Source organism: Acetanaerobacterium elongatum, assembly GCF_900103835.1.
Taxonomy (GTDB): domain Bacteria; phylum Bacillota; class Clostridia; order Oscillospirales; family Ruminococcaceae; genus Acetanaerobacterium; species Acetanaerobacterium elongatum.
This window is the reverse complement of record NZ_FNID01000002.1, coordinates 1-115343: the sequence shown is the minus strand read 5'-3', so window position 1 is coordinate 115343 and position 115343 is coordinate 1. Positions and strand designations below refer to the sequence as shown.

Annotated in this window: 111 protein-coding genes, 1 tRNA gene, 1 pseudogene and 1 riboswitch (1 of these 114 running past the window's edge); of the genes and pseudogenes, 52 read left to right on the top strand and 61 right to left on the bottom strand. The window is 51.6% G+C overall.

Features of this window, described 5'->3' with window-relative positions; translation table 11 throughout:
• The 4 genes in view from BLR50_RS01160 to BLR50_RS01145 are tightly spaced (at most 35 nt apart) and all read left to right on the top strand, a layout consistent with a single transcriptional unit that may run on beyond the window.
• Nucleotides 1-353, top strand: partial view of a VOC family protein gene (locus BLR50_RS01160; RefSeq protein WP_092637644.1) — the 3' end only. It extends 361 nt beyond the left edge of the window; only the last 353 of its 714 coding nucleotides appear in the window; its start codon lies beyond the left edge, outside the window; its stop codon occupies nt 351-353.
• A 19-nt stretch (nt 354-372) separates the two neighbouring features.
• The gene (locus BLR50_RS01155) at nt 373-1344 is read left to right on the top strand and encodes a carbohydrate kinase family protein (protein ID WP_092637642.1); all 972 of its coding nucleotides are present in this window, start codon (nt 373-375) and stop codon (nt 1342-1344) included.
• A 35-nt stretch (nt 1345-1379) separates the two neighbouring features.
• Nucleotides 1380-2198 (top strand): alpha/beta hydrolase, encoded by an 819-nt coding sequence (locus tag BLR50_RS01150; protein ID WP_162840272.1) that lies wholly within the window; start codon nt 1380-1382, stop codon nt 2196-2198.
• A gap of 11 nt (nt 2199-2209) precedes the next feature.
• Nucleotides 2210-3031, top strand: a complete 822-nt coding sequence (locus BLR50_RS01145) for an alpha/beta hydrolase (protein ID WP_092637639.1) — start codon at nt 2210-2212, stop codon at nt 3029-3031.
• A 269-nt stretch (nt 3032-3300) separates the two neighbouring features.
• On the opposite strand, the pseudogene BLR50_RS01140 reads toward BLR50_RS01145, so the two are convergent.
• Nucleotides 3301-3414, bottom strand: a pseudogene (locus tag BLR50_RS01140) (sporulation transcriptional regulator SpoIIID); the annotation flags it as partial.
• 570 nt (nt 3415-3984) lie between these two features.
• Between BLR50_RS01140 and BLR50_RS01135 the strand changes: the two are divergent.
• A complete protein-coding gene (locus BLR50_RS01135) occupies nt 3985-5709 on the top strand; it encodes a methyl-accepting chemotaxis protein (RefSeq protein ID WP_092637636.1) in 1725 nt (574 codons plus the stop codon).
• Between the two features lie 105 nt (nt 5710-5814).
• Here the strand turns inward: BLR50_RS01135 and BLR50_RS01130 are convergent, their stop codons facing one another.
• Both BLR50_RS01130 and BLR50_RS01125 read right to left on the bottom strand, forming a co-directional pair.
• Nucleotides 5815-7599, bottom strand: a complete 1785-nt coding sequence (locus BLR50_RS01130) for a putative bifunctional diguanylate cyclase/phosphodiesterase (protein ID WP_162840271.1) — start codon at nt 7597-7599, stop codon at nt 5815-5817.
• A gap of 215 nt (nt 7600-7814) precedes the next feature.
• Nucleotides 7815-9827 (bottom strand): methyl-accepting chemotaxis protein, encoded by a 2013-nt coding sequence (locus BLR50_RS01125; RefSeq protein WP_092637632.1) that lies wholly within the window; start codon nt 9825-9827, stop codon nt 7815-7817.
• A 360-nt stretch (nt 9828-10187) separates the two neighbouring features.
• Here BLR50_RS01125 and BLR50_RS01120 point away from each other — a divergent pair, with 360 nt between their 5' ends.
• Nucleotides 10188-11123: an AEC family transporter gene (locus BLR50_RS01120; RefSeq protein WP_242871659.1), complete on the top strand. Its 936-nt coding sequence runs from the start codon at nt 10188-10190 to the stop codon at nt 11121-11123.
• A 211-nt stretch (nt 11124-11334) separates the two neighbouring features.
• Here the strand turns inward: BLR50_RS01120 and BLR50_RS01115 are convergent, their stop codons facing one another.
• The 3 genes from BLR50_RS01115 to BLR50_RS01105 form a co-directional block, all read right to left on the bottom strand.
• Nucleotides 11335-13332, bottom strand: coding sequence for a DMT family transporter (locus tag BLR50_RS01115; RefSeq protein ID WP_092637630.1), 1998 nt, complete (start codon nt 13330-13332; stop codon nt 11335-11337).
• 162 nt (nt 13333-13494) lie between these two features.
• Nucleotides 13495-14691 (bottom strand): zinc ribbon domain-containing protein, encoded by a 1197-nt coding sequence (locus BLR50_RS01110; protein ID WP_143008011.1) that lies wholly within the window; start codon nt 14689-14691, stop codon nt 13495-13497.
• Nucleotides 14692-14757: 66 nt separating this feature from the next.
• Nucleotides 14758-15831, bottom strand: coding sequence for a helix-turn-helix domain-containing protein (locus BLR50_RS01105; protein ID WP_092637626.1), 1074 nt, complete (start codon nt 15829-15831; stop codon nt 14758-14760).
• Nucleotides 15832-16438: 607 nt separating this feature from the next.
• Here BLR50_RS01105 and BLR50_RS01100 point away from each other — a divergent pair.
• From BLR50_RS01100 to BLR50_RS01055, 10 genes are all read left to right on the top strand, one after another.
• Nucleotides 16439-16939, top strand: coding sequence for an NADH-quinone oxidoreductase subunit NuoE family protein (locus BLR50_RS01100; protein ID WP_092637624.1), 501 nt, complete (start codon nt 16439-16441; stop codon nt 16937-16939).
• On the top strand, nt 16939-17481 hold the full coding sequence (locus BLR50_RS01095; RefSeq protein ID WP_092637622.1) for an ATP-binding protein: 543 nt from the start codon (nt 16939-16941) through the stop codon (nt 17479-17481). The genes BLR50_RS01100 and BLR50_RS01095 overlap by 1 nt, the downstream gene beginning before the upstream one ends.
• A 52-nt stretch (nt 17482-17533) precedes the next feature.
• On the top strand, nt 17534-17905 hold the full coding sequence (locus tag BLR50_RS01090) for a (2Fe-2S) ferredoxin domain-containing protein (RefSeq protein ID WP_092637620.1): 372 nt from the start codon (nt 17534-17536) through the stop codon (nt 17903-17905).
• 22 nt (nt 17906-17927) lie between these two features.
• A complete protein-coding gene (gene nuoF, locus BLR50_RS01085) occupies nt 17928-19715 on the top strand; it encodes an NADH-quinone oxidoreductase subunit NuoF (protein WP_092637618.1) in 1788 nt (595 codons plus the stop codon).
• A 15-nt stretch (nt 19716-19730) separates the two neighbouring features.
• Nucleotides 19731-21476 carry an NADH-dependent [FeFe] hydrogenase, group A6 gene (locus BLR50_RS01080; protein ID WP_092637616.1) on the top strand — a complete coding sequence of 582 codons (1746 nt, stop codon included), beginning with the start codon at nt 19731-19733 and terminating at the stop codon, nt 21474-21476.
• 302 nt (nt 21477-21778) lie between these two features.
• Nucleotides 21779-22453 carry a rhomboid family intramembrane serine protease gene (locus tag BLR50_RS01075; protein ID WP_092637614.1) on the top strand — a complete coding sequence of 225 codons (675 nt, stop codon included), beginning with the start codon at nt 21779-21781 and terminating at the stop codon, nt 22451-22453.
• 65 nt (nt 22454-22518) lie between these two features.
• Entirely contained in the window at nt 22519-23913 is a 1395-nt protein-coding gene (locus BLR50_RS01070; RefSeq protein WP_092637612.1) for an MATE family efflux transporter, read from the top strand.
• Nucleotides 23900-24109 carry a DUF896 domain-containing protein gene (locus BLR50_RS01065; protein ID WP_092637610.1) on the top strand — a complete coding sequence of 70 codons (210 nt, stop codon included), beginning with the start codon at nt 23900-23902 and terminating at the stop codon, nt 24107-24109. The genes BLR50_RS01070 and BLR50_RS01065 overlap by 14 nt, the downstream gene beginning before the upstream one ends.
• Before the next feature lie 101 nt (nt 24110-24210).
• Complete coding sequence (locus BLR50_RS01060) at nt 24211-24930, top strand: MgtC/SapB family protein (RefSeq protein WP_092637608.1); 720 nt, start codon at nt 24211-24213, stop codon at nt 24928-24930.
• Nucleotides 24931-24967: 37 nt separating this feature from the next.
• Nucleotides 24968-25813: a GNAT family N-acetyltransferase gene (locus BLR50_RS01055; protein WP_092637606.1), complete on the top strand. Its 846-nt coding sequence runs from the start codon at nt 24968-24970 to the stop codon at nt 25811-25813.
• Between the two features lie 77 nt (nt 25814-25890).
• Here BLR50_RS01055 and BLR50_RS01050 read toward each other — a convergent pair whose 3' ends face one another.
• The 5 genes from BLR50_RS01050 to BLR50_RS01030 form a co-directional block, all read right to left on the bottom strand.
• Nucleotides 25891-27231, bottom strand: coding sequence for a DUF6179 domain-containing protein (locus BLR50_RS01050; RefSeq protein WP_092637604.1), 1341 nt, complete (start codon nt 27229-27231; stop codon nt 25891-25893).
• A gap of 93 nt (nt 27232-27324) precedes the next feature.
• A complete protein-coding gene (locus BLR50_RS01045) occupies nt 27325-27837 on the bottom strand; it encodes a DUF6323 family protein (protein ID WP_092637602.1) in 513 nt (170 codons plus the stop codon).
• A 288-nt stretch (nt 27838-28125) separates the two neighbouring features.
• Nucleotides 28126-28905: a transglutaminase domain-containing protein gene (locus BLR50_RS01040; RefSeq protein WP_162840270.1), complete on the bottom strand. Its 780-nt coding sequence runs from the start codon at nt 28903-28905 to the stop codon at nt 28126-28128.
• A gap of 152 nt (nt 28906-29057) precedes the next feature.
• The gene (locus BLR50_RS01035) at nt 29058-34181 is read right to left on the bottom strand and encodes an Ig-like domain-containing alpha-2-macroglobulin family protein (RefSeq protein WP_162840269.1); all 5124 of its coding nucleotides are present in this window, start codon (nt 34179-34181) and stop codon (nt 29058-29060) included.
• 184 nt (nt 34182-34365) lie between these two features.
• The gene (locus tag BLR50_RS01030; protein ID WP_205408643.1) at nt 34366-36243 is read right to left on the bottom strand and encodes a WG repeat-containing protein; all 1878 of its coding nucleotides are present in this window, start codon (nt 36241-36243) and stop codon (nt 34366-34368) included.
• Between the two features lie 311 nt (nt 36244-36554).
• On the opposite strand from BLR50_RS01030, the gene BLR50_RS01025 reads away from it, so the two are divergent.
• Nucleotides 36555-36642 (top strand) — tRNA-Ser (locus tag BLR50_RS01025).
• A 92-nt stretch (nt 36643-36734) separates the two neighbouring features.
• Nucleotides 36735-37280 (top strand): GNAT family N-acetyltransferase, encoded by a 546-nt coding sequence (locus tag BLR50_RS01020; protein ID WP_092637594.1) that lies wholly within the window; start codon nt 36735-36737, stop codon nt 37278-37280.
• Nucleotides 37281-37423: 143 nt separating this feature from the next.
• Here BLR50_RS01020 and BLR50_RS01015 read toward each other — a convergent pair whose 3' ends face one another.
• The 4 genes from BLR50_RS01015 to BLR50_RS01000 form a co-directional block, all read right to left on the bottom strand.
• Entirely contained in the window at nt 37424-37723 is a 300-nt protein-coding gene (locus BLR50_RS01015) for an HIRAN domain-containing protein (protein WP_092637592.1), read from the bottom strand.
• A gap of 103 nt (nt 37724-37826) precedes the next feature.
• Entirely contained in the window at nt 37827-38198 is a 372-nt protein-coding gene (locus tag BLR50_RS01010) for a GntR family transcriptional regulator (protein WP_092637590.1), read from the bottom strand.
• 8 nt (nt 38199-38206) lie between these two features.
• Nucleotides 38207-38860, bottom strand: coding sequence for an ABC-2 transporter permease (locus BLR50_RS01005; protein ID WP_092637588.1), 654 nt, complete (start codon nt 38858-38860; stop codon nt 38207-38209).
• 43 nt (nt 38861-38903) lie between these two features.
• Entirely contained in the window at nt 38904-39746 is an 843-nt protein-coding gene (locus BLR50_RS01000) for an ABC transporter ATP-binding protein (RefSeq protein ID WP_092637586.1), read from the bottom strand.
• A 292-nt stretch (nt 39747-40038) separates the two neighbouring features.
• Between BLR50_RS01000 and BLR50_RS00995 the strand changes: the two genes are divergently transcribed.
• Entirely contained in the window at nt 40039-41211 is a 1173-nt protein-coding gene (locus BLR50_RS00995; RefSeq protein ID WP_092637584.1) for a Fic family protein, read from the top strand.
• Between the two features lie 44 nt (nt 41212-41255).
• Here BLR50_RS00995 and BLR50_RS00990 read toward each other — a convergent pair whose 3' ends face one another.
• Together BLR50_RS00990 and BLR50_RS00985 are read right to left on the bottom strand one after the other, a co-directional pair.
• A complete protein-coding gene (locus BLR50_RS00990; RefSeq protein WP_242871658.1) occupies nt 41256-42245 on the bottom strand; it encodes a helix-turn-helix transcriptional regulator in 990 nt (329 codons plus the stop codon).
• Between the two features lie 102 nt (nt 42246-42347).
• Nucleotides 42348-42539 carry a hypothetical protein gene (locus BLR50_RS00985; RefSeq protein ID WP_092637582.1) on the bottom strand — a complete coding sequence of 64 codons (192 nt, stop codon included), beginning with the start codon at nt 42537-42539 and terminating at the stop codon, nt 42348-42350.
• A gap of 254 nt (nt 42540-42793) precedes the next feature.
• Nucleotides 42794-42888: riboswitch (NiCo riboswitch) on the top strand.
• 52 nt (nt 42889-42940) lie between these two features.
• Here BLR50_RS00985 and BLR50_RS00980 point away from each other — a divergent pair.
• From BLR50_RS00980 to BLR50_RS00970, 3 genes are read left to right on the top strand one after another with little or no spacing between them, the layout of a single operon-like run.
• Entirely contained in the window at nt 42941-43603 is a 663-nt protein-coding gene (locus BLR50_RS00980; RefSeq protein ID WP_092637580.1) for an L-2-amino-thiazoline-4-carboxylic acid hydrolase, read from the top strand.
• Between the two features lie 9 nt (nt 43604-43612).
• Complete coding sequence (locus BLR50_RS00975) at nt 43613-44245, top strand: L-2-amino-thiazoline-4-carboxylic acid hydrolase (RefSeq protein WP_092637578.1); 633 nt, start codon at nt 43613-43615, stop codon at nt 44243-44245.
• A 24-nt stretch (nt 44246-44269) separates the two neighbouring features.
• Nucleotides 44270-44827 (top strand): flavodoxin family protein, encoded by a 558-nt coding sequence (locus tag BLR50_RS00970; RefSeq protein ID WP_092637576.1) that lies wholly within the window; start codon nt 44270-44272, stop codon nt 44825-44827.
• A gap of 43 nt (nt 44828-44870) precedes the next feature.
• Here the strand turns inward: BLR50_RS00970 and BLR50_RS00965 are convergent, their stop codons facing one another.
• Complete coding sequence (locus BLR50_RS00965; RefSeq protein ID WP_092637574.1) at nt 44871-46604, bottom strand: ABC transporter ATP-binding protein; 1734 nt, start codon at nt 46602-46604, stop codon at nt 44871-44873.
• 248 nt (nt 46605-46852) lie between these two features.
• Between BLR50_RS00965 and BLR50_RS00960 the strand changes: the two genes are divergently transcribed.
• From BLR50_RS00960 to BLR50_RS00950, 3 genes are read left to right on the top strand one after another with little or no spacing between them, the layout of a single operon-like run.
• Nucleotides 46853-47323 (top strand): methylated-DNA--[protein]-cysteine S-methyltransferase, encoded by a 471-nt coding sequence (locus BLR50_RS00960; protein ID WP_092637573.1) that lies wholly within the window; start codon nt 46853-46855, stop codon nt 47321-47323.
• Nucleotides 47324-47377: 54 nt separating this feature from the next.
• Nucleotides 47378-48052 carry an endonuclease III domain-containing protein gene (locus tag BLR50_RS00955; protein ID WP_092637571.1) on the top strand — a complete coding sequence of 225 codons (675 nt, stop codon included), beginning with the start codon at nt 47378-47380 and terminating at the stop codon, nt 48050-48052.
• Between the two features lie 35 nt (nt 48053-48087).
• Nucleotides 48088-48546 (top strand): hypothetical protein, encoded by a 459-nt coding sequence (locus BLR50_RS00950; protein WP_092637570.1) that lies wholly within the window; start codon nt 48088-48090, stop codon nt 48544-48546.
• 82 nt (nt 48547-48628) lie between these two features.
• Here the strand turns inward: BLR50_RS00950 and BLR50_RS00945 are convergent, their stop codons facing one another.
• The 8 genes from BLR50_RS00945 to BLR50_RS00910 form a co-directional block, all read right to left on the bottom strand.
• A complete protein-coding gene (locus BLR50_RS00945) occupies nt 48629-50086 on the bottom strand; it encodes an NCS2 family permease (RefSeq protein ID WP_092637568.1) in 1458 nt (485 codons plus the stop codon).
• A gap of 220 nt (nt 50087-50306) precedes the next feature.
• Nucleotides 50307-51050 carry an ABC transporter ATP-binding protein gene (locus BLR50_RS00940; protein WP_162840267.1) on the bottom strand — a complete coding sequence of 248 codons (744 nt, stop codon included), beginning with the start codon at nt 51048-51050 and terminating at the stop codon, nt 50307-50309.
• 83 nt (nt 51051-51133) lie between these two features.
• The gene (locus BLR50_RS00935) at nt 51134-51865 is read right to left on the bottom strand and encodes an ABC transporter ATP-binding protein (RefSeq protein ID WP_162840266.1); all 732 of its coding nucleotides are present in this window, start codon (nt 51863-51865) and stop codon (nt 51134-51136) included.
• Nucleotides 51846-52757 (bottom strand): branched-chain amino acid ABC transporter permease, encoded by a 912-nt coding sequence (locus BLR50_RS00930; RefSeq protein ID WP_162840265.1) that lies wholly within the window; start codon nt 52755-52757, stop codon nt 51846-51848. The genes BLR50_RS00935 and BLR50_RS00930 overlap by 20 nt, the downstream gene beginning before the upstream one ends.
• Nucleotides 52758-52990: 233 nt before the next feature.
• On the bottom strand, nt 52991-53869 hold the full coding sequence (locus BLR50_RS00925; RefSeq protein ID WP_092637560.1) for a branched-chain amino acid ABC transporter permease: 879 nt from the start codon (nt 53867-53869) through the stop codon (nt 52991-52993).
• Between the two features lie 90 nt (nt 53870-53959).
• A complete protein-coding gene (locus BLR50_RS00920) occupies nt 53960-55111 on the bottom strand; it encodes an ABC transporter substrate-binding protein (protein ID WP_092637558.1) in 1152 nt (383 codons plus the stop codon).
• Nucleotides 55112-55289: 178 nt separating this feature from the next.
• Complete coding sequence (locus BLR50_RS00915; RefSeq protein WP_092637556.1) at nt 55290-56492, bottom strand: DUF2029 domain-containing protein; 1203 nt, start codon at nt 56490-56492, stop codon at nt 55290-55292.
• Between the two features lie 109 nt (nt 56493-56601).
• Nucleotides 56602-57033 carry a 2-thiouracil desulfurase family protein gene (locus tag BLR50_RS00910; RefSeq protein ID WP_092637554.1) on the bottom strand — a complete coding sequence of 144 codons (432 nt, stop codon included), beginning with the start codon at nt 57031-57033 and terminating at the stop codon, nt 56602-56604.
• A 159-nt stretch (nt 57034-57192) separates the two neighbouring features.
• Between BLR50_RS00910 and BLR50_RS00905 the strand changes: the two genes are divergently transcribed.
• Both BLR50_RS00905 and BLR50_RS00900 read left to right on the top strand, forming a co-directional pair.
• Nucleotides 57193-57660, top strand: coding sequence for a MarR family winged helix-turn-helix transcriptional regulator (locus BLR50_RS00905; protein ID WP_092637552.1), 468 nt, complete (start codon nt 57193-57195; stop codon nt 57658-57660).
• Nucleotides 57660-58445: a CPBP family intramembrane glutamic endopeptidase gene (locus tag BLR50_RS00900; protein ID WP_092637550.1), complete on the top strand. Its 786-nt coding sequence runs from the start codon at nt 57660-57662 to the stop codon at nt 58443-58445. Before BLR50_RS00905 ends, BLR50_RS00900 begins: the two co-directional genes overlap by 1 nt.
• A 44-nt stretch (nt 58446-58489) precedes the next feature.
• Here BLR50_RS00900 and BLR50_RS00895 read toward each other — a convergent pair whose 3' ends face one another.
• From BLR50_RS00895 to BLR50_RS00815, 17 genes are all read right to left on the bottom strand, one after another.
• Nucleotides 58490-59149, bottom strand: a complete 660-nt coding sequence (locus tag BLR50_RS00895) for a V-type ATP synthase subunit D (RefSeq protein WP_092637548.1) — start codon at nt 59147-59149, stop codon at nt 58490-58492.
• Between the two features lie 14 nt (nt 59150-59163).
• Complete coding sequence (locus BLR50_RS00890) at nt 59164-60543, bottom strand: V-type ATP synthase subunit B (RefSeq protein ID WP_092637546.1); 1380 nt, start codon at nt 60541-60543, stop codon at nt 59164-59166.
• Entirely contained in the window at nt 60543-62315 is a 1773-nt protein-coding gene (locus BLR50_RS00885; RefSeq protein ID WP_092637675.1) for a V-type ATP synthase subunit A, read from the bottom strand. The genes BLR50_RS00890 and BLR50_RS00885 overlap by 1 nt, the downstream gene beginning before the upstream one ends.
• A gap of 338 nt (nt 62316-62653) precedes the next feature.
• The gene (locus BLR50_RS00880) at nt 62654-62977 is read right to left on the bottom strand and encodes a V-type ATP synthase subunit F (RefSeq protein ID WP_092637544.1); all 324 of its coding nucleotides are present in this window, start codon (nt 62975-62977) and stop codon (nt 62654-62656) included.
• Nucleotides 62970-63938: a V-type ATPase subunit gene (locus BLR50_RS00875; protein ID WP_092637542.1), complete on the bottom strand. Its 969-nt coding sequence runs from the start codon at nt 63936-63938 to the stop codon at nt 62970-62972. Before BLR50_RS00875 ends, BLR50_RS00880 begins: the two co-directional genes overlap by 8 nt.
• 55 nt (nt 63939-63993) lie before the next feature.
• Entirely contained in the window at nt 63994-64605 is a 612-nt protein-coding gene (locus BLR50_RS00870; RefSeq protein ID WP_092637540.1) for a V-type ATP synthase subunit E, read from the bottom strand.
• 35 nt (nt 64606-64640) lie between these two features.
• The gene (locus tag BLR50_RS00865; protein ID WP_092637538.1) at nt 64641-65123 is read right to left on the bottom strand and encodes a V-type ATP synthase subunit K; all 483 of its coding nucleotides are present in this window, start codon (nt 65121-65123) and stop codon (nt 64641-64643) included.
• Nucleotides 65116-67137: a V-type ATP synthase subunit I gene (locus BLR50_RS00860; protein WP_092637536.1), complete on the bottom strand. Its 2022-nt coding sequence runs from the start codon at nt 67135-67137 to the stop codon at nt 65116-65118. Before BLR50_RS00860 ends, BLR50_RS00865 begins: the two co-directional genes overlap by 8 nt.
• A 59-nt stretch (nt 67138-67196) precedes the next feature.
• Nucleotides 67197-67505, bottom strand: coding sequence for a hypothetical protein (locus BLR50_RS00855; RefSeq protein WP_092637534.1), 309 nt, complete (start codon nt 67503-67505; stop codon nt 67197-67199).
• Nucleotides 67506-67701: 196 nt separating this feature from the next.
• Nucleotides 67702-68583, bottom strand: coding sequence for a DegV family protein (locus BLR50_RS00850; RefSeq protein WP_341465397.1), 882 nt, complete (start codon nt 68581-68583; stop codon nt 67702-67704).
• Nucleotides 68584-68755: 172 nt separating this feature from the next.
• Entirely contained in the window at nt 68756-69406 is a 651-nt protein-coding gene (locus BLR50_RS00845; RefSeq protein WP_092637530.1) for a permease prefix domain 1-containing protein, read from the bottom strand.
• Between the two features lie 14 nt (nt 69407-69420).
• Nucleotides 69421-69741 (bottom strand): PadR family transcriptional regulator, encoded by a 321-nt coding sequence (locus tag BLR50_RS00840; RefSeq protein WP_092637528.1) that lies wholly within the window; start codon nt 69739-69741, stop codon nt 69421-69423.
• A gap of 326 nt (nt 69742-70067) precedes the next feature.
• Nucleotides 70068-71207 carry an anti-sigma-I factor RsgI family protein gene (locus BLR50_RS00835; protein WP_092637526.1) on the bottom strand — a complete coding sequence of 380 codons (1140 nt, stop codon included), beginning with the start codon at nt 71205-71207 and terminating at the stop codon, nt 70068-70070.
• Nucleotides 71204-71923, bottom strand: a complete 720-nt coding sequence (gene sigI / locus BLR50_RS00830) for an RNA polymerase sigma-I factor (protein ID WP_092637524.1) — start codon at nt 71921-71923, stop codon at nt 71204-71206. The genes BLR50_RS00835 and sigI overlap by 4 nt, the downstream gene beginning before the upstream one ends.
• A gap of 514 nt (nt 71924-72437) precedes the next feature.
• Nucleotides 72438-73286: a prephenate dehydrogenase gene (locus tag BLR50_RS00825; RefSeq protein WP_092637522.1), complete on the bottom strand. Its 849-nt coding sequence runs from the start codon at nt 73284-73286 to the stop codon at nt 72438-72440.
• 128 nt (nt 73287-73414) lie between these two features.
• Entirely contained in the window at nt 73415-74425 is a 1011-nt protein-coding gene (gene aroF, locus BLR50_RS00820; RefSeq protein WP_092637520.1) for a 3-deoxy-7-phosphoheptulonate synthase, read from the bottom strand.
• A gap of 341 nt (nt 74426-74766) precedes the next feature.
• A complete protein-coding gene (locus BLR50_RS00815) occupies nt 74767-75312 on the bottom strand; it encodes an NUDIX domain-containing protein (RefSeq protein ID WP_092637518.1) in 546 nt (181 codons plus the stop codon).
• A 210-nt stretch (nt 75313-75522) separates the two neighbouring features.
• Here BLR50_RS00815 and BLR50_RS00810 point away from each other — a divergent pair, with 210 nt between their 5' ends.
• Together BLR50_RS00810 and BLR50_RS00805 are read left to right on the top strand one after the other, a co-directional pair.
• Nucleotides 75523-76455, top strand: coding sequence for a M14 family metallopeptidase (locus BLR50_RS00810; RefSeq protein WP_092637516.1), 933 nt, complete (start codon nt 75523-75525; stop codon nt 76453-76455).
• Between the two features lie 105 nt (nt 76456-76560).
• Nucleotides 76561-77529 (top strand): carbohydrate kinase family protein, encoded by a 969-nt coding sequence (locus tag BLR50_RS00805; protein WP_092637514.1) that lies wholly within the window; start codon nt 76561-76563, stop codon nt 77527-77529.
• Between the two features lie 273 nt (nt 77530-77802).
• On the opposite strand, the gene BLR50_RS00800 is transcribed toward BLR50_RS00805, so the two are convergent.
• The 3 genes from BLR50_RS00800 to BLR50_RS00790 all read right to left on the bottom strand — a co-directional run bounded on the left by BLR50_RS00800 (nt 77803) and on the right by BLR50_RS00790 (nt 79500).
• On the bottom strand, nt 77803-78054 hold the full coding sequence (locus tag BLR50_RS00800; RefSeq protein ID WP_423230269.1) for a hypothetical protein: 252 nt from the start codon (nt 78052-78054) through the stop codon (nt 77803-77805).
• Nucleotides 78055-78142: 88 nt separating this feature from the next.
• Nucleotides 78143-79015 carry a DUF6544 family protein gene (locus BLR50_RS00795; protein ID WP_092637512.1) on the bottom strand — a complete coding sequence of 291 codons (873 nt, stop codon included), beginning with the start codon at nt 79013-79015 and terminating at the stop codon, nt 78143-78145.
• Between the two features lie 14 nt (nt 79016-79029).
• A complete protein-coding gene (locus BLR50_RS00790; RefSeq protein WP_242871657.1) occupies nt 79030-79500 on the bottom strand; it encodes a MarR family winged helix-turn-helix transcriptional regulator in 471 nt (156 codons plus the stop codon).
• A gap of 424 nt (nt 79501-79924) precedes the next feature.
• Between BLR50_RS00790 and spoVAC the strand changes: the two genes are divergently transcribed.
• The 15 genes from spoVAC (at nt 79925) to BLR50_RS00715 (ending at nt 90424) form a co-directional block, all read left to right on the top strand.
• The gene (gene spoVAC, locus BLR50_RS00785; RefSeq protein ID WP_242871656.1) at nt 79925-80374 is read left to right on the top strand and encodes a stage V sporulation protein AC; all 450 of its coding nucleotides are present in this window, start codon (nt 79925-79927) and stop codon (nt 80372-80374) included.
• Between the two features lie 53 nt (nt 80375-80427).
• Complete coding sequence (gene spoVAD, locus BLR50_RS00780) at nt 80428-81471, top strand: stage V sporulation protein AD (RefSeq protein ID WP_092637506.1); 1044 nt, start codon at nt 80428-80430, stop codon at nt 81469-81471.
• Between the two features lie 28 nt (nt 81472-81499).
• Nucleotides 81500-81856 (top strand): stage V sporulation protein AE, encoded by a 357-nt coding sequence (spoVAE, locus tag BLR50_RS00775; protein ID WP_092637504.1) that lies wholly within the window; start codon nt 81500-81502, stop codon nt 81854-81856.
• 205 nt (nt 81857-82061) lie between these two features.
• Nucleotides 82062-83075 (top strand): sugar-transfer associated ATP-grasp domain-containing protein, encoded by a 1014-nt coding sequence (locus BLR50_RS00770; RefSeq protein WP_092637502.1) that lies wholly within the window; start codon nt 82062-82064, stop codon nt 83073-83075.
• 109 nt (nt 83076-83184) lie between these two features.
• A complete protein-coding gene (locus BLR50_RS00765) occupies nt 83185-84192 on the top strand; it encodes a sugar-transfer associated ATP-grasp domain-containing protein (protein ID WP_162840264.1) in 1008 nt (335 codons plus the stop codon).
• Nucleotides 84193-84233: 41 nt separating this feature from the next.
• Nucleotides 84234-84896 (top strand): HAD family hydrolase, encoded by a 663-nt coding sequence (locus tag BLR50_RS00760; protein WP_092637498.1) that lies wholly within the window; start codon nt 84234-84236, stop codon nt 84894-84896.
• A gap of 17 nt (nt 84897-84913) precedes the next feature.
• Nucleotides 84914-85165 carry a kinase to dihydroxyacetone kinase gene (locus BLR50_RS00755; RefSeq protein WP_092637496.1) on the top strand — a complete coding sequence of 84 codons (252 nt, stop codon included), beginning with the start codon at nt 84914-84916 and terminating at the stop codon, nt 85163-85165.
• A gap of 44 nt (nt 85166-85209) precedes the next feature.
• Complete coding sequence (locus BLR50_RS00750) at nt 85210-85437, top strand: PF20097 family protein (protein WP_092637494.1); 228 nt, start codon at nt 85210-85212, stop codon at nt 85435-85437.
• A gap of 121 nt (nt 85438-85558) precedes the next feature.
• Entirely contained in the window at nt 85559-86347 is a 789-nt protein-coding gene (locus BLR50_RS00745; RefSeq protein WP_092637491.1) for a lysophospholipid acyltransferase family protein, read from the top strand.
• Between the two features lie 46 nt (nt 86348-86393).
• Nucleotides 86394-86819, top strand: a complete 426-nt coding sequence (locus tag BLR50_RS00740; RefSeq protein WP_092637489.1) for a VOC family protein — start codon at nt 86394-86396, stop codon at nt 86817-86819.
• A gap of 229 nt (nt 86820-87048) precedes the next feature.
• Nucleotides 87049-87852 (top strand): CPBP family intramembrane glutamic endopeptidase, encoded by an 804-nt coding sequence (locus BLR50_RS00735; protein ID WP_092637486.1) that lies wholly within the window; start codon nt 87049-87051, stop codon nt 87850-87852.
• Between the two features lie 54 nt (nt 87853-87906).
• Nucleotides 87907-88674 carry an alpha/beta fold hydrolase gene (locus tag BLR50_RS00730; protein WP_092637483.1) on the top strand — a complete coding sequence of 256 codons (768 nt, stop codon included), beginning with the start codon at nt 87907-87909 and terminating at the stop codon, nt 88672-88674.
• Between the two features lie 293 nt (nt 88675-88967).
• A complete protein-coding gene (locus tag BLR50_RS00725) occupies nt 88968-89240 on the top strand; it encodes a zinc ribbon domain-containing protein (protein ID WP_092637480.1) in 273 nt (90 codons plus the stop codon).
• Between the two features lie 62 nt (nt 89241-89302).
• Nucleotides 89303-89956 carry a GyrI-like domain-containing protein gene (locus BLR50_RS00720; protein WP_092637478.1) on the top strand — a complete coding sequence of 218 codons (654 nt, stop codon included), beginning with the start codon at nt 89303-89305 and terminating at the stop codon, nt 89954-89956.
• Nucleotides 89957-90034: 78 nt separating this feature from the next.
• Nucleotides 90035-90424, top strand: a complete 390-nt coding sequence (locus tag BLR50_RS00715) for a VOC family protein (RefSeq protein WP_092637476.1) — start codon at nt 90035-90037, stop codon at nt 90422-90424.
• Between the two features lie 266 nt (nt 90425-90690).
• Here BLR50_RS00715 and BLR50_RS00710 read toward each other — a convergent pair whose 3' ends face one another.
• On the bottom strand, nt 90691-92457 hold the full coding sequence (locus BLR50_RS00710; RefSeq protein WP_162840263.1) for a sensor histidine kinase: 1767 nt from the start codon (nt 92455-92457) through the stop codon (nt 90691-90693).
• Between the two features lie 181 nt (nt 92458-92638).
• Here BLR50_RS00710 and BLR50_RS00705 point away from each other — a divergent pair, with 181 nt between their 5' ends.
• From BLR50_RS00705 to BLR50_RS00685, 5 genes are all read left to right on the top strand, one after another.
• Entirely contained in the window at nt 92639-93910 is a 1272-nt protein-coding gene (locus BLR50_RS00705; RefSeq protein WP_092637472.1) for an ABC transporter substrate-binding protein, read from the top strand.
• A gap of 50 nt (nt 93911-93960) precedes the next feature.
• Nucleotides 93961-94869: a helix-turn-helix transcriptional regulator gene (locus BLR50_RS00700; RefSeq protein ID WP_092637674.1), complete on the top strand. Its 909-nt coding sequence runs from the start codon at nt 93961-93963 to the stop codon at nt 94867-94869.
• A 292-nt stretch (nt 94870-95161) separates the two neighbouring features.
• Nucleotides 95162-95746 (top strand): P-loop nucleotide/nucleoside kinase family protein, encoded by a 585-nt coding sequence (locus tag BLR50_RS00695; protein ID WP_092637672.1) that lies wholly within the window; start codon nt 95162-95164, stop codon nt 95744-95746.
• A gap of 288 nt (nt 95747-96034) precedes the next feature.
• Nucleotides 96035-96544: a tRNA (cytidine(34)-2'-O)-methyltransferase gene (locus BLR50_RS00690; RefSeq protein WP_092637470.1), complete on the top strand. Its 510-nt coding sequence runs from the start codon at nt 96035-96037 to the stop codon at nt 96542-96544.
• A 99-nt stretch (nt 96545-96643) separates the two neighbouring features.
• Entirely contained in the window at nt 96644-97522 is an 879-nt protein-coding gene (locus BLR50_RS00685; RefSeq protein WP_092637468.1) for a DegV family protein, read from the top strand.
• Nucleotides 97523-98322: 800 nt separating this feature from the next.
• Here the strand turns inward: BLR50_RS00685 and BLR50_RS00680 are convergent.
• The 10 genes from BLR50_RS00680 to yfbR all read right to left on the bottom strand — a co-directional run bounded on the left by BLR50_RS00680 (nt 98323) and on the right by yfbR (nt 106795).
• A complete protein-coding gene (locus BLR50_RS00680; protein ID WP_341465393.1) occupies nt 98323-99423 on the bottom strand; it encodes a Gfo/Idh/MocA family protein in 1101 nt (366 codons plus the stop codon).
• Nucleotides 99401-100711: a nucleotide sugar dehydrogenase gene (locus BLR50_RS00675; RefSeq protein WP_092637668.1), complete on the bottom strand. Its 1311-nt coding sequence runs from the start codon at nt 100709-100711 to the stop codon at nt 99401-99403. Before BLR50_RS00675 ends, BLR50_RS00680 begins: the two co-directional genes overlap by 23 nt.
• Nucleotides 100712-101141: 430 nt before the next feature.
• The gene (locus tag BLR50_RS00670) at nt 101142-101765 is read right to left on the bottom strand and encodes an acyltransferase (RefSeq protein ID WP_341465391.1); all 624 of its coding nucleotides are present in this window, start codon (nt 101763-101765) and stop codon (nt 101142-101144) included.
• Nucleotides 101756-103054, bottom strand: a complete 1299-nt coding sequence (locus BLR50_RS00665; RefSeq protein WP_092637466.1) for a DegT/DnrJ/EryC1/StrS family aminotransferase — start codon at nt 103052-103054, stop codon at nt 101756-101758. Before BLR50_RS00665 ends, BLR50_RS00670 begins: the two co-directional genes overlap by 10 nt.
• 219 nt (nt 103055-103273) lie before the next feature.
• The gene (locus tag BLR50_RS00660; protein ID WP_092637464.1) at nt 103274-103984 is read right to left on the bottom strand and encodes a flavodoxin family protein; all 711 of its coding nucleotides are present in this window, start codon (nt 103982-103984) and stop codon (nt 103274-103276) included.
• A gap of 28 nt (nt 103985-104012) precedes the next feature.
• Nucleotides 104013-104648: a TetR/AcrR family transcriptional regulator gene (locus tag BLR50_RS00655; protein ID WP_092637462.1), complete on the bottom strand. Its 636-nt coding sequence runs from the start codon at nt 104646-104648 to the stop codon at nt 104013-104015.
• Between the two features lie 131 nt (nt 104649-104779).
• Nucleotides 104780-105226 (bottom strand): HEPN domain-containing protein, encoded by a 447-nt coding sequence (locus BLR50_RS00650; protein WP_092637460.1) that lies wholly within the window; start codon nt 105224-105226, stop codon nt 104780-104782.
• Nucleotides 105223-105525 carry a hypothetical protein gene (locus BLR50_RS00645; RefSeq protein ID WP_092637458.1) on the bottom strand — a complete coding sequence of 101 codons (303 nt, stop codon included), beginning with the start codon at nt 105523-105525 and terminating at the stop codon, nt 105223-105225. The genes BLR50_RS00650 and BLR50_RS00645 overlap by 4 nt, the downstream gene beginning before the upstream one ends.
• Nucleotides 105526-105560: 35 nt before the next feature.
• Nucleotides 105561-106145: an ECF transporter S component gene (locus BLR50_RS00640; RefSeq protein ID WP_092637456.1), complete on the bottom strand. Its 585-nt coding sequence runs from the start codon at nt 106143-106145 to the stop codon at nt 105561-105563.
• A gap of 59 nt (nt 106146-106204) precedes the next feature.
• On the bottom strand, nt 106205-106795 hold the full coding sequence (gene yfbR / locus BLR50_RS00635) for a 5'-deoxynucleotidase (protein WP_092637454.1): 591 nt from the start codon (nt 106793-106795) through the stop codon (nt 106205-106207).
• Between the two features lie 385 nt (nt 106796-107180).
• On the opposite strand from yfbR, the gene BLR50_RS00630 reads away from it, so the two are divergent.
• From BLR50_RS00630 to BLR50_RS00620, 3 genes are read left to right on the top strand one after another with little or no spacing between them, the layout of a single operon-like run.
• On the top strand, nt 107181-110234 hold the full coding sequence (locus tag BLR50_RS00630) for a YfhO family protein (protein ID WP_242871655.1): 3054 nt from the start codon (nt 107181-107183) through the stop codon (nt 110232-110234).
• Between the two features lie 36 nt (nt 110235-110270).
• Entirely contained in the window at nt 110271-111215 is a 945-nt protein-coding gene (locus BLR50_RS00625; RefSeq protein ID WP_092637451.1) for a glycosyltransferase family 2 protein, read from the top strand.
• A gap of 11 nt (nt 111216-111226) precedes the next feature.
• Complete coding sequence (locus BLR50_RS00620) at nt 111227-112000, top strand: AraC family transcriptional regulator (protein WP_092637449.1); 774 nt, start codon at nt 111227-111229, stop codon at nt 111998-112000.
• A gap of 2 nt (nt 112001-112002) precedes the next feature.
• Here BLR50_RS00620 and BLR50_RS00615 read toward each other — a convergent pair whose 3' ends face one another.
• The 4 genes from BLR50_RS00615 to BLR50_RS00605 form a co-directional block, all read right to left on the bottom strand.
• Nucleotides 112003-112386: a cupin domain-containing protein gene (locus tag BLR50_RS00615; protein WP_162840262.1), complete on the bottom strand. Its 384-nt coding sequence runs from the start codon at nt 112384-112386 to the stop codon at nt 112003-112005.
• A gap of 168 nt (nt 112387-112554) precedes the next feature.
• Entirely contained in the window at nt 112555-113736 is a 1182-nt protein-coding gene (locus BLR50_RS00610) for a GGDEF domain-containing protein (protein ID WP_092637445.1), read from the bottom strand.
• A 104-nt stretch (nt 113737-113840) separates the two neighbouring features.
• Nucleotides 113841-113984, bottom strand: a complete 144-nt coding sequence (locus BLR50_RS14365; protein ID WP_162840261.1) for a hypothetical protein — start codon at nt 113982-113984, stop codon at nt 113841-113843.
• Between the two features lie 178 nt (nt 113985-114162).
• The gene (locus tag BLR50_RS00605; RefSeq protein ID WP_162840260.1) at nt 114163-115194 is read right to left on the bottom strand and encodes a WxL protein peptidoglycan domain-containing protein; all 1032 of its coding nucleotides are present in this window, start codon (nt 115192-115194) and stop codon (nt 114163-114165) included.
• Nucleotides 115195-115343: the final 149 nt, after the last annotated feature.

Sequence of the window (115343 nt, the reverse complement as noted above, 5' to 3'; positions counted from 1 at the left end):
TAAGCCCGTTTGGTATTACCTTTGAGGTAAGTGAACGAGTAGGCTGGAAAATTGCATCAGGAATCCCTGTTATCTGCGGGCTGGATCATATAGGAATCCCTACAGTCAACATACAGGACGAAATCGACTTTTTCTTAACGCTTGGCTTTATCCCGGAATTCTCTACAGTAACAAACTACAACGAGATAGAGGGCACCATCTACTGTAGTATGCTTAAAAAACACGACGTCACACTTGAAATATACCAGTTTGCAGACCTTATACCAAAACCATTGCCAACCAATACGCCGATACAAGGGCTAATATTTATGGGCCCTCCCATCTGCTCGCCGGGCGGTGCAAGGCTGATATAAGGCAAAAAGGAGGTCCCTTGTGAATCACACATATGATATCATTGCAGTAGGAGAATGTCTGATAGATTTTGTTGGCGGGGAAAAAGACGGTAAATTTATTTTAGAGGGTAATCCCGGAGGTGCACCCACAAACGTGCTGGCGATGGCCTCACAACTTGGCTTATCCACCGCTATCGTAACAAAAGTCGGTAACGATAGCTTTGGAGCCTTTCTTCGCAAAAACGTCAGCGCTGTTGGAATCAACACAGATTTTATGGTGGAAGACTTAAAGTATCCAACCACTCTTGCCATTGTGTCATTAGACGAGACCGGAAACCGCAGCTTCAGCTTTTATCGTGGCCAAACAGCAGATGTCATGCTTAGTGAAAGCGAAGTACCGTATGCGGAAATTGAAAATGCCAAAATACTGCACTATGGCTCGGTTTCGTTAACTCATCAGTCATCTCGAGCCGCCACCTTTTCGGCAGCTCGCTATGCAAAGGCACATGATGTTATGGTGTCGTATGACCCAAACCTGCGCCCCCTTCTGTGGGACAGCCTTGAAACTGCAAAGGCTGTTATCCAGCAAGGCTTATCGCTTGCTGATGTAGCTAAACTCTCGGATGAGGAACTACTCTTTTTGACGGATGCACACACGCTTGAAGAAGGTATCGAACAGCTGTATGCAAAGTATTCATTGCGTCTTCTGGCGGTAACACTGGGTTCCAGTGGCTGTATTTGCCGTAGCACTGCCGGTACATTCAGGGATAAGGCCTTCAACGTTCCCTGTGTTGATACTACCGGAGCCGGTGATGCATTTTGGGGGGCAAGTCTTTCATACATGCTTCAGTCGTCCAAGCCGATAGAGCAATATACTGCTGATGATATGCATAAATTGATGAGTTTTGCTAACGCTGCCGGTTCACTCGCCACAACTCAAAAGGGGGCTATTCCCGCAATGCCAACACTTCAGAAAATAGAACACTGTATTCAGACTATTCCTCGCTTATAGACTGTTTCTATTTCATTATGAAAGGATTGAGTGATATGGCCTTTTTTCAGTGCAACTTCTTCTCACCTACCCTGTGTTTCAATACGGATATTAATGTCTTTATTCCCACGCCAAACTCCGATGAGCTTCAAAACGGAAAAAAGTCTGATTATTTCTATGACGGTGCTCATTTTCAGGTGCTTTATCTGCTCCATGGGGCCTACGGTGACTACACCGACTGGATGCGGCTTACCAACATTGAAAAATATGCGCAAAATCATAAGCTGGCCGTTGTAATGCCATCGGCTTCCAATAGTTTTTATCAGGATATGTTCCGTGGTTCTGCGTACCTGACGTATTTAACCAAGGAGCTTCCCGAGTTTGTTCGGGCGCTGTTTCCCATCAGCCTCAAACGTGAAAACACCTTTACGGCAGGGCTTTCAATGGGTGGATATGGCGCTTTGAGGCTGGCATTTGAAAAGCCCGAAAACTATAGTGCCTGCGCCAGTCTTTCGGGTGCCATTGATATTTGTGATATCATGCGCAGTACCAAGGATGGCAAAATGGACGGACCATTCCGGTGGGCTGACATCTTTGAGCATCCCGAACAGGTGGAAGGTTCCGATGCAGATTTATTTGCCCTTATTGCAAAGCGCAAGGCTGAACACTATCCGCTTCCCAAGATATTTCAAAGCTGCGGCACAGAGGATTTTATCTACCAGTCTAATGTCGGTGCCCATAAAAAGCTGCAGGCCATCGGCGTAGAACACACCTATGAGGAACATCCCGGAATACACGATTGGGATTATTGGGACACTCATATTCAGCGCGTTCTTGAGTGGTTGCCGCTTGCAAACGACGCGGTAAAGGAATAGGAGGTTAAACCATGGCACACATACAATGCAGCTTTTATTCTAACAGCTTAAAGAAGAATGCCAACGTAATGGTGTTTATCCCCACTATGAGTGCAGATGATTACCTTACACAACAGCATATCAATTACTATCGTCAGAATGCCAAATATCAAACCCTCTATCTTCTACATGGGAGCTATGGCGACTGCACCGACTGGGTCAGACTTGCCAACATTGAACGCTATGCACAGGAGAAGACGCTTGCAGTAGTTATGCCCTCGGCCGAAAACAGCAGTTACGTAAATATGGATAGGGGCGAAGCATACCTTAACTATATCAGTGAGGAGTTGCCTGCATTTTTAAGCAAGGTGTTTCCGTTAAGCAGAAGAAGGGAACACACCTTCATTGCCGGCCTTTCAATGGGAGGCTATGGGGCATTCAGAGTAGCTTTTGAGCATCCCGAGCAATACGGCTGTGCAGCAAGCCTTTCTGGCGGGCTAGATATGGCCGCACTGCAGAACAGCACAGAAGCTCATATGACGCTTATGCCCCAAAATTATATTAAAGCCGTGTTTTCAGACAAAAGTAAGATCGCAAGCAGTAATAATGACTTACCTACTTTGTTAAGGCTTTGTCTGAAAAAAGGTGTCAAACTGCCACAGCTTTACATGACCTGCGGAACCGAGGATTTTATTTACCCAACCAACGAAACCTTCTATAGGCAGGCAGAACAGTTAGGTATCAATGTGCAATTCGAACGTCATCATGGCGTTCATAATTGGGATTACTGGGATGCTCATATCCGAGATGTGTTAAACTGGTTACCTACAGTGGGCGACCTTGTTAACGACTAAGCCATAATACTCATTCTCGTTAGTAAGGGGGATTTTTTAAAGCCCCAAAAGTCTTATTTGCCAATTTGCTTGACTTACTAAATCTTCCTTGGTCGAATATAAGTATTCCCGAAATTGATTGAACAGTACTATATAAAAGCCCGGAACTTCTCCGGGCTTTTGAAAACCAATATACCTTATGTAGCAGATATTAAAATTAGATGGTCCTTAGTTTGATTCAACCGCTTACGATACCTCTACTATCAACCGTTCTATTTTATTACTACCATATGTACAGTACTCTTAGATATTCCAAACGCTTTAGCGGCGCCTCTTACCGTCTGCTTGTTTTCGATCATATATAATGCGAGCTCCGCCGCCCGCTCTTCCGGCTTCCCCTTCACTTTACCGTGTTCCCTCCCCCGTTTATTTAAGTCAATCGGCGGCTTGAGGCCCTTCCTATCGAAACCTAAGGCCTGTTGACGGCGGCTGTTGACTTTGTGTAAGTAGTAATATATATGCGGCTAAAACGAGAGGTTATGACTTTACGGTTTGATTGTACACGGTTATGCGTTAATTTTGTTTGTTTTTCTTTACCACTTTACCCAAAGGCAATGATGTTTAATAAACTCCAATGTATTGACTTTCCCCTTTTGTACTCCTGCAATTGGGCACGGGAACTCTGCATCCGGGGAAACACGCCGATATCGCCATCGTAAACCAGCAGTTCGAGGTGCAATACACTATCGGTAAAGGTAAAATCATATACGCGCATTGATATTTCAAATAAACAATTAATCCGTCCTTTTCGGTAGAAGAAGAGGGCGGATTTTCTGTTTTATTTTCAATTCTAAAACATGGAATTGTCTTGCAGAAAAAGATAGAATATTGTATAATAATAACATAATTTGTGACTGTCGCATCTACAATTTTGTTGCGCATGCTGATAATAATGTCTGAAAAGGGGTTCTGTTATGAAGGATGCAAAAATCTCTAAAAAGTTGTTTTTAGGGTTCGGCGCTTTGGGCTTGTCGCTGATTCTTTTCGCGTGTATCGCTTTCTATGGCGTGATGATGGCCAACTCCCGTACCGAGAGTTTGTACAGACAGAATCTCACCGCAATAGATTCTGTCGGTGAGATGAAGCAATCCTTTCAGGAACAGCGCGCCATACTAAGGAGCTTTATTCTGTTTGACCCAGGCAGCGATACTTACAGAACCTCTGTTGCGCGGCTGAATGAATGTAACGCGGATATGAATGCTGCGTTTTCCAAGTATGCGGCCACCATTACCGAAAAGGAAGACCGCGAGCTGTTTGAGAAGGCCAAGGCAATTTACAGTAATGAGTTTAAAGCCTTTAAATCGGAGCTGAAAGCACTTACCGATAAAAAGGATACCGCCGCAGCGCTAAAAAAGCTGACAGACGGCGCACAGATTAATACCGACCTTATCTATAATTTTGAACAACTAACAACCCTGAATGACACCTACGCAAATAAGACGCTCGAAAAATCGCGCATTGGTACCATCCTTGTGCTGATAGCCGGTATTATTCTGTTCCCCTACGCAATCCTGCTAACGCTGTTTCTGGTGAAGTATTTCAGAAAGAATGTTGCCGATAAGATTACCGAGGCGGTTGCGGCCGCCAACGCGCTTGCGACGGGGGATATCGAAATCTCTCTGCAGGCCGACCGGAAGGACGAGATTGGCGAGCTTGCGGTTGCCTTTAACGAGATGGTTTCAAGTATCAAGGAGCAGGCCGCCGTAGCCGAAGAGATTGCTCAGGGCAATCTGACGGTGGAATATACCCCCCGCTCCGAAAAGGATGTTATGGGCTTGTCGTTTGTGCGAATTGTTGACGGCCTGAATGATATCTTCGGCACCATCAAAGAAACAGTTTCACAGGTAAACGCCGGAGCTGAGCAGGTTGCGGGCGGCTCACAGGCGCTTTCGCAGGGCGCTACCGAGCAGGCAAGCTCGGTAGAGGAACTTGCCGCCACCGTAACCACGATCTCCAATCAAGTGCACTCCAACGCCGACAGTGCCTCCAATGCCAGAGCGCTTTCGGTAAAGGCCGGGCATGAGGTTGAAAGCGGAAACGGTCAGATGGGCCGAATGATCGCCGCCATGAACGACATCAACCATTCCTCGGTGCAGATCTCGAGGATTATCAAGGTTATCGATGACATCGCGTTTCAGACTAATATTCTTGCGCTTAACGCTGCAGTAGAGGCCGCCAGAGCAGGTGCTGCGGGCAAGGGCTTTGCCGTGGTAGCGGAGGAGGTTCGCAACCTTGCTGCCAAGAGCGCCGAGGCGGCAAAGAACACCACCGAGCTTATTCAAAACTCCATTGATAAGGTTACGGAGGGTACCAAAATCGCGGATTCAACGGCCGAATCCCTAAAAGAGATCGTGGTAAGTGTAGAAGAGGTGTCCAAGCTGATTCATAGCATCGACGAGGCATCCTCCCTGCAGGCTGCCTCCCTCTCTCAGGTTTCACAGGGTATTGAGCAGATATCGTCGGTGGTGCAGATGAACGCCGCTACCGCCGAAGAGAGTGCCGCCGCCAGCGAGGAGCTTTCCAGCCAGGCACATATGCTGGAGGGCGTGCTCTCTAAATTGCGGCTCAAGGGCACTAGCAGTCGTAAAGCGTCAACCTACACCGTAAAAGGTGCTGAAACCTTCGCCCAAGTTTATTAAAACCGAACTCTCACAATAGTACGCAGCCCCTTCTTTCGTTTTGAAAGAAGGGGCTGCGCTTATATATAACCCATGCCCGCTCATTTTCAAGATCGCAATAACATTTTAGCCAGCAACCCGCTCGGGCTGTTTGCTTAAAAGTTCTTCAAGCTGCGATCCTGCAAGCGGCTTTCCCCACAAAAAGCCCTGAATGTAGTTGCATCCCCGGCTTTGCAGATAGTCCAGCTGTTTATTGGTTTCCACCCCTTCGGCTACAACGTCGATCCCCAGATGATGAGCCAGCGAGATAATAGAGCCTACCATCAGATGGCTTTCCCTCTCCTGAATAATACTGTCGATAAACACCTTGTCAATTTTCAGGGTATCAATCGGCAGCTTCTGCAGGTAGCTTAAGGAGGCATACCCGGTACCGAAATCATCCAGCGCAATCCGGATACCCATTGCTTTAAGCTGATGTAAAGCGGTTAATACCTGCTCCATAGAACAGATGCAAACCGATTCGGTTACCTCTACCTCTAAATAACGGGCGTCAAACCCCGTTTGTTCCAGAATCCGCTGTATCATGGGCACAAACGAAGGCTCCATAAACTGCACCACCGAAATGTTTACCGATAGTATCGGCTTAACAGCGCAGGTACGATGAACATCCCTGAACCTTTCCATTGCCTTCTGCAGTACCCATTCACCCAGATTAACAATTATCCCGGTTTCTTCTGCGATCGGGATGAATTTGGCGGGGCTAACGGCGCCAAGCTCTGCCGAATTCCAGCGCAGCAGTGTCTCGAACCCTCTTAACCCATGGCTATGTGCGTCATACTGCGGCTGGAATACCAGTGAGAGCTCGTTATTCTCTATCGCCTCGCGCAGGCAGTTTTCAATCCTGATCCTCTCCATCAGGCTCTGCTGCATCTCAGTATTAAAGAAAAGAACCTCATTTTTCCCGCTTTCCTTCACCTTATACATGGTCATATCTGCCGCCCTCAGCAGCTCAGCAGCACTGTCGCCGTCTTTCGGATAAACGGCTATTCCAAAGCTAGCGGTAATAACAATCTCCTTCTGATCCAATACAAAGCGTTCCAGCAGCGCAATCCTCAAACTATTCACATAGTTTAAAAGCTCCTGCTGAGAGAGAGAACGGGGGATTATCAGCGAAAACTCGTCTCCGCCAAGCCGCCCAAGAAAATCTCCCGGGTGAATACCGGCATTAAACCTTACGGCAACCTGCTGAAGGAACAAGTCCCCCGTATGGTGCCCAAGTGAATCATTAATCTTCTTAAAGTCATCCAGATCGATAAACACTACCGCAAAGCTGTTTTCCTTATGCTGTGATTCATCAATCAGCTGCTCCAGCCGGTTAATAATCATCCGGCGGTTGGGAAGCCCGGTAAGGCTGTCGTACATGGCAAGAAAGTTGAGCTGCTTCTCGTTGCTCTCCATAATGCGGTTGCACTCCTGCAGCTCCATATTGCGCCTGCTGAGCAGCTTTCCCGCGGCGGCTACCTCCCGGTACAGTACCTCAAGTTTTTCCTTCTGGGCCTCAACCGCCGCGAGCTTTTTTTCCAGCTTTTTTCTGTATACCGATAATAACAGCACGATACACGCGGCTCCTGCCTGAATAATCAAATTCGGCGCAGCGTAATAGCTCTGATCCAGCAATATTGCCTGAAGAACGATCATCATGCCTATAACATTCAATACAATCGCTGTCTTAAAGCTTTTACTAAGTGAAAGCATAATCAGCACGAGAACCTGAACCTGTGAAAGTATCCCGCTGATGGTAACACTGCCGAACTCCGCTCTCCGTAAAAGGCCGAACTCATGGCCCGGTTTCAGAAGCCAGACAGTTGCCGCACTGATAAGCAGGTACAGCGCAATGAAGCCCCATAGCATAAACCGCTTCTGATGTTTAGAAGAATAACCGGAACTGTCTATTTCCCAAAAAGATTGCAAAGACGTTGCGCAGGTTTGGTTGGTCATATGCCCCTACTTCTTCTCCTTCTGTTTTCTTTATAAATACTCCATACAATAATGTTTAACCCTTTCAGCACACGTTTTTTACTAAAGCAAAAAACGTGTGCTCATTCAGGTTGGGTACTGTTACTGCGCTAAGACTTTAGTTTACATTGGTTTACCCTGTCCTTCATGGTTTGTGCCTGGCCGGAAAGCTCTTCGCTGGCCGCCGCGGTTTCCTCTGCGGTTGCCGAGTTGGTTTGAACCACGTCGGATATCTGCGAAACGCCGATGTTTATCTGGTAGATACCGTCGCTCTGCTTTTGCGCGGCCTCGGTAATCTCACGAACAATCACGCTTATACTGTCGGCCTTCTCCACTACCGTTTTCAGTGCCTGAGCCGTTTCACCGGCTATCTTACCGCCCTTCTCCACCGCGCTAAGCGAGCTTTCAATCAGCAGCGTCGTGCTCTTTGCGGCCTCGGCGCTCTTGGTGGCAAGGTTTCGCACCTCATCGGCCACCACCGCAAAGCCCTTTCCGGCAGCGCCCGCTCTGGCGGCTTCCACCGCGGCATTCAGTGCAAGGATATTGGTCTGGAAGGCGATATCGTCTATGGCCTTGATAATCTTGCCGATCTCTCCGGAGGTATTGCTGATCTCCTCCATCGCGGAAAGCATCTCGTCCATATAACGGCTGCTTAACATCACCTCTCGCCCGGCCTCCTCGGTAAGGGTGCTGGCCCTGCCGGCGCTTGCGGCACTACTCTTAATCTGGCCTGCAATCTCCTCGATGGTAGCTGCCAGCTCCTGCGTAGAGCTTGCCTGCTCGGTGGCACCCTGTGCAAGTGTCTGAGAAACATCCGAAACATGGTTAGAGCCTACGCCGATGCCGTCGGCCGCAAACTTAATCTCCAAAAGAATCCGGTTAATTTCTTCAAACAGATTCTCAACAGTCTCTATTACCGTTCTATACATACCCATATGCTTCGCGGTATCAATCTCAACGGTAAGATCATGGGCGGCTACGGCATCTGCCAGCATTCGGGAGTCGTCGGCGATTCTCTCGATCGATTCAACCGCACCCTCCATCGAGCGCGCCAATACGCCGATTTCATCGTTTGCGGTGATGGATTTCAGATCATTGCTGATGCTCTCATCCATCTCTCCCGCCGAGATGGCCTGTGCGGCCCGCACTACCTTTTCCAATGGGGTCTTTACCATCTTTCTTATTGAGGCGATACCAATAAAGATTGTAATTGCCATTGCAAGCAGAGAAACGGCCACAATGATAATAATGTCGGTGCGTATCGCATTCTCTGCACCGGTCATATCGGTTGCTGAGGCCAGCACGCCGGTTACTGCACTGCCATCGGAGGAGAGAATAGGGGAATATAATGCTATGTAGTTCTTGCCAAAAAGCTTAACATCCGCCACATAGGGCTGCTTCTGGTTAATTACCTTTTCTGCAACCGCAGCGCTCAGCTTTTCGCCCACCGCGCGTTTACCGTTATCCATTATCGTCGTATTGATGCGCTCATCTCCCGCGAATATGGAAAAATCGGCATTTGTCATCTTTTTAAGACTATCTACAAATTCCGGGTTATCAAGTTTATAGGATACCGTAAGGGCACCGATAACACGCCCCCCCGCATCATAAACCGGGGTGCCAGATTTAACCGCATAGCGGATAGTGGTACCGGGTTCTATTTCGCTGGTGGTTTTTCCTTGCAATGCACTTTTTATGCTGATCTGATTACTGATATCATCACCGAATTTTGCAGGCTCATGCAGGCGGGCGATGACAATTCCTTTTTCGTTGGCTACGGTGATGTTATCTAATCCCAGTGCCTTTGAAACCTTCCCCAGTTCCGCAAGTACACCGTCTTTGTTATCGTTTTCCACCGCTCGAGTGATTTCAGAATTCATCGCAATCGTCTTGGCAGAGGACTCCATCGTTTTCTGAAGGTTACTTATTTCTTCCTTCATCATGCTAATCGAAGACTGTGCGCTGTGCTGTACGGTCTCTTTAACGGTGTTGTTCAGTGATATCAGCGCAAAGGCTGAGGTTATGGTTACAGTAACGGCAATCGCGATAATATTTAAGCGCAAGATTCTTGAGCTGATGCTTTGTTTAGATGTGGTGGTGCTGCCTTTTTTAAAACTCTGCATATTTCTTTTCCTTTCACCACGTCTTTTCAGGGACGTTAAGTCATTACATTATTTTATTCGATTTTTCTGCATAAATTTTACGGGTGGCTTCAACAATATTTAACTGCATGGCTTAAGAATATATTACGTTGCTCTTAACCATTATCATTCTTTAAACACACCTTTACACCCCCGAAACCTTACCGCAAAGAAATTTGCCAGCAACTTTGCTTAAGCCGTTTCTTTTTTAGCCGGTAAATTTAATATACCGTCTTTGGTTATATATAGTATGTAACTAAGTTACACAGCTATCTGCCTGCCCCCGGTTAATGTACATGGTTGCATCTGTTCACCGAATACGGTAAAATGGTGCGGGAAGGAATGATTGTTTTGGCGATAGAAACCATACTTACACTAATAGGTAAGATCTTTCTAATGATTGCCGCAGGCTATATCATGAAGAAGGCCGGCCTGATTACCGACGAGCTGCAAAAAGGGCTCTCCGCCCTGCTGATGAACGCTATCCTGCCGCTCAACCTGCTTGCCTCCTCCAGCCAAACGTTTTCAAAAGAGCTTTCGCTTAACCTGCTGCTGGTATGCGCGGCGGGTTTCTTATACTATATAGGTGCCATACTGCTTTCCAGCCTGATTAGCAAAGCGCTGAAAGCAACCGAGGCCGAGAAGAAGGTCTTTGTTTCGATGTCGGTTTTTCAAAACGCCGGGTTTATCGGCATACCGCTTGCCTCCGAGCTGTTCGGGAGCGAAGGGGTGCTGTACGCCGTAATCTATAATATATTTTTCCAGCTGTTCTTTTTTACCTTTGGCATGTATCGGCTAAGCAATGAAAAAAAGATAGGGATAAAAAGCCTTGTTAAAAGCCCGCTGATTCTTGTTTCGCTGGTTTCTATCGGCATCTACCTCTCCCCCTTCCGCCTGCCGGATTTTATACAGGGCGCGGTAAAGGGTATAGGCGATATGATGGTGCCGCTCTCGATGATCTTAATCGGCTGCTCGCTCATTGGCATCCTCCCCGCCGAGCTGCTGAAGGACAGATACTCCTACCTTGTTTCCGCGCTGCGGCTGGTGGTTTTTCCGCTCGTTACCCTGCTGCTTGCAAGGCTTGCGGGGCTACACGGTGCGGTGGGGGTTTGCTGTGTGGTGCTGGCCGGTCTTCCCTCCGGCACGCTCAACGTCATTGTTGCCCAAAAAAACGAGTGCGCCCCCGAATTTGCAGCCCGTGCCGCCATACACGGAACGGTGTTTATGGCTGTTACACTGCCGATGTTAATTTATATCGCAATGATATTCTTAAAATAAGACCTATAGCCTATTTAAATACTATAAATTAGAAACAGCAGAAGGCTGCTATAAAGCGATCCTTCTGCTGTTTTTCTCAATTGTCTTTTCGCTTTGTTATCTCCGGTACAGAGAGTTTCTCTCGATATTTGAGATACAAGGATTATATCATAGATTGTCTTTTTTGTACATATTTTTTGCATTTTCGTTCCAGGTTTCGATGTAATTTTTACTAATCGAAAGCTATATTCTCTGCCGTATCCTGAGCAGCGGCTTCGGCTGCCGCAAGTCCCTTTTGAGCAGCTTGTGAACCTGCCGCACCAAGCGCCGTACCACCCGCCTCAAACACAGTGCTGACACCCTTGTTCAGCACCGCCTTTGCGGCCTGTTCACCGGCAATCTGTGTAAGGGTTTTCCCCTCATTGAGCCCCTCGTAGATATCCGTCCCGGTGCTTACCGCCTCTTTCGCCGCTTTTGCCGCCGCAACCGCGCCCGAGGCCGCGGCGGAGGTGCCCGCCGTTCCAACCGCCAAGGCAATATCCGAGGCAACACTGATACCCCCTGCTACCGTCTGCGCAGTTTGCAGCTCGTCTGCCCGCTCGTTCCAGCGCTGTGCCTGGCTCCCGCACAGCTGCTCGTTTTCCCTGGCGCGCGCAAGGTTCACAGCGGCGGCATCCTCCCGCCAGCGCAGCAGCTCCCGCTGTTTGTTCTCAAGCTCCTGCCGCGCAATATCGGCCTGTATGCCGTTTTTGCTGCTGCCCGCCTGCTCCTGCAGCGAGGCTACCACCGTTTCCAACGATTTTACCTGCATCTCGGGGTAATACTCGTTCTGCCAGCCACCGTAGGGGGTATAAATTCTGCCATCCGCCCCGCGGGTGCCGGGCTGCGGTCTGGGTGGGGCGGGTGCAGTGGGGCGGGGTGCCGTACCGTTTACGGGCCTGTTGCTATAATTGGGGTTAGCAAGGCCTGCAGTAACCGCACTAGCGCCCGTCATGGCTGCCTGCAGGGCGGCAATCAGTGCCGCAAGGCCTGCAAGCAGCCCGCTGAGCAGATTCGCCGCGGCGGCAGTGCCATCGGTAAGCGGCTTAGGGGTAAACCAACTGTCGTCAGCCTGTCCGCCCGATTTATCGGTTTGCTCTGAGGGCTGCTGCGAGGCTTTTCCCTCTTGCGAAGGGGTCTGCGCAAGGCCCTGTGCGGGTGCCGACCCCTCGGGATAGGTAAAGAAATACTCCAGCTTGTTACCATTATCCTGAATAAGGACTAACGAGCAGCCCTTTTCGTTTACCACGCCCTCCACCGAACAGGGAACAATGGTTTCTAACTTTAAGACCTCAGTGCCGCTGTATTTTTCACGGGAGACATACTGCCACACCTTAAAAGTACCGGAATAACTGCCGTCCTGCGCAAGCTCAAAGGTGGGTACAATCATCTCCCCTGTATTGCTGAGCGGGCCGCCGGAGTTCGCCGACACCATAAACTCATCTTCGCCGCGGTAGTCGTAGCCAATGCCGCTTACCTGTATCGATATGCTTTTTCCGTATAAAACCGATACCATCAGGCAGCCACCCGATTTTTGCACCTCGGGGTAGGCAAGGTCAGCCACGCGGCCGCTGGGCAGCACACACTGGTAGTTAACCTCTTTTGCAGGAATCTCAAGATAATAATGCTGGTAATCCTTGTCTTCCATATGGGAGTAATTCGCGTCGAACTGATATACCTTCGTCTCGGCATGGAGAGTTAGTGGTACTGCTGCAATCGCGGTAAGTATCAGCAGTACACCCGCCGCAGAGGATACCTGCTTTGCCTTGCCCGAGCGTGCCAGCAGCATGATCCCCTGCCCCAACTGCAGCCCTAGTGCAATTGCTGCCGCGAAAACCAAAAGTGGGATGGACACCTTGATGAATAGGGCTATCAACTGGTTAAGGATCAAAAACGCGGCATATGCAATAGCAATAAGAATGTTCTGGCGGTAAAACAGCGCATTGCCCTTTCTGTATAGCGAGGTGCGCAGGGTGAACAGCACACCGGCAATAATGCCCAGCAGCAGCCCGGGCAGCGTAAAAGCGGTACCGGTAATGCCGCTGAACAGCAGAAACGACAGTAGCGACAACAAGGCGGAAAGCATGGTTATCCACACCACCAGCCGCCGTTCTCTGCGGTAGGTAGCAATTACTGCAACGGCTCCTCCCGTGGTAAACAACAGGCCCAGTATTGAAGTCGGCGTAAACATCCTGTCTCCCTACTTTCTTTTATATTATCCTCTCAGAACTATGCCCTTCCTTTCAGCAAATAAACTCTAAAAGAAAGGGCATCCATCAACCTGGCAATATCGTATCATAAAAAGCAAGCATGGTTATCCCATCAGCGCCATTATGCAGCTGAGGCGTTTATCTTAGCCCACTGTGAATGTCAGGGTCTTAACAATCTCGCCGTTCACCAGCAGGTCTACATAATATTCGCCTGTCGAAAATCCTGTGTCGCTGTCAATATAGAAGTATATCCAGCCGTCATCAGACAGTTCCAGTTCCTCAGAGGACACATCCTCACCGGTATTCATATAATGCCAGACAGCTGTTGCCTTTGTTCCCTTCGGTACGTTCTGCATACGGGCGGTTGCATAGATAACGGTATCGTATTCACTGAACACATTGGTTTTTGTAATAGGCTCAGCGGTATAGGTATCGATGCTCGAAGCCATATATGCCTCGGAAATGTTGGCAGTGGAGAGGTTTACGCCGCCTTTTGACAGCAAAACCGCAATGATGATGCCGATAATCACCAGCACCACCACAACCCCGCCGGTAACCGCTGCGGCAATGATACAGCCGGTATTCTTCTTTTTTACCTGCTGCGCGGGTACACCCGCATAAACGGGCTGCGTATACTGCAAAGGCACGGTCTGCACCGTTGTCTGCGGGCGAACCGGAGCATATTGGGGCACTGCCTGATAGGGCGTGGGCGGTGGAGGCGGTGCCGTAGGCCGTGCCGCCGGGGCGGCACTGTTTACGGGCTTACCGCATCTGCCGCAGAACACGGCACCCTCCGGCAGCGATGCACCGCAGCCCGAGCAAAAACACCGCGACTGTGCCGCGGGTGCCTGCGCAGCGGCAGGTATCGCAGGGGGCTCCGGTGTCGGGATTGGCGGAATGTAGCCTACCGGGTACATCGCCTTCTCCTTGCTCAGCACCTGCTTGAACTGCCAGCCGTATTTCTTTGCGGCATCCTTCACCGCCTGCGGGATGGCGCCCATATTCAGGGTATACTCATAGACCTTGCCGTCCGGCCCGAACTGCACGTTTTTTACCTTGCGATAAACGCTGCTGCCCGATTGCAGATATTCTTCGCTGCCGCCTCCCCCAAACGAAACGCCCGAGCCGAGCTCGGTGGTACGCTCATAGAGATAAACGGTTTGGCTTACTTCATCCGCAAAGATTGCTGCCTCATAGTCAATTTTATAGCTGCCGGTACCCCACGCCGCATCAACAAACTCGGTATGTACCGAAAGGTCGGTTCCCCCGCCCCGCGCAAAAGGCAGCTTCAACTGAGCCATGCTCCCAAGAATCTCGCCGATAACCTGTTCTTTCATCATAGGTTCATCCTTTCTTCGGGTTGTCTGCTTCTTTTCTCTCAAAACTGCCGTTCATATACTGTCTTCTTACCTTTTAATAAGCGAATCCGTATTGTTAAGCATCAGGATATAGCTAAGCTCGGTACGGCTGTTTACGCCGGTTTTCGTAAAGATGTTCTTTACATGGGTCTTTACGGTGTTCTCGGATACTGCAAGGCCCGCGGCAATCTGGGCATTGTTTTTGCCCTGAACCAGCCCGTCGATGATATCCGCCTCGCGTTTGGTAAACTTAAAGCGGTAGTCGGTGTCGGCCTGCCCCTGCATAAACCGCTGCAACACTGCCAGATAGCGTATATTCCCGATTCTTACAGGACAGCGGAGAAGGGTAACGGCAGCCTCGGCCGTTTTCATCTTTATACGCTCGGTTTTGCTGCTGTTCTTTTTACCGTCGCCGGTCTCCAGCTCAAAGCAAAGCTCTTTTAAATGGTGCAAAATGGTTGCGCCGTATACGCTCTGTGCCCTCAACAGCTCCAGCGCCGCGGCATTGGAGGAAAGGATGGTAAGGTCATCGTCCAGCGCACACAGCCCGATACCGATATCCTTTGCGCTGTTTTCGGCTGCCTGCGCGGCGGAATATCGGTGAATCAGGTTAAAAATACCCGATACATGGGGTTGCAGCAGGCTTAGCAGGAACATCTCCGGCTCGTTAAAATCCGGTTTCTGCTTCTCGCGGTGCAGGTAAATCTCTCCCAGAAACTGCCCCTGATAAACAATGCGGATACAGGCCACATGGTACTGCTGCTGTTCCTTTAAAAAGGAGCTGCGCGGCTCCTGCGGTACCGAAACAATCCCCGCAGAGTAATCAGCCGACTTATAAACATACGCCTCGGTTGCGGCCTGTGCCGAATCCGCATAGCTGCGGTAGCTTTCCCTTGCCGAAAACGGCTCCCTGCCCAGGCAGGAAGAGAGTTCGCCTTCGGTATACGGCTTAAAATAGCTGCAGTCGTGACTGATGGCACAGTAGAACATACCGCTTTCGTAGCTTACCAGCCGGTGCAGCCGCAGGATGGCTAGCCGTAAAAAGCTTTGAAAGTCGGTACATTCATAGCCGCTTGCAACAAAACTGTTAAACTCGCGCACGGTCTTTAGTTGTATCGGCATAGCTTTCACCAACCCTATCTTTCCGCAGTACGCCTGATTATCATCAATATTATAACAATAAACGCGCAATTTGTCATTGTGTTATAGCTTCATTATATCGCTATTGTAAAAGCCGGTGAATCACCCAATCGGGTGAAATAACAGCAAATAATTGTGTAGTAAAGGCTTGGAAAAAGACGAGGAAAGTAAATCTATTTTTAACTCATGCAAATTTAACTATTTTCAATAATTTTATTAATATTTATTGCGCTTTTAGCAGTAGATTTTTTGACAGCATTCTGTTATAATTTTTTATGGTAAGCCGGGCAAATGTTATTTAATTAACAATCAATCGTCAGCTTGTACGAAGTCAGTTACCACCCCCAAGCGGAGGCTGTTTATGTAATTGACTTTATCTTTCGTGCGGGCCGGGTTGGCTCGGCTGTTCAGCTCTGCCAAAAATCCAAGGTTTTTGGCGTATGGCTCCAGCTGCTCCACACAAGACAGCTATGATTTTAAAGATGCTGTATTGTCGGCACTTTGCTGTCATATCAACGCTCTTTGTGGAATTGCTGATGGATATTCTTTTATCGTTCCCAAATAATCGGTTGAGGAGGTAACATCCAACATGGCAAAATCCACTACAAATGTGCCTTTTCGCGGCACAAAAGAGCAGGAGGCCGCGCTGCTGAAGCTGATTGAAGCACACAAGGAGCAGCAGGGCGCACTGATGCCTGTATTACAAGGTGCGCAGGAGATTTACGGCTATCTGCCGCTAGAGGTGCAGGAGAAGGTTTCTGAAGGCCTGAACATTCCTCTTGAAGAGGTTTACGGCGTTGTAACCTTCTATTCTCAGTTCTCGCTTTACCCGAAGGGTGAATACAAGGTATCGGTTTGCCTTGGCACCGCCTGCTATGTTAAGGGCGCGGGCGATATCTACAGCAAGCTGATGGACGTATTAGGCATCAAGGGCGGCCAGTGCACCCCCGACGGCAAGTTTTCACTGGATGCCTGCCGCTGCATCGGCGCCTGCGGTCTTGCCCCTGTTATGATGATTAACGACGATGTATACGGCCGTCTGGTTTGCGACGACATCGCGGGCATTATTGATAAATACCGCAATAAGTAATGCAGGAGCTTTCATTAAATATACTGGACATCGTGCAGAACTCCGTAAAGGCGAAGGCCTCGCTTATTACAATTAGGGTAATTGAAGACATCCATGCCGATACCCTCACCATCACTATTGCCGATAACGGCTGCGGTATGAGTGAAGAAACCGCCAAAGCGGCGGTAGACCCGTTCTACACCACCCGAACCACCCGCAAGGTGGGGCTGGGGCTGCCGTTTATCAAGATGGCAGCCGAGATGACGGGCGGCAGCTTTTCCATCCAATCCGCTATCGGGGTCGGCACTACCGTAACTGCCGTGTTCGGGCTTCGCCATATCGACCGTATGCCGCTTGGTGATATGTGCTCGACTATGCTCACGCTGGTTTCGGGCAGCCCGCAGATTGACTTTGTGTATACCCATTTAAATGCCGAACAAGACTTTATAATGGACACAAGGCAGTTTAAAGAGATTCTTGGCGATGTACCGTTAAACGCCCCTGAGATACTTAATTTTATAAAAGATTATATTTCAGAGAACGATTTTCCGTTTGTGGTTTAACAAACAAGTTGTGTATTATTCCCCATATTACGAGAAAGGAATGGTCATTTTTATGAAGAGTTTGGCGGAGCTTCAGGCTTTACGCGATTCTATGAAGAATAAAATGGGTATTCGCTCCGATGAAAGCGGCTGTACCCGCATTGTTGTTGGCATGGCTACCTGCGGTATCGCCGCAGGCGCACGCCCCGTGCTTACCGCCTTTACCGAAGAGGTAGGCAAGCGCAACCTCACAAACGTAGCCGTTTCTCAAACCGGCTGCATCGGCATCTGCCAGTACGAGCCGGTGGTTGAGGTTTATGTTCCCGGGCAGGAAAAGGTAACCTATGTGAAGATGACAGCCGATAAGGTGGCTAAGATCGTAAACGACCACATTGTAAACGGCAATGTTGTTACGGAATATACCATCGGTGCCAACGCGAAGTAAAGTACAAGGAGGAAAAAGAGCAATGTATCGTTCCCACATACTTGTCTGCGGTGGTACCGGCTGTACCTCTTCAGGCAGTCAGCGCATTATTGACGAGCTTGAAAAAGAGCTTAAAGCGCAAAACCTATCAGAAGAAGTAAAGGTTATTAAAACCGGCTGCTTCGGCCTGTGCGCGCTCGGTCCCATCATGATTGTATATCCCGAGGGCAGCTTCTATTCCCGCGTAACCCCCGAGGATATGCACGAGATTGTTTCCGAGCACCTGGTAAAGGGGCGTATTGTAAAGCGCCTGCTGTACTCGGAGACCGTTGAAAACGACACCGTCAAGTCTTTAAACGAGACTACCTTCTATAAAAAGCAGCACCGTATTGCGCTGCGCAACTGCGGCGTTATCAACCCTGAGGACATCAACGAATACATCGCCTACGACGGCTATCAGGCTTTAGGCAAGGTACTTACCGAGATGACCCCGGATGATGTTATCAAGATTATCAAGGATTCCGGCCTGCGCGGCAGAGGCGGCGGCGGCTTCCCCACCGGTTTAAAGTGGAGCTTCGCGAAGGCCTCTGTATCGGATAAAAAGTACGTTTGCTGCAACGCCGACGAAGGCGACCCCGGCGCATTCATGGACCGTTCGGTGCTTGAGGGCGACCCCCACGCGGTAATCGAGGCTATGGCCATCGCCGGCTATGCCATCGGCGCCGATCAGGGCTATATCTATGTTCGTGCCGAGTACCCCATCGCGGTAAAACGCCTTGAGATTGCAATTAAGCAGGCTCGCGAGGAGGGCTTCTTAGGCGAGAACATCTTCGGCACCGGCTTTAACTTCAACCTGGAGCTTCGTCTGGGCGCCGGCGCGTTTGTTTGCGGCGAAGAAACCGCGCTCATGACCTCTATCGAGGGCAATCGCGGCGAACCGAGACCCCGTCCTCCGTTCCCGGCTGTTAAGGGCCTGTTCGGCAAGCCTACCGTTTTGAATAACGTTGAAACCTATGCAAACGTTGCCCAGATTATTCTGCACGGCGCCGAGTGGTTCTCTGCCATGGGCACCGAAAAGAGCAAGGGCACCAAGGTATTTGCGCTCGGCGGCAAGATTCACAACACCGGCCTCGTAGAGGTTCCTATGGGAACCACCCTGCGCGAGATTGTAGAAGAAATCGGCGGCGGCATCCCGAACGGCAAGAAGTTCAAGGCTGCGCAGACTGGCGGCCCTTCCGGCGGCTGTATTCCCGCAGAACATCTGGATATTCCGATTGATTATGATAATCTTATAGCTATAGGCTCTATGATGGGCTCCGGCGGTCTTATCGTAATGGACGAAGACACCTGTATGGTTGATATCGCCAAGTTCTTCCTTGAGTTCACCGTAGAAGAGAGCTGCGGCAAGTGCACACCGTGCCGTGTCGGCACCAAGCGTCTGTACGAGATCCTTGACCGCATCACCAAGGGCAAGGGCAAGCTTTCAGACCTTGACGAGCTTGACGACCTGTGCCACTACATCAAGGATAATGCCCTCTGCGGCCTCGGCCAGACGGCTCCGAACCCCGTGCTTTCCACCATGCACTTCTTCCGCGACGAGTACCTCGCCCACATCGTAGACAAAAAGTGCCCCTCCGGCGTGTGCAAGGCGCTCTTAAGCTATGTGGTTGATGCCGATAAGTGCAAGGGTTGCACGCTCTGCGCGAAGAACTGTCCCGCCGGTGCCATCACAGGCAGCGTAAAGGCAGCGCATGTTATTGATCAAACCAAGTGCATTAAGTGCGGCGTCTGCATGGAAAAATGCCGTTTCGGCGCAATTTCTAAGAAATAAAGGAGTGTACCTGTAATGGAAAACGTAAATATCAAGATAAACGGTATGCCCTTATCCGTGCCGAAAGATTCTACCATTCTTGAGGCCGCTAGGCAAGCCGGTATAGAGATTCCCACCCTCTGCTATTTAAAGGATATCAACGCCATCGGCGCCTGCCGTATCTGCGTGGTTGATGTAAAGGGCGCCAGAAGCCTGGTTGCCTCCTGCGTATACCCCGTAAACGAGGGCATGGAGATTACCACCAACTCTGAGAAGGTTCAGAAGGCCAGAAAGCAGACCCTTGAGCTCATCCTCTCCACCCACAACAAGACCTGCCTTTCCTGCGTACGCAGCGGAAGCTGCGAGCTGCAGAAGCTCAGCAACGAGTATGGCGTGGATGAGAACCACTATACGGGCGAGAACATCACCTACCCCGTAGACCGTTCCGCTCCCCATATGTACCGTGATAACAGTAAGTGCATTCTCTGCCGCCGCTGCGTGGCCGCCTGCGATAAGCTGCAGAGCGTTTCGGTTATCGGCGCCAACGAACGCGGCTTTAAAACCCATATCGGCTGCACCTTTGAAAACGACCTTGCCGATGTTGCGTGCGTATCCTGCGGACAGTGTATCGTAGCCTGCCCCACCGGCGCACTCTCTGAAAACGATCAGACCGCCGAGGTTTGGAAGGCTATTGCCGACCCCTCTAAGCACGTAATCGTACAGCCCGCTCCCTCCATCCGCGTAACCCTCGGCGAAGCGTTTGGCATGCCAGTTGGCACCAACGTAAAGGGCAAGATGGTAGCCGCCGCCCGCCGCCTTGGCTTCGACGGTGTGTTTGATACCGACTTCTCGGCCGACCTTACCATCATGGAAGAGGCCACCGAGCTGCTTGAGCGCTTAAATAACGGCGGAAAGCTGCCGCTGATCACCTCCTGCTCTCCGGGCTGGATTAAGTTCTGCGAGCACAACTTCCCCGATTTCTTAGAGAACCTTTCGAGCTGCAAGTCTCCGCAGCAGATGTTTGGCGCTGTGGCTAAGACCTACTACGCCAAGAAGAAGGGCATCGACCCGAAGGATATCTTCGTAGTAAGCGTTATGCCCTGCACCGCCAAGAAGTTTGAAAGCGGGCGCGACGATCAGTCGGCTGCCGGAAACGGCATCCCCGATGTGGATATTGCACTCACCACCCGCGAATTTGCGCGCATGATTAAGCGTGCGGGCTTAAACTTTGCCGAGCTGCCCGATGAAGAATTTGACGCACCGCTCGGCGCTTCCACTGGTGCTGCCGTTATCTTCGGCGCAACCGGCGGCGTTATGGAGGCGGCGCTCAGAACCGCCAACGACGTTCTTACCGGCAAGGACAACAAAGCGGTTGACTTCACTGAGGTTCGCGGCACCGAGGGCATTAAAGAGGCCACCTACACTATTGCTGGCACCGAGCTGAAGGTTGCCGCGGTATCCGGCCTTGCAAACGCCAGAAAGCTGCTCAACGATATCCGCGCAGGAAAGCGCAGCTACCACTTCATCGAGGTTATGGCCTGCCCCGGCGGCTGTGTAAACGGCGGCGGACAGCCCACCCAGCCCGCGAGTGTGCGCAACTTTGTAGACCTCAAGGCGCTCCGTGCCAAGAGCATCTACGAAGAGGACAAGAACCTGCCGCTTAGAAAGAGCCACGAGAACCCCGCAGTAAAGGCTCTTTACGATGAGTTCCTGGAGAAGCCCGGCAGCCACAAAGCCCACGAGATTCTTCACACCACCTATGTGGCAAGACCGAAGTTCTAATAGTTTCATACAGGGAGCCGTATCCGAAAGGGTGCGGCTCTTTTTTGTGGTCGAATCCTTGAGCTGTGCCAGAAGCCTATACCGTTGCTCCTTCACATTGTACGGCAGACCTGTTACCCATGCCCGCACCATTGCTCTGTGATACCCGCCCCAGCCCCTTTCGTGCAAAAACCGGCTGTATTGTCTGAACGCAGAAATGTTCACATGACGAACCTTGAAATAAATGATGCATTCCTGTACAATATAATGGTAATGCCCAAGCCAAAAGTTTGTTTTTGCCCAACAGAAATGGAGACTGCACAATGAAGAATTTCCTATATAAGCTTGAAAAGCTGGTTCGCCCTATTGCCATTCCCAACCTGATGCTCTATATCTCCGGCACCATGCTGCTGGTTTTTGCCCTCGATTTTGTGTTGCCGGGGATTGGGCTGCAGAACTATCTTTACCTTGATCGTGACGCCCTGTTCCAGGGGCAGGTTTGGCGGTTGATAACCTATCTGTTCCTGCCGCCCAACTCCGGCCCGATTTTTATTATCTTCGCCCTTTATTTTTACTACATTATCGGTGTAAACCTCGAACGGCAATGGGGTGCAGCCAAGTTCACCCTTTACTACCTCATCGGCATGCTGGGCACCACCATCGCCGGGCTCATCACCGGAATGGGCAGCAACACCTATTTAAACCTGTCGCTGTTTTTTGCGTTTGCAGTCATTTTTCCCAACTACGAGGTGCTGCTGTTCTTTGTGCTGCCGGTTAAGATTAAGTATCTTGCCCTTTTAGATGCCGCGTTCTTCGTGTTCAGCCTTGTATGGGCTGTTATCGGGCTGCGTTGGTACGAGGTTGCTGCCATCATCGCCTCGCTGCTTAACTTCTTTTTGTTCTTCGGCGGCGACTTCTTTCGGCGCATTAAGGAAGAACGAGGGTATTCCGCTACCCGCCGCAACTTCCGTAAACAGACGAAGAACAACCGCTGGTAACAGACATTTTTATTAAGGGTATCTAAAAAACGCCCTTGATCAACAAAGGATGAAATAGTAACAACATGAATAAACCGCAAATAAAGGTCATCGGCAAAAACACCTCGCTTTTTGCCTTATCCTTTCCCATTTTTATCGAGCTTCTTCTGCAGATGCTTGTCAGCAATGTAGACCAGTTTATGCTCAGCCGCTTTTCCGATAACGCGGTGGCGGCGGTGGGCAACGTCAACCAGATTCTAAATCTCGTGCTGATTATGTTCAGCGTGCTCAACTCCGCCACCACCATCATGGTATCGCAGTATCTGGGGGCAAAGCAGTACGACCGCACCTCCGAGATCTATTCGGTGGCGGTGTTTTTTAACCTTGCCTGCGGCCTGCTGGTAGGCGGAGGGCTGGTGCTGTTTTCCCGGCCCCTGTTTGCCGTGATGCAGGTTCCGGCTGAGCTTATAGGCGATGCGGTAACCTATTTGAACATCGTGGGCAGCGTCATCTTTTTACAGGCGCTGTTCTCTACGCTTGGGGTAATCTTCCGCTGTAACGGCCATATGCAGTACACCATGTATGTGGCGGTGCTGCTGAACATTACCAATATCTTCGGCAATTCGATGTTCCTGTACGGCTGGTTCGGCCTGCCCTACATGGGCGTTGCGGGCGTGGCAATCTCCAGCGCCGTTAGCCGTGCCATCGGTGTATTGGTGCTTATGCTGCTGTTCAGGCGCAAGATTGATGGGCATATCTCGCTCAAATACCTCAAGCCCTTCCCGTGGGAAACGCTCAAAAGGCTTTTGCACATCGGCCTGCCGGCAGGCGGTGAGTCACTCTCCTACACACTGGCACAGACAGTATTGCTGGGCTTTGCAAATACCATGGGGGCCACCACCGTTTCCACCCGCGCCTACTCAATGTTAATAGCTTGGTTTGCCATCGTCTACTCGGCCTCGGTAAGCCAGGGCACGCAGATTATTGTAGGGCACCTGATCGGTGCGGGTGAAGAGGATGCTGCCGATAAGCGTGTGCGCAGAACCCTGCGCCCAGCACTGCTGATTGCCCTGTGTGTCACCATCCTGCTCTATCTGTTCGGCGGCATGCTCTTCTCGGTGTTTACCAAGAACCCCGAGATTATCGCGCTTGGCAGAAAAATTATGCTGGTTGAAATCTTTCTGGAGATCGGGCGCACCACCAATCTGGTCATCATCCGCGGCCTGCAGGCTTCGGGGGATGTACGCTTCCCCGTGTTCCTGGGTATCAGCTCAATGTGGGGTGTTGCGGTGCTGGCGGGCTACCTGCTGGGCTTGCGGGCGGGGCTCGGGCTGGTGGGTATATGGATTGGCATGGCATGCGACGAATGCCTGCGTGCGGTGGTTGTATACATACGCTGGCGTATGGGCGTATGGCGCGGGCGCGCACTCGTACGGCAAAAACCTACAGAAAACGAGGATTTAATTGATGAAACAAACTGATATAGACCGGATTAACGCACTGGCCAGAAAATCAAAGTCCGAGGGGCTAACCGAGGAAGAAAAGGAAGAACAAGCTGCCTTGCGCCGCGCATATATCGAGGAATATAAGCAGAGCCTTACCAGCCAGCTGAACAGCATCGTTATTCAGGAGGCAGATGGCTCCACCCACCCGTTGAAAAGGAAGCCGAAATCCTAGCGTTTTTACACAATCTTTACACTACCCGTGCGTTATGCTATAGTGAGCATAAGGAATCATTTTCCCTATTGATTGCATAGAGTAGGAATGGGTGGTGTGCTATGACGATACTGGATACGCTCAATCAGATAGCCTCTTATTTAAAGGAGGTCAATCTGCTTTCTACCTTTGTGCGGCTGTTTCTCGCGGTGCTGCTGGGCGGCATCATCGGTATGGAGCGCCGCCGCAAGCATCAGGCCGCAGGCTTTCGTACGCACATTCTGGTATGCGTAGGCTCCACCCTTGCCATGATTACCAACCAGTATATCTTTACCTATATTACCCACGGCGTGGGCGACCCCGCTCGTATCGGCGCACAGGTAATCAGCGGCATCGGCTTTTTGGGTGCGGGCACCATTCTGGTTACAGGCAAGCAGCAGATCAAGGGCCTTACCACGGCGGCGGGGCTGTGGGCTTCAGCGGCAATGGGCCTTGCTATCGGTATCGGCTTTTACAGCGGCGCGCTCATCGGCTGCCTGTTCATTATGGTGGTTATCACCTACCTGCACAAGTTCGACGAGGTATTTTACAAGCGTTCACACATCGTGAACCTTTATATCGAGATAGACGGCCTGCCCCGCTTTAAAGAGGTGCTTGCCTACCTACGCGCAAACCACAAGGAGGTTAGCTCGGTAGACCTTGTGCGCTCTAAAAACTCCGATATCGAGAGCATGGGGATGTTCGTCACCATCAGCTTTGACGCCAAGCAGGATGAGCAGGGTGCCATTGAAAACATCCGCGCGCTGCAGGGCGTTACCTTTGTAGAAGAGCTGAACTGGTAGCGCCAAACTAACATTAAGAATTGAAGGACATAAATAGATGGAGCTGATAAAGGATTACAGGCTTAACGACACCTTGCGCCTAAGCCTTGGCGCACTTGCAAAGGAGACCTTCAGCCTCGGCCTTGAGGAATGGTATCAGGCGGGGTTCTGGAACGAAAGCTATATCCCCTATTCGCTGGTGGAGGACGGCACGGTGCTTGCCAACGTGTCTGCCAACACCGTAAGCATGATCTTCGACGGCAAACCGATGACCGCTGTTTTAATCGGCACAGTGATGACCGACAAGGCCCACCGCGGCAAAGGCTATTCCGCACGGCTGATGAACGCGGTGCTGGAGGAGTACCGTAAGAAGGTGGATATGATCTACCTTTTCGCCAATACAAGCGTATTAAGCTTCTACCCCAGGTTTGGTTTTGTGCCGCGTGAGGAGTGGCAGTGCTTTATTCAGCTTACCGATATTGCCCCAAAGCCCGAACCGTTTTATATCTTGGATATCCATAGGCCGGATGACCTTGCGCTTGTTCAGCGGCTGATTACCTCCGGCAAGCCCGCTGATAAACGCCTGCGGGTAACAAGCAACAGCTCGCTGATACTGTACTACTGCATCAACGGTTTAAACGGCGCACTGCGGTACTACCCCAACAGCGATACCCTTGTATTTATTGAAGACGGGCTGCTGCTCGATTACTACTCCGGCAGTGGGCTTTCGCTGCAAGGCGCTGCCGCGCTGCTAAACGAAGGCCAAGGGGAGCTTCCGCTGGGCTTTACCCCCTCTGACCAAACCCTGCCGCTCCGGTGGCAGCCGTATGACGACCACCTGTTTGTGCTGGGCGGCGAAGCACTCACCGGAAGGTTTATGTTCCATTCTCTTTCAAGGGCATAACAATTGAATAATACATTAAGGGAGGCTGATGCCTCCCTTTACTAATGGTCTGTTCAATGTAGCGTTAGAATTGCCCATTAACCAGCAGCTATCTGTGCCGCCAAGGCTTCGATAGTATTTCGGTGTATGACGTCCAGGGAATCAATATAGGAACAGAGTGCCTGCTGCCACTCCTTCTCCGCCTCGGTGCGGTGAAGCGTACCGTCCTCCTCTCTTGGTACGGTCTTATAAAGAAGCACCAGCTCAAAATCCTTCAGGCTGCCAAACAACTGCTCATACTCCTGCCCAAAGAAGCACTCCGCGCCGAGAATATCGGTTAAATCGCCGAAGGAATTCACCTCACGGCGCACAAGCAGCAGCTTATCCTGTGTGTCGCGGCAGCTGCGCAGCTCCTCGGTAAGGCTGCAAAAGTGCTCGTCGTCCATCCTCTCTTGGTCGCTGAATAGGAGCGCCACTGCACCCGCAGGCTTCGCGGTGATCAACGGCAGCGGCCCCAAGCCCTGCCTTGCTGCGTCAATGCGCACAATAATCCTATCCGCGCATTGGTTTAAGTAATCCTCAGCACCTCGAATCAATGGCAGCTGCGTTTTTGCAATTTCCATCTGCCGGGCAAACTCCTCCGAGGTTAGCCCCGCCAGTCTGCCCATAAGCAAAGTGATATCCTCACCGGTCAATGTAATATTGTCGCTGCCCTTCCCCAGCAGGATACTCCCCAGCGCATTGGAAAGGGTAAGCAGCGTAATATTCTCCAGAAGTTCGTTAAAGTCGCTGTGATAACCGGTGAGCAATTGTGTCAGTTCTTCGGTGGGGAACTGTACACAAAAGGCGTTCTCCCACGCAAGCCTTTGTAGATATTCCTCAATGAATTCAATGCCCGCCCTGTCGGTAACCTCTATGGCAAGCGGGTAATCAATCATGCAGGGGAGCCCGTGAGCGGCATAGTAGAGGTCGTACATGGCAAAAAAGCCGGGGATAGCCGTGTCGACGGTTTGGTTGTACGCCTCGTTTTCAGTGCTTACCCGGCTATGCTTTACGGCATTCAGCAGGCCTTTTGCGCGCAGAACCTTTACCTTTAAAATTTCTCGTCCTCTGGTGTGCAGGCTCTCCAGCGCTTCCTCCGTCAACGCTTTTAACTGCGCTTCAATCTCCGTCATGTCTTTTAGTGCCAGCGATACGGTGAAAAGCAGTGACAGCAGTATGCCCTGTGCCGTCTGAGTCTTCACCGAGCTGCTCTCGCCGTGGGTAAAACGGATAAGCTGCTTTTGCAATAGCTGCGCTGTTTGCAGCTGAAGCTGCTCTGTTTGCTGCGGGGTAATTATCCCAAGCCTTGAAGCATGATGCAGCAGCGATTGTACATAATGCTCCCCGCTGAGCATCTCCTTTTGAATAGGGAACTGCTTACTGATTTCCAAGCTCATGGTATTACCCTTCCTTTCTGGGAATTGTGCGGTTTCGGCTTGCCGAAATTTCTGCCTTTGAACGAAAAGCACAGAACCTTAAGTTTGAAGGATTTATCTTTCAAACTTATACCACCCCCAATAGCCGTAATCATCCTCGCCGTCTTGTTCGTCGCTCTCCTCCTCCATGGTAAGCCCCTCAAACCGGATACCGCGTGCCAGCTTCTCCAGCTCCCTGCCGGTGAGCAGCTCAAGCGACCCGCCGCTGCGGCGGTTGTAGTAGTCCTTCATCAGCGCAATCAGCTCATCGTCGCTCAGGGTATCCAGCGTTTCATTCTTGTAGTTGTAAAACGCCTCCACCAGCTCGTTCAGCGTTTTGGCATACTCGCGCTGCTGCAGGTAGGGGGAATCGGCAAACGCCTCAATCAGCTTGCCGATAATCCCCCCGCTAAACTCCACCCGTCCGGTGGCTGCGAGGGAACGGCTGCGTGTTTGAGTAAGCTCGGTCGCCTGCTCCGGCGTAAGGGTAAGCCCGTAGCGGGCGGTTTTGGCATTGTAGGCCACAATCTCTGAAGCCTCTACCTGCGTGAATATCTGCATCGGCAGAAATACAAACTCATCCTCCATACTGTGCCTCCAAAAAACTTCTAAAAAGCTATTGACAAGTACAGTAATTTGTGATATAGTAATTATGGGTATTTATATACATTTACTCAAATTTCAAATGCAATTAATAATACCATTGGCTTAAGCTAAAGTCAATGGTATTTTTGCGTTTATGTATAATTGCCGTATGTGCATACCCTTCAGCTTGATACCTCAAGGGTAAGAATTGTGCTGCCAATCAATTATAGGCTCAAAGTATCAAATTGCAGCTTGTATCTGGGCTGCTGCATGGTTTAGCAGCCAAAACTGTTATTCCGGCAGCGTAAGCTGTGGCAATTCCCCAAGCGGTGCATGGTTTTGTGCGTACACCGTCTTTTCTGAATTAATCTGCTTTGCGATGCGTTCCCGGTTTGGCCTTGGCGCCTGCACAACTACCTCTGGCGGCGTAGCCTTGTAGGATTCCGGGCATTGGGGCAGCGCAAGCGCATACTCGCTTGGCTGCTCTACCAGCGTACCCCATCGGTGGTGAGCAGACATCTCCTTGTCGCCCTTTAAGAAATAGCGGTATTTGAGTACCCTGTCGGCCTTGATAATATTGTCCTCGAGCTGCGGGTCGGCGTGGTACCAGCTGCCGTCAAGCCTTACCATTGCCCACGCGTGCGGCACCAGCTTCCCCTCTATCGAGTAGGTAAGCCCCGGCACATACCTTGCCTCAAAGCCCATGCGGTCGCACAGCGTAACAAACGCACTCGCGTAGTCCTCGCACGAACCGATGCCATACAAAAGCGGGCTGAGGGTGCGCGCCTCGTAAACGCTGGGGATGTTCTTCGGGTCGCCTCTGTAACGCCAAAGGTCGGTACCCAGCGGCTCGTTAAAAAACGACACCTCGCACACAAGGTGGCGGTACACCGTAAGCAGCTTTTCGTAATCGTCCATCTCCTCGGTAATCAGCTTCTTTAAGGTTTTGTCGATCACCGAGCAGACGTAGTAGTTCTGAATCACCCTGCAGTGTGAAAGATCGGGCTGCTGCGGCTTATCCTCCTGTGCCGGGGATGACGGAACAGGTTCTTTAGCTGGGATTGCCCGCATACTGCTGCTTTCCTTAAAAACGTTGGATGTATTGCTTTGCATACTGCTTTGAGCATAACCCGCCAAAGGCTGCGGTGACGTGGTAACACCGCAGCCTGAAACGAATAATAAAACTATACCGGCTAACAGAACAAAACTGGCTATTCTACGCATTACTTCGAAGAGGTTACCGATTCTTTAAACCCGCTCTTTACCGAAATCACATCGCCCGCTTTGGTAAAGGCCACCGTGCCGCTTGCGCGGTTGACGATATAGGTGCTGTCGATCTTGCTGTCGCCCTCGGTTACACAGCGCGCAAGGTAGGTAAAGCTATAGTCGGTTTTCTGCTTGGGCTGCTCTCCCTTTAGCGAATTCTGTAAACCCGAGCGGTAGAGATACATGGTAAGCCGCTGCCCCTCCTTGGCATCTAACCAGATGCCGCCGTCGGCATTCTTCTCATAAACCGCGGAGTCAAAGCGCAGCGAGCTGGGTACCCATTCGCTGAGGTTATAGATACCCACCGGCGCGTTTTCGGTCATGTGCACCTTGATTTTTACGCGCACCAGCTCTCCGGCCTTCAGGGTGCCGCCGTTTTCGGGCGTAATGGTCTTCTCAACCGTAATATCGGGGGATGGTTTGGCCGAGAGGTTGCCCGGCACGCCGGTGTAGGAGGCGACAATCCCCACGCTGCCGTTCTTCACGGTGATATTGGCCTTGGCAAGCTGGTTCTTATCAAACGGCACATACCGTATGCCGCTCTTCTTCAGCTCCAGATTGGTGGGGAACAGCCCCTTGTTAAAGGCCACAACCGCCGTGTCGGTGGTTTTTGGCACAAAGCCTTGCAGATAGGCGGTCTGCTCCAGCAGGGTTGCCACATCATAGGCGCTGTTGTCGCGGATATAGGCAAGCAGCTTTTCGGTGTCGCCATGGCCCAGCTTCATGGAAATCAGCATGGTAAGCGCGGTACGCTTGAGGTTCGCACCTGTTTGTGTCAGCGCGTCCTGCTGCAGGTTGCTGCTCTTGCCGCTATCGGTTTCGGCGATGCTACCGTTATCCTGCTGGTAGCCGGTGAATTCATCGGTTATAGCGCGCGGATGGATGGTCACGTCATAATATGCCCATGCCTCATTGGTAACGATTGAGGGTGCAATATAAGTATCGTAGGCCTTCTGCGCCGCGTCGGTATCGCCCAGGTATGCAAGCGCCGCGGTAAGGTAGAGATAGTCAACATCCAAAAGCACGCCGCTGTTTTTCAGCATCGACTTCGCGTCGGTGAGCACCGGCTGCTTGAGCGCCGCAAGCCCCATGATGGCGGCCGAAACCTCAGTGGTAGACCCGTAACCACTCTTGAGGAAATTGTTAAAATACTCAATCATGTTCTGGGTCTTAAACAGTTCGGGTGCCGCAGCGGCCGCACGGGCGGTAAGCTGCACGTCGGTGCTGTCGTAGGAATACACTCTAACGCCGCCGCCCGACTCCTGATATTCGCTGAAGTCATTCGGCTGCTCGGGTGCGGGCAGGATATCATCCTTCTCGGCATACTGCCTCATCAGCCTGCTTGCCACCTCATAGGCCACCTGCTGGTCAACACGCTCGCCGTCGCAAGCCAGCAGATTGTTTAGTGTCTTCATGTAGTCCTTGTACTGGCTGTCGTAGAAGCCCAGCCATACGGGGTATTTCAGCGGCGAGAGCGACGATACCTCGTTTGGCGCCACCTCGTGGGTAACCTGCAGTTCTACACCGCTCTGCTTAACGGTAAAGGGCACCTCCATCGCGTCGGACTCTCCGCCCGTCTGTGCCTTAAAGGCTACCTTATAGCTGCCCGCAGGGAGCTTACCGAAGTTAAACTGCGCATATTCATCGGCGGTGTTGGTGGCTTTCAGCTCTTTGTTTACCTTGTCACCGCCCGTAACAGTAGCAGTAAAGTCCACCGGGGTGATGTTTACCACCTTATCGCCGTAGGCACGCGCAGTAAAGGCGATGTCGTCGCCCTCAATATAGGTGGTGTTATATACCGGCGAAACAAACAGCGGCAGTCTGGCGCTGATGTTGGAGATATCGGCACCCGCAATCAGCTTCCCGGCTGCCTCGGCAACCGATACCGCAGTAATGCGCCATGAGGTGAGGTTATCGGGCAGGGTAAAGCTTACCGTTGCCTTGCCGTTTTGGTCGGTCTTGGTGGGCATAAAGAAAGCGGTATCCTTAAAATCGGTGCGCACACCGTCACCGCCGCCGCCGCCCTTTCCGCCTCCGTTTGCATAAAACGAATGCTGTACATAAGAGGCAAAGGTGGTGACACCGTAGTAGTATACCGACCGATATAGCTCCTGCGCCGGGTAGGTATACTGCGGGGCGATGGCAAACACTGCCTCGTCCGCCACGCTTACTACCAGCTCGCCCTGCACCGGCTTCCCGTTATTATCCTTCGCCTCCACGGCAAGGCTTACCTTATCGCCGGGGCGGTAATCCTTTTTATCGGGGGTTACGGTGATGTCCACCTCTCTCGCCTTGGGATTAAAGGTTGCGGAGCAATCTGAAACGGGGAATATATGCCTTCCGTCAAAATAGGCGCCTGCAATCTTCACATTGGGCAGGTGCTTCTCCGCTTCGGTAAACGAGAAGGATGTCTGACCCGTTACGATGCCTCTATCAATAATCTTATCCTGCAAAAGCGTATAGAGGATCGTTCCCTTCGCCTCGGCGGGTCTTGCATTTTCCAGCAGCTGAATGCCCACGGTTTCGCCCAGCTCATAGCTGGCTTCGCTGCCATTCCAGCCATACCACCGGTAATAGTCGCCTCTGTAATCTTGTGTTTTTTCTTTGGTATTGGCATAGCGGTAATACTTTAAGTCGTCTATTTCACCATCATTGTCAAATTCTCCGTAATAGCTAAGGTACACCGAATTAACCACCTTCATACCGGCGGTATCCTTGCAGCTGAGCTCAATGCGGTAATATTGAGTCTTACTCTGGGGGTTGGGCAGGTCACTTAAGGTCGCCTTACCATTAATGGTGTTCACGGTATACTGCTTCTCCAGCGTCTGCTGCTCGCGGTAGGTATAATATGGCACCGTTTTTTTGTTCAGCGGGTCGTAATAGTTCTCAGCAAACTCCTTGATAAGGTCCATACGGTAAACCGAAACGGTAACGGGAATGTTCACGGCGGCGCCCGTAATCTTTTTGGGGTAGTTCTGCCATACCTCATCGGCGGTTTTCACCTTGGAGATATCCACCTTGTTGGTAGTAATATTGACGTCGGTACGGTAGCCGTTCTTCACCTTCTCGGCCTGCAGCATGGTATCGCGCGGGAACATCAGCACACTGCCCGAGGCATCATAATACTGGTTTTCCATACCGTTGGAGGTCAGATAAACACTGTAGTAATATGGGTCCCATGTAGTATGGTCCTCAACGGCACGCTTATCCTCGTTTCCATACAGCGTAGCCAAGCCCATCAGGTCGGTAGTAACCTGTTTTAATTCATCGCTCAGGCTGTTGGTCTGGAAGGTGAGGTTGGGCGCAGGGGTGCCGCTGAAAAAGGCGGTTTTCAGCGTAAAGTCCACCTTCTCCTGCGCGGTATAAAACGGCTTTTTTGAAGAAACACTGCACACATACAGCGGCTTCTGGTATTCATACACCTCTGTGCTTGTGCTGCAGTACACCTTTCCGGCATCGTCAATGATACAGAGCGAATACCAGTCGCTGGCCAGGGTATTGAATGAAATATCAGCGTTAAAGGTGCCGTCGGGCTGCAGTGTTACCGGCACCGATTGAATAATATCCTCCGGCTTCACACTTTCGTTATAGCCTCCTGTCAGTGCCGCTTTCAGCGAGGCGGGCACCGTTACACCGTCCTTACGCGGTGCAAGGCGGCCCCAGAGGTGTATGGTGTCGGTAGGCATATACAGCTCGCGGTCTTTGTAGATATAGCTGTAGTACAGCTCGTCGATGTTGGGCTCGCGGTATTCCTGCAGCGGAATCGTATCGGCAAACTCATTCTCCGTGTCTACCTTCGCAATCAGGTAGGCGTCTTCAAAGCCCTTGGTGGAGAGCACCGTCATGCCGTCCTTATCGGTTACCCCAGAAACAGCGGGGGCCTTGTCGCCCAATTTCAGAATACCAACACCCGCGGCGTTAACAGGCTGGCCGGTAGCGGCACTGTTCAGCCACACCAGAGTTTCGCCGTTTATTGACTGGGTATAAACCGAAACGTCGCTTATCTGCAGCAGCTTCTGCACCGAACAGGAGCCGTCCTTAGCGGTGATATTTACAAGATACCAGCCCTTATCCAGCGGCTTATCGAACACCACATAGCCCGACGAGCTGTATCCTGTCTTTTTAATAAACTTTGAGTCAAAGGTTACCAGGCGTTTGAGCTTATCGGCAGGGTAGGCGTAGCTATCCATCGGCTTGCCTTCCCTCATCGCTTTGTCGTAGTCCATCACGGCTTCTATGTATTGCTGGCTGCCGTCAAACTGGTACACCTCGGTGGTAAAGGCTGCATTTTGATACTTTTCGGAAACAAAAAGCTCAATGAGCGGTGTGTCGGTGCTTAAAAAGGTCTCGCTGTAATTGTTGTACAGAGAGATGGGGCGCTCCGCATAGCCGCCATAGTCATTTGCAGACTTGGTGGTAAACGAAAAGCTGTAATCCTCCGGCAAAATATCCCCAAACGGGCTTTCCAGCCCCTTCTTAATGGTAACGGTGTACTTCGTTTTGGGAAGAAGGCCTTCCTCCGGCCGAAAAACAGTGGTATAACCCCGTATTTCAAAGTTTCCCTTTACCGCAGGGGCTATCTCAAAATAGCTCGATAAATCCACCCCGTAGTGTGTCGTTTTAATCTCTATGCTTGAATAGCCTTTCACCTCGGCGGAACCGTTCATCGGGGTGGTAGAAACAATCTTAAAGGCGCGTCGGGTTTGAAACGCCCAGGTGCGGGTACGGCCTTCCTTGGTGCCCAGGGTAAAGGCATACACCGTGTTTTCGGCAAGCGGCTGCGAGGGCTTTAGCAGGTAGCCGTCGTCGGTTTTAGTGAGAGTGTATTCCAACTTCGGCTCTACCGTCAGGTTTTTTTCAAGCTCCGACTGTGAGAGCGCGACGGTGGAGGTAATCACAAAGCCCGAGTCGTAGGCCACGCCCGCGTCGTCAGACTTCTGTGGCGCAAAGCTGATATTGCTCAGCACGCTGGGCTCAGGATCCTTTAAGCTGGGCGTGCAGGACGCAAGCGCCAAAACCAGCATAACCACAGCCACCAGCAGGCTGAACAGCCTATGTACCAAACCCTTGTTCTTCATCATAAACTCCATTCCGCCGCCGGCGAGGCGGCACAAACAGTAGCGCGAAAGAGCTTTCACGTTATTTTAGCTTAAATCTCTATGCGCGCGCAACCTTCCCCCGATTTCATGACCTACTATAGATATTCTGTTATTGCGTATTAATAGTAGAAAATTTACAGCATTTCACTGCATAGGTTTTAAATAATTAAGATTGCGTTACCGCAAGGTACCCCCACAGGCCGTTCTTCTTTACGGGGATCAGCCCGTCGGTAAGTACGCCGCCGTCCTCATACTCGGGGGCACACACCGTCTCGCCCGCCAGATTGATGTAGCCGCAAAGCCCCTCATCATTTTTCACTTTGGCAAGCCCGCCGTAAAAGCGCCCCGCCTCGGCAAACTGCGGCTGAATGGCAATCTGCTCGTCAGCGTTCAGGTAACCCCATACATCCCCCTGCTTATATGGCAGCAGCCCCTGAGAAAAGCTCGAAATATCCTCAAGCGTCGGCTCTATCACCATTTCGCCGTTGAGATTTACATAGCCGTAGAGCTTTCCTACCCTTACGGTGGCAAGCCCCTCACTGAAGCCCCACGCCTGATCGTATTCAAAGGGGGTAAGCTGCCAGCCCATGCGGTTGATATAGCCGTACTTGCCGCCGCTCTTTACCCTTGCAACGCCGTTCTGGAAGCTGTAGGCCTCCTCATACTGCGGCAAAATTATCGTTCTGCCCACCGTGTCGATATACCCCCACTTGCCGTCCAGCAGCACCGCCGCAGCTCCTTCGGCAAACGGCAGCACCTTCTGGTAGATTGCCGGAACTACCATCTCGCCCTTAGAATTTACAAAGCCAAAGGTTTTTCCGGTTTCAACCGCCGCAAGGCCGCCACTAAAGCTTTCCGCCGCCTCGTATTGCAGGCCCATCTTGCCCGTTGCATCAATAAACCCCCACTTGCCATTCAACAGTGAAGCGGCGAAGCCCTCAGAAAAACCAAGGGTATTACTGTACTGCGGTGCAATACGCACAGCACCGGTTTTATCGATATAACCCCACTTGCCGCCGGTTTTCACCGCTGCAAGCTCCTCACGGAAGTACTGGGTTTCGTCATATTGTGCTGGAACCACAAGGGTATTGGTTTTGTTGATAAAGCCCCATTTGCCGTTAAGCTTTACGCGGGCAAGCCCGTCTACAAACTGATCGGCGGCTTCGTATGCAGGCTCAATAATCATCTGAATTTTAACGGGGGCTACCTTTGGCAACTGTGCCGAAGGCAAGGCCGGGCGCGTATCAGATTCCTCCGGTGTAAAGGCTCCTGCGCTGTTTTGCGGCTGCTGCGCCTGCCCGACGCCGGACGTCTTACCCGCCGAACTGCCGGTAAGCTCGGTAACCAGCGCTGAAAGCCGTTCGTCCTTGGTGCTGTCGTAGCCGAGCTGTGCGGTAACAAGCGCCTTGCCATCCTGCTTAGAGGCGCGGTAGCACAGGCACAGCTGGTAGTAAACCTCGGGGTTTTCGCCGTCCTTCACCGTCAGCCTTTCAAGGCTTGCTATCGCCGATTCGTAATTCCCAGCCTGAGCGGCCTTTACCGCGGCCTGCAGCATAAAGCTATCGGTGGAAAGGTAAGCCCAGCCCGTAACCGCCGCCGCCAGTATGGCTAGCACAGCTGCCGAAGCCACAAAAATGCCCAGAAGCGACTGTCTATGCTCCCGAAGCTCGGAAGCTTCCGCGGGAGCACTCTTTATCACCCGATAAAAGCTGCCCCACTTGCTGCGTGCCTTGCTTTTAACCACCGGAGGCTCGTTTTGCGCCGCCGCTTCGGTTTTGGAGGCCGCTGCGTAAATTGGCTCGCGGTCCTCCTGATAAGCGCGCTCCTCCTCAGCCAGCTCCTCCTCGGTTTTCACCTCGTAGGGGCGCTCACCGTCTGACATGATGAGCACCACGTCTTCATCCGATATATGTATAACGTCATTGACGATTTGTTTGCCTAAAGCGGGGGAAGCAGTCTCTTCTAAAACCTGCTTCGCGCCACACTTGGGGCAGAACAGGTCCTTTTTATGCAGCGAAGCGCCGCAGCTTTCACAATGTTTCATACTCTTTGCCATTCCTTTCTTACTGAAGGGTTTGGGAAAAATAAGGCTTCGGCCTAAGCTGAACCAAGAGAATCCATAATTACAAGCAGCCTTGTCCTTGTGCATTGCGTGAAAGAGGTTAGATAACCGCCTGAACAGAAATAATCCATTTAATTATAGCATATTATGGGGGATTAAAACAGGGCATTTGTATGATATTCCCTTTATATTATCTTCCAGTTGATGCCTTCACTGCGTTTGAAGGGATTGACTTCACCAAGCCGTTCTGCTATAATATTTAAGCGCTCAAAGCGCGTTTTATTTGATAACTTGGAGAGTTGTCCGAGTGGTCGAAGGTGCAGCACTCGAAATGCTGTGTGGGGAAACTCACCTAGGGTTCGAATCCCTAACTCTCCGCCACAATGGGGTAAAGCCTTTGGGCTTTACCCCATATTCTTTAAATACCGCAACGGTTTCCCGATATCTCCTATACTAATGACACCGAGGATGCTATGAAATATTACAAGTGTATACAACTGAAAAACGGTACGGACTGTATTCTGCGTAATCCTGACGCTAAGGATGCGGAGATGATTTTGCGGCACATGATCCAGACCTCCGGTGAAACAGAAAACATGGCGCGCTACCCTGATGAGATTACAATGACGACGGAGCAGGAGGCTGAATTCCTGAAAAGCATTGAATCCAGCCCAAACGCGATAATGATCTCCGCGGTTATAGACGGAAAGATTATTGCAAACGCGGGGCTTCACCCCATTAACTCTTTTGAAAAATACAAGCACCGCGTCGGCTTCGGCATATCAATTCAAAAGGCTTATTGGGGAATGGGCATCGGCTCTGCCATTTTATCTGCCATTATCGAATCTGCCAGGCTTGCGGGATATGAGCAGATTGAATTGGACGTTGTAACAAGCAACGACCGCGCAATCGCATTGTATAAAGGCTTTGGCTTTCAAATATACGGAACACATGAAAATGCCTTCCGCTGCCGCGACGGCCATTACGAATCTCTGTTCTTAATGCTGTTACGATTATAAGCCCTATGTGTTGACTTAGGGGTAACCCCAAAACAGAAATAAAGTGACTTAAGCCAATATGGTTTAAGTCACTTTTGTCTAATTGCTCTATTCAGACGATTTATGCCCCCACCCGCAGTTAACCTTCTGCTTGTATGTAATATCTACCTTAGCATCAACTCGCAGATTACGCCCGCATGGGTGATAAACATAATTTTCGCGTGGGCAGTATCCCCAAACCGGTTGTATACCCTTCCCGCGCTCATTGTACCCATGATTACCGTATTCACACTGTTGGCAACATAGCCTATCTTTCCGATATAGGGCAGCGCGGCGCGGATGGCGTCCATATCGTATTCATTATCCGGTTCCTTTACCAGCTTAATGATGCGGCCTACCTCGAATGGCTTCACGCCGTAATAATGGTTTGCGCCGGTGATGGTTACAAAAGAATTCTTCTCCATACAAATCTACACCCCTTATGATACCAATGTACCATAAGGGGTGTACCATAAAACGGACTATGTTTTACTATAAGTCGCTCCACGGCTGCAAGATGACTGTATTCTATTCGTTATAACACCGCTTTACCAGTTCTATAATCTCCTGCATCGAAAGCCCTAGCGAGCGGTAATACGCAATATCCTCTTTCATCTTGGCATAGGCAAGGCTATCACGCTTTAAGTTCAGCTCGCCCGATTGCAGCGGTGCCACAAAGCAGCCCTTACCCGCCATGGTGTAGATAAACCCGCCGCGCTCCAGCTCCTCCCATGCCATTTTTACCGGTATCACACTAATCCGCAGCTCCTTGGCTACCGTTCTAATTGGCGGCAGGCAGCTTTCAACCGGAATCTCGCCCGTAATAATCTGGGCGCAGATCTGCTCGTAGATCTGCATATACAGCGGGGTTTCCGATGTGTTGGAAATAACAATATCCATACTTCCCTCTACAAATCTACTTTTTCAAACCTTGCGGCGCCCGTCTTATACGAGGCGATAACACTCACAACCCAGAGAATCATACCCACAGCCAGAATGGGCAGCTGCTTTACCATGATATCCGGCGCGGTGGTGTCCAAAAAGCTTTTAAGCGGCGTGGGTATCCACACAAGTGATTCCGCCGCAACAATGTACAGTAACACCGCAGTGCCCGCCGCTACAAACGGCGCGCCGATTTTATACCCTGTCTTGTAGAAGCCGGGGATGAATATCACGTTAAACAGGGCGAACATAATGAACACCAAGCCGAAGAAGGCCACGTTTGCCTCGATGCCCGCCTGGTTTCCGTCCGCATTCGGGTTGATGCTTGCACCAAGTATCGCAAACGGTACAGAAACAATCATCTGCACAAGCTCAATAATCGCAATCATCGTGCAACGTGCCTTCACTGCGTCAGACTTTTTAATCGGAAGCGAAACGGTATAAAAAACATCCTTGTTCTCGCGGCCCGACATAAACACAAAGAAGATGGATAAACAGGTATAGATAAACGCCACATAGTAGGGGTAGGATGGGATGAGCATCATAAATGCAAAGGCGAGAAAGATAAACACCGTGGGGTGTGCCGCCAGTTTAAACTCTTTATATAGTAAATTGAACATACAAGCATGCCCTTTCTGTTTTATTAATGAACCGTAACGTTTATTATTTGCGCTCAAGGTGAACCATAATAGCTTCAAGGTCTGCGGGCGCTATTTCGGTGCCCTCGGCTAAGGCTATGTCCTCGGCCTTTATCAGGCCCTCAAACCCGAACTTGTGCTCGCGGCAGCCGATAAGCTTTTTTGCAAGCAAGGGAGTAAGCTGCTCGGCTTTACCGTTTACCAGACGATAGGTATTCAAAAATGTGTCCTTCTCGGTGCTGGCAAGTATCTCGCCGTTCTTGATGTAGGTGATGTAATCGGCGCACTTCTCAAGGTCGGAGGTAATGTGCGTGGAAAACAAAATGCTGTGCTCGCCGTCTTCAATCAGCTCCTGAAACAGCTCGAGCAGGTCGTCGCGCGAAACAGGGTCGAGCCCGCTGGTGGGTTCGTCAAGAATCAGCAGCTGCGCGTTGTGCGAAAGCGCCAGCGCCAGCGAATACTTCACCCGCATGCCCGCAGAAAGCTCATCCACGCGCTTTTCGGGGTCAAGCTCAAACCGCTTTAAGCAGCGCTGGTACTCCTCCTCGTTCCATTCCTCGTAAAACCGCTTGGTGACGTCGGTGATGGCCTTGAGCTTGTTCTTGGGGTAGTAATCCACGCCGCCCAGCACAAAGCCGACGTTCTTTTTGCAGTCGAATTCATCGCTTTTAAAATCCTTTCCGGCTATGGTAATTCTGCCGCTGTCGGCGTGCACAAGGTTTAGCATCGACTTAAGCGTGGTGGTCTTACCCGCGCCGTTTCGCCCGATAAACCCCATAATAAAGCCGCTTTCAAGCGAAAATGAAACATTTTTGAGCTCGAACCGCTCGTATTTTTTACTCAGATTTTCTACCTTCAATAACTCCATGATGCTCTCATGTCCTTTCTAAGCGATAGTGATTCGATATGTGAATTTTAAATCTTATCGATTTCAGCAGCGTTTCGCAAACTGTTATATCGTATATGCACAGTATAACACCAAAGACTTCATTTTTCAATAGGCGCAGGATAAATTTTCCGAATGAACCGCAGTCGTTGGGTTTAAGCCATTGCCTATTAAATTTTTCTTGAAACACTGTATAAGTCATGCTATACTGATATAAACTGATACTATATTATAACACTTCACTGATGGATGATAACCAAGAACGGAGGCCGCTATGGACGCAAAGCTATTTACTGAGATGCTTTCGGATAAAAACCGTCTGGATTTAAAAAAGCTGCAATATAAATACTCCGCCCAAGCGGTGGCGGAGTTTATTGCCCTGCTCAAGGCTTCCCTTTACAAGCCGCTTGCGATTAACGATTTTAACGGCAGCCCCATTGTATATCTGGAGAATCTGGTGCAGCTGAGCCTTTCCACCGTAAAGCTGCTGCTCTCGCCGCAGCTGGGCGGGCATTCCTATGGCATTCAGGCAATGGAGGATGAGATTCACTCCACCTTTACTATCGAGAATATCAACTCCTCCCGCGAGAGCATCCGCCGCATATTAAACGGCTATGCCCCTGCAGACGACAGCGAAAACCGAATTTACGGCATGAAGCGGGGCTTGGATTTTATAAGCAACCCCGAAAATGAGATTACCGAAGAAAACCTGTATAAGCTCTATCATCTTACGGTAGAGGAGTATTTAGAGCCGAACGACCGCCTGCTGCCCGGCAACCGCTACCGGCACGATACGGTGTTTATCGTGGGCGGCAAGGTGGAGCACGAGGGGTTACCTTACCGCAAGCTGCCGGAATATATGGGCAAGCTGATTGCCTTCATCCAAGCCGATAATATGAAGAACGACCTGCTCAAGGCGGCGGCCATCCATTTTTACATGGGCTACCTGCACCCGTATTTTGACGGCAACGGCAGAATGGCACGGCTTGTGCACCTGTGGTATCTGGTGCAGCAGGGCTACCCCGCCGCGATGTTCGTCCCCTTTTCGCACTATGTGAACACCAGCCGTAAAGAATACTACGAGGCCTATACGCTGGTGGAGCAGAACGAAAAGCTCAGCGGCGTGCTGGATATTACCCCTTTTTTAATCTATTTTGTAAACCATGTTTATAATCAGATTGCGGCTCCCACCTCGCAGGCAGATATCCTCCCGCTTTTTCAGGAGGCGCTCAAAAGCGGCAGGGTGACGGAACGCGAGAAGGATTTATGGTATTTTGTGCTCTCCGCTTACGGTTCCAATGAATTTTCCACCAAGCAGCTTGAGAAGGACTTTCGCAATGCAGCCTACGCCACCATCCGCAGCTTTGTATTAAAGTTTGAGGAGCTGGGGCTGCTCACCGGCCAGCGGTACGGCAGCAAGGTGAAATATCGCGCAAACATTCAATAGTTTAAGCAGAATAAAAGCCGACCACTAAGGCCGGCTTTTGTTTATTATCTGCTCTGCTCCTCCAAAACCCCCTGCACATGCCGGGCAAAGGCTTCCTTTACCTGCTCAGGCGCAAGAATCTTCGCCTTACCGCCAAAGCTGCACAGCCAGCCGAAAAACTGCGGGCTGATAAAGACATTCTCATGTACGATAAAATGCCCTTCCCCGTCCGGCTCCACCGGTACATCCTTGCCAAAGCGGTCTATCACCACACCAATCAGCTCATTACTAAACCGCAGCTTCAAGCTCTCTTCTTTTCCGCCGAACATTGAGAAGATCTTTTTTGAATATACCGCCATGTCAATGGCTTCAAACTCCTTTATTCCCTCGCGGGCAGTCTGGGTTATCTCGATGCTCTCCATCTTGTCCACGCGGTAGTGCTTGATCATTCCCGCCGCGCCGTCATACCCAAGCATGTAATAGTTCTCGTCGTCCCAGGTGAGGGCCAGGGGGCTTATGTGGTAGCATGCGCCGTTATGCTTATACACCCGCTCCTTCTTAATGCTGTATTCAAAATACTTAAACGTTATCTGGCGGTTCTCGGCAATCGCGCTGTGAATGGCGTCAATATTGTAATAGATGCTCTCGTTCATGGCCTTGATGCGGTTGGTCACATACACCTGCCGCTGCAGCTGCTGCGCCTCATATCGGCTGGCAAAGCTCTCGAGCTTTTTAATCAGCTCCAGCGATTTTTTATGGGTGATAAACTTCGAGGCCTGCACCGAATCCACCAAGAGCTTGAGTTCGGGCAGCTCAAAGGTACGGCTCGATACATAATAGCCGCCGCTTCTGCCTTTGGCGTTTTCGATATCCAGCCCAAATATTCTCAGCGCCTCTATATCATCATAGACACTCTTGCGCTCGGGCAGGATGTTGTAGCGCTCCAGCTCCTCTATCAGCTGGGGCACCGTAAGCGGGTGGTTTTCATCCGTTTTCTCCTGCAGAATCTTCATCAGATATAACAGCTTCAGCTTCTGGTTTGGCGATTTCGCCACAGGTACCACTCCAGTTCATGCTTTTGCTCTAATTATATCAGATTTTCAGACGATTTCCATAATAATGTATTGTTTCAGGCTTTTGCCGCACAATTCTACCCTTTAATGCCCTCCGCACAGCGAAACGATTAGGTAGATAACGCCAAAAACCGCCAATGCCCCCAGGCATCCGCCGCCCGAGCAGCCGCTGTTTTTGTTATTACCTCCCCCGCCGCTTGTTTCGTTGTAAGCATAAAAATTATCCGCGTTATCCTTTGCTGAACCGCCAAAATCAAACCCGCCAAGGTTATTCATACAGTTACCCTCCGTTCTTACCCCTTAACTTTACAATATCAAAACAGCGGTACAATAAAATGTACTGTATTCTTACCCCGGAATTCAATGAAATCCGACGTCTTCACTTAAATGATTTCTATGTTTCTAATTGGAATTAGTATAAGTTCTTGACAAAGAAGCAATAATCCTATACAATAATGGTATATTCTCTTTGCACTGCATCAACGCTATCGGCGTTCACGTCAAAAGCTCCTTCGCTTTTACGCGCAGCTACAGTACAAACTGAACAGGCGGCAAGCCGAAAACGGGTTTGCAGAGGCCGGGCCGATATGCGGCAGCGGATGATTATCACATCTGCGGGACAGTTCGATGTTCCGCGGGTGTTTTTTTATACCCAAATTTAGAATTGGAGATACAGTATGAGTAAGACAACGCTAATCAACCGCATCGCCATGATTCGTTCAAAGAAGTACTTTCGCAAGAAATACGGCGCAGATTTCTTTGCTGTTTTAAAAAAGAAGTCTAACACCCGCCTAAACGAAATTCTGCCTGCCGTGCCTGATATCGGCGACAGTGTTTTTGCACAGAACTTCAGCTTCTGCCCCTGCTATATCGCGTGGTATAAAACCTTTCTGGAGCTGGGGCAAAGTAATACCGAGGCCTGCGAAAACCTCTGGGCAATGAACGAGAATCTCATAACAATGATCCCTAAAGCGTTTCGCGGCTTTGCAAACAAGCAGTCTGTCGATGCACTTTACAAGAAGGGGCGGCAGCACGAAATACGTTCAAGCGATAACACCGTTCACCCTTACGATTGGAAGATTCGCAATCTTAAATTTGCGGAGAATGTTGTGGAGTATGAAATCTATGAATGCGGCATGATCAAGCTTTGCAGGGATTACGACGCGCTTGGCTTGTTCCCGGCAATGTGCCGCATGGATTACCTGATGTCCCACTACCTTGGCAGCGGATTTGAGCGAACCAAAACGCTCGGCGACGGTGACGACTGCTGTAACTGCCGCCTGCTGGTTGTGGGGGAATGTGAGTGGGCGCCCGAAAAGGGCTTTGATAACAGAAAGTGAGGACCCATTATGCCGCAAAGCAAAAACGACAATCCCTTTCGCAAAACCATCCTGCCCAACCTTCGGCAAGCGTTAATTACAGCGTTTTCAAATAAGACAGGCAACGTAATCTATCATGAATCCGTTCGGCTCTATCAAGAAGAGCTGGCGGGGATGAATGACCGTAACAGCAAGGTAATACATAACCATTTAAGCAACAACATTCTTCCCGCCTACGCAGCCTATAAGATCCTGCTGCAGGCTGGCATAGAGCAGAGCAAGGCCCTTGAATTCATCCGGCAGGAGGTCTTTAAGTCGATGGTTTCTCCTGCCGCAAAGATGCGCCGTTTAGGCACGCTGCCTTTCATCTACGGGCTTTTTAAAACATTGATGAAGCCGGTGGTAGGCTACGGCTATCCTAAAGAGGGCTGGGATATCGAGTGGAAAGAGTACAGCAAAACGCGCCTCGCTTTTAACATGAAATCCTGCCTGTACTGCGAGGAGCTGAAAAAGCGCGGGGTGCCCGAGCTCTGCCCCATCTTCTGCGAAACCGACGAGCTCACCTACAACCCGCTGGCACCCAGGGTGGTATTTGAAAGAGGCGGTACACTTGCAAAAGGCTGCGCCGTCTGCGATTTCTCATATAAAAAAGGCCACAAATAAACCTACCATAAAAGGAGCGACAACATGAGTAAAAACATACTGGTTCTTACCGGCAGCCCCCGCAGGGGCGGCAACAGCGACCTGATGGCAAATGCCTTCATCAAAGGAGCAGAGGCGGCGGGGCATAACGTAACCAAGTTTGAAGCGGCATTTAAAAAGCTTTCGGGCTGCCGAGCCTGCGACACCTGCTGGAGCAAGGGAACCGCCTGTTCGATACAAGACGATTTTACAAAGCTGGCGGAGCTTTACGAAACCTCGGATGTGCTAGTCATCTCTACCCCGCTCTACTGGTACAGCTTTCCTGCACAGCTGAAGATGTGTCTTGACCGCATGTACGCCTACTATATGCCAGACTGCAAACGGCCGCTGAAGATAAAGGAATGTGCGCTGATGGTCTGTGCCGGCACCGAAGCGGCTAAGGATTTTGACGGTATCATAAAGTCTTACCAAGCCTGTGCCGAATTTATCGGGTGGAAAGACCTCGGCATTATCAAAGTACCGAATGTAAACGCAAAGGGTGATATTCTGAACACCGACGCACTTACCAGGGCCGAAGCGCTGGGAAGCGGTATTACAGATTAAACAAGAAGGGCGAGCCGTTATCTTTTCGGCTTGCCCTTTTGTGTTATCGCAGCTTCACACTCTCGCTGTGCAGGCTGGCATAAACCCCGCCCTTTTGCATCAACTGCGCGTGGGTGCCCGTCTCCTCAATGCCGTTTGCCGTCAGCACCACAATGCAGTCGGCGTTCTGGATGGTGGAAAGGCGGTGTGCAATCACCAGCGTAGTTCTGCCCTTGGCAAGCTCCTTGAGCGACTGCTGCACCAGCCGCTCGCTCTCGTTATCCAGCGCCGAGGTGGCTTCGTCGAGGATGAGCACCGGCGGGTTCTTTAAGAATGCGCGTGCAATCGAGATGCGCTGCTTCTGCCCGCCCGAAAGCTTCACCCCACGCTCGCCCACATAGGTATTGTAGCCGTTTTCCAGCTCCATGATAAAGTCATGGGCGTTGGCCAGCTTCGCGGCCTTTATAATATCCTCGTCGGTAGCGCTTGGTCTGCCGTAAAGGATATTATCGCGCACCGTGCCGTTAAACAGGTAAACATCCTGCTGCACCATGCCGATGCTGCCGCGCAGCGAGGAGAGGCGGATATCCCGGATATCGGTGCCGTCTACCAAAATACGGCCCTCATCCACCTCGTAAAAACGCGGAATAAGGCTGCAAAAGGTGGTTTTGCCGCCGCCGGAGGGGCCAACCAGCGCAATGTTCTGGCCCGCCTTAATTGTGAGGTTGATATGGTTAAGCACCTGTGAAGTGCCCTCGTAGCTGAACGATACGTTTTCAAACACGATGTCGCCCTTCACGTTCTGCAGCGCCACCGCGCCCGGGCGATCCTTGATATCCGGCTGGGTATCCAAAATCTCCAGAAAACGCGTAAAGCCCGTCATGCCGCGCTGAAACTGCTCGGTAAAGTTCACCAGCCGGTCGATGGGGTTTAAAAACACGTTGATATAAAGAATATAGGTTACCATATCGGCGGTATTGATAGAATTCTGCCACAAAAAGATACCTCCCACCACCAGCACGCTGAGGTAGAGTACCCCCTGCAGAAAGCTGCTGCCGCTGAAGAAGGTGCCCATCAGGTGGTAGCTTTCTGCCTTGGTGTCTAAAAACTGGCGGTTGCCGTCCTCAAACTTTGCTGCCTCTATTGCCTCGTTGGAAAAGGACTTCACCACCCGTATGCCCGTAAGGCTGTCCTGAATCTGTGCATTGACCAGTGCTATCTTTTCACGGTTTTTGGCAAAAACCGAACGCATTCTGATATTAAAAAACGCCGTAAACAGGATGATTACAACGGTAACCCCAAGGATAATCAGCGTCAGGCGCACATCCATAAACAGCATGATGGCGACAGCCCCGAGAATCTTCATAATCGAGATGAAGATATCCTCCGGCCCGTGGTGCGCCAGCTCCGAGATATCAAACAGGTCGTTGGTCAAGCGGCTCATCAGCTTGCCGGTGTTGCTGTTGTCGTAAAACGAAAAGGGCAGCTCCTGCAGGTGGGTAAACAGGTCGCGCCGCATATCCGCCTCCATCCTTGCCCCCATGATATGCCCCCATGAGGTGATGAACTTTTGGCAGAAGTAGCGCAGGATATAAAGTACAAGCAGCGCGCCGCCCGTAATCAGGATAAGCTCGAGCATATTGGGGGGCTTTTTCTCGTATACGTCGCTCATCAGGTAACGCACCAGCACGGGGAACACCAAATCGATACCCGACAGCACCAGCGCGCAGAACATATCAAGGTAAAACAGCCCCTGATAGGGCTTGTAGTAATGAATAAAGCGTTTTAACTGTTTCATCCGCTTTTCCCTCCCCTGTTTCATAAAGATATGCTAATCATTGTAATCCCGCGTGGGCTTTTTTGGCAAGTGCAAATCTTAAATTATGGGCGAAAATTTTCGCCTTGGCCATAGAACTTTTTTAGGCAAAATGATATAATAACCCAAAACAGTGAATGTTACCGGTTCCTTTATTGCCAGAAGAACATATAGTTGCTTTATACGAACCACTAATCATGCCCCTTAACAATAAAAAGGGAGGAACGCTCATGCCCCGACTGTTCTTTGCTTCCCCACTGTGCAATATACTGCTTACCGAGCAAAACGGCGCCCTCACCTCGGTGGAGTTTTGCGGCAAGCAGGAACTGCCGTTTGACGATAATACCCCACTGCTCATGCGAGCCAAGGAAGAACTGCTGCGCTATTTTAACGGGGAGCTTACTCGCTTCACGACACCCGTCATGCCCTGCGGTTCGCCGTTTATGCTGCGCGTATGGGCCGAGCTTGTACATATCCCCTACGGCAAAACATTCACCTACCGCCGGCTGGCCGAGTGTGCGGGCAGCCCGAAAGGGTGCCGCGCCGCCGGGCAGGCCTGCAACAGGAATCCGCTGCCCATCTTCATCCCCTGCCACCGGGTGGTGGGGTCAGGCGGTTCGCTAACCGGCTATGCGGGCGGGCTGGATATTAAAAGCAGGCTGCTCGCCCTTGAGCAAACCGGTCACCTGCCCCCTGCGTAGCGAACCGCTGTCTAGCACAAGGCAAATCACATACCACTGCCGGAGAGGGTTATTATGGCTGCACATTACGAAGGCTTAACCGAACTGTTTGATAAACTGCTGGCCGCCTACGGCAAGCGCCATTGGTGGCCCGCCCAAACCCCGTTTGAGATGATGGTAGGGGCAATTCTTACACAGAATACCGCATGGAGCAACGTGGAACGGGCGCTCGCAGGCTTTGGCGAGAACCTCACCCCGCAGTATATCCTTACCTGCGATGAGGCAAACTTAGCGGAGATCATCCGCCCGAGCGGCTACTATAATCAAAAGGCGGTGCGCCTAAAAACCCTTGCACGCTGGTATGAGGGGTACGGCTTTGATATCAACCGTGTGCGCGCCAAAAGCGGCGAGGCTCTGCGCGAGGAGCTGCTTGCCCTAAACGGTGTGGGGCACGAAACGGCGTATTCAATGCTGCTGTACGCCTTCGATAAGCCCTACTTTGTGGTAGACGCCTACACCCGCCGCCTGTTTGAGCGGCTTGGGCTTACCGTACCAAAGGATTACGACGAGTTCCGCCTTGCCATTGAAGCAAGCATTCCGCAAGACTTATACCTTTATAACGAGTTCCACGCCCTGATTGTGGCGCACGCCAAGGAGCATTGCAAGGTGAAGCCCTGCTGCGACGGATGCCCGATAACTAGTCGGTGTACATATGAAATATCTGGACAAATACTGAAAAATGTGCTATAATTCTCATAGAAACGTGGAATAAGGAGGAGTTGTGTATGACAATATCGAATCTTGCCTCATCCTATTACAACAACTTTGCCTTTACCGGAAGCAATACCTATGCAAAGTATGCCAGCAAAACCTCCGCGGTTTCCAAGAACACCTTTAACGTGTCCAACCTCTCCACGGCGTTTGCTTCCCTTGAGAACGCCTCTTCCTCCGGCTTTTCAACGCTGCAGAATGTCGATACCTTTGTGAAAAGCTGCTTCACGTTCAGCCAGCTCGACTCTGCAGAAAAGCTTAGTTCCATCATCTCTTCAAGCGGCAGCATGAAGCTGCTAAGCGGTGGCAACAATCTTTCGGGTATGTACGACCTGCTGGGCAGTGAGCTTGCATTAAGCACCCAGGCGGTGGAAAGCCTGTTTACTTCTTCCGCTTCAAGCAATGCAATACAAAGCTATGCCAAAACCCTGAATGCCGCAAACGTCGCCTCTTTACTGGACATCACAGCATAAGCCTTCAGGCTTGCTGTTAATAGGATAAGACATAAAAAACCTCCCTGCAAAGGGAGGTTTTTTAATTGATTTGGTTTTACTATCAGGTTAAAGCGGAAACAACGAAGTTGATGATGAAGAGGAGTGCTGATACCCAAAGGATGGGATGAACCTCTTTGATCTTGCCCTTGCAGAGCTTTACGATGCAGTAGAAAATAAAGCCCGCGGCAATACCGTAAGAGATGTTGTAGCACAGCGCCATGAATACCGCGGCAAAGAAGGCGGGAACCGCTTCATCAAAATCATCCCACTTGATGTTCTTGAAAGCGGACATCATCATTATGCCAACTACAATCAGTGCGGGAGCGGTAGCGGCTGCCGGAACAAGGCCTGCAATAGGAGCAAGCAGGATGCACAGCAGGAACAGCACGGCGGTAACCACGCTGGTTAAGCCGGTGCGGCCGCCCGCGCCGATGCCCGCGGCGCTCTCTACATAGGTGGTGGTGTTAGAGGTACCGAAGATAGCACCCACAGAGGTTGCGATAGAGTCTGCGAACAAGGCCTTATCCATCTTGGACTTGAATCCGGTGCTGGTTTCAAGTGCCTTGAGATCGTCCTCGCTAAAGATACCGCTGCGGCGTCCGGTGCCGATGAAGGTTCCGATGGTATCAAAGGTATCAGAAAGGCTGAATGCGAAGATGGTGGTTAATACAAGAGGAATCTTGGCAGGGTCTGCAAACAGCGAACCAAAGCCATCTGCGCCAAAGGCAGCACCGAAGGTAGTACCAAGATCTGCGAATGAAGCACCGATGTTATCAAACGAAATGGTTGCTGTGCTAAGATCAACTACACCCATAGGAATACCGATGATAGTGGTGGCGAGGATACCGATTAAGATAGCCCCATTCACCTTGAGCACAAGCAGTACCACGGTGATAACCAGTCCGATAACGGCAAGGATTACACCCATTGTGTTAATATCAACCAGTGCCGGAACGATACCGCCGTTGGTTATAGCCGAGAAGATGTTTGAATAGCTGCCATCGGCCGCAAAGGGCTGACCATTAATCGAAACAAGGTTAGTATTATCGGAGGTAAACTGCAGAAGGTTTGCGTTCTTCACACCGATATAAGCAATGAAGATACCGATACCGCCGCCGATAGCATTCTGGATGCTCTCGGGGATAGCTTTAATAATGCTCTTGCGGATTTTGGTTACGGTAATAATGATATTAACAATACCGCAGATGAATACCATAGCCAGCGCCTGCTGCCAGGTAAAGCCGAGGCCGAAGCATACGGTAAAGGTGAAGAAGGCATTCAAGCCCATGCCGGGGGCCTGTGCGTAAGGAACATTTGCAAAAAGGCCCATTACCAGCGTGCCAACCGCGGCACTGATAATCGTTGCGAGGAATACCGCGTTCCATGGCATACCTGTTTTAGAAAGGATATTCGGGTTTACAAAGATGATGTAAACCATGGTGAAGAACGTGGTAAAGCCCGCCATGATTTCGGTAGAAACCTTGGTGCCGTTCTCCTTGAGTTTGAAGAATCGCTCCATCATTTTTCCTCCTGTTTTTTAAATCATAAAGGATTACGCAAGCGCCGAAGTTGCCCGGTAATCCTTCACAATAATTATTGGTTTTATTATACTTCATCTGTTAAAAGAAAATCAATATTAGGTTCACAATTTCAAAATAGTATTTCTATTTTCGGCATTTTGCACTTTCTTATACGGCTTTTTTGTCGATAATTTAACACTGTACTGTAAAAAAACAGTGTTATGTACGCAAGGCTCCGTTTACTACGGTAAGTGCTCGGCTGCAGATTTGGCGCAAGCTCCTGCCGTCTTCGCCCGAAACCAACACGGTAAGCCCCTCGGCGCTTGACTTTTCAATAAAACGGTAGACCTCTTCACACAGCTTGGGCGAAAGGCCCATGGTGGGCTCATCGAGCAGCAGTAATCTTGGGCGGCTCATCAGTGCGCGCGCGATAGCCAGCATCTGCTGCTGCCCGCCCGAGAGTGACATTGCCGGTATGCGCTGCTTTTCGTATAATGCGGGGAACAGGCGGTACATGCGCTCAACGTCTGCTTCAACTTCGTTATCCCCGCGAATATGCGCCCCTACAAGCAGGTTCTCCCGCACCGTGGCGGTGGGGAATACATGACGCCCCTCGGGAACCAGAGCGATACCCAGCCGCACCCGCTCCTGAGCACCCATTGTTGTGATATCAACCCATTGGCCGCTCGTACTGTCAAACTGCCCGGCGGGTATACCATGGGGTTTCCCCCTCGGGCGAATAATGCCGTTGCCCTTGTTGCCCGAATAATTATCACCGCAACGGTACAGAATCTTACCGCTTTCGGGCTTCAAGATACCCGCCAGTGCCAGCAGAACTGTAGATTTCCCCGCACCGTTTACCCCCAGCAGTGCCACGGTTTCACCCCTGTTGAGCTGCAGGCTAACCTCCCGCACTGCTTTTACCTGCCCGTAGGCGACATTCAGCCCCTGTACCTTTAGCATATGTACTCCCATACCTTCCGGCGCTATCCACAAATTCAGCCGCCCCGCCGCAGATATACCATTTGTAGTATTGTTTAAATTCACTACTCTCCGAAGATTGCGCTCCGCACCACAGCTGCCGAGAACACCTCCTGCGGCTTGCCTGCGGCGATAATCTTCCCCTCATCCATCGCGCACAGCGTACTGCACAGGTCCTCCAGAAAGGCCATGTTGTGTTCTATCAAAACCATTGTAAGGCCGTATTGCTTTTTTAGCCGAAGCAATAATAATGCCAGCTCATACGCCTCGGCGGTGGTAAGGCCTGCGGCCGGCTCGTCTAAAAACAACAGGCGGCACCCCTTTTTCACCCCGCAGGTGCAAACCAGCGCACGGGCAAGCTCCGCCTTCTTGCGTGTTCCGTAGGGCAGCTTGTTTACAGGCATCTCCGCTTGCTCAGTCAGCCCTAACAGCTTAAGCAGCTCTTCGGCTGCTATTTCTGTACGTTTCATCGATAATATTGCAGTGCGTATATTTTCATAGACCGTCATTTCCTCAAACAGCCGAAGATTCTGGAAGGTTCTGCCCACCCCCATATGCGCAAAGGTAAAGGCACCGAACCCTTGTACCTGCAGCTCCCGCTCATTCAATCGAAGGGTTACGGTGCCGCTGTCCGGCCTATCAAACCCGGTGAGGATGTTAAACAGCGTGGTCTTGCCCGCCCCGTTAGAGCCGATAATGCCGAGCGTTTCGTACTCCTCCACCGAAAGCGACACACCGTCTACCGCCGTTACACCGCCGTAACGTTTTGTAATGCCCTCACAGCTTAACAGGTGCACGGCGGCGGCCTCCTTTTGTATACTTTATAATTGTTACTACAATTAGTATAACCGCGTACAGAATCATTCGGATGTTGGCTACCCCCTGCAGCAGGGCGCTCAACGCCTCAATCAGCATCGCCGCCAGCATGGGGCCGATGGTGGTACCCGCCCCGCCGATTACAACGGCTGCAAGAATATCCACCGAGCGTGCAAAGGTAAAATCCTTTGGGCTGATAAACCCCAGCAGCCCCGCATACAGCCCGCCCGCAAGGCCGGTCATCGCGGCACCCAGCGTAAAGGCCAGCAGCTTCATGCACATGGGGTTAATACCGATAGACGCCGCGGCGATTTCGTCCTGCCCCATGGCGCGGCACAGCACCCCGTTGCGGGAACGGGCAAACCACAGCCCGAATACCCCGCACAGAAGGGCCGCCGCAAAGGCGAGCTCGGGTGTGGTAAACCGGGGGATATGGTAAAGCCCAGCCGCCCCCCCAAGCGGTGCGCAATTTTCCAAAACCACGCGCACTATCTCACCAAGGCCGAGTGTCGCCACCGCCAGATAATCACCCTTTAGCCGCAGTACCACAGCTCCCACCGCCAGTGCGGTAACAGAAGCGGCCGCAACCCCGACCGTTAAGCCTGCAGCCACACCCGGCAGACTTCTTTCACTTACCACCAGGGCAACCGTGCCGCAGCCGTAAGCGCCCGCCGCCATAAAGGCCGCCTGCCCGAGGCTGAGCTGCCTCGCAAGCCCCACGCAAAGGTCTAAGCCTGCAGCCATCATCGCCGCAATAAACATACGGGATAGAATCGCCGCGGCATAGGCATCACGGTTAAGCAGCATGGTAAGCAGCAGCCCCGCCGCGGCGGCAAGGATGTATTTTGTAACCCCCAAGCGGATTTTTTTCATTTCAGAGATTCCTTTGTTGTTATAATGGCGGTGCATTGCACACCCACATTTTGAAAAGATGCTGCAAGGGGCGGCGTCCTTGATCCCCGCGGTTATATCCGCCCGCCAAAGTTTTTTGTAGGGGCGCGCATTGCGCGTGCGCGGTATTACCTGCGATTGCGTATAGACCGTGGGCGAGCACAGTTCACCCCTGCATCGGTTAAGGCGCTGGGTAGTTTCCTGCAGCATATCATCTACACCCTGCCCGTACCCGATTTCGAGTTCATAATCCCGCCCGGGCGCAGTAATAGAAACGCAATCAGCAGCACAAACGAAACCATATCCTTGGTGGCGGTGCCAAAGGCGGCACCCGCAAGCGCCTCGGCAAGCCCCAGTGCAAGCCCACCCAGCACCGCGCCCGGTATGCTGCCGATGCCGCCGATTACCGACGCCGCAAACGCCTTAAGCCCCGGAGTAAGCCCCATGAGCGGCGAAACAAGATACATCGAGCCGTACACCACCCCCGAGATTCCCGCCAGTGCCGAGCCCAGCACAAATGCAAGGCTGACCGCGCGGTTTTCGTAGATGCCGCACAGCCTGGCGGCGGTTTTATCGTCGGCCACCGCGCGTACCGCCCGCCCCGCGCGGGTGTACTTTAAAACCAGTTCCAGCCCCGCTGTCAGTGCCACGCAGAGCAGCAGCGCCGTAAGCTTGGAAGCCGGCAGTGTCACCGAACCGATGCGCACCACCCCGCCGGTATAGCCAAAGGGATATACCCGTGCTCCCGCGCCAAAAAGCAGCATGGCGGTGTACTGCAGCAACAGCGAGATACCCAGCGCCACCACCATCAGCGGCATTCCGCTGGCACCGTATAGCGGGCGGTAGCCAAAACGCTCTACAACAAGCCCCAGCAGCGCGCATACCCCCGCCGCCGCAACAGCCGCAGGCAGCAGCCCAAGCCGAAGGCGTTCGGCGCACAGCCAGCCGATATAGGCCCCCGCCATCATCACATCGCAGTGGGCAAAGTTAAAAAGCCTCAGCACCCCGAACACCAGCGTGTAGCCAAGCGCAATCAGGGCGTATACGGCTCCCACCGCCAGGCCGTTTATCAGCTGTTCCGCCCAGCCGCCCATCCGCCGTTCACCTCAAACTTCGCTTATACTTAACACGATCATGCAAAACCATGCATAATAAATTTGGTACTAAAAATCAAACAAAATGTTTTATGGATTTTTCGTAAATTGATTTATATTATCCGGCTCAATTTCTGCCGCCTCGCTGCGCTTCCCGTTCTGCAGCTCGATGATATGCACCGCTTTCAGCGCGTTGTGGTTTTCATCAATGGTGATCACACCCGTCACCCCGCTGTAATCGGTGGTGTAGGCAAGCTGCTGCGCAATCTCGGCGGTTGCGGCGCCCTCGGTTTTCTGCACCGCCAGCGCAAACAGCTTCACACAGTCATACCCCAGCGCCGCGTAGGCGGGGGCCTGCTCCCCGTAAGCTTTATGGTAGCTGCGGGCAAAGTCGGAATGCTCCTTGCCCGCAGGGGCATAATGGTCGGTGAAATAGATGTTGCTCAGATACTCCCTGCTCTGCACCAGCTCATCCAAGGCCGGAACGTCGAACGCGTCTCCCGAAAGCAGCACGGCCTTTATCCCAAGCTCATGCATCTGCCGTATGATGAGCGCCGCCTCGGTGTAGTAGCCGGGCAGAAGCAGCGCATCAAACGGCTGCTGCTTCAGCTTGGTAAGCACGGTGCAGAAGTCGGTCTCGCCGCTTGCGTAATACTCCTGCGCGGTAACGGTTCCGCCTAAGGCCTTGAAGGTTTTAGCAAATACCTGCGACATCCCGCGCGAATAGTCACTGGAGCTCTCGGTAAGGATTGCCGCAGTACGAATGCCCTTTTTTACGGCAAACCGCGCAATTGCCTTCCCCTGCATGGTGTCGGTATAGCAGATACGGAACATCTCATTGTCTGCCCCGCCCTTGGGTGCCAGATCATCCGCCGTGGCGGAGGGCACCAGTATCGGCACGCCGCAGCCTGCCGCGAGCGATGCCTTCACCCCGCCAGAGGTCGACGGCCCGATGATTGTCTTTACGTTCTCCCTTCCCGCTAACCGGATGGCGGCAAGGGCAGCCTCGGCGTTCTCCGAGCGGTTATCCAGCACTACCAGTTCAATACGCTTTCCGCGTATCCCTCCCGCTGCGTTAACCTCCTTTGCCGCCAGCTTAATACCTTTGAGCGTGGCGTCGCCGTACCACGCAAGGCGGCCGGTCAGTTCAAGGTTTACGCCCAGGCGCAGGGTATTTTCCGATTGCGCGCAGGCGGTAAACAGCAAGGAAACAACCAACAACAAAATAAAAATCCTGCGCATACCACATCCTCCTAAAAGCCGCTGTTCCAGAAAGCTGCACTATGCAATTGTTATGCGCAAGCTGTCCGTTTTATGTAAGAACGGCCTTACTGCAAAAAGCCGGAGAACGCGCCCTTTGGGGGGCACGCTCTCCGGCAATATAGCTTATTCTCTTTACATTATAATACTTATCTCATCGTTAATCCTGCCGCAATCGGCTTTCGCCCTGCTGCCCAAGGCACTGCTTTGCAAGGTCGGCGCCCACATAGCACAGGCAGAAGATGTACCCAAGCGCTGCATAGGGCAGTGGGATCGCCTCTAGGCCCAGCAGATAAGGCCCATACGCCACCAGCGAAACAAGCGTAAATACCACCGAAGCGGCAAGCTTTTGGGGGCGCTTAAATGCATATAAAACGGCAAGCACATCAGCGGGGAAGCCATAGCGGTCGTGCATATGGGGCAGAAAGAACGGCAGCAGCATCGCTGAGAAGAAGCTGAAGGTAAGAATCAGATCGGCATCGGGTAAAGCTCTGGCAGACAGCACAAAGTAGAGCAGCAGGCCGATTGCCGCCGCTGTGATAAAGATACCCGCCACCGAGATTGACTCAACATAGGCATTACCGATAAAGGTATAGATGTTGGGGTAGTTTAAGGTAAGGCTGGCATTGTAGGTATCGGTCTGATTGATATAGATGGTGAGCAGCTCGGTAAGCGGCCTGCCTGCAAGCCATGCGGGAACAAGAGCCGCAAGGAATATGGCGGGTATTATCAGCAGCTGCCTGAACTTCACCCGCCCGCCAAGCCACATCCACACCAGCAGCGGCGCCAAAAAAATGGCCTGCAGCTTAAACGCAAACGCAATGCCGAACATCACCGAGGCCAGCATCGGGCGGTCTTTAATAAAGGCAGCTACACAAAAAAGCAGAAAGAATGAATAGATGATATCGCACTGCGCCCACGCCGAGCCGTTGAGCATCACGGTAGGTGCAAACAGAAACACCCCATAAGCCCCCAGCGCATAGCCGATATTTTTATAAAAGCCATACACCATCACCATCACAAGAACGGCGGCGGCAAGCTCAAACACGCAGGAGAACAGCTTGATGGCGAACAGCCCACGCATGGGCAGCAGCGTCATCAGCTTCATCAGGTACATATAGGGCGGGTTATAGTTGCCCACCGAAACACCCAGCGCCGAAAAACCGGGCGCCGCGTCTACGGCGGTGTACCACTGGCTTAAAAAATCGCGGTAATCGAGAGATTCAACATTAAAAAGCAGCACGCGAGCAGCGGCGGCTACCAAGGTGATGCCCATAAAAAAGCAGATATCCAAAACCCTTATTTTTATCCTCTGCCCAATCGGCAGCTCCTGATAAAAAAAGCGGGTGATTGCCTTTTCCATTCCATTCCCTCGTTTTTATGTTCTAAAAATATTATGTTCGGTTAACCGTCACATATTTTAGCATACTCCGGCTGTGCTTTCAATGAGGAGAGAATGTAAAGATAAAAATTTACAATTCCAGCTCGTCCAGCCGGTTTTCGCTGATTACCCGAACCCCGTTTTGTTCCAAAAGCTCTGCGGTAACGCCCTTACCGTCAATCCTCTTGCCCGTAAAGGTGCCGTCATAGATAATGCTGCTGCCGCAGGAGGGGCTGCGCTCCTTTAAAACGGCGAGCTTACACCCATATAGTGCCGCAAGCCGTAAAGTTTCCTGCGCCCCTTTGACAAAAGGCTCGGTGATGTCCACCCCCGATTTGGTCAGCACGCGGTTGCCGCAGCGCTCGCAGCATTCGCGGGGCGCGGGCAGGCCGCCAAGCTGCTCGGGGCATACGGGGATGAGCGTATGTTTTTCCATCAGCTTTAAAACCGCTTCGCTTGCGGTGCCCTTCGCGTCGTACCGGCAGGGGATATCTAAAAGGCAGGCGCTCACAAGAATATTCATACTTTTAAAACCTTCCTGTCAAAATAATAAATACATTATAGAATTGCTTTGGAGAGTTATCAAGTTTTTATAAAGATTCCCAATATAAGCTTGACATTCACTTTAAGCAATATTATAATTGCATATAGACAATATATTGTCATTTTTGGAGGCAACGCTTTGAAGCAGTTTCTTATCAAGCAGATATTTGCAACTGTTTTTTCACTTAATAATAAGATTCAGGAAGAAAGCAATAAGCTGTCAGGCAAAATCACCTTAAGGCAGTTTATGCTGATGCTGGCAGTCGAGCACATCCCTTCCGGTGAACGCTCTTATAATATGCTGGCCAAAAAGCTTGGCACCACCAAGCAGAATGCAAAGCAGCTGGTGGAAAGCCTTCAGCGAAAGCAATATGTCTGTATCGAACCTCATGCAACCGATAAAAGAGCCGTGAACATCTCTCTCACTCCGGCCGGCCTTCAAGCCGCATTGGAGTTTGCCGAGGCGAGCGACGGCTTTTTAAACCGTGCCGCCGAAAAATTCACCACCGAGGAGCTTGAACAATTGTGGGCGCTGTTAAAACGCTTTTACGCGTTTGACGGCATTGAAATGGACGGATTCGACAATCATGAAGAGGAGACAGAATAATGAACAGAAAACTGATTCTTTCCTATCTGCTTATCACCTTTGGCATATCCTATTTTCTTTGGGGAGTTGTTTTAGTTCTCACCGGTTTATGCGGCATGAAGCTGGAAAGCCCCTTCTGTATAACATTATACCTTTTAGGCTCGTTCGGCCCCGCATTCGGCTCTTATATTGCGCAGAAAAAAGTAAATCGAATTGCAGGGTTTAAAGAATTTATCAAAAAATCCTTCCGTTTCAAAAGCTCCGTGTTCTCTTACTTATTGGTGGTATTGTTTCTGCTGCTGTATTTCATCTTCCCGTTTTTTGCAGGCCAAATCACATTGGGTATCCCGGTTTATATTGCCCTTCTCCTTGTTCCGCTTATGCTTTTCGGCGGCGGGATGGAGGAGGTTGGCTGGCGGTGGGTGCTTCAGCCCGAGCTGGAAAAGAAGCTTCCTTTCGCGTTATCCGCCGTTATCACCTCGATAATCTGGGCACTCTGGCATGGCCCGCTGTTTTTTATCCAAGGCTCCTCTCAATCCCAGGTTGAATTTATTCCGTTTTATCTACTGCTTGTGGGTATGTCCGTTGCACAGGCCGCACTCTTCGAGTTCAGCAAGAATGTATGGCTTTCCATCCTGCTTCACTGCTCCTTCAATGCGTTTCAGATGGCATTTGTGTTTGAAGAGAAGCTATCGACCAGTATTATTGTTTCGTTAATTATGATTGCGGGAACAATGCTGATTAGGCTTTTTATTAAAAAATCAGCGTATGCAACAAAAACGAATGCAGAAGAACAGCATAGTTGAACCACAATAGTTAAGGGCGGAATTTTACTTCCGCCCTTTTGTTATTACTGCTTCTCGCTATAATGGTGCGCCTGCTCCAGAATCATATCCTTCACCTTCATCAGGCGAATCTGGGTGCTGCGCTCGTTCTCATCCAGCTTCATGGTGATGTATTTGATATTCTCCTGCAGCTGCGGAATCATTACATGCTCCAGCGCATTTACGCGGCGGCGGGTTTTCTCAATCTCCGACGCCATCAGCTGGCAGGCCTTCTCTACCTCCGCAAGGCGGAGCATCTGCGGCAGAATGTCGGCAAGCGACTTCACCGCGTCGTCCAGGTCGCCCGAGGTAAACGCAAAGCCGTAGGAGTAGATGTCGTTTTCATCCGCCGTACGGGTTTTAATATCAAATACGGGAATCTCCACGCTCATCACGTTTTTATGCGAGGCCTCAAGCGTTACCTCCTGCTTGGGGGCAAGGAAGGCGGTGTTTACCGTTTCGTCGCTCATGGCGGCGCGCGCCAGCACAAAGTTCTGGTTGGCGGCGGCAATGCCCCTTTCCACCTCTTCGCGCAGTGTCTTATTCTCGCGCACAAGGTCTAAAAACCGGCGCATCAGCTCGTCGCGCTTATCCTTTAGCAGCTTGTGCCCGCGCTTGGCGGTAACCAGCTTTCTCTTTAAGCGCGTAAGCTCCATACGAGTGGGGTTTACATGCGTGGAAGCCAATGCAAATACCCCCCTTAGTCGTTGTTTTCGATGTAATATTTATCAAGGAACTCATCCTTGATACGCTTAAGCTCGGAGCGCGGCAGGATCGAGAGCAGCTTCCAGCCTAAGGCCAGCGTCTCCTCAATATCACGGTTGGTGGTGTAGCCCTGCGAAACATACTGGCGCTCAAACTCGTCGGCGAATTTCGCGTACAGCTTGTCGATATCGGTAAGCGCGGCCTCGCCTAAGATAACCATCAGCTCCTTGGCCTCCTTGCCTCGTGCGTAGGCGGCAAACAGCTGGTTCATGGTATTGGCGTGGTCGGCACGGGTTTTGCCCTCGCCGATGCCCTTATCCTTCAAACGCGAAAGCGACGGCAGTACATCGATGGGCGGGGTTACGTTCTTGCGGTAAAGCTCGCGGCTTAGAATAATCTGCCCCTCGGTGATGTAGCCTGTAAGGTCGGGGATGGGGTGGGTTTTGTCGTCCTCGGGCATGGTGAGTATCGGGATCATCGTGATACTGCCGTTCTTGCCCTTCTGGCGGCCCGCGCGCTCATACAGCGACGCTAAGTCGGTATACATGTAGCCCGGGTAGCCGCGGCGTCCGGGAACCTCCTTGCGTGCGGCCGAAACCTCACGCAGTGCGTCGGCGTAGTTGGTGATGTCGGTTAGAATAACCAGCACGTGCATATTCTTTTCAAACGCCAGATACTCGGCGGCGGTAAGCGCCATACGCGGGGTGGCGATACGCTCTACGGCCGGGTCGTTTGCAAGGTTGATGAACAGCACCGCGCGGTCGATAGCACCCGTCTCGCGGAAGCTCTCTATAAAGAAGTTGGATTCCTCGAAGGTAATACCCATGGCGGCAAACACTACGGCAAACGGCTCGCTGGTACCGCGCACCTTCGCCTGCCTTGCAATCTGCGCGGCAAGGTTTGCGTGCGGCAGGCCGGAGGCCGAGAAGATTGGCAGCTTCTGCCCACGCACAAGGGTGTTCAGTCCGTCGATGGCCGAAACGCCGGTTTGTATAAACTCCTGCGGGTAGTTGCGCGCCGCGGGGTTCATGGGCAGGCCGTTAATGTCCTCACGCTTTTCGGGCAGAATCTCCGGCCCGCCGTCGATCGGGCGGCCAAGACCGTCAAACACACGCGAGAGCATATCCTCCGATACGCCCAGCTCCATGCTGCGGCCCAAGAAGCGCACCTTGCTCTGCGAAAGGTTAATACCGGTGGAGCTTTCAAACAGCTGCACCAAGGCGTTTGAGCCGTCGATCTCCAGCACCTTGCAGCGGCGCTTTTCGCCGTTTGCAAGCTCGATCTCGCCCAGCTCGTTGAAATTTACGTTTTCAACGCCGCGCACCAGCATCAGGGGCCCCGCTACCTCTTCAATCGTTCTGTATTCCTTTGGCATCAGAACTCCTCCTTCTGCTGTGCAAGCTCGCTTACCTGTGTGTGAATCTCCCTAACAACCTCATCATACTCAGCCTTCACGCGGTCATAGGGGGTGTATTTGAAACGCCCGATGCGCTCGTGCACCGGCAGGGAAATCAGCTTATCAATCAAAACCCCGTCTGCAAGGGTCTGCGAAGAAACATCGTAGAACTCCAGTATCAGCTTCATCATCAGGCGCTGCTTCTCAAGCGGGGTGTAGGTATCCACCTCGTGGAATGCGTCCTGATGCAGAAAATCCTCACGGATAGAACGTGCCGTTTCAAGCTTCAGTCGGTCGGGGGCGCTCAATGCGTCCATACCAACCAGCTTTACAATCTCCTCCAGCTCCGCTTCCTCCTGCAACAGGTGCATCATCCTTGCGCGCAGGCTGGTCCAGTCACTCTCTACCTTGGTGTTGAACCACTTCTCCATTGTATCCACATACAGCGAGTAGCTGGTAAGCCAGTTGATGGCCGGGAAGTGGCGGCGGTAGGCAAGCTGTGCGTCCAGGCCCCAGAATACCTTTACAATACGCAGGGTGGCCTGCGAAACCGGCTCGGAGATATCACCGCCGGGAGGCGATACTGCGCCGATAACCGACAGTGCGCCCTCGCGCGGGTTTGCCGCAAGGGTTTTCACGCGGCCCGCACGCTCATAGAACTGCGCCAAACGGCTGCCAAGGTAGGCGGGGTAGCCCTCTTCACCGGGCATCTCCTCCAAACGGCCAGACATCTCGCGCAGTGCCTCTGCCCAGCGGGAGGTGGAGTCGGCCATCAGTGCCACCGAGTAGCCCATATCGCGGAAGTATTCCGCAATCGTGATACCTGTATAAATCGAAGCCTCGCGCGCCGCAACCGGCATATCGGAGGTGTTGGCAATCAGCACGGTACGCTTCATCAGCGAATAGCCTGTTTTGGGGTCTTTTAATTCGGGGAACTCGTTTAAAACGTCGGTCATCTCGTTGCCGCGTTCGCCGCAGCCGATGTATACCACAATGTCGGCCTCCGCCCACTTGGCAAGCTGGTGCTGAACCACCGTCTTGCCGCTGCCGAATGGGCCGGGAACCGCCGCCACACCGCCCTTGGCGATGGGGAACAGCGTATCGATAACGCGCTGGCCGGTAACAAGCGGCATATCGGGCGAGAGCTTCTCCTTATAGGGGCGTCCTCTGCGCACCGGCCACTTCTGCAGCATGGTAATCTCGTTTTTCTTGCCGTCGGCGCCCTGCACCACCGCTACCGTCTGGGTTACGGTATAGTCGCCTTCGGCAATGGAGACAACCGTACCCTCAACACCGTAAGGTACCATGATGTAGTGCTTCACAATCTCGGTTTCCTGCACTACACCGATAACATCGCCGGTTACAACGGGTTCCCCCGCCTTCACAGAGGGTACAAAGTGCCATACTTTGTCGCGCTTTAGCGACGGGATCTCCACACCGCGGGTAAGGCGGGTGCCCGTCTGCTGCATAATATCGTCCAGCGGACGCTGAATACCGTCGAAGATGCTGCCAATCAGGCCCGGCCCAAGCTCTGCGCTAAGGGGCGCGCCTGTAGACTCCACCGGCTCGCCGGGGCCAAGGCCGGAGGTCTCTTCATAAACCTGAACGGATGCCTTATCGCCGTGAATCTCGATTATCTCGCCGATCAAGCGCTGGCTGCTTACGCGCACCACGTCGAACATATTCGCGTCGCGCATTCCCTCGGCGATAACGAGCGGCCCGGCAACCTTTTTGATTGTTCCTTTGCTCATTCTAAGATCCATGTCCTTTCTTGTGGGCTTTATGCCCGGAAGAAAGGGCATAAAACCGATAATAAAAAATGCCGATGCCGCGCAGCGGTAGGAGTGGCCATACCGCGACAGGCATTTTTCGAAGGTTGAAAGATTTTCTTTCAACCTGCCTCCATCTCGCCGCCACACGGCGATACAAATGATTCCGCCCTCTGAATTGCGAAGCGGTCAAGACCGCTTCCTACAACCTTAAACCCTTATGCCTGTAGGAGCGCGCATTGTGCGTCCGCTACTTAAAGTCGCATATATTCCACAGACGGTCAATGGCCGGCTCTACAAAAGCGCCAATCAAACCATTCCTATTTCCCGTCATTAAAGATAATATCAGAGCCGACGGCCTGCTCCACAAACTTCTTTACATTCCTAATGCCCATGCCGTTGTTGCCCGAAACCCCCGGAATGGGGATGACGGCGGGCAGCATAGCATCCTTGCAGCGCTGTATCTCATGCTCCAGCGCCTGCGCAAGGGCCTCGGTGATATAGATAACCGCATAGCCGCCCTCTGCCATACGGCGAAACGCCTTCGCGGCCTCGATGGTGTCGGAAACCGGCACGGTGGTTAGCCCCAGCGCCGCAAAGCCGTAGATGCTGTCGCGGTCGCCCAGAACGCCAATCTTATACATACAGTTCCCTCAGCCTTTCCCGCACCGATTCCGCCGAAAGCCCGTTTACCTTCGCGGAAAGGATGATGCGCACAATCTTCAGCTCGTTCTCCTTCGCCAGCAGATAGGCCGCCAGCGGGTCAACAGAAAACGGGTTGTATTTCTGTGGGCGTATCAGCTCGATGATAACGTTGTCGCACCAGCGTTCAAACTGCTGCATTGAAGCCCGCAACGCCTGTGCAGCACCCGCGTAAGCCGTTGAATCAAGGTAGCCGAGCAGCGCTTCCTGCGAGGATGCCGCCGCCGCGGCCAGTGATACAACGTCTATGCTTTCGCAGGGAGCAAGCGCGCGGGTGATAAACTCTAGGCTCTTGCCGGTCTTCTGGCAGCGCACCGCAACCTTGATATCGGAGGTTGCAGCGGTAAGTTCGGCATACTTTTTAATAAGCGGCGATTTCGAGGCTCTGCCCGCCTCCAAAACAGCGGTGAGCGCGGCTCTGTCAATCATCATATCACACAGCTGGCTGTCGCCCGTATGGCTTAAGGCAAGGTATGCCTCTTCGGCTATGCCGCGCAGCCGCTCTGGCAGGTCTGCATAGCTGCGGCTTTTCACCGCCTGAAAAAGCATCTGCGGCTCCACCGTTGCGTTTGCAAGAAACACGCCGTGCGGCTCCTGATCGGTATAGGCAAGCTTTATTGCAGCCTTCAGGTTGTGAAAATCATTATTATACAAAAACACATCAAAAACCGACAGATCGTCGGTAAGCTCCGCAAGCAGGCCCCAGGTTCTTTCACGCTCGGCAGAAAGAAGCTGCTCGGGGGTTTTGGCATTATCTGCGGGCCAGCCCTTTTCCTCCAGCAGCCGCATGCAGTCTTCCGCACTTTTCGCGGCAAGCAGCGCTTCCACCGACTGAGCATTCAGCAGTGCAAGCTCCTTGGCGCGGATGCGCGCAACGGCATAGGCGTAGCTGTTTTCCGGCATAGCGTTCCCTCCTGTTCGTAATTATAAGATAAACTTAATTCAGATGCAGGAACCGCTATGAAAACAGCAGGGCAGTAATCTTATCCTGCAGCTGCTCATGCGCGGCATAGAACAGCGCCTCAAACGAGCAGTTGATCTCAATATCCCCGCCCGCCTCGGCATCGGGGTATACCAGTATAAAGCCGCCGTTAATGCTGCGCGGCTCCTTGCTCACCTTCAGACTTCCGCCCTTTGCCATGGCTGTAACGCCCAGCTTTAACCCAAAGCCGGTAGGAAGACGCTTTAAATCGGCAGCCGAAAAGAATATCTCGCCGTGCTGCGCCAGCATATGCTTTTCCAAAAGCTTCTCAATCAGCTCGAAATACTCCTTTTCGGGCAGGGCGAGCAGCGCGTTCTGTGCGTCAGCAATCACACCGTTGATGATGCTCTGCTTTTCGCTCAGCAGCGCCTTGCGCTTGGCCAGTGCCGCTGCCGAGCTGGCGCCGGCGAGAAGCTCGTCTGCCTGAGCCTTGCTCTGCGCGAGGATTTCTTCGCTCTGCGCCTTTGCCTTCTGCAGGGCGGTATCATATATCGTCTGCGCCTCGGCTTGCGCCGCCTCAATCTTAGCGGCTGCCGCGGCGTTTGCTTCATCCTCTATCTTTTTTACGATCTTTTCAAGACCAGTCATTGGCAAGCACTCCCAATCCTATTGAACTTGGTGATTTAAATCGTGAGTCTGCCAACGCCCGAAACGGCCAGCAGCGAGATTAAAAGTGCCAGAATCGCATAGGTTTCAACCATTGCGGGGAAGATCATCGCCTTTGCCATCTGCTCCGGCTTTTTGGCAACAATGCCGATACCGGCAACCGAGGTTTTACCCTGATGAATCGCCGACCACAGGCCAACAATACCCATCGGCAGGCAGGCCGCAAAGAACAGCAAGCCCTTTGTAAGGCTCATTTCGGGGGAACCGCCAAGAATACCGATCTGTGTTAGGGTAAGGAAGGCAATCAGCAGGCCATAGATACCCTGTGTACCGGGCAGCAACTGTAACAGCAGTACCTTGCTGAATTTAGAGGGGTCTTCAGTAACAACACCGGCAGCAGCCTGACCGGCAGTACCTACACCGATAGCGGAACCTACGCCGGACATCAGCGCAGCAAGCGCAGCCCCCAGCAATGCAAATACAATACCCATTTTATCCATTAGAAACGTCCTCCTTGAATTTATAATATTTTGTATTCACGGCAAACGGCTCGAATTTTCGCCTGCCGCCCTCATAAAACTTACCGAAGAATTCTACATACTGCAGCCGGTTTGTGTGCACATAGGCGCCCAGCACCTCGATGCCGAAGTTGATGGCCTGCCCCGCCAGAAATACCAACACGAACAGGATAACACCGAATATACTCTTTCCGCCCATCGAACCCATCTGGTTTACTACCGAGGCGATAACGCCTGTTGCAAGCCCAAGAGCCAGCAGCCTGGAGTAGGAGAGGATATCGCTTAAATACCCCGAGATATTGTAAAGACTGTACAACCCCTTTAAAATACGCTTAAACCAGTTTCGTGACTCCCGCCCGCCGGTAAGCACTATGCCCACCGCACCGATACCGGCCAGAACCGAGCTGATAGTGCCCGCAAGCGCCGGAAGGGTAAACGGAACGTTCATTATCTGGGAAAACTGCGGGGTAGCCAATGCCAGTACAATCAGCCCGCCCACCAGCAGGTACCAGAACACCACGTCAAACAACGCGTCTTTAAACTGTTTTGCCTTTAGAAGCATGTAAAACTTGATGCTCAAACCAAAGAACAGGTGAACGATGCCCAGCGCAAACGAGAACAGCAGCATCCGCATCGGGTCCTGCGTGGGGTTAAACCACAGCGGCGGAATACCCACCTCATTGCCGAAGAAGGTTTTGGAAACCACGTTCACCACGTCGCCGAAGTAACTGGAAAACAGTATGCCCCAGATAACGGTAGAGATGCCGCAGTAGAAGAACATACGCAGCGAGCGCTTGGTACCCTCCTCCATATTCTTAAACCGCCAAAGCAGTAGGCCGCAACCCAGCACCAGCAGCAAGCCGTAGCCCGCGTCGGAGAGCATAAGGCCGAACAATATATAGTAGAACACCGACATAATACCTGTCGGATCGATCTCGCCCTTGGCCGGCAGGCTGTACGATTCCAGTACGCCCTCCACCGGCGCGCTGAAGGCGTTGTTCTTCAGCAGCACGGGCACATCCTCCTCCTCGGCGGGGTCGTAAAACTCCAGTGCAGCATCAAAGTTCAGCTCCAGCCGCTCACGCAGCAGCTTTTCGGCTGTAACCGGCACATAACCCGACAGCACAAAGGTGTGCTTGGATTGCGCAAGCTTATCCAGCATGCGGTATTTTTCGCCGCGCAGGGTAAAGTAGTCTACCATAAAACGCATCGCGTTGCGGGTACCCGCATAGCTGATAATCTCGTTTTGAGCATCTTCTATCGCTTCCTTTGCGGCAAGCACCTCGCCCTCCAGCACATGCTGCTGCTCGGCAGGGGGCAGCGGCGGAAGCGAAGCGGGGCGTGCAAAGCCGATGGCACGCATAGCCTCTTCCAGGGCCTGTGCCTGCTGTTTATGGCTTGTGGCCATCACGCAGGTCTGCTCCTTAGAAAGCGTTAGAATATCCACATTTACGGCATCCAGCTCGGGTGCCGCCTCGGCCAAGCGGGCATAGATTGCTTCAAGAGGCATCTCCTCCGAAACCGAGCCGATAAACGCCGCGGTGTGCTTGGTTCCGCCGTAGCGCAGCGAAACGGGCAGCGCCAGCCATGGGCTGAGCGCCTCTATCTGCCCTTCCAGCTTAATGATATCCGCCTTTTTCTCGGCAATCTCCTTTTCGAGCGCCGTAAGGCGGTACGCCACACGCAGCACCTCGTCCCGTTCGGCGCTGTAGGCGTCGTAATCTGCCAGTGAAAGGGTTTTGCGGCCTTCCAGCGAGGCCAAGAGCGACTTCTTTTCCGGAACATAGTCGTCCAGTATCAGCGCCGCCTGCCTTGCCTGCTGGGCATTCTTTTCAAATATCGTGCGCGCCTCGGCAGTGTCGGTTTTCTCAAACTGCTCACCGCCCTGGCTGTCGCATACCTCAACCACGCCCAATCGCTGAAGCTCTTCCAATATTCGTTTTCGGTCTTTTTTTAATGCACAGATATTCACCCTGTGCATTGTTACAACCGCCATAGGCTTTCCTCCTTCTTCTGCTGTTACGATTACAGATTTAAATAGAATAAGTATAAAGCCTATGCAAGCTCACTGATAATCAGCTTAACCGCCGCTTCCTTGCGCCGATTTGCGGCTTCCTTCAGCGCCAGGGTATCCTGCTGCGCCGCGGCAACTGCCTTTTGCACCAATGTGTCTGCCTCGCTTCTGGCGGCTGAAATTATCTGTTCTGCCTGCTGTCGGGCACCGGCAACCATGGCGTCGGCGTCGGCCTGCGCCTTTTCACGCGCCTGGCGTAAAAGCTCTTCGCTTTCGGCAGCCGCCTGTTTTTCCTTTTGTTCGGCGTATGCTTCCGCGGTACGGATAACCTTGATTGATTCAGGCTCCATCTTCCTACCATGCCTTTCTGTGTATGATTCAAGGTTTGAAGGGGTCAATAGTAACTATTGTACAACAAAACTGAATATTTATCAATTTAAAAAGTGTAATTTTACGTCTAAAAACCGTAAAAGTATATCCTGTTTGTAATATTATAAAAAAAGAAAGCGACAGGCCATCAGTAAACCGTGGCTGTCGCTTCGCGTTTTATTTATGTGTTCCCATAAAAAAGAGTGCAATGGTGCCGGGGCCCGAATGTGCGCCGATAACCGGCCCGATATAGGTAAGCACTACCCGGGCTACGGTGGGGAATTTCTCCTTTACAAGGGCGGCCGTTGCCGCCGCATCCTCGGGGCTGTCGCCATGGCCGATGAGAATGGTCTGGCCGTCCGGCTCGGTGCAGGTAAGCACCATCTGCTCCACCATCGCCTCCAGCGACTTGCGCCTGCCGCGCACCTTCTGCATCGGTATCAGGTGCCCGTCGTTATCCACATGCAGCACCGGCTTTATACCCAAAGCAGTGCCAACTGCGGCGCTTACCGCGGTAACCCTTCCGCCGCGTTTCAGGTGGTTCAGGTCGTCTACCGTAAACCAGTGGCAGAGATGGTCGCGGTTTTCGGTTACCCAGTCCTTCAGGGTATCGATATCCATGCCTTGTGCCTTCTTCTGCGCGGCGTGGTAAACCAAGAGCCCCTCGCCGGCAGAAGCCGCGCGGCTATCCACAGAATACACCTTGCTGCCGGGGAAGCGTTCGGCAAGGTCGTTGCAGGCCAGCACCGATGCATTGTAGGTGCCGCTTAACCCCGACGAAAAACAGATATACAGAATATCCTTGCCCTCTTTGAGGATAGGCTCGAAATAGGCCTCGTAGGTGGTATAGTTAATCTGCGAGGTGGTAGAAAGGTTCCCCGCCCGCAGCCGCTCATAAAATTCGTGATAGCCATACTCTCTGGCGTCGGGGTAATGCTGGTAGACCTTCCCCTCCAGCTGGAATTCCAGCGGAATAACAATCAGGCCCAGCTCGTTAATAATCTCCAGCGGCAGGTCAGAGGTGGAATCGGTTACGATACAATACTCTCTCATCGCCATCACTCCTAATTTCAATTCCTCGCAGCGGTCACAGTTTTCCCGCCCTTGGCGTAAAAAGATTCTTCTGTGCGTGCGGATAGTATGCCCTTTAGAAGTGATTATATAATGATTGGGCTTTTTATGCAAGCCTTATGGGCAAGTATGCTGTGTTATACGAATTTGACCAGCTTGTTTAGTGGTGGGATTTTGTAGCAAACACAGCGCGGATAATCATCTGAATTGCCGCGGCAATTAAAAAAATCACCCAGGAGATGTGCCAGTTGCCATAATTAAAGCTGATGAGCATATATACCGCTACCGTAAGCACCCACAGTGCTCCGCTTACAGCGCCGTACACCTGTCTGTCGCCCTCGGGAAGCCACCTTTCCACGTCATCACGTTCTTCCTGCTGCCGCTTCCAGGCGGGCTTAGTCATATTATAATAGATGAGCAGCCCTGTAGCTACCGCCACCATAACGAAAAACGCGCAGATTGCCAAGAACCCCTTATGAAAAAGTTCATCGAATATCATAAATGCAAGCGGGCTTAGGATATACATGCCCACGGCGATAGAAACAAACAGCGCCGAGCGTCTGCGCTCCTGAACAGTTTCAACGTGCTGCTGCTCGGCCTCACGGATAAGCCCCTGCGTGAGCTCGCTTAAATCGCCGATACCCGCAATCACCTCGCCGCAAGCCTCCTCCTCGGTTTTTCCCCTGCCGAGCAGGTCTTGATACTTCTCAATCAGGTCGCTGTAAAGGGACTCCTTCAGCTCGTTGTTCTTGGCGGTTTTGGGTACATCGGCAAATGCACGTTCGATGTACTGGCGGATTTTGAGTTCCATAAAATCATTCTCCCCTAAATAAGTTTGTCAATAAGCGTTTTGGCAGCTTCCCAGTCTGCCCTGCAGCGTGCAAGATACACTCTGCCCTCGGGGGTGATGGAGTAGTACCTTCGGCGTGCGCCGGTTGTTTCATCCCCCCAATAGGAATTGATACAGCCGTTCTGCTCCAGCCTGCGAAATGCAGAGTAAAGCGTCGCCTCTTTCAACTCGTATTCGTTGTTGGTCTTGGATTGGATTGATTGGTTAATCTGGTAGCCGTAGCTGTCGTGCTCGGTGAGGTGACTGAGGATAATAGCCTCGGTGTGCCCCCGGATAATGTCGGATGTGATAGACATACATAAACCCCCGTCTTGCCGTTTGGGCGAGAAACATTGTAAAGGAAGGATTTCGCACTATCCTTCTGAGCTTAGTTACATTATATCACCATATACCTCGCCTGTCAATGTATATTTTATTCCGAACTACTTTTCCTCAAGAAATAACTTATCATAAAATCATAGCACTAAAAAAGGCCGCCGATTACTCGGCAGCCTTTGCGGGGGCGCGTTACAAATTTAATGAGGAAAACCTTAATGAATATCATAAGGAATGTTTAGAAGGATTGGGTTGCAGGCACGCCCCCGGATACAGAAAATATAGTAGCGTGCGGAACTATAAAACTCTATCTGCCTTTTCCACCGGCATTTCCAGACCCACCGGCATTTCCAGCATTCCCGTTGCCGCCGGCGTTACCTGAGTTACCATTACCTGACCCACCTGAGCCGCCTGTATTGTCGTCATTACCGGCAGCACCACCGGCGGCTTCATCGTTATTGCCGTTACCTCGAGTCCGGCTAGAATCTGATGAAACGGCTTGGGTTGGCTTATTGCTAATAGACGATACTTTACTGGAGTCGTTCTTTTCACGGTTCTGCTCCTTATTGTAAGCGTCCTTGTTCTTTTCCTTGTTCTGTTCCCTATTCACGTTCGCGTCGCCGTTTCCCGGAACTGCTGGCTCACTGGAACCGGGGGTAACCACGCCGGAGCTTCCCGGGGTAGCCGGCTCACTGGAACCGGGAACCGGAACATCATCGCCATTCTTCTGGCTCTTTCTATATTCCTTGGTGGCCTTCATAATGTCTTTTACGGGTTTCTTCAGCCACTCATTGATGTCAATGCTGTCGGGGTTTTGCGAAGCGGCCTTCAGCTTTTCAACCAGATTCAGCTTGCCGGGTGTTACGCCAAGCTCTTTGGCCTGCTGCACACGCTCGTAACCAACGCTTGTGCTTTCAACTTCTACGTCGTTCTCGGCATCCTGTGTGGTTTCAATTACAGCATCCTTAATCTCGTCGGCTAAGTTATCTGCCGCGTTCTGGTCGGGGCTGGAGGTTGCAACCACCACGCCGCCGGGCTCCTCGCCGCTGAAATAGCCTGCCTGCTCAATCTGCTTTACGGTTGCACGAACCGCATCTTCAATAGACTTGTTCTTAAGCTTTAAGGTTTGCAGAATCTCTGCGCCGTCGCCGTTTACCGCTTTTGCGCTCAATACTCTGCCAAAACGGTTTACACTAAACTCAATAGAGGGGTTTACGTCAAGACTCACATAGGTGTAGGGCGAAACATACGCCCAGACGGTCGTGCTGCACAACAGTACAGCAGCCGCCGCTGAAGCAGCCCAAACAGCAATCTTCTTGCTCTTGTGCGCCTTCATTTCAATCACCTGCCCAATCGCATAATCTTTATTTTGCAGCTTTTTTATGCAACCGTCATCAGTCAAAGCAGCGGCGTAACCGTTTTTTAACTCAACAATTACCGCTTTCATTTGTTCGGCTCCTCTCTGATGAACCGCATATACTCTGCGAGGTAGGGATAATCACCGGTTATTATCTCTGCCGCCGCTATTATGTATTTACGGTGACGTTCTATAATTTTTCGGGGTACTCCACAATTTTTCTCAATCGTTTTCGTTGGTAATTGTTTACTGTGGCGCAATTCGCTTAACAGAAGGGGGTTCGCCATAAGGTATCGAACCGCCTGCGCACAGGCTTTTTTAGTTTTTTCGGCCTTGGGGGAGCAATCGGTCAGGCTGAAGAAAGAAAAGCCATATCGCGCAAATACATCGGTTATTGCCTCAATCTCCTCTTTCAATGCGCTGTTAGGAGTATGTGAGACTTTTTTGCTAACCTCGGCCTTGAGTGCCGCATCTTCGTCCTGCTCCTCCGGCTCGGTGTCAAACACCGTGGGGTTAACGGTAATCTCGCTCCCGTGCTTCGACTGGGTTCGGATATAATCGATCAGCCTGCGCTTGATCACCAGCTCGGCAAAGGATAAAAAGCTGCCCTTTTCAGCAGAGTAGCTCTTCACCGCCTGCGAAAAGGCCAGCAAAGCCACCGACCACTCATCATCACTTTTGGTAATATAGCGGTGAGCCGTTTCGGCGGCACACCGCAAGATGAAGCGCTCGTTCTTCCTAATCAACTCTTCCATGCGCAAGGTATCATCGGCCGCCAGAACTGCCAGCTCGTCCGTTTGCCTCATAGCAATTCCCCTTCCGTCGTATTATGGCTGCGTTTAAAAAGTAGAAGGTCGCAATGGTAAGTAGATCTTTTAAACAGTGCCCCGGTTCATTCCGCCGCTTGATTGTCATTGTCCGCATATCATCAGATGATATCGCAAGCCTTGCCTTATGGCGATGTCTCCGTTGCCTGCCCGATAAAAAGGATGGGGCAGGAGTGTTATTGCGCAAAAACCATTCTCCGTCGGTGCCGCTTTACCTGCGCCTAGAGTATAATAAACTTGTGTATTCCGTGTGTCGATTATCAATACTTCCTAAGTTAATTTTACATACAATATCGATTAAAGTCAATGAAAGTGAACCTTTAAGATAAGGCCCTCTACCCTATACCGCATATTGCCGCCCCGTGCGCTGCAATAGGTAAATGATTCCGAGCCTTTACTGCATCGGAATACGCCGAAAAGGCCTTGCTGCTTTTGACCGGCAAACGGAAAGCAGCAAGGCCATAAACATTCAACCCGGTTATATGAAGCAACATTACGGCTGCAGCTGCTCCTTGATTTCGCGCCCCTCGCGCAGCAGCGCCTTCAGGGTGTCGGCATCCCCCGCTTCCATCGCCTGCTTGTAGGCGGTGAGGTTATCAATAAGCAGCGAAAGCTCCTGCGTCAGGTTGTCACGGTTTTGCATAAACAGCTCGGTCCACATCTCCTCGTTTAAATACGCCACGCGGGTAAGGTCTTTAAAGCTACCCGCGCTGTAGCCTGTGTGCTCTTTCGCGCACGGGCTTTTAACATAGGCGTTAGAGAGTACATGCGCCAGCTGCGAGGTATAGGCAATCATGCGGTCGTGGTTTTCGGGGGTGGTCACTACCACCGCGCGGAAGCCTACCGCAAGCGCCAAGCCGTCCAGCAGCCTTACGGCGCGCTCCTCCTGCTCAGTGCCCTCGGTTGGGGTAAGAATAAGCGACGCTCGCTGAAACAGGTCGGCGGTGGTGTAATCAAAGCCCGAAAACTCCCGCCCCGCCATAGGGTGTGCCCCGATAAAGGTAACCCCCGCGACACGGCATGGCTCAGAGAGCGCACCGCATACCTCGCGCTTGATACCGCACAGGTCGGCAATCACACAGCCTTTTTTCAGCAGCGGCAGCTTCTCGAGCACAGTCTTGATGGTTAAGGCGGGGTAAAGCCCCACAAACAGGATATCACACCCGGAAAGCGCCTCATCGGTAAGCACGCCGTCCATCGCGCCGCACGCCAGCGCCTTTTGCTCGGTTCCCTTACTGCGGTTCAGGCCGTAAACCGTATGCGGGGTGAATTTTTTGATTGCTTTGGCTAACGAGCCGCCGATGAGCCCCAACCCGATAATACCGATTTGTAACGTCTGCATAAAACCAATCCTTCCGGCGTTTTATACTTATCACGATTATAAAACCTCTAAAAAATCGAGCAGAAAGCTTTGATTTATGGGTTTTGCGAAGATTTTTTAGAAAGGTTTTAATGAGTGATTAGTATTGATCAGCTTTTCTTTCCCATGTAGCCCATCATCCCGCCAATCTTTTTCATCACCGCGTCAAACTCTGCGGGGCGCAGGGATTGCGGGCCGTCGGAGAGTGCCTTGGAAGGGTTGTTGTGCACCTCAATAATCAGGCCGTCGGCACCCGCCGCAATGGCGGAAAGCGAAAGCGGCTCCACCATCCACGGAATACCCGCGGCGTGGCTTGGGTCTACCACCACCGGCAGGTGCGAAAGGCGCTTGAGCATGGGGATGGCGCTGATATCCAAGGTGTTGCGGGTAGCCGTTTCAAAGGTTCTAATGCCGCGCTCGCACAAAATTACCTGCATATTGCCGCCCGCCATGATGTACTCGGCGCTCATCAAAAGCTCCTCCATGGTGTTGGCAAGTCCGCGTTTTAAAAGAATGGGCTTGTTGGTTTTACCCAAGAGCTTTAACAGCTCGAAGTTCTGCATGTTGCGCGCGCCCACCTGTATCACATCCACCTCGTCAAACAGGGGCAGCTGGTCGCCGCTCATAATCTCGGTAACAATAGGCATACCGGTAAGCGCCTTGGCCTTAAGCAGCAGCTCGATGCCCTCGGCGCGCAGGCCCTGAAAGGCATAGGGGGAGGTGCGGGGCTTGAACGCGCCGCCGCGCAGCATCGTAGCGCCCGACGCCTGCGCGGCCTTCGCCACCTCGCAGATCTGCTCTTCGCTCTCTACCGAACAGGGCCCCGCGATCACCTGCATATACCCCCCGCCAATCTTATGCCCGCCGATGTCGATAACGGTATCGTCGGGGTGGAACTTGCGGTTGGCGCTCTTGTACGGCTCCTGAATACGCTTTACCGTTTCCACATAGCTTAAAGAGCCGATGCTGTCGATATCCACACGCGAGGTATCGCCTACCAAGCCCACAATGGTGGTATGTACGCCCTTGGAAAAGTGCCCTTTAACGCCAAGCCCGTCAAGAATGCGCTGAAAATCCTCAAGCTGGTCATCCCTTGTTCCCTGCTTCATTACAACAATCATGTCTGTATCCTCCTAAATCACACAAAATTTAAGGGCGACGCTTCTGTGTAAAAAGCGTCGCCCTGATTTTGTTGCCTTGTAAGCAAATCAGTTTTACCTTTTAACAGCAGCCCTTAATCCGCACCCTATTAACCCCGTGGCGTAATAATAGCCCAGGCTTACATAATAGCGGTAACCCTTGTAAAGGTTTTGAGCTGCCATAAAACCGATTGCTCCTTTTCGTTTTGTTCTGAATCTATCATAGACCCCATATCAGATTTTGTCAACGCTTTTTCGCTAAAAAGCTTTAAATCGCTAAATTAACGTTAAGAAGCGCCGCCTCGTGATCACTCGGCAAACTCTTAAATCTGCCCCTTCTGGCGCATGGCATAGGCCTTCAGCAGCGCAATCTGCGTCTTTGCATCCTTGATTTCACCCGAAAAAACCTTTTCAAATGCCTTCTCCAGCGGCATGGTGCATACATCCAAAAACTCGTCCTCATCAGGGCTCGGGTTGGTTCGGGTAAGGCCGGTGGCAAGGTACAGGTAGATTACCTCATCCACATAGCCCGGCGAGGGGTACAGCTCCCCAAGGCTTTTAAAGCGCGCGGCAATAAGCCCGGTTTCCTCGGTAAGCTCGCGCCGGCCGCATTCCAGCGGGTCTTCGCCCGGGGAACGCTTGCCTGCGGGAAGCTCTAAAACCTCCTCCTTATACGGGTAGCGGAACTGCTTAACCATCGTAATGGTGTCATCCATTGCAAGCGGCAGCACACACACGCCGCCGGGGTGTTCAATTACCTCGCGCATGGCGGCTTTACCGTTTTCCAGCTCAACCTCATCCACACGCACCGATATGATGTGCCCCTTATATACATGTTCACTTTTCATCGTCTTTTCAATATGTGCCATCCTAGCATCTCCCTGAAATAAATTCCTTACTTTTCATCTATTTTACACTCTTTATGGGGTAGTTGTAAAGTATTATCCTTTCAGGCTGTGTTTCATCTGCCTCAACGGCAATAAATCGGCTTTGTTATGCGCATGAACGTAGATTTTAAAGAATAGAATGTAGCGCAGTACCACTTGGCTTAACATTAAGAAAGGGATGAAGAGTAACGCATGGAAACCTACAGCAGATTCTACGGCATACCGCCCGAGTTTTACACGCTTACCAAACGCTTGGCAGCCATTGCGGGGGAGTGTATACAGGCGGAGCTGTTCTCGGCGGGCAAAAGTGTGCTTGGGCGCGACCTGTGGGCAATCAGCTTCGGCGAGCGCCGGAACGCCGTACTGTTTGCGGGCGGCTTCCATGCGCAGGAATGGATTACCGTTCTGCTTCTAACAAGGTTTCTGGAAGATTACGCCTACACCGTTTATCGGCACCCCCAAAACATCCACAGCCGCCGCGAAAACAAGCCCCCCGGGCTGATTGTGCTGCCCTGCGTCAACCCCGACGGGCTGGAGCTTGTCGTTAACGGGTTTGAGAGTGCGGGGCTTTACAAAAAAACGGCCAAGTCTATCTCGGGCGGCGACCTTACCGGCTGGAACGCAAATGTTCGCGGGGTGGATATCAACCACAACTTCAACGCGAGCTTTGAGCTGGTAAAGGCAGCCGAACAGGAAAACGGCATCACAGGCCCCGCAAAACGTCAGTACGGCGGCGAGTACCCTGAAAGCGAGCCCGAAACACGCGCTCTCTGCCTGCTGTGCCGCATGTATCTGCCGAGCCGTGTGGTGGCCTTTCACAGTCAGGGCGAGGAGATCTACTATTCCTATGGCAATAACACGCCCGCATCCGCCTACAAAACCGCGCAGCAGCTCGCAAAACTAAGCGGCTACGCCTTGCGCGAGCCCACCGGCATGGCTTCACACGGCGGGTTTAAGGACTGGTATATCAACCGCTTCGGGCGCGAAGGCTTTACCATAGAGATCGGCAAAGGGGTAAACCCGCTGCCGGTTACCGATCTGCCGGATATCTACAGCCGCTTATCCGATATGCTTTTTTGGATGGTCAAGGGTGAAACTATCGAGAATCGGGCTGAATCCTGTTGACTGTGCCCACTTAAGGATTATAATGTAATTATTGTAGAATAACGCTATCAGGATATTTGAATGGTATAAAGGATGTTTTTAACATCATGAAAGGACGCATAACAGATGTATGATATATGTGCTTTAGGGGAGCTTCTGATTGATTTTACCCCTGCCGGCATTTCGGATGAGGGCAGGCCCCTGTTTGAACAAAACCCCGGCGGCGGGCCCGCAAATGTAGCGGCCTGTATAGCCAGGCTTGGCAGAAGCTCGGCGTACATCGGCAAGGTGGGCAGCGACCCCTTCGGCAGGTCGCTTATCAGCACCCTCCGTTCGTTCGGTGTGGAGGTGAAGGGGGTTAAAACCACCGGTTTCTACCCCACCACCCTGGCTTTCATTACCTTGGATGAAAACGGCGAACGCAGCTTCAACTTCTTTCGCAACAACACCGCCGACCTGCGCCTTACCCCCGGCGAGGTGGATATGAGCCTAATAGACGAGGCTCAGGTATTCTGCTTCGGCTCGGTCTCCATGACGGGCGAGCCTTGCTGCTCGGCCACCCTTTCCGCCGCAGAATACGCCAAAAATGCGGACAAGGTGGTATGCTTTGACCCGAATATTCGCCTTGCGCTGTGGGAGAACGACCTTGTCGCGCGCGACAGCTGCCTGCGTGCGCTGCAGTATACCGATATTCTTAAGCTCTCGCTGGAGGAGCTTTCCTTCCTCACACAGGGGATGAATCTGCACGACGGCGCGCTCACCCTGTTAAAGCGCCACAACCTCGACGCGGTAATCGTAACGCGCGGAGAAAAGGGCGCCTACGCCCTTACGCTTTCGTATGAGATCAGCGTACCCGCCTACCAGGTGAAAACCATCGACACCACCGGCGCAGGCGATGCCTTTTTAGGCGGCTTACTCTACCGTATGCTGGGCTTTGGCAAGCGCCCGGAAAAGCTCTCCAATGCCGAGATGATGCTCAGCCTTGATTTCGCAAGCGCCGTAGGCGCCATGGTTACCGTAAGGCGCGGCGCCATGACCGCCCTGCCCACCCTCGATGAGGTTTACGAGTGTATGCGCAAGACGGTGAAGGAATAGCTTCATAAATGGAACGCCCCTAAAACGGAGCAAACCTGCTTTCGTTTTTGGGGCGTTATTCTTTTGTGAACAACCCTGTCGTTTATTCTTGATGCCGTATTTTTGTTTTATTACTAATATCGCTTCTTGCAAGCTGTTTTGTTCTTATGCAGTTCTTCTGCAAAGCTGAATGGCTTCTTTGCTCGGTGTAATACTAATCTCCGATAAAAGTATAAGCCTCTCTACCGCACGGGGTGGAAACCGCAGATTGAATATTCTTTTCAATACTATCGTTCATCTCATAAATACCTTCCCGCGGGCATCCAGCTTTTTAAAAAACAGCTCTTCCTCAAACCGCTTTAACATCCACACCTTCTTGGAGGATACGCAGGTTTCGCCCTTTTTATCCGAGATTGCGCAGCAGATATGCTCGTTAGCGATATTTTGGGCGTTCACTTGGAGGATACTAATGATTGTCACCTCAAATAATACTGTTTCATTGAATAGTATTATAACACGCTTGATATGACATGTCTTATCAGCCAATCCTTGTGACAATCGGCAGCCGCAGAAAAGCGCGGCTGTTTTTTTGTATCCTGCAAACCACTCGTTAGGCGAAATGTCTAAAAGAAGGCTACTGCCGATAATCCTGGTTGCTGCAATTATAGTTTATTTTTTTAATGTCGGTAAATCTGCAGTAGCCGTAATCTCCTTCCGGAAAGTTCCATATTGCTTCACAATATGAAGCCACCTTCATGCCGTCGAGCTCTTTGTAATCTCGAAACGGCGTTGACCATTTTGCCTTTCGAAAAGATCCGTCATTTTTCAATTCATATCGGTCTTCACTGATAAAATTGATCAGTTCGCCTCTTTCATTAAAATAGAGGGTTGCTGATACAGTACAATAAGCAGTATTAAAAATAGCTTTTACTGTCGTGTCGTCAATTTCCTCCCAAGAAATTCGATCATCAATGAGGGCGGCCGGTGCAAAAAGGCATATATCATTTAAGAGAGTGATTGAATCGCTGATTCTCATTTCCTGACCCTTTGCATCTGCCACAGTAATTAGGCCCGCCAGTTTTATATGCATATTCGCTTTTTTATCCGTATACGAATGCAAAGCATATATAGGCAGTCCGTAAACCTTCAATTTCATATAACACAGACGAATGAGCTGAGTGTCTAAAAAATTATATTGTTCAATATCGAGTGGCGTCCAATCTGAATTATTACTCATTTTCATTTCGCCTTTTGCCAGCACCGAGAAACTATGTACTTTTTCCTTACCAATTGCACCGACATATTTTATATAGTTCTGAACAGGTTTCGGTAAATCCTGAATATCTTCCAGTGTGAGAATAGTATTATCAGCTCCATATATCTTCTCAAGTGCTCTTTTAGCCTCATTTTTATATTCTCTCAGAAGACTGCCGGAATTATAAAACAATACCAAAGCAACACAAATAAGCAATAGAATAATACATACCCAAATATATGTTCTGTCCATTTCAAGCACCCCCGTTAGATTGATAATTGAGATTTATGGATTTCATCGGTTTTTTTAAGCATTTTATCTATATACTCATACAGATTATCAGTTTCCTGTGCCGTCAGGCAGCCGGTTATATCTGTGATAAACCGATTGTCCTGCAATTCACGGTTCTGCCAAAACAAATGGCATTTTTCAGTCAAAACGAGCCGGTATGCCCTTGTATCCTGTTTATTTTTTTCTATTTGTAAAAAACCTTTTTTCTCGAGCTTCAGCGCAAGCTGTTTTACATTTTGGCGGGAGCTTCCAATCAATTCTGACACTTCACTAAGGGTTGGCGGTGTCTCTGAAAATTGATTAATAGCGGCTACCAAAAACCACTGTTTTGCTGTAATATCATCTCCTTCGAGATATTTATCACTCACAGCCTGTAATTTATTTGCCAACAAAAACAGGTTTCCAAACAAGACGGCCTGCTTATCAGTATTATTCAACGCTTTCACTCCTTTTTTAGTTTAGCCATAAGCTTTCCTTAGATTATTATAGACGGATTATATGTAATATATTACGCATCGTTCTTCTTGTCAAGCGAATAATATTAATCTCCGATAAAATCATTGATAAAAAAATGCATCAAAGCCCATAAACGAAAGGTTTTGATTTGATTTTTATATGCTTTTTAATCGGAACTTAGTATAATACTGCTTTTTTCTGCCTGATTATCCCAGCTTGAGCCTTGGGGCAGGGATAGAATGAAAAATGGGAGAAGAATACATAATACTGATCTCTTATTAAAATCGCCTGCTTGGCCGGTGGATACTTATCGATGTTCCTGTCCGCATAAAACTGAAATGTACCGTCAAGAATAAACAGGAATAGTCTGATAATTATCCTCTGATTTGTAATGCCCAAGGGAGGCGGGTATCATTGAGCTCAAAGCTAACCCCGGACGAATACTCCGAGATTGCAAAAAAGGCCGAACATAAATCCAGTACGGTAAAAGACTGCATCATGGCCTTTCTGGTTGGCGGTTTCATCTGCACCATCGGCGAGGCGCTCATCTCACTTTATATGCGCGGCGGAATGGCAAGGGATGTGGCAAGCACCCTCTCCTCCATTACGCTCATCTTTATCGCAGCGCTGCTTACCGGGCTGCATGCGTTTGATAATATTGCCAAGTATGCGGGGGCCGGAACACTGGTGCCCATCACCGGCTTTTCAAACTCCATGGCGGCACCCGCGCTCGACTTCAAGAGCGAGGGCTTCATTCTGGGGCTGGGCGTAAAGATGTTCTCTATTGCCGGGCCGGTCATCGTATACGGCATCTCCGCAGGGATTATCTACGGGATTATTATCTATCTTTTTAAACTGTACTAAAATTAATCTCTCATTAAAGGGGTGCATCCCCCATTTAAAAAGGAGGCTGCAGCATGCCGACACGTCAGGGAAGATACACCTTGCGGCTGGATAGCTGCCCGAGCATTGTCAGCTTTGCGGCGGTGGTAGGCAAAAAGGAGGGCGAGGGGCCGCTTGCGCAGGAGTTCGACATCATCTGCGACGACACCACCATGGGCGAAAAAACATGGGAAAAGGCCGAGAGCCGCCTGCAAAAGGACGCCGTAAACAGGGCGCTTTCCAAGGGTGGGCTTTCTGCCAGCGAGATGGATTTTATCCTTGCGGGCGACCTGTTAAACCAGTGCATCAGCTCCACCTATGGCCTGCGCGACCTTAATATCCCGTTATTCGGGCTGTACGGGGCGTGCTCCACCATGGCGGAATCGCTGTGTCTGGGCTCTATTATGGTAGATTCGGGGGCGGCCGGTCACTGCGTGTGCGTAACCTCCTCCCACTTCTGCTCGGCCGAGCGGCAGTTTCGTTACCCGCTCGAGTACGGCAGCCAGCGCCCGCCCACCGCGCAGTGGACGGTAACAGGTTCCGGCTGCGCGGTTGTTGCCCCATCCTGCAAGGCACCCTATGTGCGCGCCGTAACGGTGGGCAAGATACAGGATATGGGCATTACCGACGTCAACAACATGGGTGCCGCCATGGCGCCCGCCGCGGCGGATACCCTTAAAACTTTTTTTATGGATACCGGTACTACCCCCGACAATTACGACTTAATCCTCACCGGCGACCTTGGGCAGGTGGGCTCTCAGCTGGTGGAGGAGCTGCTGCAGCGTGAAAGCTTTGATATCAGCAAGCGGCACAGCGACTGCGGGCTCTTAATCTTCGATATCAAAGAGCAGGGGGTAAACGCGGGAGGTTCCGGTTGCGGCTGCAGTGCCTCGGTGCTCTGCTCGCATATTTTAAATAAGATTCAGCACAAGGAGCTCAACAACGTCCTGTTTTTAGCAACCGGCGCACTGATGAGCCCCACCAGTTTGCAGCAGGGCGAGAGCATTCCCGGCATAGCGCATCTGGTACACCTTTCAAGCACAAGCTATCAGGATGACTGTACGATAAATGGGCACTAAAAGTATTACGAAAGGCGGTTAATGGATTATGCAATATCTCAATGCCTTCTGGGTGGGCGGCATGCTGTGCGTTATTGCCCAGATACTCATCAACAAAACCAAGCTCACACCCGCAAGGATTCTAACCACCTATGTGGTGTCGGGGGTAATCTTGGGGGGCTTTGGTGTCTATAAGCCGCTGGCTGAATATGCGGGTGCCGGCGCTACCGTACCGCTCACCGGCTTCGGCTACCTGATTGCCAAGGGCACCAAAACCGCCATCGAGCAGCTCGGCCTGATGGGGGCCTTTACCGGCGGGCTAACCGCTACCGCCGGCGGTATTGCCGCCGCTATCTTCTTCGCGCTGCTGATCGCGCTGATCTTCAAGCCGAAGGATAAAACCTGAGAACTCCTTTTCATGATATTTTCCTCCTTGAAAATAGTAAGCGGGGCGGTAATACTTATCTTCCTGATGAGTATTTTAACCGCCCCGATACTTTTATGCGCGATCTTATTCGGGTTGTTTCATACTTTATTTTCACTAATAACCGGTATAATAAAATCAATGTTCGCCATTCCTGCTGCAACACCGAATTAAAGGAGCCTGATCGATGCACAAACTCAAGTTTATCCTTAAAACCATCCTCGGTATGGATTATAAAACGATGCTTGCAAAGGCGCGCGTGGTGCATGAGCGCACCCGCAAGCTTACACTGTTTATATTAATAGATATGATCTTTTGCGGCATAAGGTACGGCGCGGGGTACATGGATTACACCGTGCTGGAGTTTTACCGTCTTAACAAGGCGCAGCGTGATACCTATATGACACGCGGGCGCAGCAACCAGCTGGTAAGGGCGCTTAACAACCGCGCCTACTGGCACTTTTTTGAGGACAAGACCGAGTTCTTAACCCGCTTTTCCGCTTATCTGAACCGCGCGTGGATCAACCTGAAAACCGCCGACGAGCAGGCCTTCGAGGCGTTCTGCGAAGGGCGTGAGCGGATGATGGTAAAGCCGGTGGACGGTGACGGCGGCAAGGGCGTAGAGCGCATTCTGCTTGCCGATTACCCCGATAAAAAGGCGCTTTACCGCAAGCTGATGGATAACAACCAAACCCTCTGCGAGGAGTATGTGGTGCAGCACCCGGCTCTGTCGGCTATCTACCCCGATTCGGTGAACACCCTGCGCATCGTGTCGGTGGTAAGAGAGGATGGCGGGGTGGATATCACCCGCTGCCTCATCCGCATCGGTGCTGGCGGTGTAGTGGATAATATCTCAAGGGGCGGCATGGCGGCACTTATCGACAGCAAAACCGGCGAAATCGTCAAGCCCGCCCATGATAAGAACGGTAATACCCACTATGTCCACCCCATTACGGGTGCGCCGATTGTGGGTGCCGTTATCCCCATGTTTGACGAGGTTTTAAAGATGGTTACCCGCGCTGCCAAAGAGGTGCCGCAGGTGCGTTACTGCGCGTGGGATGTGGCGGTGTGCGAAAGCGGGCCGGTGTTCATCGAGGGCAACCAATATCCCGGGCACGAGATTCAGCAGCTTCCCCCCCACAACGAAAACCACACCGGTATCTGGCCGATATACAAGCAGTACCTTGGGATTAACCCTTAGCTGCACCATTTGCTGCCCCAAAAGGACTTTTCTCTTTATTTCTTTACTCAATGTGCTATAATACGATAGGAGTGTGATAATTTTTGCCATTTAAAGGAGTATGCTCATTATGCACGCACTGAAATTCACCATTAAAGCCATCCTATGCATGAATTACAAACAGCTGTTTGCAACAGCTCGTGAGGTGCACAAACGCACTCATAAGCCTGTGCTGTTTATATTGATAGATATTGTTTACTGCGGGCTGAAATATGGCTCGGGGTATATGGATTATCTGGTAATGGAATTGTACAACCTAAGCCGGGCTCAGCGCGATACCTATATGACGCGCGGGCGCAGCAACCAGCTGGTAAGGGCACTTAACGACCGCGCCTACTGGCACTTTTTCGAGGATAAGACCGAGTTCTTAACCCGCTTTTCCGCTTACCTGAACCGCGCGTGGATTAACCTGAAAACCGCCGACGAGCAGGCCTTCGAGGCGTTCTGCGAAGGGCGTGAGCGGATGATGGTAAAGCCGGTGGACGGCGACGGCGGCAATGGCGTAGAGCGTATTCTGCTTGCCGATTACCCCGATAAAAAGGCGCTTTACCGCAAGCTGATAGATAACAACCAAACCCTCTGCGAGGAGTATGTGGTGCAGCACCCGGCACTTTCGGCCATCTACCCCGATTCGGTGAACACCCTGCGCATCGTGTCGGTGGTAAGAGAGGATGGCGGGGTGGATATTACACGCTGTCTGGTTCGCTTTGGCTCCGGCGGCGTGGTGGATAACATCTCAAGCGGCGGCATGGCGGCGCTTATCGACAGCAAAACCGGCCAGATTATCAAGCCCGCTTACGATGAAAACGGAAGCACCCACTATGTTCACCCCATTACGGGTGCGCCGATTGTGGGTGTCGTTATTCCCATGTTTGACGAGGTGCTGCAGATGGTTACCCGCGCTGCCAAAGAGGTGCCGCAGGTGCGTTACTGTGCTTGGGACGTGGCGGTATGCGAAAACGGGCCGGTGTTCATTGAGGGCAACCAATACCCGGGCGCGGAGATTCAGCAGCTGCCCCCCCACAACGAAAACAACACCGGTATCTGGCCGGTTTATAAGAAGTACCTGAAGATTTAACACACAACACAGCAATCATAGAAGAAGGAAAGGGTACCTACATGAAGCTTAAACACGCAATCTTTGACATGGACGGCCTGCTGTTCGACAGCGAACGGGTTTACTTAAACGGCTACAACGACCTTGCACCCAAATACGGCATTACACCCGACTACAAGCTGTTTTTAAAAACCGTAGGCACCGCCTATGAGCGGTCTAAGGCGGCCTTTTTAGAGGTTTACCCCAACCTTGATTACGACGCCATGCGCGACGAGCTGCGCGTTTACATGCGTCACGCAATGGAAAGCGCATTAATCCCGCTCAAACCCGGCGTACATAACATCCTCTCGGCACTTAAAAACAACGGGGTAAAGGTCGCGCTTGCCACCTCCACCCGCCGCCCGCTTACCACCTTTATGCTCAAAACGGCGGATATTGCCGACTATTTTGATATCAGCGTTTGCGGCGACGAGGTTACCGAAGCCAAGCCCAACCCTGAAATCTTCTTAAAGGCGATGCAAAGCCTGGGTGGCACCCCCGAAACCACCATGATCTTTGAGGATTCGCACAACGGTATCCGCGCGGCCAACGCGGCGGGTATCCCCGTTATCATGGTGCCCGACCTGCTTGAGCCGCTCGATGAGTTGAAAACCTTCGCGGTGGTGAAGGATTTAAACGAGGCGTTAAGCCTGATATTGCCGATGATTATCGTAGAAAACAAATAGACAGGAGCGTATCTGCCATGCTGGATTACAAATTCGATACCCAGTTGCTGATTGAAGGGCACGACCTTTCGGAGGATGCGATTAACGAACACATCGCCAAGAACATCGAGGGCGACTGCCTGATTGCCGTGGGCGATGAGGATTTAATCAAGATCCATTTTCACACCAACACGCCGTGGAAGGTGCTGGAGTATTGCGCCTCACTGGGCGATATCCACGACATTGTCGTAGAGAATATGGAGCGTCAGGAAAACGGCCTGCAGGGGTAGGCACAGGTAAGTAACATCATCTGTTTTGCGAGAGGAGAATTACAATGAACTGCCCTTTTTGCGGTGCCGAGCTGGAGCCGGGGTATATTTACGGCAGAAGGGATTGTGGCTTACTGTGGCTGCCTGCCGGTGAAAAGGCGCCCTTGCTTGTATCAGAAGAAACGGTTAAGCACCAAAACGGCATGATATTGGGTGAAAGGCCGGGCTTGGAAAATACTAAGCTTGAATATCATCTTTGCAGAAAATGCCGCAAGGCGGTCAGCATTTTTTAGCTCGTATAAATACCATCCGTGCCGGGGCCTGTTGGATTACCTGCGTGAAGGGTTCGCATTCCGCTTAATGGCCTAAAAGGAACAAAACCTGCCTTTTAAATTATATTTAGGGGGAAAGATTATGCACTTGTATAATGCAAGTTCACTGTTTAATGAAGCGTCCTCAGAAGAGATTCTCAGCATCGTGAACAATCCGGAAAAGCTAAGGGCTAAGTTAATCGAAATAAAGAAAATGCTTTTAAAGGTTTATAACTTTAAAGCCTATCATGTACCGGAGGATTTCACAACGGCCTCTTATATCATCGCCACCAATCATTTAACCGATTCCGATGCTCCGCTGATTATGAGCTATTATTATGATGTTATGCGTCAGGTGATGGATACCTATCCGCAGCTGTTTGTTTTCGCCAAGGAAAACTGCTTTAACGGGGTTTCCATCCCCAAGGAATTATTGCCGATATTAGAGATGGAAAAGGTGATTCCGGTAGACCGAAACAGCTTGGGCGGTTCTATGGCGGCAATCAGAACCGCAGAGAAGTGGTTTAAGGAAGGCCCAAAGCCAAAGCACTTTTTGATATTCTCTCAGGGAACCATCTATGACATCAACAAGGATAAACCGGAGGATATCGAGCGCGGAGCGTTCTGGCTGGCGAAGTCCCTGGGTATTCCTGTTTTGCCGGCGTTTATCGAGCAGGCGGTTGAAGGGGCCGAGAACCGCTTAATCTTCGCTAAACCAATCTCCATCCCCAAAAACTGCCGCGACCTTGATGAGGTTAAACAGTTATGGCTTAACCGTGTAATTGAAGCGCAGAATGAACTTGCAACACTTACAGGTATCCCGGCAAGAGAGGTGGCGCTGGATGCAGAACACCAAACAAGAAAAAGATTCAGACAAACCGAAAAGGCGTAACTCACCCTAATTGATAAGCTAAACTTAAGTTAGGAGGTATTGCTTTATGTCTGATGAATTGAAAATCAAAATGTACTCCTTTACGGTGGATTGCACAGACCCGCATGAGTTAGCAAAATTCTATGCGGCGTTGCTCAAATGGGAAGTATTGTCTATCGATGAAGATTATGCGTGTGTATACGCTCCGGGAACCAATCAGGGGGCATATCCCGGTATAACGTTTCAACGGAACCCTGCGTATCAACCGCCTGTGTGGCCGGAAAAGCCTGAAGCTCAACAGCAGATGGCACATCTAGACTTCGCCGTTAACGATTTGGAAAAAGCAGTTGAGTATGCAGTCCATTGCGGAGCAACCATCGCAGAGGAGCAATTTTCTGATACATGGAGAGTTATGCTCGACCCCGCCGGACACCCTTTTTGCCTATGTCAAATGAAAGCAGTTATCGAGAGCGCCCATTTCGCGTTGTTATAGAAAATCACGATATTTCTGTAAATATGGGTTTGATGGGTTTACTGAATTTGTTAAATCTTCAGAGTGGGAGAGGGCTAAAGATACCTTCTTTTCAGTCTTATAGTTATAATAATTCTTGCTGTTATTACCCATATTTCTAACTGCATAAAATAAGCACATCGGTAGTTTAAATACGACTAAAATTAGATTCGATTCTATCGTATAATTCCTAATAGATTGGTTGTTGTACATGATATTATCCCACAATAATAAGAAAAGTAATCTCAAACAAATAGCCGTCTATTTGCTATTGGTGTTTGTGCTGCCGCTTTTCTTCGTGCTTCTAAAAATGTACACGCCGCTGGGCCGCTCAGACGCTTTAACCCTAATCCTGTTTGGCCTAGAAGCGGCTGCCCCGTCGCTGGCTGCCATACTGACAGTCTTATATTTCGAAGCAAGCCATGGGCTCGGGCAATTTTTAAAAGAGCGCTATGTGTATCATTTCAATTTCAATATGGTGCTGCTTAGCTTATTCCTTCCGGTTGTGATAATCGGCGCAGCCAAGCTGTTTTCTTGGCTGTTTTTTCATATTCCGCCTACACTCGGGGTACTGACTTTTAAAAAAATCCTTATCGTGTGTTGGGCGCTGATTGCCGAAGAGCTTGGCTGGAGAGGCTTTTTTCAGGATAAACTCGGGATATACCTGAATGAATTAGTAATGCCGATCATACTGGGTATTATCTGGGCTGTATGGCACTATCACTATTTTATTTCCGGAACAATGTCCGCCCCTCTAATACTCTTCACACTTGGCTGTATCGCAGACAGTTACATCTATTTTGCTGTTACAAAAGCGGCAAACGGCAATATTGTTCCAGCGTCTGTATTGCATTTTTCAGAAAACCTCTGCTGCAATTTGTTCTCCATCAATCCGGAATACAACAACGGAAGTATCATACCTTATCTGCTGTATGTTACAGGCTCCCTGATTGCTGCAGCAATTACAATATTCATAACAATTAAGCGTAAAGAAAAAAACAAGGCATTATTATGAGCAATCCGGGGCCCTTATCGAGCTTTGCATGTATTGCCTATGTGAGGTGAAATTATGCAGTTCTATGAATTTGGCAAGAATAATACAAAGACTGTTATGTTCCTTCACGGAAATCTTATGACATGGAGGCAATTTTCTGATATATATCCTTTGTTGGATAACGAGTACCATGTAATTATCGTCGGCCTGGACGGTTTTGACGAAAACGAGAACACAACCTATCCCGGATTTGAAGAAGAAGCTAACCGCCTTTCAACCTATATTAAGGAGCACCTGAACGGTCATCTTGATATTCTGTTCGGCGAATCTCTCGGGGGTGGGCCTTCGGTATATCTTTTAAAGGACGATCGCGTACGGATCGGCCACATGGTATTAAGCGGGCCTGAGTATATGAATTACGGAATTTTCAATAAACCGCTGATTAAAATAATGCCAAAAAGATGTGTTAAGATAATAAACAGTATAAAAGGCGAGAATCCCAAACTGCCGTTGTATCTTAAAAAACTGCTTGCCCGTAAAGATAATAATATAGAAACAATGCTTAAAAAGGTGAGCCTTTGTGCAACCGAGGCTTCAATTAAAGCAACATGGGAATGGGGACTAAAAATGTATCCCATTCTTAAAAATTGGCCTCCTCAAACCAAAGCCAGCGTATCCGTTTGGTATGGCGAGAAGGAATATAATATGAAAAAGGCATTGAAAGAACTGCATAGGCTCTACCCCAATATGCAAGAGAATTGTTTTGCGGGGCTTGGGCATGGAGAAATTATTGATAATCCACACCGTTTGGTTGATGAGCTAAAGAAATTAACGGTTAAATAATCCGTTTTTCACAGATGAATTCTTTTTTTGTTTGAACATAATACACCCCTGCGCCGGACCGATGCTTGCTGAATGCAAACCTCACAAAACCCTATCTTTCCAAAAGCGCTCAGATATATGCGAAGCGTATCCTATAGTCTGTACACCGGATGTACAGACTTTTTTTAAATTGCATGATGACTTTCTCTTTACTTCTTTGCCAATAAAATATTTATAATATGACGCATCGTTGTCAAGTTACAACGATTATACTGAAATCACAATCAAAAACACAACCGAAAGGAAGTATTGTGATGACAGAAGGCACCACCCTGTATTGCCAAAGCTGCGGCATGCCCCTTGCAAAGGCCGAGGACTTCGGCACCAACACCGACGGCAGCAAGAATGAGGACTACTGTACCTACTGCTACCAGAACGGCGCGTTTTCCGGCAACCAAACCATGGAAGAGATGATCGAGCTTTGCCTTGATTACAGCAAGGATTCCGGCCTTTATACCGACCGTGAGCAGGCAAAAAAAGAGATGCTCGCATGGTTTCCCACCCTCAAACGCTGGAAGCAAGCATAGCAGGAAAGACTACCCGTGATACACTTCGGTGTTACAACAAGCTTAAAAGGAATGACATTGACATGGAGAAACTCGACTTTAAAAAGCAAAAGGAATTCTATCTGCCGCCAACCGAGCCAACCCTTATTAACGTTCCCGCCATGCGGTTTATTATGGTGGACGGTAAGGGCAACCCCAATATCGAGCGCGGCGAATACCAGCAGGCCGTTGAGATACTGTATGCGCTCAGCTACACCATTAAAATGAGCAAGCTGAGCGGGCAGCAGCCGAAGGGCTACATCGACTACACCGTAGCCCCGCTCGAGGGGCTGTGGTGGCTGGAAGACAGCACCGACATGGATTTTTCCCAAAAATCCAAATACTGCTGGACCTCCATGCTGCGCCAGCCCGAGTTTGTCACCCAAGAAGTGTTTAGCTGGGCCTGCGGCGAGGTGGCAAAGAAAAAGCCGCACATCGACGTAAGCAGAGCGCGGCTGTGCGACTTTGAAGAGGGGCTGTGCGTTCATATTATGCACATCGGCCCGTATGAAACCGAACCGCACACGCTTGCAAAGGTAGACGCTTTCATTGAACAGCAGGGGCTAAAAACCAACATCGATGCGGTTTTGCCAGACGGCACCATCCGGCGCCACCATGAAATCTATCTTGGCGACCCACGAAGGATATCTCCCAAAAAACGCAAGACCGTGTTGCGGCATCCCGTTGTGAAGGCCTAACTTTCCCATAGATATTGAAGCTACAAATGAATCGCCCCCTTCTCATATCACAGGGGGCGTTCCTATTTAAGGAGATATATGAAACCATTCTTTGAGCTGAAATCGCTCTATATCTGCGTAAAGGATATGGAAAGAGCTATCCGCTTTTACGAGTACCTTCTCGGGCAAAGGGTAACCGAAAAGAGCGATATCTACAGCGTTTTTAACATCGGAGGTTTTCGATACGGGCTGTTTGCCCACGAGAAGATGAACGAACCGAAAAGCTGGGGCAACAACTGCCTTCCTAGCCTAACGGTAAGCAGTCTGGATACCGCGTTGGAAAGGCTTCAAGCGCTACATGCCCCGATAGTGTTCCCGCTCACTGCCATCGGCACAAATCTGGTGCTGGAGTTTGCCGACAGCGAGGGGAATATCATTGAGCTTACCTGCCCCCTAGCTAAACACAACTCAACTGCAGGGGATACATGAAAACGCGGCAGATGATTTCTGCCGCGTGAGCGTGTCGAGAAACTCGACACGCTCCATAAGGGGGACTTCGTTCGTCACCAAACCAAGTGGTTTGGTTCCTCAGCCGTCCCCCTCATGAACACCCCCAAGCAAAAATGTCTGCTCACCGCAGACATTTTTAGCGGTATTGCTCCGGCGGCGCATGTCCGCCTGCGCAATGTTATTTCAATTTATACTTTTTGACAGCCTAACGCGGCAGATGATTTCTGCCGCGTCATTGTTATAATCTAAGTTTCCTCATCCTGCTGAATGCTCAGGGTAAGGCAAACGGTATCCTCTCCCTCTCGGGTGAGGTTGAAGCTTGCGCTTTCGCCATACATCAATCCGATACGCGCCGCAAGGTTTGCAAGGCTGGTGCCGGTAATCCCCTGCTTTGCCGTATGCTGAAGCTGACCTGTCTGCCTCTTAATCTCCTCTGCCTGCGCCGCCGTTGCCCCTGCGTCATCCTGCACCGTTACGGTAAGTACATTGCCATTAAGAGCAATCCTAATATCGATGAATAAGCTGTCACGGTGGTTTTCAAGCGAACGCATAATCGAGCTTTCCACCATCGGCTGCAAAAGAATTTTGGGTACCTTCAGGCCGTTAACCTGTTTATCGGCGGTAATACGGTACTCCAGACGGTCATTTACCTGAACGCGCTCTAAGAAGAGATACTCCTTTACATGCTCCACCTCTTTGGCAACACTCATACATTTTTCGGCGTTCATGGCATAGTCCACCATGGAGTAGAGCGTTTGGGTCATGGTTTGAATCTCATCCTGCCCGTTGCGCATCGCCGTCAGCTGTATCGACTGCAGCACATGGCACAAAAAATAGGGGTTGAAGGTTGCCTCCAGTGCCTCCAGCCGCAGGGCCTGCTCCTGCTGCAGGATATCGCTGTTCTGATTTTGAAGCGTCTCAATCCTGTCTGAAAGTGCTAAAAACCGTTTGTTTAAAAGCTCTCCCTCCAACCCGCCTTTAATATTCTCCAAAACGGCGGGCTTCCCTTCAGCAAGGCTGCCCATCGCGTCTGAAAGAGCATATAAAGGCTTGGCAAGACGACGGATATATAAGAAAAATACCAGCGCACCAATTAAGGCTAGTGAAAGAGCAACCCCCATAAATCTTATACTGTTATTCAACACCGCCTGAAAAATCACGCTTTCCGGCTCAAGGCTTACAAGCCGCCAGCCGGTATCTTTGGAGGTATCATAGGCCAGAAGGTAGTAATCCTTCTTAATCTGGGCAACCGAACCCGCCGCAGAGGCCTGTCCCACCAGATAGGGGCTTAGGTAAAGCATATTGGTGGCATTGACGATTGAGGTATTGGTGGAATAATACAGCCGGTTTCCGGAATCCAGCAGTGCAAGAATACGGCTGCTGTCCCGGGCAATGGCTTTAAAAAAGGAGTCATCTACCTCCAGCACCACAACGGCCAGCGGTTCTTGTGTTTTTATATCAATAATTGTTCTTGTAACGGTAAAAAGGCAATCCTTCTGCATACTGGGGCTGATATAGAGAAAATCGCCATTTGAAAGCGATTCCGTAAACCCGGGTATCTGGTTTTTCGGGGGATTTTTATTCTCCTTTACATCGGTGTTTCCCACCTCAAAGGTGTAGTTTTTGTCCTCACCCAGCAGATAAACCTTAAAGGAGTGTATATCGTTGCGCGAGTAGTAGATATTGCGAAGCAGCGTTTTAACATACTCCCCACCCTCAAAGGTACTCTCCGGCATACTGATAATCTTCATGAACTTCTCGTCGTTGCGAATCGAGATTGAATAGCTTTTGAGCGTTGCGTAGTAGTTTTCGAGCTCGCCTAGGCGCATCTCTACAACAGCTGTCTCTTTAGAGGCTTGCCCCAACCTCATGCTGTTTACCATGCCGCGCGCCATATACCCCAACAGCAGCAATAAGCAGGCAAGCAAAGAAAACGCCATTACCAGCGCCAGTTTTGCCGAAATCGTTATCGATTTTTTTTGTCTTTTTGTTCTCAGCATATCGAAAGCCATACCCTTCATCCTTCTGCGTTTTGCACAAAACGGCAATTTAGTTTATTATAGCACGTTTTCTCAGAAAATTTAAATGTTTTATATAAAATTTTTACTATATAATTTACAAAATCTATTAAAAAGGATATACTAATATCAAAATAATGGGATAATAAAGCAGCCGGCGGGGAGGACAGTTAATATGAAAACAATCCTTTTTAGAGCTCTTGCCGTTTCTGTAATTCTTGCGCTTTGCTTCGGCTGTGTGAGGATGGAAACAGAATACCCGGCAGCCCAGCCCGAACAACCTGTTGCACACGAAAAGATTGAGCTGAACCTAATGCTGAACAGCCCCGAGCTTGACAAGCAGTACCGCCAGATGAAAGATGTCTATGAGGCCTACCGTTCAAACGTAATCATACAAATGGATGTTCGGCGGGATGACTACGGTACGGTATTAAAAACCAAGCTGAATGCCGGTGAAGCACCCGATATCTTTATTACCAGTGCCTACAACGATAATTACCTATATCAGAGGTATTTGTATGCGCTGGACGATCAGCCGTTTATCCAGAATATCGAACCTGCCCTGCTGGGCGGTGTTACAGTAAACGGCCGCATTTGGGGTTGCCCGCTGCTGGTACAATCCCATTCCTTCATTTACAATAAGACGTTGTTTGGTGCTGCAGGCATCACCGCGCTTCCGCAAACCCTTGATGAATACCGCGCGGTGTGTGAGAAGCTCAGCCAAAACAACATTCAGCCTTTTGCCACCGGCTTTGCCGATTGGTGGGTGCTGCCCCAAACCTTCTACCCCTCAATGAGTGACGTGAATTCGGGGGATTACCACGGCCTGCTTGAGGCCACCCGTCAGGGTACCGTCAAGGTAGGGGAACTGCCCGAAACTGCCTTTGCGCTGGACGTGCTCGATCTTGTAAAGCAGTATGGCGGCCTTGAGCCGATGAAGTCGACCTTCGACAGCCAGTGTTCAGATTTTGCCGCAGGCAAGGCAGCGATGATCCATCAGGGCTCGTGGGCCGAGCAAACCATCCTAAACCAAAACCCCGAGTTGAAGCTTGGGTACCTGCCGGCACCGCGTTTAAACGGCACAGGCGTTATCGCCGCTGATTCCAACCTCACCCTGCGGGTTTATAAGGATTCCAAGGTGTTGGACGAAGCGCTTACCTTCTTAAACTGGCTGATTACCTCAGAGTACGGTAAGTGCTGGGTGCCGAATCAGGTAAAGCAGCTCTCGCCTCAAAAGGATGTACCGGTACCGGATACACCGCTTTCGGTTCAGGCTGCCGAGGCCATCAAGCAAAAGCAAACCTGTACCTGGTGGATTTTTGAAAGCCCGAACGATATCGAGCAGCCGCTGGGGCTTGCGCTGCAGGCCTATGTTTCGGGCACCCGAAGCCGCGCACAGATTCAAGAGGATATCACCGAGCTTTTTGCGCAAGGTAAAACAAGCTGACATAACATCAAGAGACGGTTATGGCGTTTGCGCCGGAGGGGACAAAAATTATGCAGATGCAGCGCCTGTTTGAGATGGTATACCTGCTCACCGAACGAGGCCACGTTACGGCAGCCGAGTTTGCCGAGCGGTTTGAGATTTCAACCCGTACCGTTTACCGCGATATCGACGTGCTCAGCAGTGCTGGCATACCGGTGTATACCTGCAAAGGCAAGCACGGGGGGATTCGTCTGCTGGGCGGCTTTACGATTGATAAATCGCTGCTTACCGAGCAGGAGCAGCAGGACATCATGGCCTCCCTGCAGAGCCTGAGCGCCATCGAGGTTCCTGGCGCCGAGCAGACACTTACCAAGCTCGCAGCACTTTTTGGCAAAAAGCGCACTGCATGGCTGGATGTGGACTTCACCTATTGGGGCGGCGGTACAAAGGAGCGCGAAAAGTTTGCGCTGCTTAAGCAGTGCATCCTGCGCGGCGAGGTGCTGGCGTTTGACTATTACAATTCCATGGGCGAAAAATCAGCCCGAACCGCGGAACCGCTTCGGCTGATCTTCAAGGGGCAGGACTGGTATCTCTACGCGTTCTGCCGCAAGAAGCAGGAGCTTCGAATCTTTAAGCTCTCCCGCATCAAAAACCCGGTGGGCACCGGCGAAACCTTTACGCGTGAAATACCCGACACCCCCTACACCGGGGAGGATCACCCCTTTAACGGAGTAATGGTACCCATTACCCTGCACATGGGCGAACAGCTGGCCTTTCGCGTCTACGACGAGTTTGACGAAGAAAACATCACCAAAAACCCCGACGGCAGCTTCACCATTCACAGTGACTTTCCGCAGGGGGAATGGCTGTACGGCTACCTGCTTTCCTACGGCGATCAGGCCGAGGTACTGGGCCCGCCCGAGGTACGCCGCGGAATCGGTGAACGTTTAAAAAGGATGGCAGCATTCTATAACGATTAATAATCCCGCAAGAGGGGTTAGGTTGTTAAAAGAATATAAATCGAAATAACATTGCGCAGGCGGACATGCGCCGCCGGAGCAATACCGCTAAAAATGTCTGCGGCAAGCAGACATTTTTGCTTGGGGGTATTCATGAGAGGTTTTGTTTTCTGTTCATATAATGTGCTGTCATTCGCCAAGGGTTTGTGCTACTATAATACTAATTTCAAATAAGCAGCCTAACGAAACATTCTGCACAGAAGCGCATAGTATAAAGACAGAAAATGCCACAATGAAGCGAGGCATCAAGCAGATGAAAAAGCTGATTCTGGTTACCTCCCCACCCGCCAGCGGAAAGACCTATGTATCCAAGCAGCTGGCTAAGGCACTCAGCCACGTGGTTTACCTGGATAAGGACACCCTCATCCCGCTTTCCAAACAGATTTTTGCGGTGGCGGGGCAGGAATACGACCGCAGCTCGGAATTTTTTAAGAAGAATATCCGCGATTACGAGTACGAAACCATCGTGGCGCTAGCCATGGAGGCGCTGGACTACGATGACATTGTGCTGATTAACGCGCCGTTTTCGCAGGAGATCCGCAGCGCCGCCTATATCCATGCCTTAACGAAGCAGCTTGCCGAAAAGGGCGCAACCCTTGCCGTGGTATGGGTGCAAACCGAGATTGAGGTGTGCCGCCAAAGGATGATTGCCCGCAATTCCGACCGCGACACCTGGAAACTTACGCACTGGGACAAATACATCGCCACCTGCAACTTCACCATCCCCACCACCTTCGATGACCCTAAGGTAAAGGATGACTTGATTATCTTCAAAAACTCCACCGACGAGGAGTTTTCAGAATCACTCAAGCGGACGGTGAAGCTTCTGGAAGGGTAAGCCGTATCACGGAAAGAATTACTGCCCTGAACATACGGGTAAGTAAGAACGGCACATCCAAGGCTGCGGCGGTAGAATGCGATGAGCTAGCCGCATTACAGAGGCTGCATGGTATTTCATAAACAGCATTATGCCATTCACGGAGCGGCTACAGCCGCTCCCTTATTCTTGTTGCGTACATACCAACGCCAATGGAAAAACCTCCACAATCACAAATTCGTATTGCCTAAACCGGCATTTTAGTGTTTAATAGAGTATATACCTCTAATATTAAGGAAGTTACGATAGATGAGCAGATTAAACATTGTTCTGGTAGAGCCGCGCATCCCGCAAAACACCGGCAACATCGCGCGCACCTGCGCGGTGACGGGGGCAAGGCTGCATCTGGTGCGCCCCATGGGGTTTGAGCCCAGCGACAAGGAGCTTAAACGCGCGGGCCTGGATTACTGGCACTTTTTAGACATCACCTACTACGATAACCTCGCCGATTTCTTTGCCAAAACCGCGGGCGGGGAGTATTTCTATTTCACCACCAAGGGGCGGCATGTGTATTCGGATATGACCTACCCCGACAACAGCTATCTGGTGTTCGGGCGTGAGGACGCGGGCCTGCCCGAGCAGCTGCTGTTTAAAAACCCCTCGCGCTGCCTGCGTATGCCGATGATTAACGATGCACGCAGCTTAAACCTCTCCAACTCCGTAGCCATCGGGGTGTACGAGGTACTGCGCCAGTGGGGCTTCCCCGAGCTGAAAAACGAGGGCAGCCTGACGAAATTTGATTGGAACGAGGCGCTGTAAACCCTATCTGTAATGATTATAAGGATAACATCGTTTGTATATTGAGTGAATTGAGTGAAGAATAGGGCGCTACGCGCCGGATAAGGAGAACAAAACAGCATGACCAAAGTTAAGTTTATAACCGATTCGGCGTGCGATCTGCCGGAAAGCGACGCGCAGGCCTACGGTATCAAGGTGCTGCCCATCCCCATTACGGTAGACGGCAGAGGCTATCTTGAGCGTGTAGACTTCAACTCGCACGAGTTTTACGACATCCTTAAGGAAAGCCAGGCTGTCCCCACCACCGCGCATATCACGGCAATTACCTACCTGGACGAATACGAAAAAGCGTTCGCGCAGGGCGCTCAGGCGATTATCGTTACCACCATCAGCTCCACCGGCTCCTCGATGTTCGACGCCGCAAGCCTTGCGAAAAACATGTACTTCGACGAGCACCCCGAGAAGGCCGAAAGCCTTGAAATCTTTGTGGTGGACTCCCTAAACTACACCATGTCCTACGGCCTGCCGGTAATCGAGGCCGTTAAGATGGTGCGCGAGGGCAAAACGGCGAAGGAAGCCGCTGACTACCTCACCGATTACTTTACCCGCGTGGAGATTCTGTTTACCCCCTTTACGCTTGAGTACGCCAAAAAGTCCGGGCGCATCGGCGTGGCGGCTGCGTTTGTGGGCGAGGTGCTGGGGCTTAGGCCTGTTATCAGCATCATCGACGGCTCCATGAAGATTGAAGACAAGGTGCGCGGTGATAAATCCGTAAACCCGCGCATTGCCGAGCTTGTCAAACAGCGCATGGACGACCGCAAGGCCCCCTACCTGCTGGTGCGCGGCTCCCGCGACGGCGTAGCCGACGAGCTGGCGAAGGTGCTTACCAAGGAGCTTGGGCACCCGCCGGTGGGCATCTACTACATAGGCGCGTGCATAGCGATTAACAGCGGGCCGGAGGTTGTGGGCGTGGCTTATCTGGGGAAAAAGAGAAGATAACTGATTATGAAACGAGGGCAGCCGAACGGCTGCCCTCGTTAACTATTCTGCATTGCGATTGGGCAGAAGAATACCCACCCCCAACCCCCTTCCCGCACACAAACTTGTCATAGAATCAAACGCTCCTATGCGGGAGGGGGAGAGATGTCCGGGGGCTTCGCCCCCGAACGAGTACCCCTGTATTGCAGATAAGCGAGCACGCTTTCTCTTTTGTAGTCTGATAGGATAATAACCGGAACGGTCAAGACCGTTCCCTACGAATTTAGTCTTTAACAGGGTAGACACATAGGTCTGCCCCTACAAAATAAACAGAGCCTGTTCCCCCACTCCGTTTTCTACCGAATAGTATCGGTAATCTTCCCTGCGTCGGCACTTCCCCGAAGGGGTCGCGAGGCGTACGCATCGTTGCGGTAGAACCGTGAGCGGTCGCGCCTCAGCGCGACAAAACGGTGCCACTGTTTGAGCCGCGGCGAGTTTGGCGCCGTTTTGAGCGATTCTATATTCGAAGCGCTACGCTTATCGCCGAGTGATTTGTGCCGACGCACAAGCTAAAGCGGTTTTTGCATCCTTTTTGACGCACTCAAAAAGGATGCCGCCTGTCCGTGCGGGTACGGACAATCCAAAGATTTATAGAATTTTAAGGTGGAACGGTCAAGACCGTTCCCTACAAATTTAACCTTTTGCAGGCTAATACAATATTACCGCTGACAACGGAACGACACGGGGTCGTTCCCTACAAATTGTCATAAATATAAACCAAGACCGGAACCAATCAAGGCTCCGGTCTTTTCTGTTGCACCCTATTTAAGCATCCCCTCAAAATCAGTGGTCGCGCAGCGGGTGAGCGGCAATTGTACCGGCCTGCCCAGTGCCGCGGAGGAATAAACCGCCAGCACCAGCTCCAGCGCCCGCTTTCCCGCCTCGCCGTCCACCGCCGGTGGACGATGGTTAACAACCGCGTCAATCACATCGGCGTAAAGGGGGGTATGCCCGTAACCGTACACATTGGGCGGGTTGTCGGAGCAGGCGGTCTTCACCGTTTCGGCCTCGTCCATGCCGTCGCCGAACCGCCACTCCTCCAGCACGTTTACCGATTTTCCCCCCGCCTTCACCGTGCCCTTCTCACCAAACAGGTAGAGCGTCTCCTCCAAGTTGTTCGGGTATACGGCGGTGGTGCCCTCGATTACGCCCATCGCGCCGTTTGCAAACCGCACCAGCGCAAGGCCGAGATCCTCCGCCTCGATGTAGGGGTGCGCAAGGTTCGCGGTGTAGGCGAACACCTCGGTGATGTCGTCGCCCAGCATCCAGCGCAAAAGGTCGATGTTGTGGATGCACTGGTTCATCAAAGCGCCGCCGTCCTGCTCCCAGGTGCCGCGCCACGGCGCCTGACGGTAGTAATCCTCCCCGCGGTTCCAGCGGATATGCGCGGTGCCGTACAGCATCTTGCCAAACCGCCCGCCCTCCATCGCTTCGCGGATTTTTCGGACGGACCTGTTAAACCGGTTCTGGTGGCACACCGCAACCGTCACCCCCGCTGCCCTGCCCGCGGCGATGATATCGTCGGCATCGGCAAGCGAAAGGGCGATGGGCTTTTCGATGATCACCGGGCAGCCCGCCTGTATGCAGGCAAGCGCCGCCTTCGCGTGCCCGCCGCTCTCGGTGGCAACGGCGGCAAGCTCAGGGTGGATTTCACTCAGCATCTGCGTGTAATCGGTATAGATAGGCACCTGCGAAAGCCCAAACTGCGCCGCCAGCTTTTCGGCGTGACTACGCTCGATGTCGCACAGCGCCGCGATAGCAAGCCCGTTTGCCTGCGCCGCCGCAATATGGTTTGGCGCGATGCGCCCGCAGCCGATGAGCGCATACCTCAGGGGGCCGCTAGAGCACCTCGATGTTGTCACGCGTCAACACCTCTTTCATGGCGTTTTTGGTGTCAAACACCGCCTTGGCGTGCCGCCCCACCAGCTTGTAGTCCACATTGGTATGCGAGGCGGTAATCATCACAAGGTCGGCTTGGGCAATTACCTCGGCGGTCAGGCTGATGCTCTTGCGCACGGTGCCGCCTAGCTTAAACTGCGGCACATACGGGTCGTGATAGGAAACCCGCGCGCCCATCCTTTCCAAGTGCTCCATCACATGCAGGGCGGGGCTTTCGCGCACATCGTCGATGTTCTGCTTGTAGGCCACCCCCAGCATCAGCACCGAGGCGCCGTTCATCGGCTTGCCAAAGCGGTTGAGCAGCTTTGCCGCACGCTCTACACAGTAGCGCGGCATGCGGTCGTTAATCATGCCCGAGGCCTCGATCATCGAGGTGTGAAAGCCGTATTCCCGCGCCTTCCACGCAAGATAGTATGGGTCCAGCGGGATGCAGTGCCCGCCGAGCCCCGGCCCGGGGTAGAACGGCTGGAACCCGTAGGGCTTGGTTTTTGCCGCCTCGATGACCTCCCATATGTTGATATCCATCTCGTTGCACAGGATCGCCAGCTCGTTGATCAGCCCGATGTTGATGTTGCGGTAGGTGTTTTCCAGTATCTTCTCCATCTCGGCCACTTTTGGGGAGGATACCTCCAGCACGTCGCTTTCCAGCACCTCGCGGTAGAGTGCGGCAATAGCGGTGCTTGCGTCTTTGCCGATGGCGCCCACCACCTTGGGGGTGTTGCGGGTTTTGTAGATAAGGTTGCCGGGGTCCACCCGTTCGGGCGAGAAGCCGAGGTAAAAGTCCTCGCCGCACACAAGTCCGGAGCCTTTCTCCAGAATCGGGCGGATCAGTTCCTCGGTGGTGCCGGGGTAGGTGGTGCTCTCCAACACCACCATACTGCCCTTTTTCAGGTACTTGGCAATCTCGGTGCAGCTGTTCTTTACATAGCTGATGTCGGGCTGCTGGTGCTCATCCAGCGGGGTGGGCACGCACACTGCAATAAACTGCACATTCTCTATAAACGAAAAATCGTTGGTGGCGGCCAGCATCCCGCTTTCCACAAGGCTTTGTAAATCCTCGCCCGCCACGTCGCCAATGTAGTTCTTGCCGCGGTTTACCTTCTCCACCTTCTCGGCCTGTATATCAAACCCGATGGTGTGAAACCCCGCCTTGGCCTTTTCCACCGCCAGCGGCAGCCCCACATAGCCAAGGCCGACCACCCCCACCAGCAGCCGCCGTTCCTTGATTCGGTTTAAAAGGTCGTCCTTCATGCTCAGCGGCATCGCTTTTTACCTGCCTTTATGTGATGTTGGGAACGACCTAAGTGTCGTTCCGGCATTTGATTATAATTTTGTAAGGGCGCGCATTGCGCATCCGCCGACAAATCGGCAACCCTATGAATACCGCGGACGGCCGATAGCCGCCCCTACAATCCCAATCGAAGCTCCGTAGGGGCGAACTGTGCTCGCCCGCGCCCCTGCCACAACCCCTCTTGTAGGGGGCGGCGTCCTCGACGCCCCGCAGTTTATCGCAAATCCACGATGGTGATGTAGGGGAGCTTACTAAGCGCCCGTGAATCTAAACGTAACCGCAGATAATACCACGGGCGATTGATAATCGTCCTACAAGATTCGCAAGATACCGCAACGGCACAGGGGCCGGAGAATTGAGGTTGATTGGCGCAACGGTCAAGACCGCTCCCTACCTGTCTTTCTCCCGTACTCTCTTTATCGGCTTCACCGCTACCCCGGTGCGTGCAATCACCCGCTCGCCATACACCGTATAGTCTTTCCCGCACACGGCGCATTTAGCAAGGTTGTTTTGAAACGACAGCTTATTGCCGCAGGCGCAAACATAGCCTATAACCCTTGCTGGGATGCCGGTTACCACGGCATAGTCGGGCACATCGTGCGTTACCACCGCGCCTGCGCCCACCAGCGCGTACTGCCCGATGGTACACCCGCACACCACCGTGGCGTTGGCCCCGATGCTTGCGCCGCGCTTGATGAGTGTCTGCTTAAACTCGTCCTTGCGCTCGATGAAGGCGCGCGGGTTTATCACGTTGGTAAATACACAAGAGGGGCCCAGGAACACCTCGTCCTCGCACACCACGCCGGTGTAAACCGAAACGTTATTCTGCACCTTCACGCCGTTTCCTAAGCGAGCGCCGGGCGCCACCACCACGTTCTGCCCAAGGCGGCAGTTCTCGCCCACCACGCACCCGCTCATCAGGTGGCAGAAATGCCAGATTACCGTGCCCCGGCCTATTTCACACGGCTCATCGATATACGCACTCTCGTGCGCGGTATACTCCTTCACCCGCAAAACTCCTTTATGGCAGCGGCTACCTCCTGCTGCTCGGCCTCGGTGATCTGCGCAAACAGCGGGATTGCCAGCGCGCGCGCGCTCAGATACTCCGCCTGTGGCATACTGCCCTTTTGATAGCGGAGCGGCTCAAACACCTTCTGCAGATGCAGCGGCACAGGGTAGTAAACACCGGTGGCAATCCCCCGCCCGGTCAGATACTCGCGCAACGCGTCGCGCCGCTCGCTTAACAACACATATAAATGATAGGCGTGCGAGCCGCCGGGCGAGGTGTGCGGCAAGGTGATGCCCTCAAGCCCCGCCAGTGCGTCATCGTAAAATGCCGCCGCCCGCTTGCGGCTATCCAGGCTCTTGTCAAGATTCTTTAATTTCACGCGCAGCAGCGCCGCCTGCAGCTCATCGAGCCGCGAGTTATACCCCACCACATAGTTATAGTATTTGCTGCTTACGGGCGGAGCGGTGTTGGGTGTAATGGGCGCACCCTCATAGGCCGGCACCTGCTCCTTTAAGCCGCTCGGCACATTGTAGGCAGCCTCCTCGCAGGGGATATCCGCGCCATCTCTCTCACTCTCTGCCGCTTTTGCCGCCTTTTCCAAAGCAGCTTTCGCCATCAGCTCATAGGCGCGCCTGCCGTCCTCGCCGCTGCCGTGGGCACGCAGGCCGCGGCAGATATCGGCTAAGCACTCGTACTCGGTAACAATCATACCGCCGTCGCCCGCGCAGGCAAGGTTTTTGGTGGGAAAAAACGAAAAACACGCGATATCCGAAAGGCTGCCCGCCATCCGCCCCTTATACCACGCGCCCATTGCCTGGCAGGCATCCTCTATCACAAACAGGCCGTTTCGCTTGGCAATGGCGTTAATCTCATCCATCTCCGCGCACTGCCCAAACAGGTGCACCGGCATGATAGCCTTGGTTTTTGGGGTGATGAGCGCCGCAATCTTTGAGGCATCAATGTTATAGGTATCGCGCCGCACATCGCAGAACACGGGGGTTGCGCCCACCGCGGCAATACTTTCGGCGGTGGCAAAAAAGGTGTAGGGCGTGGTGATCACCTCATCCCCCGCGCCGATACCCAGCGCCTTTAGGGCAATCACCAGTGCGTCGGTGCCGTTGCCCACCGAAACGGCATACTGAGTACCCACATAGGAGGCAAACTCACTTTCAAAGGCAAACACATTCTCGCTTAGGATATACTGCCCCGAGCGCAGCACCCGCAGCACGGCGGTTTCGGCCTCGCCCTGCAGCTCGGCATATTCACGGTGAAGATTCAACAGCGGTACTGGCATAAGCAGCTCCTTCTAAAATACAATTCAAGTTTATTTTGGGGTGACAGCTGAAAATTATGCGGAGTACAGAATAAAACCTTTCATGTCACTTTATCAGTTTATGAATCCGGCATCGGTAATTTCCCCATATAATGGCGACGCAGATCCACACTGTTATAAAAAACAGGAAGCCCTGCATCCTGCAAGGCTTCCTGCTTCTATATCCAAATGTGATTTACCTTAAAACGGATTCTTCCCGTCCAGCCATCCATGGTTCTTCCAATGATCGTGATCTCGGATGCACCATGTATTATTCTTCATCGCGCCGCGCATCATACCAAACATAATCCTTAAAAAGAGTTTGGGGCGCATCTTTTCGTTATGTACGGCTTTAAGAATCCCGTCTGCCATGCGCGCCGTCTGCCTTTTAAGCTTTGCCTGATTCTTCTCGCTTACCTCTGCCCACTTGCTTGCTGCCACGCGCCCTTTCAGCGAGAATACGCGCTTTACCCCCCAGTAGGTGAGGGTGTTGTTCAGCGTTTTGGCGGCGTGCGAAAGCCCCGCGCCCGCGGTGGTGGTTACCGATACCCCCACCTTACTAAACATCAGCGGGTTGGGCCGGTGGCTTACCCACATATAGCACAGATGGTCGAGCAGCGTCTTCATCTGCCCCGAAACATCCAGCGCATAGATGGGGGAAGAGAGGAGGATGACATCCGCCTGCTCCAGCGCACTTACAATCGGCTGAACCTGCTCACTGTGGGGGCAGGTCTGCTCCCCGTTCATAAAGCAGGAGAAGCACCCGTTGCAGAAACCCTGCATATCCCGCGGCAGATAAAACTCCGTGAACTCGGTTTTCTCCCGCTCGCTCAGCGCCTCCTTTAACAGCCGCACACAATTCCATGTACTGCCCTCATGCATATTCCCGTAAATAACTGCCACCTTTATCATGTCTGTATCTCCTTCTATATTCAGTGGTTCACAATGGCCTAATCACCGAGGTTCTGTAAAAGTGCCGGATATGCTTTTCCACCAGTATAAGCGCCTTATTAAGCTCCGCCTCGCCGTTATCGTACCTAAAGAACAGCGAAAAGATCGGCGCGTAAAACTCCCATGCCAGCACCTCTGGGTCTACTTTTACAAACAGTCCGTCGTCTATCATCCGCTTGAGTATCTGCGACTGATAGGTAATTGCGTCGTCAAACATCATACGGCAAAACAGCGCCGCGGCCTCGGTGCTGCAATACCGCTCGACGGTGAGCATGCGCCGCACCTTTACCATCGTTTCGTCGGTAAACACAAAGCGGAACACCTGCAGCGAATTCGCAATCAGCTGCTCCTCGGTGTAGCCCTCAAACAAGCGCTGCACCTCGTTGTTTACAGAAAACCCGCCCTGCTCGTCGGTAATCTGAAACCGCTGAAAAAAGCCACTCATTCGCTCGGCGTACCGTGTAAGGATACAGTCGTAGATGGCGCGCTTATTAGGGTAGTGCTTGTAGATGGCGCTTTCGCGTATGCCTACCACCCCCGCAATATCCCGCACCGATACAGCTTCGTAGCCCTTCACCGAAAACAGGTTAAGCGCCTCTTCCAGTATCCTTTCCTTGGTCGTCATCCATTTGCCCCCCCTAAGTGAACGATTGTTAACCCTGTTCTTATTATAGTGAACAGTCGTTCACTTGTCAAGTGTTTTTAGAGGCTTACCCGTAACAGGCAAGCCTCTTCATGTATTGCTTATACTCCGCTTTACAGCGCCAGCTCCTTATCCATCTCTTCCTCCTGCTCCTCATACACCTGCGAGCAGATGAAGTCGTACATCTCCTTGGCGGTTTTAAAAACCTCCTCCATGCGTTTACGGCTAAGGGCAAACGAAAGGTCGGTGGGGTAGCGGGTTTCAATGTAGAACTTGTTGAGTACGGCGCTCTCGTCCATCCAGGTAGAGAACTCCTTATCATACCGCAGCGCCTGCCTGCACAGCCAGGTAAGGTTGTGCCCGTCCAGCAACCGGTCAGAGGCCACCAGCAGGTAGGCCTTCAGCGCCTTTTCAATCGTCTGCTGGCAGTGGAAGGCGCACATATTGTAGCATTCGGGGTGCTGAAGCAGCAGCTCGGCGGCGCGCATATCCTCGCCCGACTTGTTCAGCCAGTCGATATGGCGCTTACTGTCGGAGGAGCGCTGTCGATGTCTTGTCACAGAACCACCCCCGTATCCCTGATGGTGCGCGCAAACGAGTGCGGGATGTTCAGCAGCTCTTCCCACTCGCCTGGGGTGTAGATTACCACATCAAACGGCTGCTCGGAATCAATACCGAGGTAGATACTGCGCTCGATATCGGCCTTCTCGGCGGTATCCACCACCACGCACAGCTTAAAGCTCTGCAGCCTGCCGCCCACGCCGAGCTTCTGGTTAAACAAAATAATCTGCTCGGGCTGCACGGTCTTTCGAATATCCTTCGCAACGGCTCGGATACATTCCATGGTTTGCGGTTCCATAGTCAGCACCTTCTTTATAAAATTGAGATTTGGGTTTATGCGGAATGCTTCCCCATTGCCTTTTTTACGGCGGGGATAATCAACAGCGCAAGCAGCCCGCCGATGAGTGCGGTAATCAGCTGCGGGTAGGAAAACATCTTGGAAAGCACCTCAGCCTGCTTGGGCTTGATTTCGGGAATGAGCTTGAGCAGCGCGGGAACCGAAAGCCACAAGAAACCCGTCTTTACCACAGCGCCCAGCACGATACCTACTATCCCGTACAGCCCCAGCGGCTTCTGGTTTGCCCTTTGGGCAAGGGTAAAGAATATCCAGGTAACCAGCACAATCAGCACATTCCCAAGCGCAATAGCAGGTGTAAGAATAGGCTGCGCCTGTATGCCCAGAATCAGCGCCAGAATGGCAGAGAGCACACCAACGGTTACGCCGCTCAGCGCGCCCACCGTTGCGGCGGTTACAATCAGAATAATATTTACAATCGAGCCGGTTACCAGCTGGGTAACGCTCATCGGGCCAAGGATTACCGCACCAGCCGGTATCAGCTTGCCCGCAAACTGCGCCACCACCAGCAGCGCCAGCATCAGTGCCGTACGCACAATCCAAAGAGTACTTTTATGTTTCATAAAAAATCATCCTTTCCATCGTTCATAGTACATTTAATAGTACATTTATTATAATGTTATTACAGTTGTCTATTCAATTCATCCAGCGTCAGGCTGTAGGCGGGAATGCATTCGGTTAAGAATACCTCCACCTCGGGCAGCGCCATCGCTTTAAGTGCTTTGATGGTTGCCTCTTTTGCCGAACTGAACTCGGTGTTGCCCGCCCGCTCCTCCTCCACGCATTTAATCAGCGCCGAGAGCTTGTCGGCAGCCTTCACCAGTGCGTGGTACTCTGCTTCGTTCTCACCGGGCAGCACCAGCTGCTCATACTCCGGCAGCAGATCCTTCGGCAGCATGGATAATAGCTGCCTGGAAGCCGAAGCCTCCACCCTCTTATAGGCTCCCTTAATCTCGGGGTTTAAATACTTCACGGGGGTGGGCAGGTCGCCGGTAATAATCTCGTGCGCGTCGTGGTAGATACCCATAAGCGCCGCATACTCGGGGTTTACCGTTCCGCCGAAGCGGCGGTTGCGGATGACTGCCAGCGCGTGGGCGATTAGCGCCACCTCCAGCGAGTGCTCACTAAGGTTCTCGGGGCGGTTGTTGCGCATAAGCCCCCAGCGGTTGATATATTTCATGCGGGAAAGCATTGCGTAAAAGCTTGTCTGCATGGGGTTTGCACATCCTTCTTTTGATTCTGCAGCTTCATTATAGACCTTAAACAGGAAAATGTCTATATATAATTTATACAAATTTAGTATATTATAAAATTTAACTTCGTCATATGAATAAATTATCCTGATTATTGCCACTCAATTTGTAAAGTGGTATAATCGGAACATGGCAAACGGCATCCAATGGTTTACAGGTGTTAGCCCGCTGCCTGCCTCAAAACAGAAGCCTATACCATTTTCTTAATATATCCGATAGGAGCAAGCTTTTCACAATAGGTGAAAAGCCTGTTTGTGTTGTGCACAGCAAGGTTCTGTCACCATATTTTCTACAGGTTTTCTGCCCGCTGCAAAATCGGGTTCTTAACCGGAAAGGCAATACGCAATGATGACATCAAAAAAGCTTAAAACCAACGAACGGTACGGACAAGCCTTTTTAATAGGGCTTGTGGTTGCCGCCGTGATGTTTTTACCCTTTGTCATCTACGACAGGGGCTATTTCTTCTTCTTTGGCGACTTTAACGTGCAGCAGATCCCCTTCTACAAGCTGGCGCAGGAGGCGGTGCGCACCGGCGACATCTACTGGAACTGGTTTACCGACCTTGGAGCGAACTTTATCGGCTCCTACAGCTTCTACCTGCTGGGCAGCCCGTTCTTCTGGCTGACGCTGCCCTTCCCCACCGCGTGGGTGCCCTACCTGATGGCGCCGCTGTTCTGCCTAAAGTTTGGTGTCATCTCGCTTACCGGCTACGGCTATATTACCCGCTTTGTAAAGAACAAGGATTACGCGCTGCTCGGCGGTATCCTGTATGCCTTTTCGGGCTTTGGCATCTACAACATCTTCTTTAACCACTTCCACGAGGCGATTGCGTTCTTCCCGCTGCTGCTCATCTCGCTGGAAGAGCTGATGATGAACAAGCGCCGCGGGTTCTTTGCGGTTTCGGTATTCATCTGTGCCCTCTCGAACTACTTTTTCTTCGCAGGGCAGGTAATGTTCGTCATTCTCTACTTCATTATCCGCCTTTCCACCGGCGACTATAAGCTTACGGTGAACAAGTTCCTTACCATCGCGCTCGAGTCGGTGCTCGGCGTAGCCATGGCGGCGTTCTTGCTGGTGCCTGCGGCGCTCGCGGTAATTCAAAACCCGCGGGTAGATGACTTTTTTACCGGCTGGAGTGCATTGTTTTACGGCAACGTGCAGCGCTACGGTGCCATTCTGCAAACCTTCTTCTTCCCGCCCGACCTTCCCTCCCGCCCCAACTTCTTCCCCGACGGCAACGTCAAGTGGGCGTCGGTGGCTGGGTGGCTGCCGCTGGTTAGCATGTGCGGCGTCATTGCCTTTATGCAACGGGGCAGGGGGCATTTTGTAAAGCGCGTGCTGCTGCTCTCGCTTACCTTCGCACTGGTGCCTATCCTCAACAGCGCGTTCTTCCTGTTTAACAGCAGCTATTACGCGCGTTGGTTCTATATGCCTATCCTCTTCCTCTCGCTTGCCACCGTAATTGCGTTTGAGGATAAAGAAGCCGACATTCTCAGCGGCATCCGCTGGACAGGCTTTATCACCGCCGCCATTGCCGTTGCCATCGGTCTGATGCCCAAGAAGGACGGCGACAAAACCATCCTTGGCCTGGAGGAATACCCCGACCGCTTCTGGCTGTATGTGGGTATCTCGATGCTGTGCGTGGTGCTGATGTATTTCCTGTTTAGGTTCTTTAAGGAGCGCAAGAACTTCCCGAGAATCCTGCTGGTGACAGCCTGCATTATCTCGTTTGCATATGGTGCCACCTTTATCGGCCTTGGCAAAACACATTCCTATTCCACCGACTATATCATCAACACAGCGCTCAACGCGCGCGATAACTTTAAGCTGCCCGAAACCAAGGATCAGTTCTGGCGTGCGGATGTTTACGACGGCATGGATAATCAGGCGATGTACTGGCATCTGCCCAACATTCAGGCCTTCCACAGCATTGTACCCGCCTCGGTGATGAATTTCTACGAATCGATCGGAATAGAGCGTCAGGTGGCGTCGCGCCCCGAAACCAGCAACTACGGCCTGCGCCCCCTTGTTTCGGTGCGGTGGCTGTTTGTGAACAAAGACGGCAACCGCGATTTCGGCATGCCGGGCTACAACTACTACGATACCCAGTACGGGTATGAAATCTATGAAAACACGAACTATATTCCCATGGGCTTTGCCTATGACAGCTATGTGGATCAGGTGCAGTTTAATAACGCCCCCGAATCCCGCCGCACCAACCTGATGGTGCACTCCATCTATCTGGATTGGGAAACCGCCGACCGCAACGCGGATATCCTCACCCATGAGGAGGATTCGAATATTTCAGAGCTTAACGAGGAGCAGCTTGCCGACGACTGCAAGGCCCGCACCAGCCAGAGCTGCTACTACTTCAAGCCCGATAACTACGGCTTTACCGCCGCCATCAACCTGCCCAGCGAGAAGCTGGTGTTCTTCTCGGTGCCCTACGACAGTGGCTTTGTGGCCACTGTAAACGGCAAGCCCGCACGGATTGAGAAGGCAAACGTCGGCTTTATGGCGGTGCGCGTACCCGCTGGCTCCAGTACCATCCGCTTTGAATACTTCACCCCCGGCCTGTACGAGGGTATCTATGTTTCGCTCGGTGCGCTGTTAATCTTCCTTGTATATATGGGTATCTGGCTGCTGTGGCTGCGCAAGCACCCCCGCCAACTGCCGCCCGAGGAACTGCCCGAAAGCAGTGAACCCCAGCAGCTTTCACTCTATATCGACGACGAGATGCCCACGCTTGCGGTAGACCCGCTGGCGGAAAGTGAACCCGCCACCTTTACGGCGGATACTGCCGCTCCCGGGCAGCCCAAGCCCCGCCAGCTGGGTGCCTACGTTTCACGGGCCGCGCTTTCCAAGCCGCTGCCCCCTCAGGCACAGGCTGCCGTACAACCACAGGCCCCTCCCCAGGCTGAAGCTGCCCCCGAACCGGCTTTGCATGAACCGGCAAGTGTAATCCAAGAGCCTGCCGCCGCTCCAACGGTTCAACCGAATGCTGCCCCTGTACAGGCCGTTTTCGAAGCGCCGGCAGAGCCTAAAGCGGTTTCGGCAACGGCAAACACCGCCGTATCGCCAACCCCTGCCACACCGGCCCCGGCCGCGCCAGCACCTGCGTCGTTTGTGCCGAAATCGGGGTTTGTGCCCAGTTTTAACCCGGCGCCGGAAAGGCAGTTCAACGCCTCGTTTGTAAGGCCGCGCCCGGCAAGCCCCACCCCTGCACCTACCCCGGCTGCCGAGCCGCCGAAAAACGCCGAAGCGCCTGCCGCCGCACCCACAGTGCCACAGAACGACAGCGCCTCCCCCATGCAGCGCATCACTCCCGAGCAGTTTAAAACCATGCTGTACGCCGACGACCGGTTTATTGTAGACCCAACCAAGCCCGAGGAGAAATAAACCGTTAGAATAGAAACTAGGAGGAACACCATTTCAATGACTACACTATACATTGTCGTACCCTGTTATAACGAGCAAGAGGTACTGCCCGAAACCAGCAAGCGCTTTTTGGCCAAGCTCAAGGCGCTGATTGACGGCGGCAAGATCACCGACAGCAGCCGCATCCTGTTTGTAAACGACGGCAGCAAGGATAAAACATGGGATCTGATTGCGCAGTATCACGAGCAGGACTGTCATTTCAGCGGCTTAAAGCTCTCGCGCAACCGCGGGCACCAGAACGCGCTGCTCGCCGGGCTGATGACAGCCAAGGAGCACGCCGACTGCGTGGTTTCGCTGGACGCCGACCTGCAGGACGACATCAATGCCGTAGACGAGATGCTCGCGAAATTCGAGGAAGGCTGCGATATTGTATACGGTGTACGCTCAAGCCGCGCCAAGGATACCTTCTTTAAGCGCACCACCGCCGTCGGCTTTTATAAATTTATGCGCGCCCTCGGTGCAAACGTGCTGGAAAATCACGCAGACTACCGCTTAATGAGCAAGCGTTCCCTTGACGCGTTAGCGGAGTTTTCTGAGGTAAACCTCTTTTTGCGAGGCATGGTGCCGCTGGTGGGCTTTAAGTTCGCCACCGTATCCTATGTGCGCGAGGAACGCTTTGCGGGCGAATCGAAATACCCGCTCAAAAAGATGCTCTCGTTTGCCTTTGATGGCATTACCTCGTTCAGCGTTAAGCCCTTAAGCATCATCACCTCCATCGGCTTTATTGTGTTTGTGGTAAGCATCCTTGCCGCAGTCTACGCTCTTGTTACGTTTATACTGGGCCACGCGGTAAGCGGTTGGACCTCCACCATTATATCTTTGTGGTTTTTGGGCGGGGTGCAGCTCATCTGCCTTGGCGTGGTGGGGCAGTATATCGGCAAGATCTACAACGAGGTAAAGCGCCGCCCGCGCTATATCATCGAGGACTTTCTGAATCAATAAGCTAATTTGATATGAAAAGCGATTCAACATCGATAGAGTTTTTCCGCATAGGTACTGCAGAGCTTGTGGAAGGCCATGGTGTTCATGCCTTCCCGCTGCATACCCATGCGGTTTTTTGTATCGGCGTTGTAACCGAGGGGCGGCTGCTGATTCAGTTTGGCAATGAGAGCCCTTGTCTGCTTACAAAGCATCAGGTATACTTCATTCCCCCTTTTGTCCCTCATACCATCAGTCCCGCGGAGGACACCCCCTACGGCTACTGCGCCGTTTGCGTACCCGGTGCAGCCCCCGACGGGTCGGTTCACTGCGCGCAACGGGTATTCCCGGATGAAGCATTGGGTGAAAAGCTGCTTACCGCCTGCCGGGATTACAAGGAGAGCGGCGACAGCTCCCGCTTTTACCCCATTGTAGAGGATTTTCTCCGGCAGAATATCGTTATAAAGCCCTCGGTGGCTAACCAAAACAGGCAGCTTGCCGAAGACTGCGCCGATTATATCCAAAACCACCTAAGCGAGCCCTTCAGTCTGCAAAGGCTAAGCGGGTATGCACATGTGTCAAAATATCATCTTGTACGGTGCTTTGAAGCACAGATGGGCGTGGCACCCTATCGCTACTATCTGCAGGCGAAGGTAAAAAAAATCAGGCAGGGGCTGCTGCAAGAACAATCCCCCGCCGATTTGGCCTATTCACTTCAGTTTGCCGACCAAAGCCATCTTTGCAATGTTTTTAAGCGGTATGTCGGTATTACTCCCAGCCGGTTCAAGAGCAGCTATCGCAAGAAATGATTCTAAACCAGCGGTGGGGTAAAGGTTGCGAGGATATACAGCCCTTCTTCCGAGGCCTGCACCTTATGCTCTGTACCTACCGGGATGACAGCCACACAACCCGCGGTGTAGCGATGTTTGGCACCGCCCATGTAAAGGGTTCCGCTGCCGGATATCACCTCATGAATTTCAAGGTTTTCGGCATGAGTATGGGTATCCAGCGTGCACAGCGGCTCCACCCTTACCAGATGGCAGCTCAACAGCCCGTTAGTAATGCCCCCTGCAACCAGATGCTTGAGCGATACCCCTTTAAATTTAGGGTGCGCGTTATACCCAACCTGTTCAGAGCATATGGTATCCTTCAAGGTATAAACGCTGCCCTTTTCAAACTGTTCCGAAATAGTCAATCCTTTCGCCTCCTTATGTTCTTTTACTCTTTTATAACAAATCGGCGGCTGAAAAGATTGCAAATAATTGCTCGGATTACAAAATCACGCCCTCCACCGTAAATAATACTAACCCCACGAACCGAGCTGTTCGTGGGGTTTGTTTTAGTTTAGTGTTGGCATCAGACGTCAGACAGGTTTGAAAACCTCAACACGGTTTTTCCCGTTCCTCTTGGCCTGATAAAGCGCCTTATCGGCATTGCGGAAGAAGCGCTTGGGGGTGTCCTCCTCGGTGGGTACGGCGCCGTACAGCCCGATGCTGACGGTGATCATCTCAAGTGCAGAGAGCGGATTGCTGATATTCAGCGCCTCCACCGCCGCACGGATGCGCTCTGCCGTTTCGGCTGCCTGCGAAGGCTTGGCTCCGGGCATTACCACCGCAAATTCCTCGCCGCCGTAGCGCAGCACATAGTCGCGCCCGTCGTCCGAGCACTCCCGCATCAGCCGGGCTACCTTCGCAATGCAGCTGTCGCCCGCGTGGTGCCCGTAATAGTCGTTTAAGCACTTAAAATCGTCGATATCCAGCATCAGTATGGAAACGGGGGTTTGTGCCGCAATAGCGTTCTGCCACAAGGCAGGCATGTACTCATCCAGAAAACGGCGGTTGTGCAGGCCGGTAAGCACGTCGGTATGCACCAGCTCGCTTAACTTATGATTCATCTCTTCAATCTCGCGGTTCTTCTGCACAATAACGGCGTGGCTGCAAAACGCCCTTCGCGCACCCACATAACGCGAGGTGGAAATTACTATAGCAAGCGCGGCTACAACGGTAGTATTAAAAATACTGTCAGAGAGCTTCACCTTCCCGCTGTAAGCAGTTACGAACATGCCGATAAATACCAGATGATTGACCAAAAACAGCACAATGCCGCGTATCGGGTGCATATAGGCGAGCGCCGCCACGCAGATGACGATGGCAAAGTACAGCGCAACACTTTTTGCATCCCCTCTTGGGATATAAAGAATAATAACGGTAGACCATACGCACACAAAACAGCTGTATAAATAGGTGTAAAGCAGAACTCGCTTCGCCTTTACAAACACATTCTTATAAACGTGCAGCAGATAAATACAAAACGAAGCCGAAACCACCGCTAAAAACACATAGTATACAGCACGAACGCGTCCGGTTAACGATTCTGCATCAGGGTTGATAAAAAACAGGTCGATAAGATCAATCAGTGTAAGGAGAAGCACAACGGGCAGAAGAATCCTTGCAACCAGCAGGCACTTCTTTGCAAGCTCTGCGGCAAAGCCCTGTTCCTGCTCGTCTGTAAGCGGAGGCAGTAGTTTTTCATTAATCAATTTCATGCACAATCTCTTTTATTATGTATTATTCTGTCGAATTTAACTATATAAGACTATTGAAGAGAGGGTTAAGGCCATATGCCTTAACCCTCTGCAAAATGCAGTACTCAGGTAATTCCGCAGTCGTAATAATCCTTCCACTTTTCCTCATGCACGCGGTTATCAATGTAACGCAGTATAAAGAATACGGCGGCAGTTACCACCGTGATAACACCCACTGCCGTAAAAAATGCCCGTATGCTCTTATTCATATGCAACCTTTCCTTTCTAACGCGGGTTCAAGCACAAAAGAGAATCAAGTCATTCCTGGTTCACTGGTTAAAATAAGTAAATATCCGATAGGAGCCGTTAAATATATGGCTGTTGTATTTTAGCCTTATCATACCCTACATATCAAACCTTGTCAATAAAAACGTAAAGTTCAGTTTGTTAAGATTCTTTTCTCTTTCTCACTAAAAGCAGTATCAAAGCAATTATAATAGCGATAAGAACAAAGACAATACCAACAAAATAGCCCTCAAATTCACTTGAAGGCTCAGAAATTGACGATTCAGCCTTCATGTTACCTGCCGTGGTATTATCAATAACAAGCTCTCTGCTTACCTCATCGGTTTGGGTATTATCTATGGGGTAATTCACGTTAACCCTATATCTGCCGGGGGAGATTGCGTTACCGTTTAATTCAATGGGCACCATAACACTGGTTTTCGGGGCCATCTTCTCAAGGTCAAAGTCACCTTCATAAAGGTGCTCGCCCACATGATCAAACACATCATAGCTGATTTTAGCCAATCGGTTAATAACCGGAAGATTGTTGGAAAGCGAAAGAACAGCCTTTCCCTCGTCTTGATCAAAGCTCAGGTCTCCGACTTGTATAGCAGGGGTTTCTGTGGTTAGCGGCTGCGCAAGACGAATGCGAACCGGAATGGTTATCGCTCTTTTTACATTTATCTGAAAATTAGCTTCCCGGCTGAGAGACTGATCATCTTCCTGCCGCGGTGCGGCATCAACAAACCGGATTGCCCCGATAGCCTCTCCCTCGGGTATCGATGGAGCGGCGACACTGAACCTGATGGTACGGCTTTCGTTCGGCTTTAATACAAGCTGTGTTTCAAAGGGTACAATATGGTCAGCCATCATATAGCTGCGGTCAATATACCCAATATCATCGCTGGTATTGTTAGTTACATAAATCAGCCCGCCATGAGGAGAGGTGTAGCAATCCGCTGTCTCAACCGCTATTGCAGCATTGCTTGAGGTGTTGTTATAGATTACGGCCGACAGTTCTTGTGTTTGCTGAGCTTTAAGATCAATATAAAAATAGCCGGCATCCCCTTCAATCTGATTCGATGGATAGATTGGAATTACTGTGAACGGTGCCACCGAATTATCAATCAGGCTGCCGTTTGAAAACAAAACAGTCATGGCCATTACAGCCGTTAAGAACAGCCGGCCTTCCATTCTAACCATCTCCTTCAAAATCAAAACCACCAGTTAAACTGGTGGTATGCACCAGCCCTAAAAGGGCATATTACTGGCACAGCGTCTCAAGACGCACTGAATGGTTCCGCCAACCGCATTACTATTACGGGCAGCCGCTAAAGCGGCTG

What these genes read in the sequence shown, in the direction of transcription:
- BLR50_RS01000 (WP_092637586.1), bottom strand. Translation starts at nt 39,746, where the DNA reads ATGGAGTTATTGAAGGTAGAAAATCTGAGTAAAAAATACGAGCGGTTC.
- BLR50_RS00795 (WP_092637512.1), bottom strand. Translation starts at nt 79,015, where the DNA reads ATGGACAGAACATATATTTGGGTATGTATTATTCTATTGCTTATTTGT.
- BLR50_RS00630 (WP_242871655.1), top strand. Translation starts at nt 107,181, where the DNA reads ATGATGACATCAAAAAAGCTTAAAACCAACGAACGGTACGGACAAGCC.
- BLR50_RS01010 (WP_092637590.1), bottom strand. Translation starts at nt 38,198, where the DNA reads ATGGATATTGTTATTTCCAACACATCGGAAACCCCGCTGTATATGCAG.
- BLR50_RS01125 (WP_092637632.1), bottom strand. Translation starts at nt 9,827, where the DNA reads ATGCAGAGTTTTAAAAAAGGCAGCACCACCACATCTAAACAAAGCATC.
- BLR50_RS00915 (WP_092637556.1), bottom strand. Translation starts at nt 56,492, where the DNA reads ATGGAAAAGGCAATCACCCGCTTTTTTTATCAGGAGCTGCCGATTGGG.
- BLR50_RS00645 (WP_092637458.1), bottom strand. Translation starts at nt 105,525, where the DNA reads ATGGAACCGCAAACCATGGAATGTATCCGAGCCGTTGCGAAGGATATT.
- BLR50_RS00925 (WP_092637560.1), bottom strand. Translation starts at nt 53,869, where the DNA reads ATGGGCGGCTGGGCGGAACAGCTGATAAACGGCCTGGCGGTGGGAGCC.
- BLR50_RS01020 (WP_092637594.1), top strand. Translation starts at nt 36,735, where the DNA reads ATGAAATATTACAAGTGTATACAACTGAAAAACGGTACGGACTGTATT.
- BLR50_RS00920 (WP_092637558.1), bottom strand. Translation starts at nt 55,111, where the DNA reads ATGCGCAGGATTTTTATTTTGTTGTTGGTTGTTTCCTTGCTGTTTACC.
- BLR50_RS00810 (WP_092637516.1), top strand. Translation starts at nt 75,523, where the DNA reads ATGGAAACCTACAGCAGATTCTACGGCATACCGCCCGAGTTTTACACG.
- BLR50_RS00955 (WP_092637571.1), top strand. Translation starts at nt 47,378, where the DNA reads ATGGCTGCACATTACGAAGGCTTAACCGAACTGTTTGATAAACTGCTG.
- BLR50_RS00950 (WP_092637570.1), top strand. Translation starts at nt 48,088, where the DNA reads ATGACAATATCGAATCTTGCCTCATCCTATTACAACAACTTTGCCTTT.
- BLR50_RS00660 (WP_092637464.1), bottom strand. Translation starts at nt 103,984, where the DNA reads ATGATAAAGGTGGCAGTTATTTACGGGAATATGCATGAGGGCAGTACA.
- BLR50_RS01090 (WP_092637620.1), top strand. Translation starts at nt 17,534, where the DNA reads ATGAAGAGTTTGGCGGAGCTTCAGGCTTTACGCGATTCTATGAAGAAT.
- BLR50_RS00940 (WP_162840267.1), bottom strand. Translation starts at nt 51,050, where the DNA reads ATGCTAAAGGTACAGGGGCTGAATGTCGCCTACGGGCAGGTAAAAGCA.
- BLR50_RS00885 (WP_092637675.1), bottom strand. Translation starts at nt 62,315, where the DNA reads ATGAGCAAAGGAACAATCAAAAAGGTTGCCGGGCCGCTCGTTATCGCC.
- BLR50_RS00875 (WP_092637542.1), bottom strand. Translation starts at nt 63,938, where the DNA reads ATGCCGGAAAACAGCTACGCCTATGCCGTTGCGCGCATCCGCGCCAAG.
- BLR50_RS00870 (WP_092637540.1), bottom strand. Translation starts at nt 64,605, where the DNA reads ATGACTGGTCTTGAAAAGATCGTAAAAAAGATAGAGGATGAAGCAAAC.
- BLR50_RS00720 (WP_092637478.1), top strand. Translation starts at nt 89,303, where the DNA reads ATGGAGAAACTCGACTTTAAAAAGCAAAAGGAATTCTATCTGCCGCCA.
- BLR50_RS01080 (WP_092637616.1), top strand. Translation starts at nt 19,731, where the DNA reads ATGGAAAACGTAAATATCAAGATAAACGGTATGCCCTTATCCGTGCCG.
- yfbR (WP_092637454.1), bottom strand. Translation starts at nt 106,795, where the DNA reads ATGCAGACAAGCTTTTACGCAATGCTTTCCCGCATGAAATATATCAAC.
- BLR50_RS01075 (WP_092637614.1), top strand. Translation starts at nt 21,779, where the DNA reads ATGAAGAATTTCCTATATAAGCTTGAAAAGCTGGTTCGCCCTATTGCC.
- BLR50_RS00770 (WP_092637502.1), top strand. Translation starts at nt 82,062, where the DNA reads ATGCACAAACTCAAGTTTATCCTTAAAACCATCCTCGGTATGGATTAT.
- nuoF (WP_092637618.1), top strand. Translation starts at nt 17,928, where the DNA reads ATGTATCGTTCCCACATACTTGTCTGCGGTGGTACCGGCTGTACCTCT.
- spoVAE (WP_092637504.1), top strand. Translation starts at nt 81,500, where the DNA reads ATGCAATATCTCAATGCCTTCTGGGTGGGCGGCATGCTGTGCGTTATT.
- BLR50_RS00945 (WP_092637568.1), bottom strand. Translation starts at nt 50,086, where the DNA reads ATGGAGCGATTCTTCAAACTCAAGGAGAACGGCACCAAGGTTTCTACC.
- BLR50_RS00965 (WP_092637574.1), bottom strand. Translation starts at nt 46,604, where the DNA reads ATGAAACAGTTAAAACGCTTTATTCATTACTACAAGCCCTATCAGGGG.
- BLR50_RS00700 (WP_092637674.1), top strand. Translation starts at nt 93,961, where the DNA reads ATGCAGATGCAGCGCCTGTTTGAGATGGTATACCTGCTCACCGAACGA.
- BLR50_RS00995 (WP_092637584.1), top strand. Translation starts at nt 40,039, where the DNA reads ATGGACGCAAAGCTATTTACTGAGATGCTTTCGGATAAAAACCGTCTG.
- BLR50_RS00860 (WP_092637536.1), bottom strand. Translation starts at nt 67,137, where the DNA reads ATGGCGGTTGTAACAATGCACAGGGTGAATATCTGTGCATTAAAAAAA.
- BLR50_RS01095 (WP_092637622.1), top strand. Translation starts at nt 16,939, where the DNA reads ATGCAGGAGCTTTCATTAAATATACTGGACATCGTGCAGAACTCCGTA.
- BLR50_RS01070 (WP_092637612.1), top strand. Translation starts at nt 22,519, where the DNA reads ATGAATAAACCGCAAATAAAGGTCATCGGCAAAAACACCTCGCTTTTT.
- BLR50_RS00805 (WP_092637514.1), top strand. Translation starts at nt 76,561, where the DNA reads ATGTATGATATATGTGCTTTAGGGGAGCTTCTGATTGATTTTACCCCT.
- BLR50_RS00625 (WP_092637451.1), top strand. Translation starts at nt 110,271, where the DNA reads ATGACTACACTATACATTGTCGTACCCTGTTATAACGAGCAAGAGGTA.
- BLR50_RS14365 (WP_162840261.1), bottom strand. Translation starts at nt 113,984, where the DNA reads ATGAATAAGAGCATACGGGCATTTTTTACGGCAGTGGGTGTTATCACG.
- BLR50_RS00655 (WP_092637462.1), bottom strand. Translation starts at nt 104,648, where the DNA reads ATGACGACCAAGGAAAGGATACTGGAAGAGGCGCTTAACCTGTTTTCG.
- BLR50_RS01005 (WP_092637588.1), bottom strand. Translation starts at nt 38,860, where the DNA reads ATGTTCAATTTACTATATAAAGAGTTTAAACTGGCGGCACACCCCACG.
- BLR50_RS01050 (WP_092637604.1), bottom strand. Translation starts at nt 27,231, where the DNA reads ATGAGCTTGGAAATCAGTAAGCAGTTCCCTATTCAAAAGGAGATGCTC.
- BLR50_RS00840 (WP_092637528.1), bottom strand. Translation starts at nt 69,741, where the DNA reads ATGTCTATCACATCCGACATTATCCGGGGGCACACCGAGGCTATTATC.
- BLR50_RS00735 (WP_092637486.1), top strand. Translation starts at nt 87,049, where the DNA reads ATGATATTATCCCACAATAATAAGAAAAGTAATCTCAAACAAATAGCC.
- BLR50_RS00865 (WP_092637538.1), bottom strand. Translation starts at nt 65,123, where the DNA reads ATGGATAAAATGGGTATTGTATTTGCATTGCTGGGGGCTGCGCTTGCT.
- BLR50_RS01065 (WP_092637610.1), top strand. Translation starts at nt 23,900, where the DNA reads ATGAAACAAACTGATATAGACCGGATTAACGCACTGGCCAGAAAATCA.
- BLR50_RS00960 (WP_092637573.1), top strand. Translation starts at nt 46,853, where the DNA reads ATGCCCCGACTGTTCTTTGCTTCCCCACTGTGCAATATACTGCTTACC.
- BLR50_RS00610 (WP_092637445.1), bottom strand. Translation starts at nt 113,736, where the DNA reads ATGAAATTGATTAATGAAAAACTACTGCCTCCGCTTACAGACGAGCAG.
- aroF (WP_092637520.1), bottom strand. Translation starts at nt 74,425, where the DNA reads ATGATTGTTGTAATGAAGCAGGGAACAAGGGATGACCAGCTTGAGGAT.
- BLR50_RS00910 (WP_092637554.1), bottom strand. Translation starts at nt 57,033, where the DNA reads ATGAATATTCTTGTGAGCGCCTGCCTTTTAGATATCCCCTGCCGGTAC.
- BLR50_RS01110 (WP_143008011.1), bottom strand. Translation starts at nt 14,691, where the DNA reads ATGATGAAAGAACAGGTTATCGGCGAGATTCTTGGGAGCATGGCTCAG.
- BLR50_RS00975 (WP_092637578.1), top strand. Translation starts at nt 43,613, where the DNA reads ATGCCGCAAAGCAAAAACGACAATCCCTTTCGCAAAACCATCCTGCCC.
- BLR50_RS01015 (WP_092637592.1), bottom strand. Translation starts at nt 37,723, where the DNA reads ATGGAGAAGAATTCTTTTGTAACCATCACCGGCGCAAACCATTATTAC.
- BLR50_RS01145 (WP_092637639.1), top strand. Translation starts at nt 2,210, where the DNA reads ATGGCACACATACAATGCAGCTTTTATTCTAACAGCTTAAAGAAGAAT.
- BLR50_RS00620 (WP_092637449.1), top strand. Translation starts at nt 111,227, where the DNA reads ATGAAAAGCGATTCAACATCGATAGAGTTTTTCCGCATAGGTACTGCA.
- BLR50_RS00890 (WP_092637546.1), bottom strand. Translation starts at nt 60,543, where the DNA reads ATGCCAAAGGAATACAGAACGATTGAAGAGGTAGCGGGGCCCCTGATG.
- BLR50_RS00750 (WP_092637494.1), top strand. Translation starts at nt 85,210, where the DNA reads ATGAACTGCCCTTTTTGCGGTGCCGAGCTGGAGCCGGGGTATATTTAC.
- BLR50_RS00605 (WP_162840260.1), bottom strand. Translation starts at nt 115,194, where the DNA reads ATGGAAGGCCGGCTGTTCTTAACGGCTGTAATGGCCATGACTGTTTTG.
- BLR50_RS01115 (WP_092637630.1), bottom strand. Translation starts at nt 13,332, where the DNA reads ATGTTTACGCCGACTTCAATACTGGGCCTGTTGTTTACCACGGGAGGA.
- BLR50_RS00740 (WP_092637489.1), top strand. Translation starts at nt 86,394, where the DNA reads ATGTCTGATGAATTGAAAATCAAAATGTACTCCTTTACGGTGGATTGC.
- BLR50_RS01060 (WP_092637608.1), top strand. Translation starts at nt 24,211, where the DNA reads ATGACGATACTGGATACGCTCAATCAGATAGCCTCTTATTTAAAGGAG.
- BLR50_RS00815 (WP_092637518.1), bottom strand. Translation starts at nt 75,312, where the DNA reads ATGGCACATATTGAAAAGACGATGAAAAGTGAACATGTATATAAGGGG.
- BLR50_RS00850 (WP_341465397.1), bottom strand. Translation starts at nt 68,583, where the DNA reads ATGGCGATGAGAGAGTATTGTATCGTAACCGATTCCACCTCTGACCTG.
- BLR50_RS01030 (WP_205408643.1), bottom strand. Translation starts at nt 36,243, where the DNA reads ATGAAACATTGTGAAAGCTGCGGCGCTTCGCTGCATAAAAAGGACCTG.
- BLR50_RS00695 (WP_092637672.1), top strand. Translation starts at nt 95,162, where the DNA reads ATGAAAAAGCTGATTCTGGTTACCTCCCCACCCGCCAGCGGAAAGACC.
- BLR50_RS00845 (WP_092637530.1), bottom strand. Translation starts at nt 69,406, where the DNA reads ATGGAACTCAAAATCCGCCAGTACATCGAACGTGCATTTGCCGATGTA.
- BLR50_RS01100 (WP_092637624.1), top strand. Translation starts at nt 16,439, where the DNA reads ATGGCAAAATCCACTACAAATGTGCCTTTTCGCGGCACAAAAGAGCAG.
- BLR50_RS00755 (WP_092637496.1), top strand. Translation starts at nt 84,914, where the DNA reads ATGCTGGATTACAAATTCGATACCCAGTTGCTGATTGAAGGGCACGAC.
- BLR50_RS01135 (WP_092637636.1), top strand. Translation starts at nt 3,985, where the DNA reads ATGAAGGATGCAAAAATCTCTAAAAAGTTGTTTTTAGGGTTCGGCGCT.
- BLR50_RS00930 (WP_162840265.1), bottom strand. Translation starts at nt 52,757, where the DNA reads ATGAAAAAAATCCGCTTGGGGGTTACAAAATACATCCTTGCCGCCGCG.
- BLR50_RS01120 (WP_242871659.1), top strand. Translation starts at nt 10,188, where the DNA reads ATGATTGTTTTGGCGATAGAAACCATACTTACACTAATAGGTAAGATC.
- BLR50_RS01045 (WP_092637602.1), bottom strand. Translation starts at nt 27,837, where the DNA reads ATGGAGGATGAGTTTGTATTTCTGCCGATGCAGATATTCACGCAGGTA.
- BLR50_RS01040 (WP_162840270.1), bottom strand. Translation starts at nt 28,905, where the DNA reads ATGCGGGCAATCCCAGCTAAAGAACCTGTTCCGTCATCCCCGGCACAG.
- BLR50_RS00880 (WP_092637544.1), bottom strand. Translation starts at nt 62,977, where the DNA reads ATGTATAAGATTGGCGTTCTGGGCGACCGCGACAGCATCTACGGCTTT.
- BLR50_RS00675 (WP_092637668.1), bottom strand. Translation starts at nt 100,711, where the DNA reads ATGAAGGACGACCTTTTAAACCGAATCAAGGAACGGCGGCTGCTGGTG.
- BLR50_RS00760 (WP_092637498.1), top strand. Translation starts at nt 84,234, where the DNA reads ATGAAGCTTAAACACGCAATCTTTGACATGGACGGCCTGCTGTTCGAC.
- BLR50_RS01130 (WP_162840271.1), bottom strand. Translation starts at nt 7,599, where the DNA reads ATGCTATGGGGCTTCATTGCGCTGTACCTGCTTATCAGTGCGGCAACT.
- BLR50_RS00980 (WP_092637580.1), top strand. Translation starts at nt 42,941, where the DNA reads ATGAGTAAGACAACGCTAATCAACCGCATCGCCATGATTCGTTCAAAG.
- sigI (WP_092637524.1), bottom strand. Translation starts at nt 71,923, where the DNA reads ATGAGGCAAACGGACGAGCTGGCAGTTCTGGCGGCCGATGATACCTTG.
- BLR50_RS00705 (WP_092637472.1), top strand. Translation starts at nt 92,639, where the DNA reads ATGAAAACAATCCTTTTTAGAGCTCTTGCCGTTTCTGTAATTCTTGCG.
- BLR50_RS01055 (WP_092637606.1), top strand. Translation starts at nt 24,968, where the DNA reads ATGGAGCTGATAAAGGATTACAGGCTTAACGACACCTTGCGCCTAAGC.
- BLR50_RS01150 (WP_162840272.1), top strand. Translation starts at nt 1,380, where the DNA reads ATGGCCTTTTTTCAGTGCAACTTCTTCTCACCTACCCTGTGTTTCAAT.
- BLR50_RS00725 (WP_092637480.1), top strand. Translation starts at nt 88,968, where the DNA reads ATGACAGAAGGCACCACCCTGTATTGCCAAAGCTGCGGCATGCCCCTT.
- BLR50_RS00900 (WP_092637550.1), top strand. Translation starts at nt 57,660, where the DNA reads ATGAACAGAAAACTGATTCTTTCCTATCTGCTTATCACCTTTGGCATA.
- BLR50_RS00825 (WP_092637522.1), bottom strand. Translation starts at nt 73,286, where the DNA reads ATGCAGACGTTACAAATCGGTATTATCGGGTTGGGGCTCATCGGCGGC.
- BLR50_RS00835 (WP_092637526.1), bottom strand. Translation starts at nt 71,207, where the DNA reads ATGAAAGCGGTAATTGTTGAGTTAAAAAACGGTTACGCCGCTGCTTTG.
- BLR50_RS00665 (WP_092637466.1), bottom strand. Translation starts at nt 103,054, where the DNA reads ATGCCAGTACCGCTGTTGAATCTTCACCGTGAATATGCCGAGCTGCAG.
- BLR50_RS01035 (WP_162840269.1), bottom strand. Translation starts at nt 34,181, where the DNA reads ATGATGAAGAACAAGGGTTTGGTACATAGGCTGTTCAGCCTGCTGGTG.
- BLR50_RS00715 (WP_092637476.1), top strand. Translation starts at nt 90,035, where the DNA reads ATGAAACCATTCTTTGAGCTGAAATCGCTCTATATCTGCGTAAAGGAT.
- BLR50_RS00690 (WP_092637470.1), top strand. Translation starts at nt 96,035, where the DNA reads ATGAGCAGATTAAACATTGTTCTGGTAGAGCCGCGCATCCCGCAAAAC.
- BLR50_RS00985 (WP_092637582.1), bottom strand. Translation starts at nt 42,539, where the DNA reads ATGAATAACCTTGGCGGGTTTGATTTTGGCGGTTCAGCAAAGGATAAC.
- BLR50_RS00855 (WP_092637534.1), bottom strand. Translation starts at nt 67,505, where the DNA reads ATGGAGCCTGAATCAATCAAGGTTATCCGTACCGCGGAAGCATACGCC.
- BLR50_RS01105 (WP_092637626.1), bottom strand. Translation starts at nt 15,831, where the DNA reads ATGCCGATACAACTAAAGACCGTGCGCGAGTTTAACAGTTTTGTTGCA.
- BLR50_RS00710 (WP_162840263.1), bottom strand. Translation starts at nt 92,457, where the DNA reads ATGGCTTTCGATATGCTGAGAACAAAAAGACAAAAAAAATCGATAACG.
- spoVAD (WP_092637506.1), top strand. Translation starts at nt 80,428, where the DNA reads ATGCCGACACGTCAGGGAAGATACACCTTGCGGCTGGATAGCTGCCCG.
- BLR50_RS00640 (WP_092637456.1), bottom strand. Translation starts at nt 106,145, where the DNA reads ATGAAACATAAAAGTACTCTTTGGATTGTGCGTACGGCACTGATGCTG.
- BLR50_RS00745 (WP_092637491.1), top strand. Translation starts at nt 85,559, where the DNA reads ATGCACTTGTATAATGCAAGTTCACTGTTTAATGAAGCGTCCTCAGAA.
- BLR50_RS00730 (WP_092637483.1), top strand. Translation starts at nt 87,907, where the DNA reads ATGCAGTTCTATGAATTTGGCAAGAATAATACAAAGACTGTTATGTTC.
- BLR50_RS00685 (WP_092637468.1), top strand. Translation starts at nt 96,644, where the DNA reads ATGACCAAAGTTAAGTTTATAACCGATTCGGCGTGCGATCTGCCGGAA.
- BLR50_RS00970 (WP_092637576.1), top strand. Translation starts at nt 44,270, where the DNA reads ATGAGTAAAAACATACTGGTTCTTACCGGCAGCCCCCGCAGGGGCGGC.
- BLR50_RS00765 (WP_162840264.1), top strand. Translation starts at nt 83,185, where the DNA reads ATGCACGCACTGAAATTCACCATTAAAGCCATCCTATGCATGAATTAC.